At 53.7% G+C, this 114,330-nt stretch carries 114 protein-coding genes, 2 tRNA genes, 1 other RNA gene, 2 pseudogenes and 1 other annotated feature (2 of these 120 only partly in view); of the genes and pseudogenes, 58 read left to right on the top strand and 61 right to left on the bottom strand.

The window, feature by feature from the left end; all coding sequences use genetic code 11:
* Window positions 1-387 carry the 5' end (the start) of a Re/Si-specific NAD(P)(+) transhydrogenase subunit alpha gene (gene pntA / locus OGX93_RS11130; protein ID WP_071258296.1) on the bottom strand. Its footprint begins 1,143 nt before the window's first position, so only the first 387 of its 1,530 coding nucleotides appear in the window; the start codon lies at window positions 385-387; its stop codon lies beyond the left edge, outside the window.
* A gap of 525 nt (window positions 388-912) precedes the next feature.
* Here pntA and ydgH point away from each other — a divergent pair.
* From ydgH to folM, 3 genes are all read left to right on the top strand, one after another.
* Window positions 913-1,857, top strand: a complete 945-nt coding sequence (ydgH, locus tag OGX93_RS11125) for a DUF1471 family protein YdgH (protein WP_012132486.1) — start codon at window positions 913-915, stop codon at window positions 1,855-1,857.
* A 289-nt stretch (window positions 1,858-2,146) separates the two neighbouring features.
* Window positions 2,147-3,529 carry an amino acid permease gene (locus OGX93_RS11120; RefSeq protein WP_200053637.1) on the top strand — a complete coding sequence of 461 codons (1,383 nt, stop codon included), beginning with the start codon at window positions 2,147-2,149 and terminating at the stop codon, window positions 3,527-3,529.
* Between the two features lie 36 nt (window positions 3,530-3,565).
* Window positions 3,566-4,288, top strand: coding sequence for a dihydromonapterin reductase (gene folM, locus OGX93_RS11115; protein ID WP_153258470.1), 723 nt, complete (start codon window positions 3,566-3,568; stop codon window positions 4,286-4,288).
* On the opposite strand, the gene OGX93_RS11110 is transcribed toward folM, so the two are convergent.
* Window positions 4,285-4,620, bottom strand: coding sequence for a GlpM family protein (locus OGX93_RS11110; RefSeq protein WP_012132490.1), 336 nt, complete (start codon window positions 4,618-4,620; stop codon window positions 4,285-4,287). The genes folM and OGX93_RS11110 overlap by 4 nt on opposite strands.
* A 127-nt stretch (window positions 4,621-4,747) precedes the next feature.
* On the opposite strand from OGX93_RS11110, the gene rstA reads away from it, so the two are divergent.
* The 3 genes from rstA to tus all read left to right on the top strand — a co-directional run bounded on the left by rstA (window position 4,748) and on the right by tus (window position 7,823).
* The gene (gene rstA / locus OGX93_RS11105) at window positions 4,748-5,482 is read left to right on the top strand and encodes a two-component system response regulator RstA (RefSeq protein ID WP_286449602.1); all 735 of its coding nucleotides are present in this window, start codon (window positions 4,748-4,750) and stop codon (window positions 5,480-5,482) included.
* A gap of 12 nt (window positions 5,483-5,494) precedes the next feature.
* Entirely contained in the window at window positions 5,495-6,796 is a 1,302-nt protein-coding gene (gene rstB, locus OGX93_RS11100) for a two-component system sensor histidine kinase RstB (protein ID WP_012132492.1), read from the top strand.
* Window positions 6,797-6,893: 97 nt separating this feature from the next.
* Window positions 6,894-7,823 (top strand): DNA replication terminus site-binding protein, encoded by a 930-nt coding sequence (gene tus / locus OGX93_RS11095; protein WP_012132493.1) that lies wholly within the window; start codon window positions 6,894-6,896, stop codon window positions 7,821-7,823.
* On the opposite strand, the gene fumC is transcribed toward tus, so the two are convergent.
* Window positions 7,820-9,223: a class II fumarate hydratase gene (gene fumC / locus OGX93_RS11090; RefSeq protein WP_047457217.1), complete on the bottom strand. Its 1,404-nt coding sequence runs from the start codon at window positions 9,221-9,223 to the stop codon at window positions 7,820-7,822. The two genes, tus and fumC, sit on opposite strands and share 4 nt — an antisense overlap.
* Window positions 9,224-9,382: 159 nt before the next feature.
* On the bottom strand, window positions 9,383-11,029 hold the full coding sequence (gene fumB / locus OGX93_RS11085) for a class I fumarate hydratase (protein ID WP_012132495.1): 1,647 nt from the start codon (window positions 11,027-11,029) through the stop codon (window positions 9,383-9,385).
* A gap of 261 nt (window positions 11,030-11,290) precedes the next feature.
* On the opposite strand from fumB, the gene manA reads away from it, so the two are divergent.
* The gene (manA, locus tag OGX93_RS11080; protein ID WP_199977072.1) at window positions 11,291-12,466 is read left to right on the top strand and encodes a mannose-6-phosphate isomerase; all 1,176 of its coding nucleotides are present in this window, start codon (window positions 11,291-11,293) and stop codon (window positions 12,464-12,466) included.
* 102 nt (window positions 12,467-12,568) lie between these two features.
* Window positions 12,569-14,077 (top strand): YdgA family protein, encoded by a 1,509-nt coding sequence (locus OGX93_RS11075; protein WP_049011603.1) that lies wholly within the window; start codon window positions 12,569-12,571, stop codon window positions 14,075-14,077.
* Window positions 14,078-14,147: 70 nt separating this feature from the next.
* Here the strand turns inward: OGX93_RS11075 and OGX93_RS11070 are convergent, their stop codons facing one another.
* Complete coding sequence (locus tag OGX93_RS11070) at window positions 14,148-15,176, bottom strand: Mal regulon transcriptional regulator MalI (protein WP_012132499.1); 1,029 nt, start codon at window positions 15,174-15,176, stop codon at window positions 14,148-14,150.
* Window positions 15,177-15,352: 176 nt separating this feature from the next.
* Between OGX93_RS11070 and malX the strand changes: the two genes are divergently transcribed.
* From malX to add, 3 genes are all read left to right on the top strand, one after another.
* A complete protein-coding gene (malX, locus tag OGX93_RS11065) occupies window positions 15,353-16,945 on the top strand; it encodes a maltose/glucose-specific PTS transporter subunit IIBC (protein ID WP_049011605.1) in 1,593 nt (530 codons plus the stop codon).
* Between the two features lie 10 nt (window positions 16,946-16,955).
* Window positions 16,956-18,128 (top strand): MalY/PatB family protein, encoded by a 1,173-nt coding sequence (locus tag OGX93_RS11060; RefSeq protein WP_286449603.1) that lies wholly within the window; start codon window positions 16,956-16,958, stop codon window positions 18,126-18,128.
* 100 nt (window positions 18,129-18,228) lie between these two features.
* Complete coding sequence (gene add / locus OGX93_RS11055) at window positions 18,229-19,230, top strand: adenosine deaminase (protein ID WP_047457232.1); 1,002 nt, start codon at window positions 18,229-18,231, stop codon at window positions 19,228-19,230.
* Window positions 19,231-19,606: 376 nt separating this feature from the next.
* Here the strand turns inward: add and OGX93_RS11050 are convergent, their stop codons facing one another.
* Window positions 19,607-20,647, bottom strand: a complete 1,041-nt coding sequence (locus OGX93_RS11050; protein WP_024130359.1) for an oxidoreductase — start codon at window positions 20,645-20,647, stop codon at window positions 19,607-19,609.
* 245 nt (window positions 20,648-20,892) lie between these two features.
* Between OGX93_RS11050 and blr the strand changes: the two genes are divergently transcribed.
* From blr to gstA, 12 genes are all read left to right on the top strand, one after another.
* The gene (gene blr / locus OGX93_RS11045) at window positions 20,893-21,018 is read left to right on the top strand and encodes a division septum protein Blr (RefSeq protein WP_048902389.1); all 126 of its coding nucleotides are present in this window, start codon (window positions 20,893-20,895) and stop codon (window positions 21,016-21,018) included.
* A 306-nt stretch (window positions 21,019-21,324) separates the two neighbouring features.
* Window positions 21,325-21,540 carry a transcription modulator YdgT gene (ydgT, locus tag OGX93_RS11040; RefSeq protein WP_024130361.1) on the top strand — a complete coding sequence of 72 codons (216 nt, stop codon included), beginning with the start codon at window positions 21,325-21,327 and terminating at the stop codon, window positions 21,538-21,540.
* A gap of 89 nt (window positions 21,541-21,629) precedes the next feature.
* Complete coding sequence (locus OGX93_RS11035) at window positions 21,630-22,070, top strand: DUF2569 domain-containing protein (RefSeq protein WP_012132511.1); 441 nt, start codon at window positions 21,630-21,632, stop codon at window positions 22,068-22,070.
* 76 nt (window positions 22,071-22,146) lie between these two features.
* Window positions 22,147-22,728 carry an electron transport complex subunit RsxA gene (rsxA, locus tag OGX93_RS11030; RefSeq protein WP_005121199.1) on the top strand — a complete coding sequence of 194 codons (582 nt, stop codon included), beginning with the start codon at window positions 22,147-22,149 and terminating at the stop codon, window positions 22,726-22,728.
* Entirely contained in the window at window positions 22,728-23,306 is a 579-nt protein-coding gene (gene rsxB / locus OGX93_RS11025; protein WP_286449604.1) for an electron transport complex subunit RsxB, read from the top strand. Before rsxA ends, rsxB begins: the two co-directional genes overlap by 1 nt.
* Entirely contained in the window at window positions 23,299-25,323 is a 2,025-nt protein-coding gene (rsxC, locus tag OGX93_RS11020; RefSeq protein ID WP_286449605.1) for an electron transport complex subunit RsxC, read from the top strand. Before rsxB ends, rsxC begins: the two co-directional genes overlap by 8 nt.
* On the top strand, window positions 25,324-26,376 hold the full coding sequence (gene rsxD, locus OGX93_RS11015; RefSeq protein ID WP_012132514.1) for an electron transport complex subunit RsxD: 1,053 nt from the start codon (window positions 25,324-25,326) through the stop codon (window positions 26,374-26,376).
* Window positions 26,377-26,385: 9 nt separating this feature from the next.
* On the top strand, window positions 26,386-27,006 hold the full coding sequence (gene rsxG, locus OGX93_RS11010; RefSeq protein WP_071258158.1) for an electron transport complex subunit RsxG: 621 nt from the start codon (window positions 26,386-26,388) through the stop codon (window positions 27,004-27,006).
* A 3-nt stretch (window positions 27,007-27,009) separates the two neighbouring features.
* Window positions 27,010-27,702, top strand: a complete 693-nt coding sequence (locus OGX93_RS11005) for an electron transport complex subunit E (protein WP_286449606.1) — start codon at window positions 27,010-27,012, stop codon at window positions 27,700-27,702.
* Window positions 27,702-28,337, top strand: a complete 636-nt coding sequence (nth, locus tag OGX93_RS11000) for an endonuclease III (RefSeq protein WP_286449607.1) — start codon at window positions 27,702-27,704, stop codon at window positions 28,335-28,337. The genes OGX93_RS11005 and nth overlap by 1 nt, the downstream gene beginning before the upstream one ends.
* Window positions 28,338-28,948: 611 nt before the next feature.
* Window positions 28,949-30,454 carry a dipeptide/tripeptide permease DtpA gene (gene dtpA / locus OGX93_RS10995; RefSeq protein WP_024130362.1) on the top strand — a complete coding sequence of 502 codons (1,506 nt, stop codon included), beginning with the start codon at window positions 28,949-28,951 and terminating at the stop codon, window positions 30,452-30,454.
* A gap of 104 nt (window positions 30,455-30,558) precedes the next feature.
* On the top strand, window positions 30,559-31,164 hold the full coding sequence (gstA, locus tag OGX93_RS10990; RefSeq protein WP_286449608.1) for a glutathione transferase GstA: 606 nt from the start codon (window positions 30,559-30,561) through the stop codon (window positions 31,162-31,164).
* 252 nt (window positions 31,165-31,416) lie between these two features.
* Here the strand turns inward: gstA and pdxY are convergent, their stop codons facing one another.
* The 5 genes from pdxY to anmK form a co-directional block, all read right to left on the bottom strand.
* Entirely contained in the window at window positions 31,417-32,277 is an 861-nt protein-coding gene (gene pdxY / locus OGX93_RS10985) for a pyridoxal kinase PdxY (protein WP_058669168.1), read from the bottom strand.
* Between the two features lie 61 nt (window positions 32,278-32,338).
* The gene (gene tyrS, locus OGX93_RS10980; RefSeq protein ID WP_024130365.1) at window positions 32,339-33,613 is read right to left on the bottom strand and encodes a tyrosine--tRNA ligase; all 1,275 of its coding nucleotides are present in this window, start codon (window positions 33,611-33,613) and stop codon (window positions 32,339-32,341) included.
* A 126-nt stretch (window positions 33,614-33,739) separates the two neighbouring features.
* On the bottom strand, window positions 33,740-34,396 hold the full coding sequence (pdxH, locus tag OGX93_RS10975) for a pyridoxamine 5'-phosphate oxidase (RefSeq protein ID WP_012132522.1): 657 nt from the start codon (window positions 34,394-34,396) through the stop codon (window positions 33,740-33,742).
* Between the two features lie 58 nt (window positions 34,397-34,454).
* Window positions 34,455-34,784 carry a C-type lysozyme inhibitor gene (gene mliC / locus OGX93_RS10970; protein WP_012132523.1) on the bottom strand — a complete coding sequence of 110 codons (330 nt, stop codon included), beginning with the start codon at window positions 34,782-34,784 and terminating at the stop codon, window positions 34,455-34,457.
* An 86-nt stretch (window positions 34,785-34,870) separates the two neighbouring features.
* The gene (anmK, locus tag OGX93_RS10965; protein WP_058669075.1) at window positions 34,871-35,992 is read right to left on the bottom strand and encodes an anhydro-N-acetylmuramic acid kinase; all 1,122 of its coding nucleotides are present in this window, start codon (window positions 35,990-35,992) and stop codon (window positions 34,871-34,873) included.
* A 283-nt stretch (window positions 35,993-36,275) separates the two neighbouring features.
* On the opposite strand from anmK, the gene slyB reads away from it, so the two are divergent.
* The gene (gene slyB / locus OGX93_RS10960) at window positions 36,276-36,743 is read left to right on the top strand and encodes an outer membrane lipoprotein SlyB (RefSeq protein WP_012132525.1); all 468 of its coding nucleotides are present in this window, start codon (window positions 36,276-36,278) and stop codon (window positions 36,741-36,743) included.
* 48 nt (window positions 36,744-36,791) lie between these two features.
* Here the strand turns inward: slyB and slyA are convergent, their stop codons facing one another.
* Window positions 36,792-37,232, bottom strand: a complete 441-nt coding sequence (gene slyA, locus OGX93_RS10955; RefSeq protein WP_012132526.1) for a transcriptional regulator SlyA — start codon at window positions 37,230-37,232, stop codon at window positions 36,792-36,794.
* A 194-nt stretch (window positions 37,233-37,426) separates the two neighbouring features.
* On the opposite strand from slyA, the gene OGX93_RS10950 reads away from it, so the two are divergent.
* From OGX93_RS10950 to OGX93_RS10940, 3 genes and pseudogenes are all read left to right on the top strand, one after another.
* On the top strand, window positions 37,427-37,663 hold the full coding sequence (locus OGX93_RS10950; RefSeq protein ID WP_012132527.1) for a DUF1656 domain-containing protein: 237 nt from the start codon (window positions 37,427-37,429) through the stop codon (window positions 37,661-37,663).
* 2 nt (window positions 37,664-37,665) lie between these two features.
* On the top strand, window positions 37,666-38,526 hold the full coding sequence (locus OGX93_RS10945) for an efflux RND transporter periplasmic adaptor subunit (RefSeq protein WP_112002410.1): 861 nt from the start codon (window positions 37,666-37,668) through the stop codon (window positions 38,524-38,526).
* Window positions 38,526-40,566 (top strand): annotated as a pseudogene (locus tag OGX93_RS10940) (FUSC family protein). Before OGX93_RS10945 ends, OGX93_RS10940 begins: the two are co-directional and overlap by 1 nt.
* On the opposite strand, the gene sodC reads toward OGX93_RS10940, so the two are convergent.
* From sodC to OGX93_RS10925, 3 genes are all read right to left on the bottom strand, one after another.
* Window positions 40,542-41,063: a superoxide dismutase [Cu-Zn] SodC gene (gene sodC / locus OGX93_RS10935; RefSeq protein ID WP_012132530.1), complete on the bottom strand. Its 522-nt coding sequence runs from the start codon at window positions 41,061-41,063 to the stop codon at window positions 40,542-40,544. The pseudogene OGX93_RS10940 and the gene sodC sit on opposite strands and share 25 nt — an antisense overlap.
* 79 nt (window positions 41,064-41,142) lie before the next feature.
* Window positions 41,143-42,039 (bottom strand): aldo/keto reductase, encoded by an 897-nt coding sequence (locus OGX93_RS10930; protein ID WP_012132531.1) that lies wholly within the window; start codon window positions 42,037-42,039, stop codon window positions 41,143-41,145.
* Window positions 42,040-42,088: 49 nt separating this feature from the next.
* Complete coding sequence (locus OGX93_RS10925; RefSeq protein WP_012132532.1) at window positions 42,089-42,328, bottom strand: DUF1289 domain-containing protein; 240 nt, start codon at window positions 42,326-42,328, stop codon at window positions 42,089-42,091.
* 101 nt (window positions 42,329-42,429) lie between these two features.
* On the opposite strand from OGX93_RS10925, the gene OGX93_RS10920 reads away from it, so the two are divergent.
* From OGX93_RS10920 to rnt, 4 genes are all read left to right on the top strand, one after another.
* Window positions 42,430-43,029, top strand: coding sequence for a TetR/AcrR family transcriptional regulator (locus OGX93_RS10920; RefSeq protein ID WP_047457263.1), 600 nt, complete (start codon window positions 42,430-42,432; stop codon window positions 43,027-43,029).
* A gap of 58 nt (window positions 43,030-43,087) precedes the next feature.
* Window positions 43,088-44,185, top strand: coding sequence for an alkene reductase (locus tag OGX93_RS10915; RefSeq protein WP_049008642.1), 1,098 nt, complete (start codon window positions 43,088-43,090; stop codon window positions 44,183-44,185).
* Window positions 44,186-44,273: 88 nt separating this feature from the next.
* Entirely contained in the window at window positions 44,274-44,681 is a 408-nt protein-coding gene (gloA, locus tag OGX93_RS10910) for a lactoylglutathione lyase (protein ID WP_024130371.1), read from the top strand.
* 102 nt (window positions 44,682-44,783) lie between these two features.
* Window positions 44,784-45,431 carry a ribonuclease T gene (rnt, locus tag OGX93_RS10905; protein ID WP_286449609.1) on the top strand — a complete coding sequence of 216 codons (648 nt, stop codon included), beginning with the start codon at window positions 44,784-44,786 and terminating at the stop codon, window positions 45,429-45,431.
* 110 nt (window positions 45,432-45,541) lie between these two features.
* On the opposite strand, the gene grxD is transcribed toward rnt, so the two are convergent.
* The gene (gene grxD, locus OGX93_RS10900; RefSeq protein ID WP_003832760.1) at window positions 45,542-45,889 is read right to left on the bottom strand and encodes a monothiol glutaredoxin 4; all 348 of its coding nucleotides are present in this window, start codon (window positions 45,887-45,889) and stop codon (window positions 45,542-45,544) included.
* 337 nt (window positions 45,890-46,226) lie between these two features.
* Here grxD and OGX93_RS10895 point away from each other — a divergent pair, with 337 nt between their 5' ends.
* On the top strand, window positions 46,227-47,039 hold the full coding sequence (locus tag OGX93_RS10895; RefSeq protein ID WP_286449610.1) for a C40 family peptidase: 813 nt from the start codon (window positions 46,227-46,229) through the stop codon (window positions 47,037-47,039).
* A 125-nt stretch (window positions 47,040-47,164) separates the two neighbouring features.
* Window positions 47,165-47,746: a superoxide dismutase [Fe] gene (gene sodB, locus OGX93_RS10890; RefSeq protein WP_286449611.1), complete on the top strand. Its 582-nt coding sequence runs from the start codon at window positions 47,165-47,167 to the stop codon at window positions 47,744-47,746.
* A 46-nt stretch (window positions 47,747-47,792) separates the two neighbouring features.
* Here the strand turns inward: sodB and OGX93_RS10885 are convergent, their stop codons facing one another.
* Together OGX93_RS10885 and cydH are read right to left on the bottom strand one after the other, a co-directional pair.
* On the bottom strand, window positions 47,793-48,959 hold the full coding sequence (locus OGX93_RS10885) for an MFS transporter (protein WP_071258165.1): 1,167 nt from the start codon (window positions 48,957-48,959) through the stop codon (window positions 47,793-47,795).
* A 174-nt stretch (window positions 48,960-49,133) separates the two neighbouring features.
* Window positions 49,134-49,223 carry a cytochrome bd-I accessory subunit CydH gene (gene cydH / locus OGX93_RS10880; RefSeq protein WP_096753851.1) on the bottom strand — a complete coding sequence of 30 codons (90 nt, stop codon included), beginning with the start codon at window positions 49,221-49,223 and terminating at the stop codon, window positions 49,134-49,136.
* 297 nt (window positions 49,224-49,520) lie between these two features.
* Here cydH and purR point away from each other — a divergent pair, with 297 nt between their 5' ends.
* Window positions 49,521-50,546: an HTH-type transcriptional repressor PurR gene (gene purR / locus OGX93_RS10875; protein ID WP_012132544.1), complete on the top strand. Its 1,026-nt coding sequence runs from the start codon at window positions 49,521-49,523 to the stop codon at window positions 50,544-50,546.
* On the opposite strand, the gene punR is transcribed toward purR, so the two are convergent.
* Complete coding sequence (gene punR / locus OGX93_RS10870) at window positions 50,543-51,475, bottom strand: DNA-binding transcriptional activator PunR (protein ID WP_012132545.1); 933 nt, start codon at window positions 51,473-51,475, stop codon at window positions 50,543-50,545. The genes purR and punR overlap by 4 nt on opposite strands.
* A 112-nt stretch (window positions 51,476-51,587) precedes the next feature.
* On the opposite strand from punR, the gene punC reads away from it, so the two are divergent.
* Window positions 51,588-52,793: a purine nucleoside transporter PunC gene (gene punC, locus OGX93_RS10865; protein ID WP_286449612.1), complete on the top strand. Its 1,206-nt coding sequence runs from the start codon at window positions 51,588-51,590 to the stop codon at window positions 52,791-52,793.
* A gap of 290 nt (window positions 52,794-53,083) precedes the next feature.
* Window positions 53,084-54,232, top strand: a complete 1,149-nt coding sequence (gene cfa / locus OGX93_RS10860) for a cyclopropane fatty acyl phospholipid synthase (protein WP_012132548.1) — start codon at window positions 53,084-53,086, stop codon at window positions 54,230-54,232.
* A gap of 43 nt (window positions 54,233-54,275) precedes the next feature.
* Here cfa and OGX93_RS10855 read toward each other — a convergent pair whose 3' ends face one another.
* A complete protein-coding gene (locus OGX93_RS10855) occupies window positions 54,276-54,917 on the bottom strand; it encodes a riboflavin synthase (protein WP_012132549.1) in 642 nt (213 codons plus the stop codon).
* Window positions 54,918-55,134: 217 nt separating this feature from the next.
* Between OGX93_RS10855 and mdtK the strand changes: the two genes are divergently transcribed.
* From mdtK to OGX93_RS10835, 4 genes and pseudogenes are all read left to right on the top strand, one after another.
* A complete protein-coding gene (mdtK, locus tag OGX93_RS10850) occupies window positions 55,135-56,508 on the top strand; it encodes a multidrug efflux MATE transporter MdtK (protein WP_047457282.1) in 1,374 nt (457 codons plus the stop codon).
* A gap of 151 nt (window positions 56,509-56,659) precedes the next feature.
* Window positions 56,660-56,736, top strand: a tRNA-Val gene (locus OGX93_RS10845).
* Between the two features lie 4 nt (window positions 56,737-56,740).
* A tRNA-Val gene (locus tag OGX93_RS10840) sits at window positions 56,741-56,817 on the top strand.
* A 298-nt stretch (window positions 56,818-57,115) separates the two neighbouring features.
* Window positions 57,116-59,415: pseudogene (locus tag OGX93_RS10835) on the top strand (TonB-dependent siderophore receptor).
* Window positions 59,416-59,487: 72 nt separating this feature from the next.
* Here the strand turns inward: OGX93_RS10835 and OGX93_RS10830 are convergent.
* The gene (locus OGX93_RS10830; protein ID WP_115181686.1) at window positions 59,488-60,426 is read right to left on the bottom strand and encodes an alpha/beta hydrolase; all 939 of its coding nucleotides are present in this window, start codon (window positions 60,424-60,426) and stop codon (window positions 59,488-59,490) included.
* 243 nt (window positions 60,427-60,669) lie between these two features.
* On the opposite strand from OGX93_RS10830, the gene OGX93_RS10825 reads away from it, so the two are divergent.
* On the top strand, window positions 60,670-61,572 hold the full coding sequence (locus OGX93_RS10825; protein ID WP_110494299.1) for an endonuclease/exonuclease/phosphatase family protein: 903 nt from the start codon (window positions 60,670-60,672) through the stop codon (window positions 61,570-61,572).
* A gap of 135 nt (window positions 61,573-61,707) precedes the next feature.
* On the top strand, window positions 61,708-61,848 hold the full coding sequence (locus OGX93_RS10820; protein WP_096753850.1) for a hypothetical protein: 141 nt from the start codon (window positions 61,708-61,710) through the stop codon (window positions 61,846-61,848).
* A gap of 96 nt (window positions 61,849-61,944) precedes the next feature.
* Here the strand turns inward: OGX93_RS10820 and OGX93_RS10815 are convergent, their stop codons facing one another.
* Window positions 61,945-62,124 (bottom strand): hypothetical protein, encoded by a 180-nt coding sequence (locus OGX93_RS10815; RefSeq protein WP_024130375.1) that lies wholly within the window; start codon window positions 62,122-62,124, stop codon window positions 61,945-61,947.
* Window positions 62,125-62,428: 304 nt separating this feature from the next.
* Between OGX93_RS10815 and OGX93_RS10810 the strand changes: the two genes are divergently transcribed.
* From OGX93_RS10810 to OGX93_RS10795, 4 genes are read left to right on the top strand one after another with little or no spacing between them, the layout of a single operon-like run.
* Window positions 62,429-63,262, top strand: coding sequence for an ABC transporter substrate-binding protein (locus OGX93_RS10810; protein WP_047457292.1), 834 nt, complete (start codon window positions 62,429-62,431; stop codon window positions 63,260-63,262).
* Window position 63,263: 1 nt separating this feature from the next.
* Entirely contained in the window at window positions 63,264-64,082 is an 819-nt protein-coding gene (locus OGX93_RS10805) for an amino acid ABC transporter ATP-binding protein (protein ID WP_047457295.1), read from the top strand.
* Window positions 64,082-64,861: an amino acid ABC transporter permease gene (locus OGX93_RS10800; protein WP_047457298.1), complete on the top strand. Its 780-nt coding sequence runs from the start codon at window positions 64,082-64,084 to the stop codon at window positions 64,859-64,861. The genes OGX93_RS10805 and OGX93_RS10800 overlap by 1 nt, the downstream gene beginning before the upstream one ends.
* The gene (locus OGX93_RS10795) at window positions 64,851-65,528 is read left to right on the top strand and encodes an amino acid ABC transporter permease (RefSeq protein ID WP_012132563.1); all 678 of its coding nucleotides are present in this window, start codon (window positions 64,851-64,853) and stop codon (window positions 65,526-65,528) included. Before OGX93_RS10800 ends, OGX93_RS10795 begins: the two co-directional genes overlap by 11 nt.
* Window positions 65,529-65,533: 5 nt before the next feature.
* Here the strand turns inward: OGX93_RS10795 and ydhT are convergent, their stop codons facing one another.
* The 10 genes from ydhT to OGX93_RS10745 form a co-directional block, all read right to left on the bottom strand.
* Complete coding sequence (ydhT, locus tag OGX93_RS10790; RefSeq protein ID WP_047457302.1) at window positions 65,534-66,346, bottom strand: protein YdhT; 813 nt, start codon at window positions 66,344-66,346, stop codon at window positions 65,534-65,536.
* 3 nt (window positions 66,347-66,349) lie between these two features.
* Window positions 66,350-67,135, bottom strand: a complete 786-nt coding sequence (phsC, locus tag OGX93_RS10785; RefSeq protein WP_058669053.1) for a thiosulfate reductase cytochrome B subunit — start codon at window positions 67,133-67,135, stop codon at window positions 66,350-66,352.
* Window positions 67,132-67,800, bottom strand: coding sequence for a 4Fe-4S dicluster domain-containing protein (locus OGX93_RS10780; RefSeq protein ID WP_070518460.1), 669 nt, complete (start codon window positions 67,798-67,800; stop codon window positions 67,132-67,134). Before OGX93_RS10780 ends, phsC begins: the two co-directional genes overlap by 4 nt.
* A gap of 63 nt (window positions 67,801-67,863) precedes the next feature.
* Window positions 67,864-68,508, bottom strand: coding sequence for a YdhW family putative oxidoreductase system protein (locus OGX93_RS10775; protein ID WP_058669052.1), 645 nt, complete (start codon window positions 68,506-68,508; stop codon window positions 67,864-67,866).
* 10 nt (window positions 68,509-68,518) lie between these two features.
* Window positions 68,519-70,621 carry an aldehyde ferredoxin oxidoreductase gene (locus OGX93_RS10770; protein WP_047457312.1) on the bottom strand — a complete coding sequence of 701 codons (2,103 nt, stop codon included), beginning with the start codon at window positions 70,619-70,621 and terminating at the stop codon, window positions 68,519-68,521.
* Between the two features lie 20 nt (window positions 70,622-70,641).
* The gene (locus OGX93_RS10765) at window positions 70,642-71,268 is read right to left on the bottom strand and encodes a ferredoxin-like protein (RefSeq protein ID WP_012132569.1); all 627 of its coding nucleotides are present in this window, start codon (window positions 71,266-71,268) and stop codon (window positions 70,642-70,644) included.
* A 407-nt stretch (window positions 71,269-71,675) separates the two neighbouring features.
* A complete protein-coding gene (gene fumD / locus OGX93_RS10760) occupies window positions 71,676-71,885 on the bottom strand; it encodes a fumarate hydratase FumD (RefSeq protein WP_012132570.1) in 210 nt (69 codons plus the stop codon).
* Between the two features lie 203 nt (window positions 71,886-72,088).
* A complete protein-coding gene (locus OGX93_RS10755; protein ID WP_012132572.1) occupies window positions 72,089-72,901 on the bottom strand; it encodes a MetQ/NlpA family ABC transporter substrate-binding protein in 813 nt (270 codons plus the stop codon).
* 21 nt (window positions 72,902-72,922) lie between these two features.
* Window positions 72,923-73,591: a methionine ABC transporter permease gene (locus OGX93_RS10750; RefSeq protein WP_012132573.1), complete on the bottom strand. Its 669-nt coding sequence runs from the start codon at window positions 73,589-73,591 to the stop codon at window positions 72,923-72,925.
* The gene (locus tag OGX93_RS10745) at window positions 73,584-74,606 is read right to left on the bottom strand and encodes a methionine ABC transporter ATP-binding protein (RefSeq protein WP_047457318.1); all 1,023 of its coding nucleotides are present in this window, start codon (window positions 74,604-74,606) and stop codon (window positions 73,584-73,586) included. The genes OGX93_RS10750 and OGX93_RS10745 overlap by 8 nt, the downstream gene beginning before the upstream one ends.
* A 423-nt stretch (window positions 74,607-75,029) precedes the next feature.
* Here OGX93_RS10745 and OGX93_RS10740 point away from each other — a divergent pair, with 423 nt between their 5' ends.
* From OGX93_RS10740 to lpp, 5 genes are all read left to right on the top strand, one after another.
* Window positions 75,030-76,400: a pyridoxal-phosphate dependent enzyme gene (locus OGX93_RS10740; RefSeq protein WP_286449614.1), complete on the top strand. Its 1,371-nt coding sequence runs from the start codon at window positions 75,030-75,032 to the stop codon at window positions 76,398-76,400.
* A 9-nt stretch (window positions 76,401-76,409) separates the two neighbouring features.
* Window positions 76,410-77,555 (top strand): trans-sulfuration enzyme family protein, encoded by a 1,146-nt coding sequence (locus tag OGX93_RS10735; protein WP_286449615.1) that lies wholly within the window; start codon window positions 76,410-76,412, stop codon window positions 77,553-77,555.
* 174 nt (window positions 77,556-77,729) lie between these two features.
* Window positions 77,730-77,924, top strand: coding sequence for a protein YnhH (gene ynhH / locus OGX93_RS10730; RefSeq protein WP_244264181.1), 195 nt, complete (start codon window positions 77,730-77,732; stop codon window positions 77,922-77,924).
* A gap of 7 nt (window positions 77,925-77,931) precedes the next feature.
* On the top strand, window positions 77,932-79,344 hold the full coding sequence (gene pykF / locus OGX93_RS10725; protein WP_012132579.1) for a pyruvate kinase PykF: 1,413 nt from the start codon (window positions 77,932-77,934) through the stop codon (window positions 79,342-79,344).
* Between the two features lie 311 nt (window positions 79,345-79,655).
* On the top strand, window positions 79,656-79,892 hold the full coding sequence (gene lpp / locus OGX93_RS10720; protein ID WP_001082307.1) for a murein lipoprotein Lpp: 237 nt from the start codon (window positions 79,656-79,658) through the stop codon (window positions 79,890-79,892).
* A 68-nt stretch (window positions 79,893-79,960) separates the two neighbouring features.
* On the opposite strand, the gene ldtE is transcribed toward lpp, so the two are convergent.
* From ldtE to OGX93_RS10680, 8 genes are all read right to left on the bottom strand, one after another.
* Complete coding sequence (gene ldtE, locus OGX93_RS10715) at window positions 79,961-80,965, bottom strand: L,D-transpeptidase LdtE (protein WP_286449616.1); 1,005 nt, start codon at window positions 80,963-80,965, stop codon at window positions 79,961-79,963.
* 101 nt (window positions 80,966-81,066) lie between these two features.
* On the bottom strand, window positions 81,067-81,483 hold the full coding sequence (gene sufE, locus OGX93_RS10710) for a cysteine desulfuration protein SufE (protein ID WP_049011812.1): 417 nt from the start codon (window positions 81,481-81,483) through the stop codon (window positions 81,067-81,069).
* A gap of 12 nt (window positions 81,484-81,495) precedes the next feature.
* Window positions 81,496-82,716: a cysteine desulfurase SufS gene (sufS, locus tag OGX93_RS10705; protein ID WP_012132582.1), complete on the bottom strand. Its 1,221-nt coding sequence runs from the start codon at window positions 82,714-82,716 to the stop codon at window positions 81,496-81,498.
* Window positions 82,713-83,984, bottom strand: a complete 1,272-nt coding sequence (gene sufD, locus OGX93_RS10700) for a Fe-S cluster assembly protein SufD (protein ID WP_115609351.1) — start codon at window positions 83,982-83,984, stop codon at window positions 82,713-82,715. The genes sufS and sufD overlap by 4 nt, the downstream gene beginning before the upstream one ends.
* A complete protein-coding gene (gene sufC, locus OGX93_RS10695; protein WP_012132584.1) occupies window positions 83,959-84,705 on the bottom strand; it encodes a Fe-S cluster assembly ATPase SufC in 747 nt (248 codons plus the stop codon). Before sufC ends, sufD begins: the two co-directional genes overlap by 26 nt.
* 16 nt (window positions 84,706-84,721) lie before the next feature.
* Window positions 84,722-86,209: a Fe-S cluster assembly protein SufB gene (gene sufB / locus OGX93_RS10690; protein ID WP_049011809.1), complete on the bottom strand. Its 1,488-nt coding sequence runs from the start codon at window positions 86,207-86,209 to the stop codon at window positions 84,722-84,724.
* A gap of 8 nt (window positions 86,210-86,217) precedes the next feature.
* Complete coding sequence (sufA, locus tag OGX93_RS10685) at window positions 86,218-86,586, bottom strand: Fe-S cluster assembly scaffold SufA (protein WP_012132586.1); 369 nt, start codon at window positions 86,584-86,586, stop codon at window positions 86,218-86,220.
* A gap of 553 nt (window positions 86,587-87,139) precedes the next feature.
* Complete coding sequence (locus tag OGX93_RS10680) at window positions 87,140-88,033, bottom strand: LysR family transcriptional regulator (RefSeq protein WP_286449617.1); 894 nt, start codon at window positions 88,031-88,033, stop codon at window positions 87,140-87,142.
* Between the two features lie 125 nt (window positions 88,034-88,158).
* Here OGX93_RS10680 and OGX93_RS10675 point away from each other — a divergent pair, with 125 nt between their 5' ends.
* Window positions 88,159-89,010 carry a Vmh family MBL fold metallo-hydrolase gene (locus OGX93_RS10675; RefSeq protein ID WP_199971529.1) on the top strand — a complete coding sequence of 284 codons (852 nt, stop codon included), beginning with the start codon at window positions 88,159-88,161 and terminating at the stop codon, window positions 89,008-89,010.
* A 90-nt stretch (window positions 89,011-89,100) separates the two neighbouring features.
* Here the strand turns inward: OGX93_RS10675 and OGX93_RS10670 are convergent, their stop codons facing one another.
* The 3 genes from OGX93_RS10670 to ydiJ all read right to left on the bottom strand — a co-directional run bounded on the left by OGX93_RS10670 (window position 89,101) and on the right by ydiJ (window position 92,852).
* Window positions 89,101-89,289, bottom strand: a complete 189-nt coding sequence (locus tag OGX93_RS10670; RefSeq protein ID WP_024130379.1) for a YdiH family protein — start codon at window positions 89,287-89,289, stop codon at window positions 89,101-89,103.
* A gap of 99 nt (window positions 89,290-89,388) precedes the next feature.
* Complete coding sequence (gene menI, locus OGX93_RS10665) at window positions 89,389-89,799, bottom strand: 1,4-dihydroxy-2-naphthoyl-CoA hydrolase (RefSeq protein WP_012132590.1); 411 nt, start codon at window positions 89,797-89,799, stop codon at window positions 89,389-89,391.
* Complete coding sequence (gene ydiJ, locus OGX93_RS10660) at window positions 89,796-92,852, bottom strand: D-2-hydroxyglutarate dehydrogenase YdiJ (RefSeq protein WP_286449618.1); 3,057 nt, start codon at window positions 92,850-92,852, stop codon at window positions 89,796-89,798. The genes menI and ydiJ overlap by 4 nt, the downstream gene beginning before the upstream one ends.
* 213 nt (window positions 92,853-93,065) lie before the next feature.
* Between ydiJ and ydiK the strand changes: the two genes are divergently transcribed.
* Entirely contained in the window at window positions 93,066-94,178 is a 1,113-nt protein-coding gene (ydiK, locus tag OGX93_RS10655; RefSeq protein ID WP_112002392.1) for an AI-2E family transporter YdiK, read from the top strand.
* A gap of 191 nt (window positions 94,179-94,369) precedes the next feature.
* An RNA gene (rprA, locus tag OGX93_RS10650) (antisense sRNA RprA) lies at window positions 94,370-94,477 on the top strand.
* 141 nt (window positions 94,478-94,618) lie between these two features.
* On the opposite strand, the gene ppsA is transcribed toward rprA, so the two are convergent.
* The gene (ppsA, locus tag OGX93_RS10645; RefSeq protein ID WP_012132593.1) at window positions 94,619-96,997 is read right to left on the bottom strand and encodes a phosphoenolpyruvate synthase; all 2,379 of its coding nucleotides are present in this window, start codon (window positions 96,995-96,997) and stop codon (window positions 94,619-94,621) included.
* Window positions 96,998-97,332: 335 nt separating this feature from the next.
* On the opposite strand from ppsA, the gene ppsR reads away from it, so the two are divergent.
* The 3 genes from ppsR to hemP all read left to right on the top strand — a co-directional run bounded on the left by ppsR (window position 97,333) and on the right by hemP (window position 99,724).
* A complete protein-coding gene (gene ppsR, locus OGX93_RS10640) occupies window positions 97,333-98,166 on the top strand; it encodes a posphoenolpyruvate synthetase regulatory kinase/phosphorylase PpsR (protein WP_012132595.1) in 834 nt (277 codons plus the stop codon).
* A 165-nt stretch (window positions 98,167-98,331) separates the two neighbouring features.
* Window positions 98,332-99,378, top strand: a complete 1,047-nt coding sequence (gene aroH / locus OGX93_RS10635; protein WP_012132596.1) for a 3-deoxy-7-phosphoheptulonate synthase AroH — start codon at window positions 98,332-98,334, stop codon at window positions 99,376-99,378.
* Between the two features lie 154 nt (window positions 99,379-99,532).
* On the top strand, window positions 99,533-99,724 hold the full coding sequence (hemP, locus tag OGX93_RS10630) for a hemin uptake protein HemP (protein WP_047457344.1): 192 nt from the start codon (window positions 99,533-99,535) through the stop codon (window positions 99,722-99,724).
* A gap of 3 nt (window positions 99,725-99,727) precedes the next feature.
* Here the strand turns inward: hemP and selO are convergent, their stop codons facing one another.
* The 16 genes from selO to thrS form a co-directional block, all read right to left on the bottom strand.
* Window positions 99,728-101,170 (bottom strand): protein adenylyltransferase SelO, encoded by a 1,443-nt coding sequence (selO, locus tag OGX93_RS10625; RefSeq protein WP_275147396.1) that lies wholly within the window; start codon window positions 101,168-101,170, stop codon window positions 99,728-99,730.
* A 61-nt stretch (window positions 101,171-101,231) separates the two neighbouring features.
* Window positions 101,232-101,945 carry an EAL domain-containing protein gene (locus OGX93_RS10620; protein ID WP_012132600.1) on the bottom strand — a complete coding sequence of 238 codons (714 nt, stop codon included), beginning with the start codon at window positions 101,943-101,945 and terminating at the stop codon, window positions 101,232-101,234.
* Complete coding sequence (locus tag OGX93_RS10615) at window positions 101,942-102,112, bottom strand: hypothetical protein (protein ID WP_153257548.1); 171 nt, start codon at window positions 102,110-102,112, stop codon at window positions 101,942-101,944. Before OGX93_RS10615 ends, OGX93_RS10620 begins: the two co-directional genes overlap by 4 nt.
* A gap of 172 nt (window positions 102,113-102,284) precedes the next feature.
* A complete protein-coding gene (locus OGX93_RS10610) occupies window positions 102,285-102,749 on the bottom strand; it encodes a C40 family peptidase (RefSeq protein WP_012132602.1) in 465 nt (154 codons plus the stop codon).
* A 78-nt stretch (window positions 102,750-102,827) separates the two neighbouring features.
* Entirely contained in the window at window positions 102,828-103,577 is a 750-nt protein-coding gene (btuD, locus tag OGX93_RS10605) for a vitamin B12 ABC transporter ATP-binding protein BtuD (RefSeq protein ID WP_198448230.1), read from the bottom strand.
* Entirely contained in the window at window positions 103,577-104,128 is a 552-nt protein-coding gene (locus OGX93_RS10600; RefSeq protein WP_198448231.1) for a glutathione peroxidase, read from the bottom strand. Before OGX93_RS10600 ends, btuD begins: the two co-directional genes overlap by 1 nt.
* Window positions 104,129-104,175: 47 nt before the next feature.
* Window positions 104,176-105,054: a class A beta-lactamase gene (gene bla / locus OGX93_RS10595; RefSeq protein ID WP_232623387.1), complete on the bottom strand. Its 879-nt coding sequence runs from the start codon at window positions 105,052-105,054 to the stop codon at window positions 104,176-104,178.
* 29 nt (window positions 105,055-105,083) lie between these two features.
* Window positions 105,084-106,064 carry a vitamin B12 ABC transporter permease BtuC gene (gene btuC / locus OGX93_RS10590; protein WP_071258189.1) on the bottom strand — a complete coding sequence of 327 codons (981 nt, stop codon included), beginning with the start codon at window positions 106,062-106,064 and terminating at the stop codon, window positions 105,084-105,086.
* A 100-nt stretch (window positions 106,065-106,164) separates the two neighbouring features.
* The gene (gene ihfA / locus OGX93_RS10585) at window positions 106,165-106,464 is read right to left on the bottom strand and encodes an integration host factor subunit alpha (protein ID WP_001229266.1); all 300 of its coding nucleotides are present in this window, start codon (window positions 106,462-106,464) and stop codon (window positions 106,165-106,167) included.
* 4 nt (window positions 106,465-106,468) lie between these two features.
* Window positions 106,469-108,856: a phenylalanine--tRNA ligase subunit beta gene (gene pheT, locus OGX93_RS10580; RefSeq protein ID WP_104868726.1), complete on the bottom strand. Its 2,388-nt coding sequence runs from the start codon at window positions 108,854-108,856 to the stop codon at window positions 106,469-106,471.
* 15 nt (window positions 108,857-108,871) lie between these two features.
* Window positions 108,872-109,855 carry a phenylalanine--tRNA ligase subunit alpha gene (gene pheS / locus OGX93_RS10575; protein WP_024130384.1) on the bottom strand — a complete coding sequence of 328 codons (984 nt, stop codon included), beginning with the start codon at window positions 109,853-109,855 and terminating at the stop codon, window positions 108,872-108,874.
* A gap of 62 nt (window positions 109,856-109,917) precedes the next feature.
* Window positions 109,918-110,041 (bottom strand) — a sequence feature (Phe leader region).
* Window positions 109,992-110,036, bottom strand: a complete 45-nt coding sequence (pheM, locus tag OGX93_RS10570; RefSeq protein WP_001386830.1) for a pheST operon leader peptide PheM — start codon at window positions 110,034-110,036, stop codon at window positions 109,992-109,994. (Overlaps the previous feature by 45 nt.)
* Before the next feature lie 119 nt (window positions 110,042-110,160).
* A complete protein-coding gene (gene rplT / locus OGX93_RS10565) occupies window positions 110,161-110,517 on the bottom strand; it encodes a 50S ribosomal protein L20 (protein ID WP_000124850.1) in 357 nt (118 codons plus the stop codon).
* Between the two features lie 118 nt (window positions 110,518-110,635).
* Window positions 110,636-110,833 (bottom strand): 50S ribosomal protein L35, encoded by a 198-nt coding sequence (gene rpmI, locus OGX93_RS10560; RefSeq protein ID WP_001124225.1) that lies wholly within the window; start codon window positions 110,831-110,833, stop codon window positions 110,636-110,638.
* 96 nt (window positions 110,834-110,929) lie between these two features.
* Entirely contained in the window at window positions 110,930-111,472 is a 543-nt protein-coding gene (gene infC, locus OGX93_RS10555; protein ID WP_047457361.1) for a translation initiation factor IF-3, read from the bottom strand.
* 3 nt (window positions 111,473-111,475) lie between these two features.
* A complete protein-coding gene (gene thrS / locus OGX93_RS10550; protein WP_286449619.1) occupies window positions 111,476-113,404 on the bottom strand; it encodes a threonine--tRNA ligase in 1,929 nt (642 codons plus the stop codon).
* A gap of 304 nt (window positions 113,405-113,708) precedes the next feature.
* Here thrS and yniD point away from each other — a divergent pair, with 304 nt between their 5' ends.
* Window positions 113,709-113,816: a small membrane protein YniD gene (gene yniD, locus OGX93_RS10545; protein ID WP_096753848.1), complete on the top strand. Its 108-nt coding sequence runs from the start codon at window positions 113,709-113,711 to the stop codon at window positions 113,814-113,816.
* 189 nt (window positions 113,817-114,005) lie between these two features.
* On the opposite strand, the gene OGX93_RS10540 is transcribed toward yniD, so the two are convergent.
* Window positions 114,006-114,330, bottom strand: the 3' end of a protein-coding gene (locus OGX93_RS10540) for a DUF481 domain-containing protein (protein ID WP_071258191.1). 434 nt of this gene lie beyond the right edge of the window; 325 of the gene's 759 nt are visible here — the last part of the coding sequence; its start codon lies off the right edge, out of view; it ends in the stop codon at window positions 114,006-114,008.

Here is a 114,330-nt window from a genome sequence, read left to right as displayed (position 1 = left end):
GGCATCCAGCGACTGCGCGCGCGAAATACGCGGCACGGAGTCCATCGCCATCACGGTTACATTGCGTTCCGCGAGTTTTTGCAATAGCTCAGGATTCTGCGCCGGCCAGAGGAAACTCACCAGCGTCGTACCCGCATTCAGTAAAGGAATTTCATCGTCTTCCGGCGCATTGACCTTCAGGATGATCTCTGACTGCCAGACCGCATTTCCCTCTACAATTTCTGCGCCCGCTTCTGTAAATGCCTTATCGTCAAAACTTGCCAGTTGACCCGCGCCGCTTTCAACCGCGACGGTAAAACCCAGTTTCAGCAGTTGCTCAACCGTTTTTGGCGTTGCTGCGACTCGGGTTTCATTGGTTAACCGCTCTTTTGGTATGCCAATTCGCATAATGTTCCCTTCCATCGGTTTTTTTGATGATGGTTTGTCAGTGATCGCAGGATGCATACGCACGCCTGCGTAAGAGGTAAGTGCTACCCCGGAAAAATAAAACAGTAACAAACTCTCTATAACCTACTGAAAATAGCGCCTGTGATCTAGCGCCAAAAAACAGTATTTATTATGAAATTTGCAAAATATGAACGATTCAGCCCACAAACAGGAATAATGACCTTGAAATCACCTTCAGTGACCGATAATTCGCTCAAGCGAAGCGGCAAAACATGATTTAGCGCCATCGACATTCAATCGTTTAACATTAAATTAACTTATAAAATGCGTATGCTTTATCAGTTTTGCCGGTCAAGCGCCTGTTTTTTAGACATATCACCAAATGTTATCATTCTTGTCACTTCAGGCGGTACGATGAGTGAAAAATGACGCAGACATTTGCAGGGTTTAAATGCAATAATCAGCCACGTTTCTAGTCAATAACAATACCAGTACCTGGTTTGCGCAAGGCGAAGGATTATTTTTATGAAGCTTAAGAACACTCTCCTGGCGTCCGCACTGCTTTCTGCGACTGCTTTTTCCGTAAATGCAGCGACAGAACTGACGCCGGAGCAAGCGGCAGCACTAAAACCTTATGACCGCATTGTGGTCACCGGGCGTTTTAATGCCATTGGCGATGCGGTAAATGCCGTATCCCGCCGCGCAGATAAAGAAGGTGCAGCCTCTTTTTATGTTGTTGATACGTCCGATTTTGGCAACAGCGGTAACTGGCGTGTCGTGGCTGACGTTTATAAATCAGACGCGCCAAAATCCGACGCGCCTCAAAACCGTGTAATTAACGGTATCGTCGAATTACCGAAAGATCAGGCCGTGCTGCTGGAACCTTACGACACCGTAACGGTGCAGGGTTTCTACCGTAGCCAGCCGGAAGTGAATGACGCCATCACCAAAGCTGCAAAAGCGAAAGGCGCCTACTCGTTCTACATTGTGCGTCAGGTCGATGCCAACCAGGGCGGCAACCAGCGTATTACCGCGTTTATCTATAAAGAAGATGCGAAGAAACGCGTCGTCCAGAGCCCGGACGTTATTCCTGCTGATTCCGATGCGGGTCGCGCAGCGCTGGCCGCCGGCGGTGAAGCAGCGAAGAAAGTGGAGATTCCGGGCGTCGCGACGACCGCTTCTCCAAGCGCTGAAGTCGGACGCTTCTTCGAAACGCAATCCTCAAAAGGTGGACGTTACACTGTCACTCTGCCTGACGGAACGAAAGTCGAAGAGCTGAACAAAGCGACCGCTGCGATGATGGTGCCATTTGACAGCATCAAATTCACCGGCAACTACGGCAACATGACGGAAGTCTCCTACCAGGTTGCCAAGCGTGCGGCGAAGAAAGGCGCGAAATATTATCACATCACCCGCCAGTGGCAGGAACGTGGTAACAACATGACGATCAGCGCCGACCTGTATAAGTAAAGTACGCTCCCGCCATCCGGTGTTGTCATAACGCCTGATGGCGAGGCCAGGCATCTTATCCGGCCTACGTGTTAGTAGGCCTGATGAGCGTAGCGCCATCAGGCGCCAATACGATGCTGCCCTATGTGAAATCTACCCACCTTTAGCATTTTTAGTCACAAATGTTTCAGAGATCATTGCATGCGGTCTCTTCTCTCCGTAAAATCCCGCGCCTTAGTGGCTTTCACCATTTTTATGCGTTTTGCCAAAATAATTATTCTCCCACTCTCGTTTTTATAACTGGATACCGATGGAAAAGAAACTGGGACTGAGCGCGCTGACCGCGCTGGTTTTAAGCTCAATGCTTGGCGCAGGTGTGTTTAGTCTGCCACAGAACATGGCGGCGGTGGCCAGCCCGGCAGCGCTGCTGATTGGCTGGGCGATTACGGGCGTCGGGATACTGCTACTGGCTTTCGCTATGCTGATCCTGACGCGCGTTCGCCCGGAACTGGATGGCGGGATTTTCACCTACGCGCGCGAAGGTTTCGGCGAACTGATCGGTTTCTGCTCCGCCTGGGGATACTGGCTCTGTGCCGTTATCGCCAACGTCTCTTATCTGGTTATCGTTTTTTCTGCCCTGAGCTTCTTTACCGATACGCCGGAACTCCGCCTGTTTGGCGACGGCAACACCTGGCAGTCCATCATCGGCGCGTCGGTACTGCTTTGGGTGGTACACTTCCTGGTGCTGCGCGGTGTGCAAACCGCCGCCAGCATCAACCTGGTCGCGACGCTGGCGAAGCTGTTGCCGCTGGGGTTGTTCATCGTCCTGGCTATCATCATGTTTAAGCTCGATACGTTCAGCCTGGATTTCACCGGTCTGGCGCTGGGCGTTCCCGTCTGGGAGCAGGTTAAAAACACGATGCTCATCACGCTGTGGGTGTTTATCGGCGTGGAAGGCGCGGTTGTCGTCTCCGCCCGGGCGAGAAATAAGCGTGATGTCGGACGTGCGACGCTGCTGGCGGTTCTCGCCGCATTGAGCGTCTACCTGCTGGTGACGCTGCTCTCTTTAGGCGTCGTCGCCCGCCCGGAACTGGCGGAGATTCGCAATCCGTCAATGGCGGGTTTGATGGTGAAAATGATGGGGCCGTGGGGCGAAATCATTATCGCGGCGGGTCTTATCGTTTCAGTCTGCGGCGCTTATCTGAGCTGGACCATTATGGCGGCGGAAGTGCCGTTTCTGGCCTCAACGCATAAAGCCTTCCCGCGCATTTTCGCCCGCCAGAATGCGCAAGGCGCGCCATCGGCTTCGCTATGGCTCACCAACGCGTGCGTTCAGATCTGCCTGGTGCTGATCTGGCTCACAGGTTCGGATTACAACACGCTGTTGACGATTGCTTCAGAGATGATTCTGGTACCCTATTTCCTGGTCGGCGCGTTCCTGCTGAAAATCGCCGCGCGCCCTCTTCATCAGGCTGTAGGTGTCGGGGCCTGCATTTATGGCTTATGGTTATTGTATGCGTCCGGCCCGATGCACCTGTTGCTGTCGGTGGTACTGTATGCGCCGGGATTGTTAGTTTTCCTCTACGCACGCAAGACGCATACGCACGATAATGTCCTGAATCGTCAGGAAGTGATGTTGATCGGTCTGCTACTCATCGCCGCTGTTCCGGCTACGTGGATGTTGGTGGGGTAATCGTCGCCCCATTGTTTGATGCCAAAGGAGACTACAATGGGTAAAAACCAGCCCTTGCCCATCCTTATCACGGGAGGAGGCCGCCGCATCGGTCTCGCGATCGCGTGGCACTTTCTCAATCAAAAACAGCCGGTGATTGTCAGCTACCGGACGCACTATCCGGCCATCGACGGCCTGACGCAAGCGGGCGCGCTGTGCATTCAGGCCGATTTTTCCACCGATGACGGCGTCCTGGCATTTGCTGAGAAGATAAAGACCCATACGCCAGGCCTGCGGGCTATTTTGCATAACGCCAGCGCCTGGATGGCCGAGACGCCTGGCACCCCGCTCTCTGACGTGCTGGCATGCATGATGCAGATTCACGTCAATACGCCCTATCTGTTAAACCATGCGCTGGAAAGACTGTTGCGCGGCCACGGACATGCGGCCACCGATATCATCCATTTTACGGACTATGTTGTGGAACGCGGCAGCGACAAACACATCGCCTATGCCGCCAGTAAAGCAGCGCTGGATAATATGACCCGCTCCTTTGCCCGCAAACTGGCCCCGGAAGTGAAAGTCAACGCCATCGCCCCGTCGCTGATCCTGTTTAACGAAAACGACGACGCCGAGTACCGTCAGCAGGCGCTCAATAAATCCCTGATGAAGACAGCGCCCGGCGAGAAAGAGGTAATCGACCTGGTGGATTACCTTCTCACCAGCTGCTTCGTTACCGGCCGCAGTTTCGCCGTGGATGGCGGCCGGCACCTGCGTTAATGCAATTTGATCCAGCAAAATATCAGCAGCCATGCGCTCAGGCCCCAGCACACCACCGCCCCGCCGAGCGCAACGGGCAAACGCAGAAAACCGGTGAAATACCAAAGCGTGGCGAGGTAGACAAAATAAGGGATGATCGACCACATACTGAATACAATGGTCGTGCGTAACGCGTCAATTCCGCGCTCGCTGGCGACAATATAGTGGGCAATCAGTGCAAATGTCGGAAAAAGCGGAATTAATCCGGCGATATAGTAATTTTTTGTTTTTGCCAGCAAGCCAATCAATACCACCACCAGCGCACCCAGCGCGGCTTTTATCACGAGTCCCATTTCGATGCCTTAACACATCAATAACATTGAGGCTGTAGCATAACGGAAGCGCTCTCGTTTAGAAAAGATTAATGGAAGGGAAAACGGAGGCGGTGTATGTTGGCGTTTTCTCCGCGTAATGAACGTTATGAACACCATCGTATTTGTTGAGGATGACCCTGAAGTTGGCTCGCTAATTGCCGCTTATCTGGCGAAACACGATATTGAGGTGCTGATTGAACCTCGCGGCGATCTGGCTGAAGAGACGATCCTTCGCACGCAACCCGAGCTGGTGTTACTGGATATCATGCTGCCGGGCAAAGACGGTATGACCATTTGCCGCGATTTGCGAGGCCGCTGGCAAGGGCCGATTGTCCTGTTGACCTCGCTGGACAGCGACATGAACCACATCCTGGCGCTGGAAATGGGCGCCTGTGACTACATCCTGAAAACCACGCCCCCTGCCGTGCTCCTCGCCCGTCTGCGCCTGCATTTACGGCAGAATGAACTCACCGCGCAGGCAAAAGGCATTCAGGATACGGCAATGACCCCGCATAAAACGCTGCGTTTTGGCGCGTTGATTATTGACCCGGTCAATCGTTCAGTAGCACTCTCCGGCGAACCGGTTTCGCTTTCCACCGCCGATTTCGAATTACTCTGGGAACTGGCAACCCATGCCGGGCAGATTATGGATCGCGACGCACTGCTGAAAAACTTGCGCGGCGTCAGCTACGACGGCATGGACCGCAGCGTGGATGTCGCTATCTCAAGGCTGCGTAAGAAATTGCAGGATAACGCCACCGAGCCCTATCGAATCAAAACGGTTCGCAACAAAGGGTATCTGTTTGCCCCCCATGCGTGGGAAGATAGTCAGCGTGATTAACCGGGTGCATCAATGAAAAAACTGTTCGTTCAGTTTTATCTGCTGCTGTTTGTCTGCTTTCTGGTCATGACCCTGTTGGTCGGGCTGGTGTATAAGTTCACCGCAGAACGCGCAGGCAGACAGTCGCTGGATGATTTGATGAAAAGCTCGCTGTATTTAATGCGCAGCGAATTGCGGGAGATCCCTCCGCGCGACTGGGGGAAAACCCTCAAAGAGATGGATCTTAATCTCTCTTTCGATTTGCGCGTAGAGCCGCTCAATAAATACAAACTCGACGCGCTTACCACACAGCGGCTGCGCGAAGGCGACATCGTCGCGCTGGACGATCAGTATACGTTTATCCAGCGCATCCCCCGCAGCCATTACGTGCTGGCCGTCGGGCCGGTTCCTTATCTCTATTTTCTTCACCAGATGCGGCTACTGGATATCGCGCTGATGGCCTTTATCGCCATCTCCCTCGCCTTTCCGGTGTTTATCTGGATGCGCCCGCACTGGCAGGAGATGCTGCGCCTGGAGGCCGCCGCTCAGCGTTTTGGCGAAGGGCACCTCGCAGAGCGCCTTCACTTTGACAACGGTTCCAGTTTTGAACGTCTCGGCATCGCCTTTAACCAGATGGCGGATAACATCAACGCGCTGATCGCCAGTAAAAAACAGCTTATTGACGGCATTGCCCACGAACTGCGTACGCCGCTGGTGCGTCTGCGTTACCGGCTGGAGATGAGTGAAAATCTCAGCGCACAGGAGTCGCAGGCGCTGAATCGCGATATCGGCCAACTGGAAGCGTTAATCGAAGAGTTACTGACCTATGCGCGGCTGGACAGGCCGCAGACTGCGTTAACGCTCACCGTTCCCGACCTCCCCGTGTGGCTGGCAAGCCACCTGGAAGACGTACAGAGCGTCAACCCCGGGCGCACGGTGCGGCTCAGCCAGCTTACGCCTGGCGATTACGGCGCGCTGGATATGCGGCTAATGGAGCGTGTGCTGGATAATCTGCTCAATAACGCGCTGCGTTATTCCCATTCCACCGTTCAGGCCAGCCTGTTATTAAGCGGCAATCAGGCGACCCTGATTGTTGAAGACGACGGCCCCGGCATCGCGCCAGACGCGCGCGAACATGTGTTCGAACCCTTTGTGCGCCTCGATCCCAGCCGCGACCGCGCTACCGGAGGCTGCGGGCTGGGATTAGCCATCGTGCGCTCCATCGCCCTGGCGATGGGCGGAACGGTAAACTGTCGCGAAAGTGAACTGGGCGGCGCCAGATTCACCTTCAACTGGCCCGTCTGGCACAACATCCCCGAATTTCCCCCTGCCTGACGCATAGCGCACGATGGTCAGGCCGGGTATGATGTGATATACAGTAAGTATGTTGTAACTAATACCCTTCTTTCTGCGACACTGAAATGGTGGTGATATGGCCCGTTACGATCTTGTCGAACGCCTGAATGGTACTTTTCGCCAGACAGAACACGCGCTGGCAACCCTGACAGAAAATCTCGAACAGCAACCGCTGCTGATTGCCCGCGTCTTCTCCCTCCCCGAAGTGACCAAAGAGGCGGAGCACAACCCTCTGGCGACCATTGCGGTGGAGCAGCATCTGGGAAAAGAGGCCGAATCGCTGGCGCTGCGCCACTATCGCCACCTGTTTATTCAGCAACAGTCTGAAAATCGCAGCAGCAAAGCGGCGGTTCGCCTGCCCGGCGTATTGTGCTATCAGGTTGATGATGCCACGCAGGCCGCGCTGGAAAACCAGATCCAGCACATCAATCAGTTAAAAACGACATTTGAGCGTATTGTGACGGTGGAGTCAGGATTGCCGTCAGCGGCGCGTTTTGAGTGGGTGCATCGCCATCTGCCCGGTCTTATCACGTTGAATGCCTACCGCGCATTAACGGTGATCAAGAATCCCGCTACCCTCCGTTTTGGCTGGGCCAACAAGCACATTATAAAGAATCTGCGCCGGGATGAGGTGCTGGCACAACTGGAGAAAAGCCTGAACACGCCGCGCAGCGTGCATCCCTGGACGCGCGAAGAGTGGCAGGCCAGGCTGGAGCGCGAATATCAGGATATCGCCGCCCTGCCGCAACAGGCGCGGCTGAAGATTAAAAGACCGGTGAAGGTACAGCCGATTGCCCGCGTCTGGTACAAAGGGCAGCAGAAACAGGTTCAGCACGCCTGTCCGACGCCGCTTATCGCGCTGATCAATACCGATAAAGGCATGACCGTGCCGGATATCGGCGAACTACTGAATTACGATGCGGACAATGTTCAGCACCGCTTTAAGCCTCAGGCGCAACCGTTGCGACTTATCATCCCCCGGTTGCACCTGTATGTGGCGGATTAACGGCCTGGCTTCATGCTGCCCACCATCAGTTCCGGGCGCACCCAGCTATCAAACTCGGCTTCAGTGAGATACCCCAGCGCCAGGGCGGAGGCTTTTAAGGTCAGCCCTTCCTTGTGCGCTTTTTTGGCGATCTCCGCCGCTTTGTCATAGCCGATGTGCGTGTTGAGCGCGGTGACCAGCATCAGCGATTCATTGAGCAGTTGATTAATACGCTCACGGTTTGGCTCAATACCGACCGCACAGTGCGCATTAAAGCTTTCCATCCCATCCGCCAACAGGCGTACCGATTGCAGGAAATTATGGATAACCATCGGGCGATAGACGTTAAGCTCGAAGTTTCCCGACGCCCCGCCCATATTGATAGCCACATCGTTGCCCATCACCTGACAGCAGAGCATGGTCAGCGCTTCGCACTGGGTCGGGTTCACTTTGCCTGGCATAATCGAACTGCCCGGCTCGTTCTCAGGAATGGCAATTTCACCAATGCCGCATCGAGGGCCAGAGGCCAGCCAGCGAACGTCATTAGCGATTTTCATCAGCGACGCCGCCAGCCCTTTTAGCGCGCCGTGCGCATGAACCAGCGCATCACAGGTCGCCAGCGCTTCAAACTTGTTCGGCGCCGTCACAAATGGCGCGCAGGTGATCACCGCCAGCTCATCCGCCACGCGGCGGGCATATTCAGGATGGGTGTTCAACCCTGTGCCCACCGCCGTACCGCCCAGCGCCAGCTCCGCCACATGCGGCAGGCTATTTTCAATATGTTTGAGATTGTGCTCCAGCATCGCCACCCAGCCGGAAATTTCCTGACCGAGCGTCAGCGGCGTCGCATCCTGCAAGTGCGTGCGGCCAATTTTCACAATGTCGGCAAACGCATGGGACTTTTTGCGCAGCGTATCGGTCAGGACATTAAGCTGCGGGATGAGATGCTTGCGTAGCGCCAGCAGCGCCGCAACGTGCATCGCGGTCGGGAAAACGTCGTTCGAACTTTGGCTTTTATTGACGTCATCGTTCGGGTGAACTTTGCGCTCCATGCCGCGAACGCCGCCCAGCAGTTCGCTCGCGCGGTTCGCCAGCACTTCGTTCATGTTCATGTTGCTTTGCGTGCCCGACCCGGTCTGCCAGATCGCCAGCGGAAATTCGTCGGGATGTTTATCGGCCAGCACTTCATCAGCCGCCTGCATAATGGCGGAGGCTTTTTCCGCCGACAGCAGCCCTAAGTCCTCGTTAACTTTGGCTGCCGCACGCTTGGTCAGCGCCAGCGCATGGATCAGCGAGACGGGCATTTTCTCCGTGGAGATACGAAAATGCTCCAGCGATCGTTGGGTTTGCGCTCCCCAAAGTTTATCTGCCGGAACATCAATCCCGCCCATCGAATCTTTCTCGCAGCGTACCGTCGTCATTACTTTCTCCTTGTTAACAATGAAGTTGAGGACATGCTCACACACCTGTCAGGATTAAGTATTGATTGCTTCATAAATACTGCATGGCGCTTTGTGCGCTTCTGAAATGCCGGGCGGCACAGCGCCTTACCCGGCCTGCAAATGTACCTTCTTATTGTCTTACTTCACGCAGCGCGTGCACTGCGAAGTTTGAATTTGCTGGAAGAAATCATTGCCTTTGTCATCCACCAGGATAAAGGCCGGAAAATCTTCCACTTCAATTTTCCAGATCGCTTCCATCCCCAGTTCAGGGTATTCCACGCATTCCAGACTCCTGATGCTGCCCTGCGCCAGCACGGCGGCAGGCCCGCCAATGCTGCCCAGATAGAAGCCGCCGTGTTTATGGCAGGCATCGGTCACCTGTTGGCTACGGTTGCCTTTGGCCAGCATAATCATACTGCCGCCCTGCGACTGAAGCTGATCGACGTAAGAGTCCATACGCCCTGCGGTCGTTGGCCCCAGCGAACCGGACGCGTATCCTTCAGGCGTTTTTGCCGGCCCCGCGTAGTAGATCGGATGATCTTTAACATACTGCGGCAACCCTTCGCCACGATCCATCCGTTCTTTCAGTTTGGCGTGCGCGATATCACGCCCCACAATAATCGTCCCGTTCAGCGACAGACGAGTTGAAACCGGATACTGCGACAACTGTTGCAGGATCGCTTTCATTGGCTGATTGAGGTCAACGCGAACCGCCTCGCCTTCGCCTGCCTGGCGCAATTCTTCAGGAATATATTTACCCGGATTATGTTCCAGTTTCTCGATCCAGATACCTTTGCGGTTGATCTTCGCTTTAATATTGCGATCCGCAGAGCAGGAGACGCCCATCCCGACCGGACAGGACGCGCCGTGACGCGGTAAACGAATGACGCGGATATCATGGGCAAAATATTTACCGCCGAACTGGGCGCCTAACCCGAGATTCTGCGCTTCCGTCAGCAACTCTTTTTCCAGCTCCACGTCGCGGAATGCCTGACCGTGTTCGTTCCCTTCCGTCGGCAGTTCGTCATAGTATTTTGCGGAGGCCAGCTTAACCGTTTTCAGCGTTGCTTCCGCCGACGTCCCGCCGATCACGAAGGCGATGTGATACGGAGGACAGGCCGCCGTCCCCAGAGTGCGCATTTTATCGACCAGGTAATTTTTCAGTTTGCCCGGCGTCAGCAGCGCTTTGGTTTCCTGATACAGATAGGTTTTGTTGGCGGAACCGCCGCCTTTGGCGATACACAGGAATTTGTATTCATCGCCATCAACGCTGTAGAGATCAATCTGCGCGGGCAGGTTGGTGCCGGTATTGACCTCTTTATACATATCCAGCGGGGCATTTTGCGAATAGCGCAGGTTATCTTCGATGTAAGTGTTATAAACGCCGCGCGCCAGCGCAGCCTCATCACCGCCGCCGGTCCAGACACGCTGGCCTTTTTTGCCAACGATAATGGCCGTACCGGTGTCCTGGCAGGTTGGTAAAATCCCTTTTGCGGCAATGTCCGAATTGCGCAGGAATTGCAGCGCGACATATTTATCGTTTTCGCTGGCGTCCGGGTCGCGCAGGATATCAGCGACCTGCTGTTGATGCGCAGGGCGCAGCATAAACGAAGCATCGTGGAATGCCTGACGCGCCATCAGCGTCAGCGCTTCAGGAGCGACCTTAAGCACTTCCTGTCCTTCAAATTCGGCAACGGAAACGTGTTCACTGGTCAGCAGGTAATATTCGGTATCGTCCTTTTTGAGGGGAAAAGGAGCCTGATAATGGAAGGGTTTGTTCGACATTGTTCTCTCACTTACTGCTCGGTCTGGTTATTCTCTGGGCAGATGTTCCATTGCCCTGCTTACCCGTCACGCCTCCAGCGGCAGACATGTTATTGTCCTGCAACCCGAATGCGTCAGGGTGTAAAAAGCGAGTTACACTATCCTACACAATTTTTTAACAAAAACTGAGACAAGTACGACTTTTTGCGCGCAGAGGTTACTTCCCGCGGGTTTCTTGGTTTAATACGCGAATTAATTTCCATATTGAAACAGGGCTTGATAATGCAAAAACTCATCAACTCAGTGCAAAACTATGCATGGGGTAGTAAAACTGCGTTAACGGAACTCTACGGCATTGCGAATCCGTCTCAGCAGCCAATGGCAGAGCTCTGGATGGGCGCCCATCCCAAGAGCAGCTCCCGAATTGAAGGCGCTGACGGGAAAGCCGTCTCGTTACGCGACGTGATTGAGCACGATAAAGCCACACTGCTGGGCGAGTCTGTCGCAAAACGTTTTGGCGAGCTGCCCTTCCTGTTTAAAGTGCTGTGTGCCGCGCAGCCGCTTTCCATCCAGGTTCATCCGAATAAACACAACTCAGAAATGGGTTTCGCGAAAGAGAATGCGGCCGGTATTCCGATGGATGCCGCCGAGCGTAACTATAAAGATCCGAACCACAAGCCTGAACTGGTCTTTGCCCTGACGCCGTTCCTGGCGATGAACGCATTCCGCGAGTTCTCTGAGATTGTCTCCCTGCTGCAACCTGTTTCCGGCGCGCATACCGCCATTGCCCACTTCCTGCAAGAGCCGAATGCCGAACGCCTGAGCCAACTGTTCGCCAGCCTGCTCAATATGCAGGGCGATGAAAAATCCCGCGCGCTGGCGGTACTGAAAGCGGCGCTGAACAGCCAACAGGGTGAACCGTGGCAGACGATCCGCGTCATATCCGAATTTTACCCAGATGACAGCGGCCTCTTCTCTCCACTGCTGCTGAACGTGGTCAAGCTGAACCCTGGCGAAGCCATGTTCCTGTTTGCCGAAACGCCTCATGCCTATTTGCAGGGTGTGGCGCTGGAGGTGATGGCGAACTCCGATAACGTCCTGCGCGCCGGGCTGACGCCGAAATATATCGACATTCCTGAACTGGTCGCAAACGTCAAATTCGTTGCCAAACCTGCCGATCAGCTGCTGACAACGCCGGTAAAACACGGTACGGAACTGGACTTCCCGATTCCGGTGGAGGATTTCGCGTTTTCGCTGCATGACCTCTCCGCTCAGGAAACGGCCATCAGCCAGCAGAGCGCCGCCATTCTGTTCTGCGTGGAAGGCGAAGCGGTTCTGAGCAAGGGCGAGCAGCGTCTGGTGCTGAAACCCGGCGAATCCGCGTTTATCGGCGCTGATGAGTCTCCGGTCAACGCCAGCGGCGTGGGCCGTTTGGCCAGGGTTTACAACAAGCTGTAGCAACATACTGAATTTTTTAACAACTCTTGCTAAGCTAGTTAAAGGCTCACAACTTCTCCAGGCGGTTTAATCCGCCTGGTTTCATTTTTATGGATAATCGATATGAAAAAATCGCTGGTAGCTACAGGTGTGATCGTCGCCCTGGGCGTGGTCTGGACAGGCGGGGCCTGGTACACCGGGAAAAAACTGGAAACGCATCTCGCACAGATGGTGAATCAGGCAAATGAGCAGCTTAAACGCACGGCGCCTGAAGCCGCCATTGAGCTGAGCTATCAAAACTACCAGCGCGGCATTTTCAGCAGCCAGTTACAGCTGGTGGCGAAGCCTGTCGAAGGCAAGGAAAACCCCTGGCTGAAACCAGGACAAAGCGTCGTACTGAACGAAGCGGTGGATCATGGCCCTTTCCCGTTCGCACAGTTGAAATCGTTTAACCTTATCCCTGCGATGGCCTCGGTGAAGACGACCCTGGTCAACAACGACGTCACCAGACCGTTGTTTGATATCGCAAAGGGCGAGACGCCGGTCGAGATTAATTCCCGGATTGGTTATGGCGGCGATACCCGCTCAGATATATCCCTCAAGCCGTTGAATTATGAAAATAACGGTGAAAAAGTCGCCTTTAGCGGCGGGGAATTTCAGCTGAATGCCGATAAAGACGGCAATGTTGTTTCACTGTCAGGCGAAGCGCAAAGCGGCCTGGTGGATGCCGTCAACGAATATAACCAGAAAGTCCAGATTACTTTTAATAACCTGAAAACCGACGGTTCCAGCACTCTGGCCAGCTTCGGCGAGCGTATTGGCAACCAGACGCTGTCGCTGGAAAAAATGACGGTATCGGTAGAAGGTAAAGAGATGGCCGTGCTGGAAGGCATGGTGATCGACGGTAAGTCCGATCTCGTCAACGACGGCAAAACCATCAATAGCCAGCTGGATTACTCGCTGAACAGCCTTAAAGTGCAGAATCAGGATCTGGGTAGCGGCAAGCTGACGCTGAAAGTGGGACAGATCGATGGCGAAGCATGGCACCAGTTTAGCCGCCAGTATAACGCTCAGACTCAGGCGCTGATGACGCAACCCGAGGTGGTGCAAAATCCTGAACTTTATCAGGAGAAAGTGACCGAAGCGTTCTTTGGCGCCCTGCCGCTGCTGATGAAGGGCGAACCGGTGATTACCGTCGCGCCGTTAAGCTGGAAAAACGCTAAAGGCGAGACCGCGCTGAACCTCTCCTTGTTCCTGAAAGATCCGGCCGCGACCACTGAAGAACCGCAAACGCTGACTCAGGAAGTGGATCGTTCCGTTAAATCTCTCGATGCGAAGCTGACGATCCCGATGGATATGGCCGTTGAGTTTATGACTCAGGTCGCCAGACTGGAAGGTTATCAGCAGGAAGATGCCGATAAGCTGGCGAATCAACAAGTCAAAGGGTTAGCCGCGATGGGGCAAATGTTCCGCATCACCACGTTGCAGGATAATACCATCGCCACCAACCTACAGTATGCCAATGGTCAGGTAACGCTCAACGGGCAAAAAATGACGCTGGAAGAGTTTGTCGGCATGTTTGGTATGCCTGCGCTCTCCGTGCCGGACGCTCCGGCGATTCCTCAGCAGTAAGTTTTCTGTACGTCCCGCGCCCGGCGGGATTTTCCCGTCGGGCCGCTATTCAAACACCTGTCCCGCCACGCTATTTTTGCGTCACCAGACGAGCGGAAATGGTCTGGCTGCGCGAATGGCTCTCTTCATGACCAATCCGTTGCAGGATGCGCTCCGCAAGGGTATAGCCAATTTCGCGGGCTGGCGTGCTGGCCCAGATAATCGGCAGATCGTCCAGCGCGTTTTCCGCCACATCAGCAAACGCCGCCAGCGAGATCTGTTGTTCAAAATAGCGATCAACGCCAATTTCACCACTCTGACGCCCCGCTTTCATCAGGCCAAACCATGCTCCCATCGCAATGGTTTCGTTGTAGCACACCACTGCGCTGATGGTCGGGTTATGCCGCAGTAATGCGGTAATGGCTTCGGCGGCCTGCTTCTGGCTGGATGCGCACTCCAGCACCCAGTCGCTGTGAAAAGGCAACCCAAACTTCAGCAGCGTCGCGCAATAGCCGCCGACGCGCTCCGCGCGCGTTAATGAGGAGCTTTGCCCTCCCAGCCACGCGATCCGCTGATGCCCAAGGCGAATCAGATGTTCCGTCAGTAGCTGCGCCGCCTGCATGTTATCCGGCCGGACAGTATCCACCTCTTCCAGATAACTGGCGCGCGAGGCAAACACCACCGGAATCCCTTTTTCTTCTGCCCGTTCCCGGAGCGCATCGCTGTTACCCGCCGCTCCGGCGATCACCACGCCATCCACACCCTGATTAAGGAGCATAGCGAAACGCTGACTCAGCTGTTCGCCATCCTGACCGCCGTGCAACAAAAAGACCATGCGCCCCTGCGCTTCCAGCGCCTCTGTCAACCCGGCCGTGAGTTCCGCATAAAAAGGCGCAGACAGATCGCGCACAATCAGCCCGATGACGCCGCTCTGCCCACCGCGAAGCGCCGATGCCTGGCGGTTACGCACAAAGCCCAGCTGTTCAATCGCCGCGTTAACCCGCTCGCCGGTGGCTGACGAAATCCGCCCTTTGCCACTGAGCACTAATGAGACGGTACTGACGGAAACGCCAGCCGCCAACGCGACATCATGGATGGTGGTTTTTTTGGCTATAGCCATGAAAAAAGAAAGCTCCCTGATAACGTGATAGATAAAACGTTTTATCAATCACTTATATTTATACGCTTTATTATCGTTCGATAATGTGATTTGCGCCGCACTAAAATTAGGTAAAACGTTTTATCTTCTCGCTCAAATAATTGACCACAGCCTTCTTTTTCACGAGGAGTCGTTAGATGACGACGAAGACAACACCAAAAATAACATTATGGGAATTTTTCCAGCAGTTGGGTAAAACGTTTATGCTGCCCGTGGCGCTGCTCTCTTTCTGCGGGATCATGCTGGGGATCGGCAGCTCGTTAAGCAGCCACGATGTCGTCACCCTGCTCCCGGCGCTGGGCAACCCGGTGCTACAGGCCATCTTTACCTGGATGAGTAAAGTCGGCTCGTTCGCTTTTAGCTTCCTCCCGGTGATGTTTTGTATCGCGATTCCGCTCGGTCTGGCGCGTGAAAACAAAGGTGTCGCCGCGTTTGCCGGTTTCGTCGGTTACGCCGTAATGAACCTTGCCGTGAACTTCTGGTTAACGGCGAAAGGCATTCTGCCGACGACTGACGCCGCCATTCTGAAAGCCAATAACGTACAGAATATCCTCGGGATTCAGTCTATCGACACGGGGATTCTGGGGGCGGTGATCGCCGGTATCGTTGTCTGGATGCTGCATGAGCGTTTCCACAATATTCGTCTGCCCGATGCGCTGGCTTTCTTTGGCGGTACGCGTTTCGTGCCGATCGTCTCTTCCGTGGTGATGGGACTGGTCGGGCTGGTCATTCCGCTGGTATGGCCTGTTTTTGCAATGGGCATCAGCGGTCTGGGCCACATTATCAATAGCGCGGGTGATTTCGGTCCGATGATCTTTGGTACGGGTGAGCGCCTGCTGCTGCCGTTCGGCCTGCACCACATTCTGGTCGCGTTAATTCGCTTTACCGAAGCGGGCGGTACGCAGGAAGTCTGCGGCCATAGCGTGAGCGGCGCGTTGACCATTTTCCAGGCGCAGCTGAGCTGCCCGACAACGCACGGCTTCTCTGAAAGTGCGACCCGCTTCCTGTCTCAGGGGAAAATGCCTGCCTTCCTCGGCGGCTTGCCGGGCGCTGCGTTGGCGATGTACCACTGTGCGCGTCCTGAAAACCGTCACAAAATTAAGGGCCTGCTGATTTCTGGTCTTATCGCCTGTGTCGTTGGCGGTACCACAGAGCCGCTGGAATTCCTGTTCCTGTTCGTCGCGCCTGTGCTGTATGTGATTCACGCCCTGCTGACAGGTCTGGGATTCACCATCATGGCGATCCTCGGCGTCACCATCGGCAACACCGACGGCAACATCATCGACTTTGTGGTATTCGGGATCCTGCACGGTCTGTCGACCAAGTGGTATCTGGTTCCGGTGGTCGCCGCCATCTGGTTCGCGGTGTACTACGTCATCTTCCGTTTCGCTATTACGCGCTTTAATCTGAAAACGCCGGGCCGCGATACCGAAATCGCCAGCAATATTGAAAAAGTCATGGCGGGCACGCCAGGGAAATCAGGCTATAACGTCCCGGCGATTCTGGCCGCGCTTGGCGGCAGTGAAAATATCGTCAGCCTGGATAACTGCATTACCCGTCTGCGCCTGTCGGTGAAGGATATGTCGCTTGTGAATGTACAGGCGCTGAAGGACAATCGCGCTATCGGCGTAGTACAGCTGAATCAACATAACTTACAGGTGGTTATTGGCCCTCAGGTACAGTCCGTTAAGGATGAAATGGCGGGTCTGATGAACACGGTTGAGGCATAAGGACAACGATATGTTCGATTTTTCAAAGGTGGTGGATCGTCACGGTACGTGGTGCACGCAGTGGGATTATGTCGCCGATCGCTTTGGCGCCCCTGACCTGCTTCCGTTTACGATCTCGGATATGGATTTCGCTACCGCGCCGTGCATCCTGGAGGCCATCAACCAACGTCTGGCGCACGGCGTGCTGGGTTACAGCCGCTGGAAAAACGATGAGTTTTTAGGGGCGATCGCCCACTGGTTCGCAACCCGTCACCACACTACGATCGACCCACAGTCGATCGTGTACGGCCCCTCCGTGATCTACATGGTGTCGGAGCTGATCCGCCAGTGGTCATCCGTCGGTGAAGGGGTGGTGATTCACACCCCCGCTTACGATGCGTTCTATAACGCCATCGAAGGCAACCAGCGCACCGTCATGCCGGTTGCGCTACAGAAAAACGCGGACGGCTGGCACTGCGATATGGCCGCGCTGGAAGCGGTGCTCGCCCGGCCAGAGAGTAAAATTCTCCTGCTGTGCAGCCCGCAGAACCCTACCGGAAAGGTATGGACGCGCGATGAACTGGAGACGATGGCTGAGCTATGCCATCGTCACGGCGTACGGGTCATCTCCGATGAAATCCACATGGATATGGTATGGGGCGCGCAGCCGCATATCCCCTGGAGCAATGTAGCGCGTGGTCGTTGGGCGCTGCTGACCTCCGGGTCAAAAAGCTTCAACATTCCGGCGCTGACCGGCGCCTACGGGCTCATCGGCGATGAGGAAAGCCGCAATCGTTACCTCAGCGTATTGAAGGGGCGTGACGGGCTGTCGTCACCCGCCGTTCTGGCGCTTAGCGCGCACATTGCCGCTTATCAACAGGGCGCGCCGTGGCTGGATGCCCTGCGCGAGTATCTTGCTGATAACCTGAATTATATCGCGCATGCGTTAAACACCGCGTTCCCGACGCTAAACTGGCAGGTTCCGCAATCGACCTATCTGGCCTGGATTGATCTGCGCGCGCTGAATATTGACGACCACGCCTTACAGGATGCGCTGATTCATCAGCAGAAAGTGGCCATCATGCCTGGGTATACTTATGGCGAAGAAGGTCGCGGGTTTGTTCGTCTTAATGCCGGTTGTCCACGTTCGAAGCTCGAAAAAGGTGTTAACGGGCTGATCAACGCGATCCACGCTATACGCTGACAATGATTGCGCAATAAAATTATTTATTGCGCAACATAGATTTTACGCCCGTTTTATTTTTATAATGGCGAGCACTTTTATATTAAAAAAGAGTGCGACCATGATTGATACTTCCCTTCCGTTAACTGACGTTCATCGCCACCTTGATGGCAACATTCGTGCCCAAACTATTCTTGATCTTGGCCGCCAGTTCAATTTAGCCCTTCCGGCACAAACGCTTGACGCGCTCATTCCGCATGTGCAGATCACCTCAACGGAGCCTGACCTGGTCAGTTTTCTGGCAAAGCTCGACTGGGGCGTTAAAGTTCTGGCGTCGCTGGATGCCTGTCGTCGCGTGGCCTTTGAAAATATTGAAGATGCCGCCCGCAACGGCCTGCATTATGTCGAACTGCGTTTTTCTCCGGGTTATATGGCGATGACGCACCAGTTGCCTGTTGCAGGCGTGGTCGAAGCGGTCATCGCTGGCGTACGTGAAGGGTGCCAGACTTTTGGCGTTGAAGCTCGTCTGATCGGCATCATGAGCCGTACTTTCGGCGAGGCTGCCTGTCAGCAGGAACTGGAAGCGCTGCTGGCGCACCGCGATCACATTACCGCGCTTGACTTAGCGGGCGATGAACTTGGCTTCCCGGGCAGTCTGTTCCTCTCTCACTTTAACCGCGCGCGTGATGCGGGCTGGCATATTACCGTACATGCTGGCGAAGCGGCGGGACCAGAGAGCATCTGGCAGGCCATTCGCGAACTGGGTGCCGAGCGTATCGGTCATGGCGTGAAGGCCGTGGAAGATCGCGCGCTGATGGATTTTCTGGTCGAACAGCGAATCGGTATCGAATCCTGTCTGACGTCTAATATCCAGACCAGCACCGTTGCCTCGCTGGCTGCGCATCCGCTGAAAACGTTCCTTGAGCATGGCGTGCTGGCAAGTTTGAATACGGATGATCCCGCGGTACAGGGTGTGGATATTATTCACGAATACACGGTAGCGGCGCCGGCGGCAGGATTAACCCGCGAGCAGATTCGTCAGGCGCAGATCAATGGTCTGGAAATGGCGTTTTTAAGCGAAGCGGAAAAACGCGCATTGCGTGAGAAAGTCGCAGCGGTTTAAGCACGCAACGCCTGATGGCGCTGCGCTTATCAGTCCTGTAACTGCACAACTGTAGGCCGGATAAGGCGTTTACGCCGTCATCCGGCAGCACCTACGCCTGATGGCGCTGCGCTTATCAGGCCTACAACTGCACAACCGTAGGCCGGATAAGACGTTTACGCCGTCATCCGGCAGCACCTACGCCTGATGGCGCTGCGCTTATCAGGCCTACAACTGCACAACCGTAGGCCGGATAAGGCGTTTACGCCGCCATCCGGCAACATCCCGACGCCTGATGGCGCTGCGCTTATCAGTCCTGTAACTGCACAACCGTAGGCCGGATAAGGCGTTTACGCCGTCATCCGGCAACACCCGGCACCAGAAGAGTACACCGTCATCACGCGAGGCACAGCGTAGAGCGATGCTTCGCTGATTCAATCCCCAGCTCAATCAACTCCATAATCTGGATCGCCTGGCTCGCCGGAACCGGGTTTTCACCGTTGCCATTCAACGCGTCACGGATGCCCGCATAATAAGCCGGATAATTACCCGGCACCGTCAGCCAGGTCTCTTCCACACGGTCTTCGCCTTCCACGCGCGTCAACACGCCATCACGCATGTCGTAACCCCAGTCTTCCTGCGGCAGTCGCTCACCGTTTTTCAGCCGCTCCTCTTGTGGATCGAGGCCATATTTCACGTAACTGCCGCGCGAGCCATGCACGATATAACGTGCTGATTCTGCCGCCGCCAGCATCGTACCGTGCAGAATCACCCGACGCTGCGGGTAGGATAATATCGCGTGGAAATAATCCGTCGACTGCGCGCCAGGACGAAGCTGCGCCAGATCCACCGTCATGCTGACCGGCAAACCGAACAGATTGATCGCCTGATCCAGCAGATGCGGCGCCAGATCGTACCAGATACCGCTGCCAGGGCCGCCCTGTTCGCGCCAGCGATCGCGTACCTGCGGGCGGAAACGGTCGAAATGGGATTCAAAGTAAGCCACTTCCCCCAGAACGCCATCGGCCAGCAATCCTTTCAGCGTCAGGAAATCACTGTCCCAACGGCGGTTATGGAACACAGAAAGCACGCGTCCCAGGCTGCGCGCCAGGGCGTCGAGTTCACGGGCTTGTGACAGTGTCACGGTAAAGGGTTTATCCACAACCACATGTTTTCCCGCTTCAAGCGCGGCTTTCGCCAGCGGAAAATGGGTGTCGTTGGGCGTAGGAATGACGATAAGGTCGATATTCGGATCGTTAAAAAGATGCTTAGGCTCTGAGACAACCGCCACAGAAGGCCAGTCCGCCTTCACTTTTGTTTCATCACTACTGGAAACCGCCGCCAGTTCCAGACCCGGCGTCCCCACGATTAAGGGCGCATGGAAAGTCTTGCTGGCATAACCATAACCAATTAGCCCTACCCGGATGTTGTCACTCATGTCTTTGCCTCTCATGTCAGAACGGGGTCATTTCACACTATCCCTTAACCACTCACAATAGTTTAATAACCGCCAGGTTATAAAGGTTGTTGCTTAACTTAAGTCAAACATCAGTGACTTTGGGCTCTCCTGCGGCGAAAAAGTCGCTGAAATCGTTCCCGACACCCTTGCCGTCTTATTTATTGATGAGTAACATTTGCATCCTGTGTTTATGGATAAATCAAAGCAAAAAAATGTCGTCAGTAATGAATCGCCTTATTGAATTAACCGGTTGGATTGTTCTCGTTGTCTCAGTGATCCTCTTAGGCGTCGCCAGCCATATCGATAATTACCAGCCCCCTGAACCGACGGCCTCCGTTCAGAAAAAATAAGCGTGTCCTGGCCAGTTGCGGCATAGCTACATATCGTCAGAAATGGTTTCGGTTTACAGCCAGAAAAATCAGGAAAAGATGAAAAGCGGCAAAAAAAGCGAAATATGCCGTCTGCTGGCCGCACGCTTATTGCCAGTTGTCATGAAGCGCGTTACCCTTCCGGCAGGTGCTCTGCTCACCTGATTCATGACACGTAAGAATACGCTTATTTACCCTTGCGCGCCGATTATTCTTTTCGGTGTCGTTTTGTTTATTTTTATATTCACTACTCCGTTGGTGTTATTTGTTTAATATGGATCGCTATTTATGACAGTTCAGGATTATTTATTAAAATTCCGCAAAATCAGTTCGCTTGAGAGCCTGGAAAAACTGTTTGATCACCTTAACTACACCCTCTCTGACGATCGGGAGATCATCAATATGTATCGCGCCGCAGATCATCGTCGCGCGGAACTGGTCTCGGGCGGTCGTCTGTATGATGTCGGTCAGGTGCCAAAATCAGTCTGGCATTACGTACAATAAAGAAAGTAGCGATCGGCGTTAAAAGCTTTATAATACTGGCCCCAAAATGAAATAGTCTGCCTGTTCGCGCTGGCAAATCTGGAGAAGATATGACCACAACACCGGCACAACGCATCGGGGGCTGGTTGCTTGGCCCACTGGCCTGGCTGTTAGTCGCGTTACTGAGCGCCTCGCTCGCGTTATTGCTCTATGCTACTGCGCTGGCTACGCCGCAGACATTCCATATGCTCAGTGAGCAAAGTACCGGCAACCTGTTGTTGTGGGGCGTTTCGTTTATTACCGCCATTGCAATGTGGTATTACACCTTATGGTTGACCATCGCCTTCTTCAAGCGCCGCCACTGCGTGCCTAAACATTATATTATCTGGCTGCTGGTGTCGGTCTTGCTGGCAATTAAAGCCTTTGCCTTTTCGCCAGTCTCAGACGCGTTTGCGGTTCGCCAGCTGTTGTTCCCGTTACTGGCGGCCGCGCTGATCGTACCCTATTTCAAACGCTCGGCGCGCGTTAAAGCAACGTTTGTGAACCCGTAATACCCTTACAGTTAACCTGTTGTCGCCTGCTGTAGATTGACAGATAATAGGCGGCTTTTTTATTTCAGGCCGAAAAATGACTGATTACCTGCTGCTCTTTGTCGGAACTGTACTGGTCAATAACTTTGTACTGGTCAAGTTTCTGGGTCTCTGCCCGTTTATGGGGGTTTCCAAAAAGCTGGAAACCGCAATGGGTATGGGGCTCGCCACCACGTTTGTGATGACGCTGGCGTCTATCTGCGCCTGGCTGATTGACACCTGGATTTTGATTCCGCTCGATCTCATCTACCTGCGGACGCTGGCGTTTATTCTGGTCATCGCGGTGGTAGTGCAATTTACTGAGATGGTGGTGCGTAAAACCAGTCCGGCATTGTACCGCCTGCTGGGGATCTTCCTGCCGCTCATCACCACCAACTGCGCGGTGCTCGGCGTGGCGCTGTTGAACATTAACCTCGGTCATAATTTTTTGCAGTCGGCGTTGTACGGTTTCTCCGCCGCCGTCGGCTTCTCTCTGGTGATGGTGCTGTTCGCGGCAATTCGCGAGCGCCTCGCCGTGGCAGACGTTCCTGCCCCTTTTCGCGGTAACGCGATTGCGCTGATTACCGCAGGTTTAATGTCTCTGGCCTTTATGGGCTTTAGTGGTTTGGTGAAGTTGTAATGAATGCTATCTGGATTGCCGTAGTCGCCGTGAGCCTGCTGGGCCTGGCATTCGGCGCCATCCTGGGGTATGCCTCCCGCCGGTTTGCCGTGGAAGACGACCCCGTTGTCGAGAAAATCGACGAAATTTTACCGCAGAGCCAGTGTGGGCAGTGCGGCTATCCTGGCTGCCGCCCTTATGCTGAAGCCATCGGTAGTCAGGGTGAAAAAATTAACCGCTGTGCGCCGGGCGGCGAAGCGGTGATGTTGAAAATCGCAACGTTACTGAACGTCGATCCGCAACCTATCGATGGTGATGAACAAGAAGTTGCGCCAGTGCGTATGCTGGCGGTCATCGATGAAAACAATTGCATCGGCTGCACTAAATGTATTCAGGCATGCCCGGTGGATGCCATTGTGGGCGCCACGCGCGCGATGCATACGGTCATGGGCGATCTCTGCACCGGCTGTAACCTGTGCGTTGACCCGTGCCCGACGCAATGCATTGAATTACGCCCGGTAGCGGAAACACCTGACAGTTGGAAGTGGGATTTGAACACCATCCCCGTTCGTATCATTCCCGTGGAACAACATGCTTAAGTTATTCTCTGCATTCAGAAAAGATAAAATCTGGGATTTCGATGGCGGCATTCATCCGCCGGAAATGAAAACCCAGTCAAACGGTACGCCTCTGCGACAGGTTCCACTGGCGCCGCGCTTTATCATTCCTCTTAAGCAGCATATTGGCGCTGAGGGCGAGCTGTGCGTTAACGTGGGCGATCGCGTCCTGCGAGGCCAGCCGCTGACCCGTGGTCGCGGCCGCATGCTGCCCGTCCATGCGCCGACGTCCGGGAAGGTTATCGCGATTGCCCCCCACTCTACCGCGCACCCGTCGGCCCTGGCTGAGCTTAGCGTGATGATTGATGCCGATGGCGAAGATCGCTGGATCGAACGCGACGGCTGGGCGGATTATCAGCGCCGCAGCCGCGAAGAGCTAATTACCCGAATTCACCAGTTCGGCGTTGCCGGGCTCGGCGGCGCGGGGTTCCCGACCGGCGTCAAATTACAGGGCGGCGGCGATAAGATTGAAACGCTGATCATCAACGCGGCAGAGTGTGAACCCTATATCACCGCTGATGACCGCTTAATGCAGGATTGCGCCGCGCAGGTGGTGGAAGGCATCCGTATCCTTGCCCATATTCTGCAACCGCGTGAGGTCCTGATAGGTATCGAAGATAACAAGCCGCAGGCCATTTCAATGCTGCGTGCCGTTCTGGCCGATGCGCATGATATCGCGTTACGCGTTATCCCAACGAAATACCCTTCCGGCGGCGCAAAACAACTTACCCAGATCCTGACCGGGAAACAGGTTCCGCACGGCGGCCGCTCTTCTGATATCGGCGTGCTGATGCAAAACGTTGGTACGGCTTATGCCGTCAAACGCGCAGTGATTGACGGGGAACCGATCACCGAGCGCGTTGTGACCTTGACCGGAGAGTCCGTCAGCCGTCCCGGTAACGTCTGGGCCAGGCTGGGGACGCCTGTCAGCCACCTGCTTAATGATGCGGGCTTCTGTTCTTCAGCCGATCAAATGGTGATTATGGGCGGCCCGCTGATGGGCTTTACCCTGCCCTGGCTTGATGTTCCCGTCGTGAAGATCACTAACTGCCTTCTCGCGCCTTCCGCCACGGAAATGGGCGAAACGCCGGAAGAGCAAGGTTGTATCCGCTGTAGCGCCTGTGCCGATGCCTGTCCCGCCGATTTGTTGCCCCAGCAGTTGTACTGGTTCAGCAAAGGCCAACAGCACGATAAAGCCACCGCACATAACATTGCCGACTGCATTGAGTGCGGCGCTTGCGCCTGGGTATGCCCCAGCAGCATTCCGCTTGTGCAGTATTTCCGTCAGGAAAAAGCGGAGATTTACGCGATCGCGCAAGAAGAAAAACGCGCGGCTGAAGCGAAAGCGCGTTTTGAGGCCAGACAGGCGCGACTGGAGCGTGAGAAAGCCGCACGCCTTGAGCGCCATAAAAATGCGGCCGCACAACCTGCGGCAAAAGATCAGGATGCCATCGCCGCAGCGCTGGCGCGCGTAAAAGAGAAACAGGCACAGGCGACTCAGCCCGTTGTCATCAACGCGGGAGAGAAGCCGGATAACAGCGCGGTTATTGCTGCCCGTGAAGCGCGTAAAGCGCAGGCGCGCGCCAGACAGGCGGAGAACATACCGGCCGCTACAGAACCCGTCGAGCCGGTCGACCCGCGCAAAGCCGCCGTCGAAGCGGCAATTGCCCGCGCCAAAGCGCGCAAGCAGGAACAGCAGACCGCTGCGGAACCTACCGAACCGGTCGACCCGCGTAAAGCCGCCGTCGAAGCGGCAATCGCCCGCGCCAAAGCGCGTAAGCAGGAACAGCAGACCGCAGCGGAACCCACCGAACCGGTCGACCCGCGCAAAGCCGCTGTCGAAGCGGCAATTGCCCGCGCCAAAGCGCGCAAGCAGGAACAGCAGGCCGCTGCGGAACCTGCTGAACCGGTAGACCCGCGCAAAGCCGCCGTCGCAGCGGCGATCGCCCGCGTTCAGGCAAAAAAAGCAGCACAGCAGCAGGTTGTTAACGAGGAATAAATGGTATTCAGAATCGCAAGCTCGCCTTATACCCATAACCAGCGCCAGACATCGCGTATCATGATGCTGGTGTTAATCGCCGCGCTGCCGGGGATTGCCACCCAGCTATGGTTTTTCGGTTGGGGCACATTGTTCCAGATTATACTGGCCGCAGTCAGCGCGCTGGCCGCAGAAGCCGCCGTGCTTCAACTGCGTAAACAGCCGATCGCCGCTATCTTAAAAGACAACTCAGCATTGCTGACCGGTTTGCTGCTCGCTGTGAGCATACCGCCTCTCGCCCCGTGGTGGATGGTGGTATTGGGCACCGTATTTGCCGTCATTATCGCCAAGCAGCTTTACGGCGGTCTGGGGCAAAACCCATTCAACCCAGCGATGATTGGTTATGTCGTTCTGTTGATTTCATTCCCGGTACAGATGACAAGCTGGCTCCCGCCGCATGACATCGCCGCAACGGCGCCAGGCCTTCTGGATGCGTTGCAGGTCATCTTCACCGGACACACCGCCAGCGGCGGCGACATGAATACGTTACGCATGGGCATTGACGGCATCAGCCAGGCTACGCCGCTCGATACGTTCAAAACCTCGTTACATGCCGGGCACGCTGTTGAACAGATTATGCAGTACCCCATCTACAGCGGCATGCTGGCCGGTGCGGGCTGGCAGTGGGTAAACATCGCCTGGCTTATTGGCGGCGTGTGGCTGCTCTGGCAAAAAGCGATCCGCTGGCACATTCCGGTCAGCTTTTTAGTGACGCTGGCTGTCTGCTCCACTCTGGGATGGGCATTCGCCGGGGATTCACTGGCGTCTCCGCAGTTGCATCTGCTTTCTGGCGCGACAATGCTGGGCGCGTTCTTTATTCTGACCGATCCCGTCACCGCCTCGACAACCAATCGTGGTCGTCTGATTTTTGGCGCGCTGGCGGGTTTGTTAGTGTGGTTGATTCGCAGTTTCGGGGGATACCCGGACGGTGTGGCGTTCGCTGTACTGCTGGCGAATATCACGGTGCCTTTGATTGATTATTACACCCGACCTCGCGTCTACGGGCATCGCTAAGGACACCCCATGCTGAAAACGATTCGTAAACACGGTATCACGCTGGCGCTGTTTGCCGCAGGCTCGACGGGGCTGACGGCGGCCATTAACCTGGTCACTAAATCGACGATTGCCGAACAAGCGGTTCTCCAGCAAAAAGCGTTATTTGATCAGGTTCTGCCTGCCGATCGCTACAATAATACCTTGCAGGACAGCTGCTTTCTGGTGAATGCTCCGGCGCTGGGCAAAGGTACACACCGCATCTATATCGCCCGTCAGGACGATAAGCCCGTCGCCGCCATTCTTGAAGCCACGGCGCCGGACGGCTATTCTGGCGCCATACAGCTCCTGGTTGGCGCTGATTTCAGCGGCACTGTGCTGGGTGCACGCGTGACAGAACATCATGAGACGCCTGGCCTGGGCGATAAAATTGAGCTGCGCTTATCCGACTGGATCACCCACTTCAGCGGGAAGACGATCGGCGCTGAGAACGATGCTCACTGGGCAGTGAAAAAAGACGGCGGTGATTTTGACCAGTTTACCGGCGCAACCATTACCCCTCGGGCAGTGGTCAACGCGGTGAAACGTGCGGGCCTGTACGCGCAGACCTTACCGGCGCAACTTCCTCAACTTACCGCCTGTGGAGAATAAACCATGAGCGAAATTAAAGACGTTATCGTTCAGGGCTTGTGGAAAAACAACTCAGCGCTTGTACAGCTGCTTGGTATGTGCCCGCTACTGGCAGTGACCTCCACCGCCACGAACGCATTAGGCCTCGGCCTCGCCACCACGCTGGTGTTGACGCTGACCAACCTGACAATTTCCGCCCTGCGCCGCTGGACGCCAGCGGAAATCCGCATCCCAATCTACGTAATGATCATCGCGTCCGTGGTCAGTGCAGTACAGATGCTGATCAACGCTTATGCCTTCGGTTTGTATCAGTCGCTGGGGATCTTCATTCCGCTGATTGTGACCAACTGCATCGTTGTGGGGCGCGCAGAGGCTTTTGCCGCGAAAAAAGGCCCGGCGCTGTCCGCGCTGGACGGTTTTTCCATTGGCATGGGGGCGACCGGCGCCATGTTTGTCCTCGGCTCCATGCGTGAAATCATCGGCAATGGCACGTTGTTTGATGGCGCTGACGGTCTGCTGGGCGACTGGGCGAAAGTGCTGCGCGTGGAGATTTTTCATACCGACTCGCCTTTCCTGCTGGCGATGCTGCCGCCCGGCGCTTTTATTAGCCTGGGGCTGATGCTGGCCGTGAAGTACCTTATTGACGAGAAAATGAAAAAACGCCGCGCCGAAGCCGTTGCCGCTGAGCTTCCGTCAGGTGAAACAGGGAATGTGTAATGAACAAAACAAAACGACTGGAAATATTAACGCGCCTGCGTGACAACAATCCACACTCCACAACGGAGTTAAATTTCACCTCGCCGTTTGAGCTACTCATCGCCGTATTGCTGTCAGCACAGGCCACGGACGTCAGCGTGAATAAAGCGACCGCAAAACTTTATCCCGTCGCCAATACCCCGGCGGCTATGCTGGAGCTTGGCGTCGAGGGCGTAAAGTCGTATATCAAGACTATCGGCCTGTTCAACAGCAAAGCGGAGAATGTGATTAAGACCTGCCGGATGTTGCTTGAACTGCACAATGGCGAGGTTCCAGAGGATCGGGCGGCTCTGGAAGCGCTGCCCGGCGTCGGGCGTAAAACAGCCAACGTGGTGCTCAATACCGCATTTGGCTGGCCAACTATCGCCGTCGATACGCATATTTTCCGCGTCTGTAACCGGACACAGTTCGCCCCCGGTAAAAACGTCGAGCAGGTGGAAGAAAAACTGCTCAAGGTCGTTCCAGCGGAATTTAAAGTCGATTGCCACCACTGGTTAATTCTGCATGGCCGCTACACCTGCATTGCCCGTAAACCACGCTGCGGCTCCTGCATTATTGAAGATCTTTGCGAATACAAAGAGAAAGTCGATATCTGATGCGCCAGGGGTGACGCCGTACGCCCCGACGCATAACAATTTGTTATCCACTTCGGCTCACCTGTTTACCCGACTATGATACCGGCCCGCTTCGCTTTCTTAATGCAATGTTCTTTTGATTTAACACTTCACCAGGTTAATCGTTTTTTTAGAAACTGAAATTTCTATCCATACGTGATCCAGATCACATTGATAACTTCGTGTAAAATTTTTTATCAAATACGGTTAAAATTACAACCAGATGACCTGATGATGCCTTTTCAATACAAAACATTACACTGGCTATTTTTAAGATAATGGCCTATATCACTACTTTAAACCTTAAATAGCAGAACATATCGCCACCATCCGCTTTTTCGCCCCTCCCTGTAGTGTAAAAAACTGCCATTTTACAAATGAAGAAATTTAACGCTACATAACATTTCTCAGTCCCGATGATTCCACCATGCAAGATATATGTAACAGAGTATTACAAACCCCTTGTATGGAAGGGAAAGATAGTGAACATTACTTGCCGTTTCCCCTCCCACTATAACAATCGGACGGATGAACTTGACTCATCACGCGCCAGAACACCCCCGTTAATATGGGATGTAAAAAAAGAGGTAAAAGTGTCTACTGCAAACAATAAACCAACTGAAAGCGTCAGTTTGAACGCTTTCAAACAACCGAAATCGTTCTATCTCATTTTCTCTATTGAGTTATGGGAGCGTTTTGGTTATTACGGCCTGCAAGGAATTATGGCCGTCTACCTGGTTAAACAACTGGGTATGTCAGAAGCGGATTCCATCACCCTTTTCTCTTCCTTTAGCGCCCTGGTGTATGGTCTGGTCGCCATTGGCGGCTGGTTAGGGGATAAAGTTCTGGGCACCAAACGCGTCATTATGCTGGGTGCTATCGTACTGGCGATTGGTTATGGCCTGGTCGCCTGGTCCGGTCATGATGTTGCGATCGTCTATATGGGTATGGCGACCATCGCCGTAGGTAACGGTCTGTTCAAAGCGAACCCGTCTTCTCTGCTGTCGACCTGCTATGCCAAAGATGACCCGCGTCTGGACGGTGCATTCACCATGTACTACATGTCCATCAACATCGGTTCCTTCTTCTCTATGCTGGCGACGCCGTGGCTTGCCGCAAAATTCGGCTGGAGCGTGGCGTTTGCCCTGAGCTTCGTCGGTATGCTCATCACGGTGGTTAACTTCCTGTTCTGCCGCAGTTGGGTTAAAGATTACGGCTCAAAACCAGACTTCGAAGCGGTACATTTCGGTAAATTGCTGGCGACTATCGCAGGCGTTATCGTGCTGATCGCTATCGCGACCTGGCTGCTGCACAACCAGGGCATTGCACGTATGGTTCTGGGCGTGATCGCTCTGGGTATCGTGATTATCTTTGGTAAAGAAGCGTTCGCGATGCAGGGCGCGGCACGTCGTAAAATGATCGTCGCATTCATCCTGATGCTGGAAGCGATTATCTTCTTTGTGCTGTACAGCCAGATGCCGACGTCACTGAACTTCTTCGCAATCCGTAACGTTGAACACACAATCCTCGGTATCGCGGTTGAACCGGAGCAGTATCAGGCGCTGAACCCGTTCTGGATCATCATTGGTAGCCCGATTCTGGCGGCCATCTATAACAAGATGGGTGATACGCTGCCGATGCCGACCAAATTCGCTATCGGTATGGTTCTGTGCTCTGGCGCGTTCCTCGTTCTGCCGCTGGGCGCGAAATTCGCTACAGATGCAGGCATTGTGTCTGTTAACTGGCTCATCCTCAGCTACGGTCTGCAAAGTATCGGTGAACTGATGATCTCCGGCCTGGGTCTGGCAATGGTTGCCCAGCTGGTTCCGCAGCGTCTGATGGGCTTCATCATGGGTAGCTGGTTCCTGACTACGGCGGGCGCCAACCTGATTGGTGGCTACGTGGCTGGCATGATGGCGGTGCCGGAAAACGTTACTGACCCGCTGATGTCTCTGGAAGTTTACGGTCGCGTATTCCTGCAAATCGGTGTCGCCACTGCGGTTATCGCCGCGCTGATGCTTATCACCGCGCCGAAACTGAATCGCATGACTCAGGATGATGAAGAAAACGCGAAGGCCGCCAAAACCGCTACCGCGTAATTTTCAGGGAAACTGATATTCAGGCCGCTAACGTGCGTTAGCGGCTTTTTTTTTGCCTGATGCCGCACTACCATACGTTAAACCTCAGCAAAAAGGAGTTACCGATGAAACTGTTCTACAAACCGGGCGCCTGTTCTCTTGCTTCTCACATCACCCTGCGGGAAAGCGGTATTGATTTCACGCTGGATGGCGTTGATCTGGCGAAAAAGCGTCTGGAAAACGGCGATGATTATTTCGCGGTAAACCCAAAAGGACAGGTTCCGGCTCTGCTGCTGGACGATGGCACCTTACTGACCGAAGGCGTTGCGATTATGCAATATCTGGCAGATAGCGTGCCCGATCGTCAGCTGTTGGCACCGACAGGCACCATCTCCCGCTACAAGACGCTGGAATGGCTCAACTATATTGCCACGGAGTTGCACAAAGGTTTTACGCCACTCTTCCGCCCGGATACGCCAGAGGAATATAAACCGATTGTCCGTGCGCAGCTGGAGAAAAAATTGCGCTACGTGAATGACGCGCTCCAGGAAGGCCAGTGTCTTTGCGGCCAGCGTTTCACGATCGCAGATGCCTACCTTTTTACCGTATTGCGCTGGGCGAAAGCGGTGAAGCTGAATATGGAAGGATTAAGCCATATCGACGTTTATATGGTGCGGGTCGCTGAACGCCCCTGCGTGGCGGCGGCGCTAAAGGCGGAAGGTTTGAACTAATGGTTGTTGCGCCGGATGGCGGCTACGCCTTATCCGGCCTGTAAAACAACCCGTAGGCCCGGTAAGCATTAGCGCCTCCGGGCGCTTTGCCGGATGGCGGCTGCGCCTTATCCGGCCTACAGAACACCCCGTAGGCCCGGTAAGCGTTAGCGCCTCCGGGCACTTTGCCGGATGACGGCTACGCCTTATCCGGCCTACAGAACAACCCGTAGGCCCGGTAAGCGTTAGCGCCACCGGGCGCTTCGGTAAAACTCACAGCTGCGTCGCGCTGAAATAGTGTTCAGGTTTAGCAATGCGATCCTGCGCGGCCACCACCTGCAACTCGTATTCCTGCATATTTTTCGTGGCGATCATAATTTCATATACCGCCGCAGTAACGTGTTCAAGCGCTTGCTGCAACGTTGCGCCCTGCAACAGTTTTACCAGCAACAAACCGCTGGTCACATCCCCGACACCCACTGGCTGACGCATCCCGAAATCAACAAGCGGACGGCTAATATGCCAGGCTTCATCCGCCGTCACCAGCAACATCTCAAAGCGGTCGGGGCTGTATCCCGCCCGGGCGAGATGTTTAACCAGCACAACTTGCGGCCCTTCCGCAATCAGTTCCCTGGCAGCCAGTACGGCTTCATTAACATTATTGACCGCATGTTCACAGAGAATTTCCAGCTCCACCAGATTGGGCGCGATAATGTCGCTGGCCGGGAGCGCATGGCGAACGTGGAACTCAGCGACGCCAGGCGCCACGATGCACCCTTTTTCAGGATGCCCCATGACCGGATCGCAGAAATATTTCGCCTGTGGATTCGCCGCTTTTACTTTACGAACAATCCCCAGAATATGCTCACCCTGCTCTGCGGAACCCAGATAGCCGCTAAGAACCGCATCGCACGTCTGAAGTTTATCAATATCCGCAATACCCTGAACAATTTCAGTCAAATGTTCGGGCGGCATAACGCAACCGGTCCATTTGCCATACTGCGTGTGGTTAGAAAACTGAACGGTATTCAGCGGCCAGACATTCGCGCCAAGACGGCGCATCGGAAATTCAGCAGCACTGTTGCCCGCATGGCCGAACACAACATGCGACTGGATGGCGAGGATATTCTTCATGTTTACCATAACCCTAAAATAATAAAGGGGCGTGGTTTCCCACGCCCCTGCTGACTTTTTATTATTTCCAGCAAATCAGACAGTAATTCTTTTTACCGCGGCGCAACAGCGTGTAGCGCCCGAATAAAATGTCGCTGTCCTGGAAGAAATATTCCGGGTCTGACTGTTTTTCACCGTTGATGGTCACCGCATTAGAGGCGATGGTTTTACGCGCCTGACCACGAGACGGTTGCAGTTCGGAATCCACCAGCGCCTGCATCAGATCGGCGCCTTTTTCCATCTCGATCATCGGCACGCCATCCTGAGCCAGTTGTTCGAAATCGGCTTCGCTGAGATCGCTCAGATTACCGTTGAACAGGCTTTCAGTGATACGTTTCGCCGCAACCAGACCTTCTTCGCCATGCACCAGGCGCGTGACCTGCTCTGCCAGCACATACTGGGCACGCGGCGCTTTACCGCTGTTCTTATCTTCTTCTTCCAGCGCATTGATCTCGGCAATGTCCATGAAGGTGAAGAATTTCAGGAAGCGGTACACGTCAGCATCTGCGGTGTTGATCCAGAACTGGTAGAACTTGTACGGACTGGTCTTTTTCGGGTCCAGCCATACCGCGCCGCCTTCGGTTTTACCAAACTTGGTGCCATCTGCTTTGGTGATCAGCGGTACGGTCAGGCCGAACACCTGGTTCTGATGCAGACGACGGGTCAGATCGATACCGGAGGTGATGTTGCCCCACTGGTCAGAGCCGCCGATTTGCAGCGTAACGCCGTGCAGTTTATTCAGGCAGGCAAAGTCATAACCCTGCAACAGGTTATAGGAGAACTCGGTAAAGGAGATGCCCTGATCGTCACGGTTCAGACGTTGCTTCACCGCTTCTTTGTTGATCATCTGATTGACGGAGAAGTGCTTGCCGATGTCGCGCAGGAAGGTCAGCACATTCATGCCGCCAAACCAGTCGTAGTTATTCGCGGCAATGGCGGAATTGTCACCACAGTCAAAATCGAGGAACGGTGCAACCTGCTTGCGGATTTTATCCACCCACTCCTGCACAGTATCTTCGGTGTTCAGTTTACGCTCAGCGGCTTTAAAGCTCGGGTCGCCAATCAGACCGGTCGCGCCGCCTACCAGCGCAACAGGCTTGTGACCTGCCTGCTGGAAGCGTTTCAGGCATAACAATGGAACAAGATGCCCCAAATGCAAGCTGTCAGCGGTAGGGTCGAAGCCGCAATAGAGCGCGATCGGGCCTTGCGCCAGTCGCTCTGCTAACGCTTCCTCGTCCGTTACCTGGGCCACCAGCCCCCGCTCTTGCAATTGTTTAATCAAGTTACTGCTTGCCATCAAAATCTCCATGTATAAAACGACTGCACCTTTGCCGGTACACGACTTTTCGCCAGACGCGAAAGGTATATAGAATAAAGCGCTGACGCACGCAGCGCTAGCGCTTAACACAACAAATTTCGGGGTTTAAGGAGCAAGCCGGTCAATTTTCCACGCGTTGTTTTCGCGCTGGTATAAAAAGCGGTCGTGTAAACGGTGTTCGCCGCCCTGCCAGAACTCCATCTGTTCAATATTGACGCGGAATCCGCCCCAGAAGCTGGGCAACGGGACTTCCCCTTGCTGGAACTTCTGCTTCAGCTCAAGGAACTTGCTTTCCAGAATGCCGCGCGCAGAGATTCGGCTGGATTGTTTAGACACCCAGGCGCCAATCTGGCTGTCGCGCGGGCGGCTGTGGAAGTATTTCACCACTTCAAGCGTGGAAAGGCGTTCCGCTTTGCCAGTCACCATCACCTGCCGTTCCAGCATATGCCACGGGAACAACAGACTGATACGCGGATTATTTTCGAGGTGATGCGCCTTACGGCTGCCCAGGTTGGTGTAAAACACCATCCCTTTTTCATCGTAATGTTTAAGCAGCACAATGCGTTGATAAGGCTGACCGTTTTCATCGACGGTGGCGACCACCATCGCGGTCGGGTCCGCCAGTCTGGCATCACATGCCTGACCCAGCCAGCGTTCGAAAAGGGTTAACGGTTCAGCGGGAAGATCGTTGCGACGCAGGCCGCCTCTGGTGTATTCACGGCGCAGATGCGCGATTTGCTGCAATTCGTCGTTATCAGACATGGTGTTCGCTACGGATTGTCAGTGGGTGGCGCTATTGTGCGCCGCCCAGGTGAAAATCTCAACGCTTCGGGTTTTGTAACTGGCAGTTATTCAGCACAATTCTGTCGCGTTTATAGACCGTTGCGCCATCGCCTTTTGACCAAAAGACGTAGATGCCGTCCGTGTAACGTGCTCCCGACGCAGACATGCCCTGTTTGAGGTTCAGCAGTTTATTGTCGTAAACAAAATTCACCTCTTGCCGGGTATTGTTCATTTTTACGGTAAGCGGTTTTTCATCACACTGATATTCCAGCGTGTCCGTTTGCATACGCTCAAGCAATTGGTTGTAGACGCTACAACCGCTCAGGAGCACAGGCAGACATACAATGAGCAGTTTTTTCATAGACATATCCCGAAGACTTTCCTGGTCCGAAGGGCAAATACGCCCTTCCTAACCCTTTCAGTTTAACGGCAGACAGGCCCGGAAAAATTCAGTTAACTCTGAGTTCGTGGGTTCGCCGGGAAAATGGCCCCCAGAATGCTGGATTCTGTGGCCCCCGTCACCGAAGGGAGGTTCCCCGGCAACCCGGCGAGCGTGCGCCACGCCAGCCAGGCAAACGCCAGCGCTTCCATATCATCGCCACTGATCCCGGCTTCATCCGTGCTGGTAACTTCCGTGCCCGGCAGCAACCCGGCCAGACGCGCCATCAGCAAAGGGTTACGACTCCCGCCGCCGCACACCATCAGCCGCTCGCAGCCGCCGCTTAACAGAACCTGTTCAGAAATTGTCACCGCGGTCAGCTCAGCCAGCGTTGCCTGAATATCGCGGGGAGCGAGGCCAGGAAAGGCCGAAAGGTGGCGTTCTATCCAGCCATAGTTGAAATACTCACGCCCGGTGCTTTTCGGCGCGGGCGCTGAAAAATAGGGATCGCTCAACATATTTTGCAGCAGCGGAATTATCACTTTCCCTTCGCTAGCCCATTGCGCGTCTTTATCATAAGGCTTAGCGCACTGCCGCCAGATCCAGGCATCCATGAGCATATTGCCTGGCCCAGTATCGTACCCTCTTACCGGTTGACCCGGTATGAGCAAAGACAGGTTGGCGATACCGCCAATGTTCAGCACCATCCGACGCTCTGTCGGGTGCGCCAGCAACGCCTGGTGGAACGCGGGAACCAGCGGCGCGCCTTGCCCGCCCAATGCAATATCGCGACGACGAAAATCACCGACAACCGTTATCCCGGTTCGCGCGACAATTTGGTTGTTATCACCGATTTGTAAGGTATGCGGCGCAGCGCCGGTAGGTTCATGCCAGACCGTCTGACCATGACAGCCGATGGCGACAATATCCCGCGGCCGCAGTTTTTCCTGCGCCAGCAGCGCGTTCACCGCGTCGGCAAAAAGCTGCCCAAGCTGCGTATCCAACTGGCCAAACTGGGAAAGCGTGAGTTGTTGCCCCTGGCAAATATCCAGAATGGCTTGTTTAAGATGAACGGGGATGGGCCAGGTCAGGCTCGCCTGCTGTGCGACCATCGTTTCATCAATTGCCGCCAGCACAACATCGACGCCATCAAGGCTGGTTCCAGACATAACGCCGATAAAACGGCCCGATTTCATACATCTTCCTTTTAGCGTGTTAAGCATGATTTTAGCGTTACCACTCAACCACAAAGTTTCCGCTAATACCATGCTTCATTAAGCATTTTTACCCTTCGATGCAGACGCTGACACTCTGTTCTGATAAATCTCATGGATGATTCGTTTATACTTGGTTAACCCAAATCTGATTATGATTTTCACATTGTTCCAGCAGAACATGTGCCTTTACGGTCGTATATGCCATATAATTTAACCATGAGGGATGCTTTGTGGCGTTTCATGGTGAACAGGAGATTTATAGATGATTAAACGTGTGCTGATCGTTTCACTGATGGGCTTATCTTTAGCGGGTTGTGTGAATAACGATAGCCTTTCCGGTGATGTCTATACCGCGTCCGAGGCGAAACAAGTGCAGAATGTCACATACGGCACTGTCGTTAACGTTCGTCCGGTGCAAATCCAGGGCGGTGATGACTCCAACGTGATCGGCGCTATCGGTGGTGCAGTGCTCGGTGGTTTCCTCGGTAATACCATCGGTGGCGGGACGGGTCGTTCACTGGCGACGGCCGCTGGCGCAGTCGCAGGCGGCGTAGCGGGACAAGGCGTCCAGGGCGCGATGAACAAAACTCAGGGTGTGGAACTGGAAATCCGTAAGGATGACGGCAACACCATCATGGTGGTACAGAAACAGGGCGATACCCGTTTCTCCGCAGGTCAGCGTGTTGTTCTGGCCAGCAACGGCAGCCAGGTTACTGTTTCTCCGCGCTAATCCAACAGACGTGTGGTCAGCCTCTGGCCACACGCCTTTCTTCTGCTCTTAGTTCTGAGACTGCAACTCAATAATATTGTGCTCAAGTTTCGCAATCAGCTTAATTAACAGCTCAAGTTCCTGCGGCGAAATCCCTTCCAGAATCTCTCCACGCGTTTTATTGATCACGGCTTCCATCTCTGTGATGAGCGGTTCCGCCTTCTCCGTCAGCTTAATTCGCTTGGCGCGACGATCGCTGGCGCAGGTTTGTCGTGAGATAAGCCCTTTGTCTTCAAGCTGATCCAGCGTACGCACCAGAGACGGTTGTTCAATGCCAATCGCTTTGGCTAACTGTATTTGCGACTGATCTGGCGGAAGTTGGTGAATATTATGCAGCGTTACCCAGTGTGTCTGCGTCAACTCCAGAGGTTTCAGGCGATGGTCAATCAGAGCACGCCAAATGCGCACCAACCGTGCCAGATCAGAACCTAGTGGCGATTCCAATTTCATCTCCTTATAATTAGCTTGCTAAGATATTATACTGATTTTAGAATAGTGTGCAGCATTTATATGCTCAAAACAAATGTATTGCTAAATTTGCTTACAGGTAGACATTTTTTCAGACATTATGCGGAAAAGACGTGCTGTACCTCGGTTTTTACTAAACCTATAGCAACGCTGTTTAACGCAAAGGATTCTTGCTTGTGACGTTTATACCCACTGCAACAGGATTGCCCCTACAAGATCTGGTGATCGGCGCATCTGTCTATTTCCCTCCGCTTTTCAAAGCATTCGCGCTTGGATTTGTTATCTGGCTGCTGGCGCATCGCCTGCTACGCGACTGGATTTACTCGGGTGAAATCTGGCATCCCCTGCTGATGGATCTGTCGATATTTGCACTTTGCGTGTGCCTGAGCCTTATTTTGCTGATTGCGTGGTGATTATGTCGCTTAAAACAATGAAATACTTTTCAACGATTGTGGTTGCGGCCATCGCGGTTCTGGCCGGTTGGTGGCTATGGAATTACTACATGCAATCTCCGTGGACGCGCGACGGTAAAGTACGGGCGGAACAGGTGAGCATTACGCCTCAGGTCTCCGGCAGCATCACCGAACTCAATATAAAAGATAACCAGTTCGTGAATGCAGGCGATCTGCTCTTTTCTATCGATAAGACCCCTTTTCACATCGCTGAGCTTAATGCGCAGGCAGAACTGGCTAAAGCCCGCTCCGATTTAGCGAAAGCCAATAATGAAGCCAACCGTCGTCGCCATTTATCACAAAATTACATCTCTGCCGAAGATATGGACACCGCAAACCTGAACGTTAAAGCGATGCAGGCCAGCGTCGAAGCGGCGGAAGCGTCATTAAAACAGGCGCAATGGCAATTAGCCCAGACCGACGTTCGCGCGCCGGTCGCGGGCTGGGTGACAAACCTCTCAACGCGCACGGGGGATTACGCCTCTACCGGCCAACCGCTGTTTGCGCTGGTCGACAGCCACTCGTTCTACGTCATGGGATATTTCGAAGAGACGAAACTGCGCCATATTCGCGAAGGCGCTCCGGCGCAGATCACCCTCTACAGCGGCAACGTGAAGTTACAGGGTCACGTTGCCAGTATTGGCCGGGCGATTTATGATCAAAGCGTGGAGAGCGATTCCGGCCTGGTCCCTGACATTAAACCTAACGTTCCCTGGGTTCGTCTGGCGCAGCGCGTGCCGGTGCGTATCGAATTTGATGCGTTACCCCATGATGTCACGCTGGTTTCGGGCACAACATGCAGCGTGGCTATCGGTCAGCGCTAATGAAGCTCCCTCACCTGACCTGGCGCGATACGCCCTGGTTCAAGGCAACCTCTGGGCAATGGCGCTATGCATTGCGCAATACCCTCGCCATGTGCCTGGCGCTGACGTTCGCCTACTACATCAACCTGGATGAGCCATACTGGGCGATGACCTCTGCCGCCGTGGTAAGTTTTCCGACGGTAGGCGGCGTGATCAGTAAAAGTCTGGGGCGTATTGCCGGGAGTTTACTTGGCGCCACCGCCGCGCTCATCATCGCAGGTCACACGCTAAACGAACCCTGGCTCTTTTTATTAAGCATGGCGGCCTGGATTGGCTTTTGCACCTGGGCCTGCGCCCATTTCACCAATAACGTCGCCTACGCCTTCCAGCTGGCGGGTTACACGGCCGCCATCATTGCCTTTCCCATGGTCAACATCATCGAGGTCACACAGTTGTGGGATATCGCCCAGGCCAGGGTCTGCGAGGTGATCGTCGGTATTCTTTGCGGCGGCATGATGATGATGATCCTGCCCAGCACCTCTGACGGCACGGCGCTGTTGACCGCGCTGAAAAATATGCACGCACGGCTGCTGGAGCACGCCAGCCTGCTCTGGCAGCCGGAAACCACCGATGCGATACGTTCCGCCCATGAAGGGGTTATCGGCCAAATTTTGACGATGAACCTGCTGCGCATTCAGGCATTCTGGAGTCACTACCGTTTTCGTCGCCAGAACGCGCTGCTTAACGCTCTGCTACATCAGCAGCTTCGCCTGACCAGCGTCATTTCCAGCCTCCGCAGGATGTTGTTGAACTGGCCCAACCCGCCGGAGCAGACCCGCGATGTGATTGAACAACTGCTGGCCGCGCTGGCTAATCCGCATACCGACAGTTATACCGTCGCGCGCATTATTGCCCCGCTACATCCGAAAAACCGACAGGATTACCGCCACGTCGCCTTCTGGCAGCGATTGCGCTATTTCTGCCAGCTCTACTTACACAACAGCCATCAGCTACGGTTGCTGGAAAACGGCGCCGCAGTCGATGAGATCAAAGTAACGCGCAGCCCCGGTCTGGCCCGCCATACGGACAACGCCGAAGCGATATGGAGCGGATTGCGCACATTTACCACCCTCATGGTGATTGGCGCGTGGAGTATCGGTTCACAATGGGAATCCGGTTCAGGGGCATTAACGCTGGCGGCCATCAGTTGCGTGCTCTATTCCGCCGTCGCCACGCCGTTTAAATCACTCTCTTTATTGATGCGCACGCTGATTCTGCTCTCGTTGTTCAGCTTCGTCGTCAAATTCGGTTTGATGGTGCAGATAACCGATCTCTGGCAGTTTTTGCTGTTTCTATTTCCTTTGCTGGCCACGATGCAACTGCTGAAGCTGCAAATGCCGAAACTCGCCGGACTTTGGGGGCAGTTGATCGTTTTTATGGGATCGTTTATCGCCGTCACCAATCCCCCCGTGTATAACTTTGCTGATTTTCTTAATGACAATACGGCTAAAATTGCCGGGGTCGCGCTGTCGTGGCTGGCCTTTGCGATCCTGCGTCCGGGTTCGGATGCCCGCAAAAGCCGTCGCCATATCCGCGCATTGCGCAGAGATTTTGTCGATCAGCTCAGTCGTCATCCATCGCACAGCGAGAATGAGTTTGAATCGCTGACCTATCATCACGTCAGTCAACTCAGCAATAGCCAGGATGCACTGGCGCGACGCTGGCTGTTACGCTGGGGAGTGGTACTGCTGAATTGTTCACATGTGGTGTGGCAACTGCGTGCCTGGGAAACCCGCTCCGACCCGCTTTCGCGCGTCCGGGATATCTGTATTGCCTTGTTGCGCGACGTGATGAGCGAGCGCGGCGTACAGCAACGACCGCTGGCGGCCACGCTCCAGGAGCTACAGCGTATTTGCAACACGCTGTCGCATCATCATCAACCTGCGGCTCAGGAACTGGCGGCGCTCATCTGGCGATTACACTGCTCGCTGTCGCAGCTTGAGCAAGCGCCGCCGCAGGGTTCACTGACGTCCTGACTATTTGATGACGCCGCAGGCGTAACGCTCGCCACCACCGCCAAGCGGTTTCGGCTGATCGGACATGTTATCGCCGCCGACGTGGATCATCAGCGCTTTATCTTTGATTTCATCAAGAGATTTCAGGCGCGGCGCAGTAACAGGCGTGGTGGCTATCCCGTCATTATTGACCACCAGCACGGGAAGATCGCCCATATGCCCGGCGCCTTCCGGCCCCTCGTGCTTCCCGGTATTGTGCGGGTCGAAATGCCCGCCCGCCGCCTCTGCCGCCGAGGCTTTACCCTCTTTAATCGCAGGCTGGCAACTGCCGTTAGCATGGATATGAAAACCATGTTCACCCGGCGGCAGCGCTTTCAGGTCGGGAGTAAACTCCAGCCCTTTATCCGTTTCGGCAATGGTTACGCTGCCAATCGACTGCCCGACGCCTTGCGAAGTCACCAGATTCATCGTCACTTCTTCACTGGCGGCCTGTGCGCCCGCACAGGCCAGCAGGGTTAACATTGCCAGACTCAAACGCTTCATAAGACCTCCGTCAAATGTGTTTACCCGGTTAAGTGTAAACCAGTGACACAATTTTGAACGGAAAGCCGAAAATGCAGCATTATGGTACGTCGTAACCTAACGCCGCTTTGCGGATACGGAACCATTGCTGACGCGACATCGTCAGAGACTCCGCCTCAATCGCTGCGCGTACGCGCTCAATTTTACCGGAGCCGATAATCGGCAACGGCTGAGACGGCAGACGTAAAATCCACGCATATACCACCTGCTCTATCGTGGTCGCGTTCAGCTCTTCCGCGATCGCGGCAAGTTCGTTGCGCAGCGGCGCGAATTCATCATCATTAAACAGACGACCGCCGCCAAGACAGGACCACGCCATCGGTCGAATACGCAGTTGCTGTAGCTGATCCAGCGTGCCGTCCAGTAGCAGCGGCTGATGAACCGGTGAAATCTCAACCTGGTTCGTGGCAAGGGTAAACGGCAGACGCGATTGCAGCAGCGTAAACTGGGCCGGGGTAAAGTTAGAGACGCCAAAGTGGCGCACTTTTCCGCTCTGGTGGAGATGCTGGAATGCTTCCGCGACGTCGTCCGCATCCATTAGCGGGTCGGGACGATGGATGAGCAGCAGATCAAGACGGTCGGTCGCCAGATTTTTCAGGGACTGTTCAGCGCTGGCGACAATGTGGTCGCGGTCAGTGATGTAATGGCCGAGTACATTTTCAGCCCGGGCGGTCGTGGCGATACCACACTTCGTTACGATCTGCATCCGCTCACGCAGGTGCGGCGCCAGTTTCAACGCTTCGCCAAACGCGGCCTCACATTGATAACCGCCGTAGATATCCGCATGGTCAACGGTCGTGACGCCCAGATCAAGATGCTCTTCAATAAAGCTGACCAGCTGACGCGCAGACATATTCCAGTCCATCAGACGCCAGTAACCCATCACGAAGCGCGAAAATTCCGGGCCTTGCGGGGCAATAGTGATACGCTGAACCATAACCGCTTCCTCATATATAGATGTTTAGCGAGTATACGCAATTACGGTTTCAAAAGAGTGAGGGTTGTTGAGGTTCTTCCTGCGGGTTCGGTTTGTTTGCGCGTAATTTGCGCATAAGACGCTGACGACAAAGCCGCAACACGTCCTGCTTCTCGGCGTCGCTCATTTTTTGCCAGTTGAAACGTTCATCCCGACTGCGCAGACAGCCGCGACAAAATCCGCGCTCATCCGACTGACAGATCCCCCGGCACGGGCTTGGGACGGGAAAAAACTCTAACTGCTCGGCCACACTCTCTCCTCAACGAAAGCACTTATGCTTATTGAAGACGCTAACTGGCTTTCTGGCAACCTGACTTGCATTAGACCGATTGGTCTATTACACTCTGCGGCATGAACAAACAGACTGAACATGATACCCGCGAACATCTTCTGGCTACCGGCGAGCAGCTTTGTATGCAGCGTGGCTTCACCGGAATGGGATTGAGCGAGCTGCTCAAAACCGCCGAAGTGCCGAAGGGGTCGTTTTATCACTATTTTCGTTCCAAAGAAGCGTTTGGCGTCGCCATGCTGGAACGGCATTACGCCGGATATCATCAGCGGCTGGCAACGCATTTTGACGCCGGTGCGGGCAACTACCGTGACCGCATTCTGGCTTACTATCAGGAAACCCTGAATCAGTTTTGCCAGCAAGGCACTATCAGCGGCTGTTTGACCGTAAAGCTGTCCGCCGAAGTGTGCGATCTCTCAGAAGATATGCGCACTGCGATGGACAAAGGCGCGCGGCATATTATTACGCTGTTAGCGCAAGCGCTGGAAAAAGGACGCGAAGCCCGCTGTCTCTCTTTTGCTGGCGAGCCGCTGCAACAGGCGCAGATCCTGTATGCGCTGTGGTTAGGCGCGAATCTGCACGCCAAAATTTCTCGCAGTGCCGCCCCGCTTGAAAGCGCGCTGGCACATGTAAAAACGATTATCGCAACGCCTGCGGCTTAACGGGCGTTTTTATTTTCCTTATCACTAGACGACCGGTCTACTTATACCAGGAGCCATTATGTCATCTGAGAAACTGTTTACCCCGCTGAAAGTGGGCGCAATTACGGCAGCAAACCGTGTGTTCATGGCCCCTCTGACGCGTTTGCGCAGCATTGAACCGGGCGATATCCCCACCCCGTTAATGGCCGAGTATTATCGTCAACGCGCCAGCGCCGGGCTAATCATCAGTGAAGCGACGCAGATCTCCGCACAGGCGAAAGGCTATGCGGGCGCGCCGGGTCTGCACAGCGCGGAGCAGATCGAGGCATGGAAAAAAATTACCGCTGGCGTTCATGCCGAACAGGGGCACATTGCTGTTCAACTCTGGCATACCGGTCGAATTTCTCATTCCAGCCTGCAACCCGGTGGCCAACCCCCTGTCTCCGCGTCTGCGATCGGCGCTGGCACCCGTACCTCGCTGCGCGATGAAAACGGCCAGGCCATTCGTGTCGACACCTCAATGCCGCGCGCGCTGGAAACCGACGAGATCCCAGGCATCGTCAACGATTTCCGTCAGGCTATCGCCAATGCGCGTGAAGCCGGTTTCGACCTGGTAGAACTGCATTCCGCCCACGGCTATCTGCTGCACCAGTTCCTTTCCCCGACGTCAAACCATCGTACTGACCAGTACGGCGGTAGCGTTGAGAACCGCGCGCGTCTGGTGCTGGAAGTCGTCGATGCCGGTATTCAGGAATGGGGGGCAGATCGAATTGGTATTCGTGTTTCCCCTATCGGCACATTCCAGAATGTCGACAATGGCCCGAATGAAGAAGCCGATGCGCTCTATCTGATTGAGGAACTGGGTAAACGCGGCATTGCCTATCTGCACATGTCCGAACCTGACTGGGCTGGCGGCGAACCGTATACTGACGCCTTCCGTGAGAAAGTTCGCGCCCGCTTCCACGGCCCAATCATTGGCGCGGGCGCCTATACGCCGGAAAAAGCGGAAGACCTGCTCAATAAGGGCCTGATCGACGCCGTCGCGTTTGGCCGGGCGTATATTGCTAACCCGGACCTGGTGGCTCGTCTGCAACGCAAAGCAGAACTGAATCCACAACGCGCAGAAAGCTTCTACGGCGGCGGCGCTGAAGGTTACACGGACTATCCTACCCTGTAATCCTGCGTTGGTAGCGGCGTAAAAACGCCGCTATACTAGAACAACATTTTGAATGTATTGACCATTCAGCACTTTTGAGGGGAAAAAGATGCGTTTACTTCATACCATGCTGCGTGTTGGCGACTTGCAGCGTTCCATCGAATTCTACACCAACGTACTGGGCATGAAGCTGCTGCGCACCAGCGAAAACCCGGAATACAAATACTCTCTGGCATTCGTGGGTTACGGCCCGGAAAGCGAAGAAGCGGTGATCGAGTTAACTTACAACTGGGGCGTTGATAAGTACGAGCTGGGCACGGCCTATGGCCATATCGCCCTGAGCGTCGACAATGCTGCCGAAGCCTGCGAGCGCATTCGCCAGAACGGCGGTAACGTCACGCGTGAAGCGGGTCCGGTAAAAGGCGGCTCCACCGTCATCGCGTTTGTTGAAGATCCTGATGGCTACAAAATTGAGCTGATTGAAGCCAAAGACGCCGGTCGCGGTCTGGGCAACTAATCTCCCGCCGGGCGCAGACTCTCTGTGCCCGTTGTTTTACTGCATCTCAGCGTAAAATTTGCCATAATGCGCGCTGCAATTTTTCCGTATTAAGAGACCCAGATGTCCGATAACGCTCAACTTTCCGGTCTGTGCGACCGTTTTCGTGGTTTTTATCCTGTCGTCATTGATGTCGAAACGGCGGGATTCAATGCCAAAACCGATGCGCTGCTTGAGGTTGCCGCCATCACGCTGAAAATGGATGAACAAGGCTGGCTGATGCCGGACACGACGCTGCATTTCCATGTTGAGCCGTTCGAAGGCGCAAACTTACAGCCCGAAGCGCTTGCCTTTAACGGAATCGATCCTTCTAACCCGCTGCGCGGCGCGGTCAGCGAGTACGATGCGCTGCATGCTATTTTCAAAATGGTGCGCAAGGGAATTAAAGACAGCGGTTGCAATCGTGCAATCATGGTGGCCCATAACGCCACGTTCGATCACAGTTTTATGATGGCCGCCGCTGAGCGCGCTTCGCTGAAACGTAACCCCTTCCACCCCTTCGTGACCTTTGACACTGCGGCCCTGAGCGGCCTGGCGCTGGGACAGACCGTGCTGTCAAAAGCGTGTCTGGCGGCGGGAATGGCGTTTGATGGAACGCAGGCGCACTCTGCGCTATACGACACCGAACGAACGGCCATTCTGTTTTGCGAAATCGTTAACCGCTGGAAGCGTCTTGGCGGCTGGCCGTTGCCGGTACCAGAAGAGGCATAATCGTGTCGGGTGGCGGTGCCCGCGCGTCCTGATAAGCGATGCGCCATCAGGCAAGCGCGTTTTCAGCAAAAAAAAAGCGACCAGATGGTCGCTTTTTTATTTCGGCTGAATTACTCAGCGTCAGGCTCTTCGGTTTTGTATTTTGCCGCAGTCTCTTTGATCAACTGCTGCAACTCACCGCGCTGGTACATTTCAATTAAGATATCGCAGCCGCCAACCAGCTCACCGTCCACCCACAGTTGCGGGAAGGTCGGCCAGTTTGCATATTTCGGCAGCTCGGCGCGGATGTCCGGGTTTTGCAGAATATCGACATAGGCAAAACGTTCACCACAGGCAGAAAGCGCCTGAACAGCCTGCGCGGAAAAACCGCAGCTTGGCAGTTTTGGAGAGCCTTTCATGTACAGGAGAATCGGGTTTTCAGCGATCTGGCGCTGGATTTTTTCGATAGTGGTGCTCATTGTCTTGCTTCCTTAAACTTCTTTACGGCAGTAGTCTGACATTGTAGCGGGTCAGGCTGGCAACGGAAAATAACATTTTCATCACGCTTTACTATTTTATCGTCTGAAGCCTGAAGTTGCATTCTAAATATCCCTTATCCACTTAAACAGTATGGAATTGTTTATCTGTTGACCCGTTTCCGCTTTTGTTGCTGCTTTTTTTTGCACTCAATAACGAAACGCGATTTTAGATGACAAAAGCTATTAACTTCCGGGGATTTTATAGATTAGAATCGATGCGTTTTGTAAATCATACGCAGGCATGAATTCGACCTGCCCTTAACCAGAGGATTGCTCAGTGGCGCGGATAAACCGGATCTCGATCACGCTCTGTGCTTTGCTTTTTACCACGCTCCCTTTTACGTCAATGGCGCATGCTTCCCGGCAAGCCAGGGCGACGCCTGCCGCGCATGTCACGAAAACGGCAGATAAGCAGAAGAACACCGCGACCAGCAAGAAAAAAACGAAGACTGCAAAAAAAGCCGTGAGTAAAACCCAAAGTAAAACGGCCTCCACATCGAAAAAACGCATTGCCTCCCCTGCGAAAACCACCAAAATCGCAAGCCGTCGTAGCAAACCCGCCACCACACAAACCGCCGCCGTAACCTGGACGGAAAAATGTACGCCGCGCAAGGGTCGTAAGCCGCATTGTGTCAAAGTAAAAGGCGCCCCGCTTGCCATTGCCGATGCGCATAAAGCGAAAATGCAGAAAGCCACCAACACGGCGATGAATAAATTAATGAATCAGATTGGCAAACCGTATCGTTGGGGCGGAACGTCTCCACGAACCGGTTTTGATTGCAGCGGTCTGGTTTATTACGCGTATAAGGATCTGGTGAAATTCCGCATCCCGCGTACTGCAAATGAAATGTATCATTTGCGCGATGCCGCGCCGATTGAACGTGGCGAACTGAAAAATGGCGATCTCGTGTTCTTCCGTACTCAGGGTCGCGGTACCGCCGATCACGTTGGCGTTTACGTTGGCAACGGCAAATTTATTCAGTCTCCGCGCAGCGGTCAGGAAATACAGATTACCTCTCTTAGCGAAGATTACTGGCAGCGCCATTACGTGGGCGCACGCCGGGTCATGACGCCGAAAACCATTCGATAAAACGTTACCCTGTAGTATGACTACAGGGTAAGTTCTTCTTTTGTATCACCTTTCAATTTGCTACCCTATCCTTACGTACAATAAGGTTATTGTGCGCACCTAATATAAATATAAGGAGAGAAGCAATGTCGTTTGAATTACCTGCATTACCGTATGCCAAAGATGCTCTTGCACCGCACATTTCTGCTGAGACGCTGGAATATCATTACGGCAAACATCATCAGACCTATGTGACCAACCTTAACAACCTGATCAAAGGCACGCCGTTTGAGGGGAAATCACTGGAAGAGATCGTTCGCGGCGCTGAAGGCGGCGTCTTCAATAACGCGGCCCAGGTCTGGAACCACACCTTCTACTGGAACTGCCTGGCACCTGATGCTGGCGGCGAACCAACGGGTAAACTGGCTGACGCCATTGTCGCGTCCTTCGGCAGCGTTGCCGATTTCAAAGCGCAGTTCACCGACGCCGCAATTAAGAACTTCGGTTCCGGCTGGACCTGGCTGGTGAAAGGGACGGATGGGAAACTGGCTATCGTCTCTACGTCGAATGCCGGTACGCCGCTGACCACCGACGCCACGCCGTTGATGACCGTTGATGTGTGGGAACATGCCTACTATATCGACTACCGCAATGCCCGTCCTGGCTACCTGGAGCACTTCTGGGCGCTGGTAAACTGGGACTTTGTGGCGAAAAACTTCGCGGCATAAAGAGAATAACGCAGAAGGGAGTCCCTTCTGCGTTTTAATGCTGCGCTTAGCTCGCCACGCAAACGTCTTCAGGCTGTCTGCGCGCAGAGACAAAGACCAGCAACAGCGCAAGCCCTGCCACAATCGCCCCCATCACCGGTACGAAACTGTAGCCCAAACCACCGGAAATCACTGCGCCCCCCGCCGCTGCGCCAAGCGCATTACCGAGATTAAAGGCACCGATATTGACCGATGAAGAGAGACCTGGCGCTTCGCTGGCAACCCGCATGACGCGCATTTGTAAAGGCGGAACCACCGCGAACGTCGCCGCCCCCCATACCACCATGCTGATAGCGGCGCCCACTTCATTGCGCGCCAGGAACGGGATCGCCAGCATAATCACCATCAGCAGCAGCAAAAATCCTTTCAGGGTGCCGTTAACCGAACGATCCGCCAGTTTTCCCCCCAGGTAGTTGCCGATAGAAAAGCCAACGCCAATCAGTACCAGCATACCGGTAACGAAGGCAGGCGTTGCATGCGTAATGCTGTGCAGCACCGGGGCGATATAGGTATAGAGCGTAAACATCGCGCCTGCGCCCAGAACGGTGGTCAGTAATGCCGATAACACCTGTGGTCGCAACAGCACCGCCAGCTCTTTGCGCACCTCAGGGCGCTCTCCCGCACCGCCTTTCGGCAACGAGAAAAAGAGGCTAATCATTGAAATTACACCCAGCCCCGCCGTCGCCATGAAGGACATACGCCAGCCAATGGTTTCCCCCAGCCAGGTCGCCGCAGGAACACCACCAATATTGGCGATCGTCAGCCCCATAAACATGGTGGCGACCGCACTGGCCTGTTTATGTTTGGGTACGACGCTGGCCGCCACCACCGACCCCAGACCGAAGAAAGCGCCGTGATTCAGGCTGGTCAGAATCCGCGACAGCATCAATGTAGTGTAATCCGGCGAGATGGCCGACAGCACATTTCCGAGGGTAAAAATCGCCATCAAAAAAATAAGCGCATTACGACGTGCGCGATGGGAAAGCAGCAGCGTCATCAACGGCGCGCCGACCATCACACCAACGGCATACGCGCTGATTAGCATTCCGGCCGCAGGAATCGAGACATCCACGCCGCGAGCGATAACGGGCAACAAGCCCATCGGAGAGAACTCGGTGGTTCCAATACCAAATGCGCCAATTGCCAGCGCCAGTAAGGGATAATTTATTTTCATACATCGACTCCGCAGCTTCGTGCCGTCACGGGGCACGCAAAAGAGTCAAAAGCATGACATCAATCACAAAACTAATAAAGTAAGCAAAATAGCAAAAGACTTTTACGATTTGGTTAAAAATGAGGAAGAAGAGAGAGGAAAGACAGAGGGAGAATGCTCTCCCTCAGAGGTAAATCAGTTCAGTGCGGCAGTCAGACCGCCCGCGACAATCAGGCCCAGCACAATAATGGTGGTCACTAACGAAAATTTCAGATCGGTGCTCATCAAGTTTTCTCCTTTTTATTCCCACACAAAAAGTGATATTGCGCATTTTTACACACTTGAATGCAAAAATCTCCCATGATTTATATTGATAAGCGCTTTTAACTCTTCCCCTTTTCGTCAAGATCAGACAAAATTCCACGCTTACTTGATTAGCGTACCGGCCATTGCCTCCTTCCTGATGTTCCGTGTCGTTTTCCCGGCGTGCCGCAACCCTGACGTTGCGATCAAGGTGTGTAAAGGCAAACGTTTACTTACAGTATTTTCAGGAGTTCAGGATATGGTCTGGAGTGAGATGTAATGGCAACAATTAAAGATGTGGCGAAGCGAGCAAACGTTTCCACTACAACCGTATCACACGTAATTAACAAAACGCGCTTCGTTGCGGAAGAGACGCGCAACGCGGTATGGGCAGCCATTAAAGAGCTGCACTACTCTCCCAGCGCGGTTGCTCGCAGCCTGAAGGTTAACCACACCAAATCGATTGGTTTGCTGGCGACCAGCAGCGAAGCCGCCTATTTTGCTGAAATTATCGAAGCCGTTGAAAAGAACTGTTTCCAGAAAGGATATACGCTGATTCTGGGCAACGCCTGGAACAACCTGGAAAAACAGCGCGCGTACCTCTCCATGATGGCGCAAAAACGCGTGGATGGCCTGCTGGTCATGTGTTCCGAATACCCTGAGTCCCTGCTCTCTATGCTTGAAGAGTATCGCCATATCCCGATGGTGGTGATGGACTGGGGCGAAGCCAAAGCGGACTTTACCGATACGGTCATTGATAACGCCTTTGCAGGCGGCTATATGGCCGGTCGTTATCTGGTTGAACGCGGCCACCGTGAAATTGGCGTGATCCCCGGCCCGATGGAACGCAACACCGGCGCAGGTCGTCTGGCTGGCTTTATGAAAGCGATGGAAGAAGCGTTGATAAACGTGCCGGAAAACTGGATCGTTCAGGGTGATTTCGAGCCGGAATCAGGCTACCGCGCGATGCAGCAAATGATCTCCCAGTCTCACCGCCCGACGGCCGTATTCTGCGGTGGCGACATTATGGCGATGGGCGCGTTGTGCGCCGCTGACGAGATGGGGCTGCGCGTACCGCAGGATATCTCGGTCATCGGCTACGACAACGTGCGCAACGCGCGTTACTTTACGCCTGCGCTGACGACGATTCACCAGCCGAAAGATTCTCTGGGTGAAACGGCCTTCAATATGCTGCTTGACCGTATCGTCAATAAACGCGAAGAGTCGCAGTCCATTGAGGTGCATCCGCGTCTGATTGAGCGTCGCTCTGTCGCCGATGGCCCGTTCCGCGACTATCGCCGTTAATCCCCTTCTGCGGGAGCCTCTTCCGGCTCCCGTAACCACTCTTTATTCAGCGTTTCGCTGTCGCCCAGATAGTCCAGTAACCAGGCCAGCGCGGGCGACGTGTCATTCTGCTGCCACGTCAGACAGCACGCCGCATCAGGAAACGGATTCTCAAGCTGTAGCGCCACCCATTTCCCGCTGTCGATCCACGGCTTAGCAAAGTGGGTCGGCACCATTCCCACACACAGTCCCGCTGAGAGGCAGGTCGCTGAAGATTCCCAGTCCGGCACCACCACGCGTTTTTGATTATCCAGCAGCCAGGTGATGCGCTTCGGAAGCGTACGCGAGGTATCCTCCCGGACCAGCGACGGCCAGTTGCGCAACGTGTCGTCACTGAGCGGGCCAGCCATTGACGCCAGCGGATGATGGCGGGCGACCACGCAGCTCCAGCTCAGCATCCCCATATCGCGAAAGGTGTAGCGTCCTCCAACCGGAATGGCCTGCGTCGCGCCGATAGCCAGCTCCACGCGCCCGTCCGACAGCGCATCCCAGACGCCGTTAAATACCTCCTGAAAGACCAGCAATTCCACATCATCAAAATGGCGATAAAAATCAACAATCATCTGCCGGGTGCGCTCCGGCTTAACAATATTGTCGACCGCAATCGCCAGTTGCCCCCGCCAACCGTTGGCTATCTGCTGGCACTGCTGCCGGGTGATCTGCATTTTTTTGATAACAGAGCGCCCTTCCTTTAAAAACCATGCCCCGGCGGGGGTCAGTTCAACGTCCCGATGGCGTCGTTCGAAAAGCGGCACCGCCAGCCACTCTTCCAGTTGACGGACGGTGTAGCTCACCGCAGAAGGCACGCGGTGCAACTCCTGCGCCGCAGAACTAAAACTGCCATTACGGGCAACGGCATCAACCACTTCGAGTGAATATTCTGACCACATATTCTACCTGCAAAAATTTTGAATCCAGTAGCCAAATATTAGCGTTTCACAAGCAGAATTTCACTCCCTACACTCAGCGGCAATGTCTTACTTCTGGAAAAGAGAAACAATTATGCAACCCGGAAAAGGTTTTTTAGTCTGGCTGGCGGGTCTCAGCGTGCTGGGCTTTCTAGCAACAGATATGTATCTGCCCGCGTTCGCGGCAATTCAGGCCGACCTGCAAACACCGGCGGCGGCTGTCAGCGCCAGCCTCAGTCTGTTCCTGGCCGGTTTCGCCGTCGCGCAACTGCTGTGGGGGCCGCTGTCAGACCGTTACGGGCGTAAACCCATTTTGCTGCTGGGTCTCTCCATCTTCGCGCTGGGCAGTCTGGGGATGATGTGGGTCGAAAGCGCTACCGGACTGCTGATACTGCGTTTTATTCAGGCGGTGGGGGTTTGTGCCGCTACGGTGATCTGGCAGGCGCTGGTGACGGATTATTATCCAACGCAAAAAATTAATCGCATCTTCGCCACCATTATGCCGCTGGTCGGTTTATCGCCCGCCCTTGCGCCTTTACTCGGCAGTTGGATCCTGACGCATTTTTCCTGGCAGGCCATTTTTGCCACGCTGTTCATCATTACGCTGATATTGATGCTGCCCGCCTTACGCTTAAAGCCAACAACAAAAGCACATAACCACAGCCAGGAAAAACTGACCTTCGCCAACCTGCTGCGTTCACAAACTTATCGCGGCAACGTCCTGATTTACGCCGCCTGCTCCGCCAGCTTTTTTGCCTGGCTGACGGGTTCCCCGTTTATCCTCAGCGAAATGGGCTATAGCCCGGCGGTGATTGGTCTGAGCTATGTACCGCAGACCATCGCGTTCCTGGTGGGCGGTTACGGTTGCCGCGCGGCGCTGCAAAAATGGCAGGGTCAACAGCTGTTGCCCTGGTTACTGGTTCTCTATGCGCTGAGCGTGGTCGCCACCTGGGGCGCCAGCTTCATCAGCCATGTTTCGCTGACGGAGATCCTGATTCCATTCTGTGTGATGGCTATCGCGAACGGCGCGATCTACCCTATCGTGGTCGCCCAGGCGCTGCGCCCCTTCCCGCAAGCGACCGGACGCGCAGCAGCCTTACAGAACACGCTGCAACTGGGTCTGTGTTTCCTGGCAAGCCTGGTCGTTTCGTGGCTGATCAGCACGCCGCTGCTTACCACCACCAGCGTAATGCTGTCGACGGTGGCTCTGGCGGCGCTGGGATACTGGCTGCAACTTCAGGCGCAGGAACCGGCTACGCGCGCAGCAAACACCGAAGTTGCGCACAGCGAATCTCACTAAAAATGTTCAACAACAGGTAATTAGCTCGCTAACAATTTTCGGTTGTATCATCGAATTTTGAGGCCTATACTAAATTTCGGTTGTTAATATTACGATAATTATTATGCGTTAACGGGAACCGGAGCGTTCCCGTTTCACCACGGATGGCCTTTTCGGTAAGGGTTCCTCCCTTCCTCTGTTCTACGTCGGATAATAGACTCGCGGAATTATTCCGTGAGATTTCTCACAAAGCCCAAAAAGCGTCTACGCTGTTTTAAGGTTCTGATCACCGACCAAGTGATGGAGAAGCTATGAGTTCATCGTGTATAGAAGAAGTCAGCGTACCAGATGATGACTGGTATCGTATCACCAACGAATTGCTGGGCCGTGCGGGTATCGCCATCAATGGCACTGCCCCGGCGGATATTCGTGTTAAAAACCCCGATTTTTTCAAACGTGTATTACAGGAAGGATCGCTGGGGTTAGGTGAAAGTTATATGGATGGCTGGTGGGAATGCGATCGACTGGACATGTTTTTTAGTAAAGTCTTACGAGCCGGGCTCGAAAACCAACTCCCCCACCATTTCAAAGATACGCTGCGTATCGCGGGCGCACGCCTGTTCAACTTACAAAGTAAAAAACGCGCCTGGATAGTCGGGAAAGAACATTACGATCTCGGCAACGATCTTTTCTCCCGCATGCTCGACCCGTATATGCAATATTCCTGCGCTTACTGGAAAGATGCCGACACACTGGAATCCGCCCAGCAAGCGAAGCTGAAGCTCATTTGTGAAAAATTACAGTTGCAGCCGGGTATGCGCGTGCTGGATATCGGATGCGGCTGGGGTGGCTTGTCCCAGTTTATGGCGTCCAATTATGACGTCAGCGTCGTTGGCGTCACGATTTCCGCCGAGCAGCAAAAGATGGCCCAGGAACGTTGCGCTGGTCTGGACGTTTCTATTCGGCTACAGGATTACCGCGACCTTAACGATCAGTTTGATCGCATTGTGTCCGTTGGTATGTTTGAACACGTCGGGCCGAAGAACTATAAAACCTATTTTGAAGTGGTCGACCGTAATTTGAAACCGGACGGTATTTTCCTGCTCCACACTATCGGTTCCAAAAAGACGGATAATAACGTCGACCCGTGGATCAATAAGTATATTTTCCCGAACGGGTGCCTGCCGTCTGTTCGCCAGATTGCGAATGCCAGCGAATCGCATTTCGTGATGGAAGACTGGCACAACTTTGGCGCAGATTACGACACCACCCTGATGGCCTGGTATTCTCGCTTTATCAACGGCTGGCCGGAAATTGCAGATAATTACACCGAACGGTTTAAACGCATGTTCAGTTATTATCTGAATGCATGCGCCGGGGCGTTTCGCGCCCGTGATATACAGCTATGGCAGGTGGTTTTTTCTCGCGGCGTCGAACACGGCCTGCGTATTCCCCGCTAATCCTGATAACCCCCGCGCTGCGGGGGTTTTTACGTCGGGTTGGTTACGCGTCGCCTGCATGCAGGTTCGCCGCGCTTTCCCGTGCCGCCAGCACGCGCTCGACGGTGTCAACAACCGCCTGGGTTTGCGGATCAATTTCGATATTGACGCGAGCGCCCAGTTTTTTCTTACCCAGCGTGGTGCGTTCCAGCGTTTCCGGGATCAGATGAACGCAAAAGCGCGTTGGCGTCACTTCCCCTACCGTCAGACTGATGCCATCGATGCCGATGAATCCCTTATACAGGATATATTTCATCAGCTGCGGGTCCTGAACTTTAAACCAGACCTGACGATTATTCTCAGAGGTCAGAATTTTCGAAATTTCAGCCGTGGTCATAATGTGACCCGACATTAAATGCCCGCCAATCTCATCGCTGAATTTCGCCGCACGCTCCACGTTAACGAGATCGCCGACGCTCAGATCGCCAAGATTGGTAATGCGTAACGTCTCTTTCATCAGGTCAAAGCTGATTTGATTACCGTTTATTTCAGTGACGGTCAGGCAACAGCCGTTGTGCGCCACCGATGCGCCAGTCTCCAGCGCGTCCAGCATGTGTTCAGGTAATTCCACGACATGCGTGCGGAAATTCGGTTTTTCATCAATCGACACCAGTTTCGCGGTGCCCTGCACAATACCTGTAAACATACCTGCAACTCCTGAAATCAGTTAATACATCTCTGCCCAGCACAATAGCAGGTGGAAAATCAGGTTGCCAGCAAAGCGCTAAAAGCGCCTGTTTTTTCACTGGAGAATTACGTATTCCTCGCTACAATAGACTGAAATTTCCCCTGCATTTTCTTCTTGCTGCCATTTAAGGCGGCTTTTTTAGTCTCTCAAATAACAACAAATAATAGGTGTATACGTGCAGAAGTATATCAGTGAAGCGCGTCAGTTATTAGCTCTGGCAATACCGGTGATTCTTGCGCAAATCGCCCAAACCGCGATGGGATTCGTCGATACCGTGATGGCTGGCGGGTACAGCGCCACGGATATGGCTGCCGTCGCTATCGGCACATCCATCTGGCTGCCCGCCATTCTGTTTGGTCATGGGCTGTTACTGGCTCTGACCCCGGTTATCGCGCAGCTCAACGGCTCTGGCCGCCGCGAACGCATCGCTCACCAGGTGCGACAAGGCTTCTGGCTGGCGGGCTGTGTGTCCGTTCTCATTATGTTTGTGCTATGGAATGCCGGATACATTATCCGTTCTATGCATAACATTGATCCTGCGCTGGCGGATAAAGCCGTGGGCTATCTTCGCGCGCTCCTGTGGGGCGCGCCGGGATACCTGTTCTTTCAGGTTGCGCGTAACCAGTGCGAAGGTCTGGCAAAAACCAAACCCGGCATGGTCATGGGCTTCCTTGGCCTGCTGGTCAACATTCCGGTGAACTATATATTCATCTATGGCCACTTCGGTATGCCGGAACTCGGCGGCGTGGGCTGCGGCGTTGCCACGGCGGCGGTCTATTGGGTGATGTTTATCGCGATGGCCTCGTATGTGAAACGTGCGCGTTCAATGCGCGATATCCGCAACGAGCGCGGATTCAGCAAGCCGGATACGGCGGTCGTGAAACGTCTGGTACAGCTAGGTTTGCCGATCGCCCTGGCGCTGTTTTTTGAAGTCACCCTGTTTGCCGTGGTGGCGCTGTTGGTTTCACCGCTGGGTATTGTGGATGTCGCAGGCCACCAGATTGCCCTGAACTTCAGTTCGCTGATGTTCGTATTGCCGATGTCGCTAGCGGCTGCGGTTACCATCCGCGTGGGCTATCGACTTGGCCAGGGCTCAACGCTGGATGCCCAGACAGCCGCCAGAACCGGGCTGGGCGTCGGGGTTTGCATGGCCGTTATCACCGCAATTTTTACCGTGACGCTGCGTGAGCCTATCGCCCTGCTCTATAACGACAATCCTGAAGTGGTCACGCTCGCCGCGCAACTGATGCTGCTGGCGGCGGTGTATCAAATTTCCGATTCGATCCAGGTTATCGGCAGCGGTATTTTGCGTGGTTATAAAGATACGCGGTCGATTTTCTTTATTACCTTTACAGCTTACTGGGTGCTGGGATTACCGAGCGGTTATATCCTCGCGCTGACCGATCTGGTGGTGGATCGCATGGGACCGGCCGGGTTCTGGATGGGCTTTATTATCGGCCTGACGTCTGCGGCTATTATGATGATGCTGCGTATGCGATACCTGCAACGCCAGTCATCAGCGATTATTTTGCAGCGCGCTGCGCGATAAATCAGCAATAGCCGCCGAACGGCGGCTATTCTCTCGACATTTTGCGCGTTTCCTCTGCAATCGAGTGAAATCAGGAAGAAAATTACGTTTTCCCTCTTGCCTCATTCCGGCTCTGCCGCTAATATTCGTCCCCGTTGTCACCTGCAACATTGCGTTCATAGCTCAGTTGGTTAGAGCACCACCTTGACATGGTGGGGGTCGTTGGTTCGAGTCCAATTGAACGCACCATCCTGCGTCTGTAGCTCAGTTGGTTAGAGCACCACCTTGACATGGTGGGGGTCGATGGTTCGAGTCCATTCAGACGCACCATTCTTTATCCACACAGCACACTGTTCCCACAGCGCATTGTTCCCACAAATCTTTCCTGAATTCATGGTTTGACCGTTGTACAGACCAACAACCGCAACTGTCCCTTCACGCCTGCTGCCCTGATATTAATTATCTTACTGATTTTATTCTATTTAATAACCTGAAATTGCCGCTAACGGCAGCGCGCTCGCACGACTAAAAATGTAAATGATAATCATTATTGTGTTGCAAATGAGAAATATTGCTAATAAGTTATTTCACGCAATTTCTCTTTTAACAATGGCAAGTGATTAATATCATGATAAAAAAGGCATATAAATTATCGCTTTTGAGTTCGCTTATTGCAGGGAGTCTGGCGATTCCTGCGGTACAGGCTGACGACATCAAAACAGCGGCAAACCAGAAAGCAGAACAAACAAACGCCAGTAACCCACCTGAGAAACAGGCTGCCCGCGACAAAGAAATAAACAGCGGCGAAACCATGGTCGTGACGGCCAAAGAACAGACGCTCCAGGCCCCCGGCGTCTCTATCATTGACAGTGAGGCCATTAAAAAACGGCCAATACAGCGCGACGTCGCTGAGATCATTCGCACCATGCCGGGCGTCAATCTCACCGGGAACTCTAACAGCGGACAACGCGGGAATAACCGCCAGATTGATATCCGCGGCATGGGGCCGGAGAACACTCTGATTCTGATTGACGGTATGCCTGTCTCCAGCCGCAACTCGGTGCGCTATGGCTGGAGCGATGAGCGCGATACCCGTGGCGACACCAACTGGGTGCCGCCAGAAATGATCGAGCGCATTGAGGTCATCCGTGGCCCGGCCGCCGCGATGTACGGCAGTGGCGCAATGGGCGGGGTCGTCAATATCATCACCAAACCGGCGACGGACGAATGGCACGGCAGTTTAAATACCTATTACAACTTTCCACAGCACAAATCCGAAGGCAGCACCAAACGCTATAACGGCAGTTTAAGCGGCGCGCTGGCGGATAATCTGACCCTGCGAGTCTACGGTAACTGGAATAAAACGCAGGCTGATGCCCAGGATATCAACGAAAACCACACGACCCCGCGTATCGGTTCTTATGCCGGTAGCTACCCCGCTGGCCGTGAAGGTTTTATCAATAAAGACATCAATTCAGCTCTGCGCTGGGAATTTATGCCGATGCAGGCGCTGGAACTGGGGGCCGGCTACAGTCGCCACGGCAACCTGTATGCCGGTGATACGCAAAACACCAACAGCAACGCGCTGGTAAAAAAATATTATGGCAAAGAAACAAACGTTCTCTACCGCCAGACGCTCAGCCTGAAATATACCGGCGCCTGGGACAGCGGCGTCACCACCAATAACTATGTACAGTTTGAAAAAACGCGTAATACCCGCCTCAATGAAGGCCTCTCTGGCGGCATCTCGGGGATTTTCAGCCCGTCAAATGAAGGGTTCTCGACCATTTCGTTGTATGACACCAACCTGCACTCGGAAGTGAATATCCCGCTTGACCTGTGGGTTAGCCAGACGCTGACCTTTGGCGCGGAATTTAACCACCAGGCGATGAAAGATCCGTCGTCAAATACCGAATCCACCACCGGCGGAGGCTCGGTTCCGGGGATTGCGATACCGGGCGCAGCAAATACAGCTCAGCGGATATTTACGGCATCTTTGCGGAAGATAACCTTGAACTGACGGACAGCACCCGTCTGACCCCTGCCATTCGCTTCAACCACCAGAGTATTAGCGGCAGTAACTGGAGTCCGTCACTGAACCTCTCCCAGGAACTGGGCGGTGACTTCACGTTAAAACTGGGTATTGCCCGCGCATGGAAAGCACCAAACCTGTATCAAACCAACCCCAACTACCTGTTATTCAGTAAAGGCCAGGGATGCTACGGCGGCGGCGCCTGCTATCTGCAAGGCAACCGCGATCTGAAAGCAGAAACCAGCGTCAATAAAGAGGTAGGGATTGAATATAATCATGATGAAGTGCAGGCCGGGCTGACCTGGTATCGCAACGACTACCATGACAAGATTGCAGCCGGTGACTCGGTTGCGGGCAAAGCCACCTCCGCAAATATTTATCAATGGGAAAACGTGCCAAAAGCCGTCGTTCAGGGGCTGGAAGGGACGTTCAATTTCCCGCTTGCCGATACGCTGAAGATGAAAAATAACTTCACCTATATCATCGAGAACAAGAATAAGAAGAGTGGAGATTACCTGTCGGTTATTCCCAAATACACCATCAACTCAACGCTGGAGTGGCAGGCCGCTAACGATCTGTCGGTGCAGGGTACGCTGACGTGGTATGGCCGCCAGAAACCGAAAAAATACACTTATCAAGGGAACCCCACTTCGGGCAGCGAAACCCGACAGGTATCGCCTTATGCGCTGGTGGGCATGAGTGCGACTTACGCGGTGACGAAATATGTGGATGTAACCGCAGGGATCGATAACCTGTTCGACAAGCGCCACTTCCGTGAAGGGAATGCCCAGACCACCGGTAACGCCACCACGGGCGCGTATCTGTGGGGAGCCGGTGCGAACACCTATAACGAACCTGGCCGCACCTACTACATGCAGGTGGGACTGCACTTCTGACGACCACCAGACACGCATCATAGTGTAATGGCTAAGGGCGGCTTCCCGCCGCCCTCTTCACTCACTGCCCGGTTAATCGCAGCGCGCTGCCCCGGGAGTCTCCTCCGCGCTCATATTCAGTAACGCGCTCTGAAAAGAGGCGGTGAACATCGGCCCGTGCGTCAACCCCGGGTAATTCCACCAGGCAACCGCAAGCCCGTCTTTTTGCAGGGCGGAAACGGCGTCGCGGGTTTTATTCAGGATATCGGAAACCGGAGTCTGCGCGTTTTTCCCCGGTGAAGCGGAACCTTCCATGAAAAATAAACGCTTATGGCAATTTTTCGCGGCATCCATTGTGGTTAACCGGGTTAACAACGAGGAATTGTCTCTTCCCAGCGATGGGCTGGCGCTGTAGTAAAACCGAAAAAATGACGACGACAGCCACGAATCAAGGACGAATAAGCCGCCGTAGGAGTGTCCCCATACGCCGCGTCGTTCAGGATCGATGTTGAGTCCTTGTTCCGTTTGCGGCGCGATACGCGTCTCCAGCAGTCGACGGAAGTCCCCACTGCCGCCACCCGGTCGACGGTAGCGCCCCTCCGCCCCGCTTTTCACTTCCAGCGCGGGCGTATAATCATAGGCTCTGCCGTTCAGATCAAAGGGTAAGTGGGTCTGGTAGCCGATGGCGACAATAACGGGGGGCGTTTTTTCCGCCAGTTGTTTCAGCAAGTCCTCCGTCAGGCGGTCCATCACCGCGTTGCCATCCAGCATATACAGAACCGGATAACCCGACGCTGGCGGCGTTTTATCAGGAATGCCGGTCCAGACCTTGTAATGCCTTTTTCCGTCGGCGGAGTCGAAATTTTCAACCCTGAAATGGTAAAACGCGGAACCCCGATCGGCGATATTCGGCCCCAGCGGCTCCATATCCGGCCTGGCATACCCTTTCGCGCCATACAGCAAAGTAATACAAGAGATCGCTAAAAACGGCGCCATGCGACGACGCCCGTTTCGATACTCACGGCCATACATCTCTTCGTTATTCCTTTTTTTACAGGTGAAATTCAGATTTTTACAACATTACATACAGTTACCCGAAAGGCTCTGCGGGTCAAGTAAACCGTTACGGCCTTCATTCACATTTAAAATTCTGGTGAATGTATTTTAATCACTTATTTCGCAAAACAATATAAGTTTGTGCAAAGTCTCACAGTAACCTATTTTTATGCACGTTATAGTGGCGATAACAGCAAATAAACAAGGCCTCTATTCGTTATGAAAAACATCTTTACACTGACATTCCTCGCGCTAAGCTGCCTTTCCACGCACGCTATAGCCAGTGAAAAACTTGCCGGTAATGAAATTCTCGCCGTTCAGAAAGGCGGTGTCCCGGATAAGATTTATGAAAACAACAAGCCTCATTTAAGAATTGCGACCTATAACATCGGCAAAAATGAAGCGTCCGAAAATGTAGCTGATTTCACGTCGCTTAATGCCGCTATCAAAAAAATTGCAGCCGATATCATTGCGGTTCCAGAGGTTGATAATAAAACCGCAAGAAGCCAAAAGATTGATCAATTGAAAACGATCGCTGATGCAAATAACTATCACTATGCCTTTGGTAAGGCGCTGGATTTTGACGGTGGTGAATACGGGCTCGGCATTTTATCGAAATACAAAATTCAGCATACTCAGGTTATCAATTTACCCTCAGGCGATGCAGAACAACGGGTAGCATTACTGGCGCAAATTGAGGTTCCGGGTTTCGATACGCCGGTACTGGTCATGGTTACCCACCTTGACTGGCAAAAAGATCCCACCATGCGAATTGAGCAAGTCCGCCATCTGCTGGATGTCAGTATTGGCGATGCGTCATCCGATTTTAAAGATATCGCCTCTTCAATAAAAATTCTGGCTGGCGATTTCAACTCTACCCGTGACGAACAGCCGTTAAAAGAAATTGGCTATTTCTTTAATCCGGTTGAGAAACAGGGGACGGATTATCGTACATGGCCTGCGGTTAACCCGGCGATTGATATTGACCACATCTTCACTTTCAAGGGGCAAAAATGGGATGTGAAGAAGATAGACATTCCGCATAACTCCCCTGCTTTCACCTGGTCGTCGGCAAGCGATCATCTCCCCTTTATCGCGGATATGGAACTCACCGAGCAGTAACCTATTGGCAGGGATGGCGGGATTTCCGCTTTCCCTGCTGGCAACCGCACCGATCGCCAATAGCGCAAGGTGCATCAATCACAGATTTTGCCCTATACTGGAAAGCTGGCAAACACTGAACTAAACAGGTGATTGATGGATATTGATCTCGACAATCTGGTCTTTGACGGGCTGGAGGAAGCGCAAGAGCGTAACGCTGAACGTGTGGAAGACGCAGATAAAAAAGCCCAGGCGGTTATTGCGGATGATGATTGCGGCGATGCCTGCAAAATATAACGACAGAACCGGCGTAATGCCGGTTTTTTTATTCAGGATTAAGCCGCAGAAAGCGCGCAGATTTCGTTCCAGTATGCCTCGCGCGTTTGTCGATGTTCAGCGTTCTGTTTTATCACGGAACCACTCCGGATCAATGTTGGCGATATCCACGCCATACAGGCTGGCGACAGGAAGAACAGACTCAACAATACGCTGAAGATGAGGCTCCGCATCGTACTGTCGGGTCTGTGGACGTGCTTTCACCACAGTATGCCAAAGACGTTTAAACCCATTCATCTTCTCCGCCCCTCTGTCTGTATGCTGGATGCGTTTTATTGCAGCGCATTCGCGTGAAAAAATGAAATACGAAATCCTGCCATCCTTGTGCATTTATTGCATTAGACCATCCCATCTTAATTCACCGACCATTAACATCTGTTTTACTAATATCTTTTTGTATATAGATAAGAATCTTTTCTTATTTGGTGACGACGGCGAGTTGTGGGAGCGTAAAAAGACAAACCCAATCATGTCGCGAATGCAGCGGCCTTTTTGACCGCGACATGAATTATTTAGCGTCTCTACAGGGATATCAAAGAAGATGATGGCAACGACAATTCACAGCACTAAAAAAACATTACTGGCATTAAGTGCGCTATTCGCATCCGGTATTGCCGCATTACCCGCCCAGGCCGATCAACTGGCGGATATTAAAGCCGCCGGCGTAGTGAAAGTGGCCACGTTCGATGCGAACCCGCCGTTTGGCTCCGTCGATCCGCAAACGCATAAAATCGTTGGTTACGACGTTGATTTTGCCGAAGCGCTGGCCAAATCGTTGGGAGTCAAACTAGAACTGGTCGCCACCAACCCAGCCAACCGTATCCCGTTACTGCAATCGGGTAAGGCCGATCTGATCGTCGCGGATATTACCATCACCCCGGAGCGCGCCCAGGTTATCGACTTTTCCGTTCCCTATTTTGTCACCGGGCAACAATTCCTGGTTCCGGCGACCTCCCCCGACAAGCTGGATGAGTACAGCCGCGCGCGAATTGGCGCGGTGAAAGGAACAACGGGGGAACAGGCGCTGCACCAGCGTTTCCCGCAATCCCGCGTGCTGGCCTATGATGATATCCCGCTGGCGCTGACTGCGCTGCGTAATGGCAACGTTCAGGCGATCACCCAGGACAGCACCATTCTGGCGGGCCTGTTAAGCGGGGCGCCGGACAAAGCCAACTTTAAAATCCTACCCGACCTGCTGAGTAAAGAGGAAATCGGCGTCGGGGTGAAAAAAGGCGAACCCGCGTTGTTAAAGGCGGTGAACGATGAACTGCTGAAGCTCGAGTCCACCGGACAGGCGGCCAAAATCTATGACGTCTGGTTCGGCCCCGAAACCAAAAATCCACAGCCGCGCGCCTTTAAAATAGAAGCGAAGTAATATGCTCTCAGGTTTGTTTACCCGCTCCGCAGCTTCGGCTGCGGATTTTACGCATTTGCGTCAGGCGCGCGTTGAACTGCGCGATGTGATCAAACAGTACGACGGGCACCGGGTATTAAACGGTGTCAATCTGACGGTGGAACCCGGAGAAGTCGTTACCATCCTTGGGCCATCCGGTTCGGGAAAATCCACGCTTATTCGACTCATCAACCAGCTTGAGTCATTAAGCGGCGGCGATATTTTTATCGATGATAAGCCCATTGGTCAGCTCAAGGGCGCAGCGCTGCGCCAGTTACGCAGCCGCATTGGATTCGTATTCCAGCAATTCAACCTTTACGCCCATCTGACGGCGCAGCAGAACATTACGCTGGCGCTGGAATATGTGCATGGCTGGAATAAAGAGGCCGCCAAACAGCGAGCCCGCGAATTGCTGGATCAGGTGGGTCTGGCTGAAAAAGCCGACGCATTTGCCGCCCAGCTCTCTGGTGGACAGCAGCAGCGCGTCGCCATTGCCCGCGCGCTGGCCTCCTCTCCGCAAATTATCCTTTTTGATGAGCCAACATCCGCGCTGGACCCGGAAATGATCGGCGAAGTCTTACAGGTCATGAAGAATCTTGCCCACAGCGGGATCACCATGATCGTCGTTACGCACGAGATGCACTTCGCTCGCGAAATTGCCGACCGTGTCGTGTTTATCGATGGCGGCGATATTCTGGAAGTCGCCTCGCCTGAAGCATTTTTTACCCGTCCGCAGCACCCCAGAACCCAGCGCTTCCTGAAGAAAGTGCTCGATCCGTTACACCAGGAGTCATCGTTATAATGCTTACTCTGGACTGGCAGGGGGTGCTGAGCGGGCAACCTCTGCAATGGGTCATCTCGGGTTTTTTGACCACGCTCTGGGTCACGCTGGCAGGCGTTTTGCTATCGACACTGCTGGCGATTATCCTGCTCGCGCTACGTCTCTCCGGCAACGCATTCGGTCGCCGTCTGGTCGCCGCCTGGGTCTCGCTGTTTCGCAATACGCCTCTGCTTGTGCAGTTGATGTTCTGGTACTTCGCAGCGTGGAATTTTCTGCCCCGTGACGTGATTGATTTCGTTAATACCGATCATTTTTGGTCGATCCTGCCTGGCGATGTCTGGTGGCTGACGCCAGAATTTCTCTGCTCCGCATGGGGGCTGGGGGTATTCACATCGGCCTTCCTGGTTGAGGAGATCGCCTCGGGGTTGCAGGCGGTATCCGCCGGGCAGCGAGAGGCCGCTGTATCGCAAGGTTTTTCCGCATGGACGACCCTCCGCCATATTCTGCTCCCCCAGGGGCTGGCAAACGCCTGGCAACCCATCGTGGGACAATACCTTAATCTGATGAAACTCTCATCGCTTGCCAGCGGTATCGGCTTTGCCGAACTGACCTATCAGGTGCGACAAATTGAAAGCTATAACGCCCATGCTCTGGAAGCCTTTGCCGTCGGCACCGCGCTCTATTTGCTGACCGGCATTGTATTGGGTCTGCTACTGGCGCGGCTAAACCCCGCCCCGGCCAAAAGAGTGAAACCCAAAACGCGTATTTTCAGCATCAGGAGTCCACACCATGATCGCTAATATTTCGGTCATTACCGACAATCTGGATTACCTGCTGTGGGGACGCGCTGCTGATGGTCAACCCGGCGGCGTGCTCCTCACATTGTTGATGGCGCTGGGTGCTGGCGTGCTGGCGCTTCCCGGCGGGGTGGTTCTCGCCTGTCTTGCCTGGCGATTTCCGGGCGTTATCCGTAATGGGCTGTTTCTCTGGGCAGAATTTATTCGCGGCATTCCGCTGATCTTCGTGATCTTCTGGATGTGGTATTTGCTGCCAATGCTTACCGGAAGCGATCTTCCCGGCGCCGTTACCGTCACTCTGGCGCTGGCCTGGTTTACTGCGGCATCGGTGATGCACTCCGTTTATGCCGGCATAAACGCGCTTCCTGCCGGGCAGTACGACGCCTCGGTAGTGCAGGGATTTCGCCCGTTTCAGGCATTATGGCTCATTCTGCTTCCCCAGGTGCTACGCAATGTAATGCCGTCATTGACCGGCATTTTTATCGGCCTGCTGAAAGACACGTCGCTGGCGTTTATCGTCAATGTTCCTGAACTGACTACCGTCGCCGGTCAGGTGAATAACCGGGTACAGATTTACCCGGCGGCCATTTTTATCTTTACCGGACTGGTCTATTACCTGCTCTGTTTTGGCCTGGAGAGATTCACCCGTCGACGATTCGCTATCCGATAAACGGCTCAACACTCAACAAACTGATGTTGTTCGTTGAGGCGATATTTTACCCCGGCGCGTATGTTGTTCTCGCCTTCAATGGCAACGGCGAAACGGGTACGTTCGCCATCGTGATACGCCAGCGCAGCACAGCCGCCGGGCCCCAGTATCAGGGAGTCAACGTGCCCGGTGCTGGCGATGACCGCATTGTCACCGCTGGTAACGAGATGGACATTCTCTCCGCTGTTGGCAATTCTGGCATTGGCGCCAAAGCTGACAACCTGCGCCAGATCGCCATTGCTGGCAATATTGCTCCTGTCACCCAGCGTGCTGATGCGCACCCGCATTCCCGCGCTGGCAATACGACTCCCGTCACCGGCGCAGCTTACGCGGGTTGAGTTCCCTGCCACCGCCACCCGCGCGCGATCGCCGGAACAACCTATATGCGTGTTGTAGCCTGCGCTGCCAATGCGCGCGCAGTACCCCGCGCTGGCAATCTGCGAAGCGTACCCCACGCTGGCAATTTTGACGTTATCGCCCGCACATCCCAGATGAACGTTATCGTCCGCGCAGGCAATGTGTTCGCTATTACCGTGGTGCGATTGCGCACTCACCAGGCTGTCCATCGCGCTGATATCCTGACGCGCAAAGCTCTCCTCATCCAGCCAGCGCGACCAGGCATATTCCACCAGGCTATTTGCCCAGTCGAGATAGCCTTCACTGCTCAGCGCCCGATGCACGTCGGCGTAGCTGCCGCCATTCGGAAAGCGACGGACAAACCAACGATAGATGACGGGCCCGACTCGCCAGGTACGTAAATCCTCTCGCGTAATGATCATCCGTTAGTGCCGATGATAGCCATCAACCATGCAGCGGAAGGTCTCACCGGGAGTACGACCTGTCGTGCAAAGGTAAAGATGACCGAAGATAAAAAAGAGGCTAACGATCGCCAGCGCGAAATGCGCCTGCAACAGCCAGTAACGCACGCCGGGGAACAGATCGCCCGCCGCCTGCGGATAAAGCGACAGTAGTCCGGTTATCAGCAACAGCGGTACCAGGCCGTACATCACCCCGAGATAAGCGGCCTGCTGTAACGGGTTGAATTTAGACTGTGTGGTGGCGGGAAACGGATGTTCCTCACCCTGCATAATGCCGAACAGATAGAAGCGGGTCTGCTTCATCGCCCGGCCAATCCAGCCCTCGCGGCGAATAATATAATGGTGTCCGTTGCCGCCCAGCATGTTGATCAAAACAAAACCCAGCCAACACGCCAGCAGCAGAAAACCGCAGATCTCATGCACCGTCAGCAGGCTCTTCATCACCGACGCGCCAACCAGCGAGAAATGATTGATCAGCCCGCTGCCGAGCAGGAGCACAAACAGTAGCGCGTTCGACCAGTGCCACAATCTCACCGCTTTTGAGTACAGGTAAACCTTTTCACCGTGACCGGCCGCGGCTTTGTTGGCGGCGCGAAACCGCAGCATGGCATGCAGCCCCAACACCAGCCACATCGCTACCAGCATCAGTCCGGCGATGACTAACCAGACAGGCCAGTATTCGGGAGAAAACACGGGGACATAGTTCGCCAGTTGGGCATGGAACTGTTCAGCATTCTGCGACGCGTTCATACATTTTCCTTTTTAATCAAATGTTGACCGAACCGGCGATACAGATGCGGTTTTCCGGCGCCTGCGAGTTGGTGTTGATAGAATTTGTTCTCCTTCAGCCAGGTCTGAATTTCCGGGCTGTCTTCACGACCAAAAATCAATGCGTGCTCCGGGCAAGCATTCACGCAAATCGGCGGGAACCCCTTTGCCAGGCGAGATTCGGCGCAAAAGTCGCATTTATCCGCCACTTTGGTTTGTGGATTGAGATAACGCACCTGATACGGACAAGCGCCTATACAGTAGCTACAGCCGATACAGCGCGATTCATCTACCCGCACAATACCGCGCTCATCACGCCAGGAGGCACCAGTCGGGCAAACATCAATACAGGGCGCATCTTCACAGTGCTGGCAGGACTGGCGGAAATAGTGATAAACGGTTTCGTTTTCATTATCCGAAACAGGAATATGCGCGATGGATAAACGACTGCCCTGAGCCGGAACATGGTTGGTCTTGCGACACGCCCGGGCACAGAGATTGCAGCCGTTACACCGGGATTCGTCATGAATCATGGCATAACGCACCGCTTTGCTATTCTTCGTGTTCGCTAACAAATTCTGGCCGGGCCCGCTGAAAAAAATCACCGTCCCCATACCAAGCACAAATTTTCGTCGAGTGAAGGACATCTGGTTATCCTCTAATCCGGTGGCAGCGATCGCCCACGCTTTCCATGACATCACCCTGAACAATCAGGGATTCTGAAACTGCTCAACCTCAAGCCATTCGCATAAGCCATATGCCTTGCCGTAGCTCATAAAACGTTCGCTAAACAGATACGGCACGTCGTTGGACGACGCCACACGGCGAATATCCGCGTAATCCGGGTGCGTGTCGATCGCGGCAAGGGCTGTCTCTATTTGCTGCGGCGCAAAGCGGTATGGCGGTTGTTCCAGCATGGCGACCTTGTAGGGTCGCGGATAGGTCTGGCAATCAAAACGCACCGCCTGTGCGATAGCCCGGCAAATATCGTTCTCCACCACCTGCACACACATGTCGGCATAGTTAGCGGTCATGGTTTGCGTCGAGTAGTAATAATCATCCTGAGCACCCTGCACGCAGGCGATATCCGCCCCTGTCTCGCTCTGAAGCAGCGTCTCCAGCAGCGGCGTTAACGCCTCTTCCTCCACTGAATACGGCGGTTGCAGGAAAAGCGCGCGAGCCACCAGCTGGCCTGAAGCAGAATGCTGGCGGATGAACTCCGCCATAATCTCTGCCGGACTCGCGGGAGGCGCCGGTTCATCCACTCGCCTTTCATGCTGATGTAAGCCTTGCAGCCACTGCCGCTTTTCAATATCCACCTCAGGCGTGGAGTGTTCGCCCTCTGAATGACTCATCTCACCTTCCTTACGCTGGCAGCAGATTCTGCGCGGCCAGATCGGCGGCGACATCCTCAAGACCGAGGCGATGCAACGTTTCTCGCGTCGGGCATCCCAGTTCAGGGTCCCAGCCCATCTCGGTATAAAAGAGCGTCAGGGATTCACGCATATCGTCGCGATCCATTTTGTCAGTCCCTTCAGTGAACACCGGAATGTTGGGGTCCTTGTCAAAAACCCACGAACAGATGAGATCGTGTTCATTGCGCATGTCTTTGGTCTGCATCAGTTTGACGGTATAGGCGCGATGGAGCGTGAAGATACGTTCTGCGGCTAAATCAAGGCTCGCCTGGGTGGTTTCATCCCCGGTCACCGCCTGAAAAAATTTCGCTTCCAGGTCCAGATCCCCACGATAATTTCGGCTCTTCAACGGCGAAACGGTCATCGGCCAGACCCAGTTGCACAGCGTCACGGCGTTATGCAGGCAAACTTTGAGCAGCGTCCATTTGGCATACTTGATTTTCGCCGCGTTGATCGGCGTGTAATTTTTAGTCTCGTCGTAGGCGTCTTCAGAACCAAACAGTTCCGCCGCGACCTCTCGCTGTAGCTTCAGCGGTAAACCAGAACCAATAAAGTTGATGTGGGTGTGGGTCATGCAGTCACGGTTAAACATGCAGTTGGTAATTGCCCCCACCTGCGCCGACGCTTCGTTAGCATGGTGTACCGGATAGCCAAACGGCGACCACAGTTTGTTTTTATCGTACGCCCAGTATTCCTCACCCAGATTCCAGCGCTCGGCAATGGCGTATGAACCATCCGCAAGATGGCTCAACTCTCCTTTGCGATGCGCCAGGCGATAGTAGAAATCCTTGATAAAGTTGGGATCGCCCGCTTCCAGTTGATCCCAGCGGATCTCCGCATATTCCTCAGCCGGCAGCACGCGCTTGAACACGCCTTTGCTGTAGCAATACGTGAAGTCACGGTGCAACTGCCCGTAGTTACACCAGATACCGTAGTCGTCAAACAGGTTCAGGCCGATCAGATTGCCGATAACGCGGCCATCGTCCTTATCGTCAAAATCTTTCGGGCCGTGCGGGAAGATCGTGGTATGGACAAAGTTTGCCACGCAGGTATTCCCCCCGGTGCTCGGTACGCCAAAATCCTTTACCCGTGGAATATTGAGCTGCGACATGCAGCGGATCGGACATGAGTGGCAACCGCTCATTTTCACGGTGTATTTTTCAGCCGCCGGACCTAAGTCAAACACGGATTTATAGGTGCGAAAGCCGACCGTATTCTGATTACCCGGCGGGATCTCGCCGGTTTCAACAGGCCCGCCCTCTGCGGCCCCCCAGAACAAACCTTTACGCGCCGTCCAGCGCGAAGCCGGTGAGGAAAATTCCGCCCATGCCTGCGGGGTGCTCGGCACAACATGATTATTATTGGCGCCAATCAGCTCCGTCATCATGTAGTCATTCAGCCGCTTCATCTCTTTGCGATCGGCAATATTGACCCCTTTGGTGCCTTCAACGGCAATGGCCTTGAGGTTTTTCGACCCCATCACCGCGCCGGTTCCCGCCCCGCCGCTGTGGTTACGGCTGTTGAGCATACAGGAGAGCGGCACCAGGTTTTCACCCGCCTGACCAATGGCCGCCACGCAGGTCTCCGGGCTGGTCATACGGCAGATCTCTTCGGTCGTGGCGCGCGTCCCTTTACCCCACAGAAAATCTGCTTTTTCGAGGCTGACCTTGTCATCTTTAATATTGATCCACACAGGCGAAGCGGATTTACCCTCAATAATAATCGCGTCGTACCCGGCAAATTTCATTTGTGCCGCAAAGAAGCCGCCCATATGCGCATCGACAACCAAATTACCTTTAGTAAACGTAGAGAGCGAAGTGATATTGACGCGGGAACTACAGGGCGCGCCAGATCCGGTCAGCGGGCCGGTGGCAAATACCAGTTTATTTCCTTCATCGAAAGGTTTCGTGCCAGGCGGGACTTCGTCATACATAATTTTGTAGCCGAACCCCATTCCGCCGACAAATTTTTTATATTTACTGGAATCTTCGAGGGTAATATCGCCTGTTGTAAGATTGACCCGTAATATATTACCTGTCCAACCGTTAGCCATAATGTTTTCCTTTGCAAGATTCAAACAGTAATATCTTTCCACTCGATAACTTTCAGCGCCCCTGTTGGACAGGCGCTGGCGCACTCGCCGCATAAAACACATTTTGACGATTTTTTCGTTTCGCTGTTTACGGTAGCCATCATCCAGGGGCAGGCAGTGGTACAGGCGCTACAGCCAATACATCGCTTATGATCAACCGCGATGCAGCCATCGTCCTGTTTCCAGGTAATTGCGCCGATTGGGCAGACCTTCATGCACTGCGGGTCCTTACACTGGCGACAGGTATCTGCGGTGTAGTTTAAATCGCCGTACAGACCACCGCCGGAGCCGACGCCGTTGTCGCCAAAGAAGTAATTACGGTGAATCTTAATGCGGGAGAAGAACGAGCCCACGGCGCCATCGTTGTAATTGGTGCAGGAGATTTCGCAGCGATGGCAGCCTGTGCAGCGGGCGCGTTGAGTCACTAATACCCCTTTGGGCGTGTTTATCAGTCCTACCGTACCGCTATCAACGTCTTCCTGTTTGCAGCCAAAAAGTGACAGCAGCGCGGGAGCGATAGTTAATCCTGCCAGACCCTTTCCTGATATACGCAGAAATTCGAGCCGCGTTAAGCCAAAATCTAATATTGGACGTTCGACCTGGTTCATTTATTTCGCATCCTCTTCGCAAACACAGTGCTGACAACACCCGATGTTTTGCCCTAACCGGATCGCATACGTCATATCATTAAATACAAATAGACTAATCCTAAAGAGTTAGGCACATAAATAATGTGGTTATTCAGTGCTATTAACTTTGATCGTTATCAATTAAAAACCGGAAGTGAAATAATAAAAGCGGAGTGATATTTATTATCATTTAGAGGATATAAAACACGGCAACCTATTAATAATTAATAATGTGACCTCGTTCCCATTATTAATATCAATCGCCTTCGTTATATATTAATATACATATCGATATTAATATAAACGCGATATATGATTATTTACAAGGTGAAGAATTTAAATACCGGGAATAAGGGATGACGAAGCGAGCGCCATCCCTGAGAGAATTATCCTGCCAGGGCTTTGATAACCGTTTCCATCGCCTGTTTTTCAAGTTCGCTGCGCTGGAGTCGCTGGTTCGCCATGGCGGTTCGTAACACTCCCGCAATCACGATATGCTTCGGCTCTTGCCCCAGGTCGCGCATCTCCAGAACCACTTTGCCAACCACTCTGCACATCTCACGGTACAGTTCGTCGTCTTTTGTCAGGTTTCCCATTATTGTCTCTCATCGCCAGCACAAACAAACAGCATATATCACTCTAACGATGAAGACAAAACTCAAATAAATCAAACAAATAAACAGAGTGACTATTCAACTTAACCGATATCCGTCACCTCACACTCTGTAACTTGCTCACCCGTTCGGCCAGGCTCTTTTATAGGCCGGATAAGCGTCACGCTATCCGGCACTACGTGGTATTAGTTATTGACCGGAATCACCGCGCCTTTGTACTTCGTGCGGATCCAGTCCTGAATCTCTTTTGAGTGCAGAACGTCAACCAGCGCCACGATGTCTTTTTTCTTCTCGTCGCCACGGTGTACGGTAATGATGTTGGCGTACGGATTGTTTTCACCGCTCTCAACGGCGATCGGATCGTTAACCGGGTCCAGACCTGCGTCGATAGCGTAGTTGGCGTTAATCACCACCGCATCGCCTTCATCATTGTTGTACATCTGTGGTAACAGCGCCGCTTCCACGTTCGGCAGGAACTTCAGTTTTTTCGGGTTATCCACGATGTCGCTGATGCGCGCGCTGACCTTATCCACGTCCGGCTTCAGTTTGATCACGCCCTCTTTTTCAAAGATCGACAGAATACGTCCCTCTTCAGATACCGCGTCACGCATAATGATCCTGCCGCCTTCAGGCAGATCTTTCAGCGATTTGTATTTTTTAGAGTAGATGCCGATCGGCTCAATATGAATCGCCCCGGCGCTGACGAAATCATAGGTTTTATCACCTGCATGATCTTTCAGCACGCTATTCAGGTACGGGATATGCTGGAAGTAGTTGGCGTCGATTTCACGACCGGCCAGCGCGGTGTTCGGCAGAATGTAATCCTGGAAAGGTTTAATCTCCAGATCGATCCCCTGTTTCGCCAGAATCGGTTTCGCCTGCTCAAGGATTTCCGCATGCGGTACGTTAGAGGCGCCAACGGTCAGCGTATCCGCCCAGGAGGCAAAGCTCAGGGCGCTTAAGGTTGCTGCGGCGAGTAATGTCAGTGATTTTTTCATGATAATGGTTTCCGTATTTTATTAGCGTTTATCTAACAGAGAGGTGATCACATCGCCGCAGAACTGGATAATGAAGACGATGATCAGGATAGTCACCGTCGCCACCAGCGTGACGTCGTTGTGGTTGCGCTGGAATCCTTCCAGATAAGCCAGGTTCCCTAAACCGCCTGCCCCAATCACTCCGGCCATCGCGCTGTAACTGACCAGCGCAATCAGCGTCACGGTGATCCCGGACACCAGTGCGGGTGATGATTCAGGCAGTAAAACCCGAAAAATAAGTGTGCTGAGACGTGCGCCCATTGAACGCGTGGCTTCAATCACGCCTCTGTCAACCTCGCGCAGTGCGATTTCAACCAGACGCGCATAAAACGGCGCCGCCCCGACAATCAACGCAGGCAGCGCAGCGTTCGCCCCGAGAATGGTGCCGACCAGCGCTTTGGTAAACGGGATCAGTAAGACGATCAAAATGATGAACGGGATCGAGCGAAAAATATTCACCACCAGCGAAATGACGCTATACAGCGTGCGGTTCTGAAACAGCCCGCCGCGCGCGGTCAAAAATAACGCCAGCCCCAGTACAATCCCCAGCACAAACGTCGCGATACCGGAAAGCGCCGTCATATAGAGCGTTTCCTGCGTTGCCGCAAAAAGTTGTTCCCATTTCAGATGGGGAAACAGATTCTCAACCATGTTGTACTACCTCACCTTCAATATCGCTCTGCCGCAAATCCGCCAGAATATTATTCAGTTGTTCTTCCGTCGCCACGACGTGCAGCCACAGTTGGCCAAACACGCCATGTGCGGTTTGCGTCATCTTGCCGTGTAAGATATTGAAAGGCAGGCCATAACGCAGGGTAAGCTCCCCTACGATCGGCTGATGCGTACTGTGCCCGGTGAAGGTCAGCTTAATCACCGTCCCGCCCAGCTCGCTCGCCAGCTGCGGGTTAAACGCCTCCTCTTCGGCATACTGACTTACCTGGCGGACAAACTGCCGGGTAATCGGCTGTTGCGGATGAGTAAAGACGTTCAGCACATCGCCTTCCTCCACCACTCTGCCGTTTTCCATCACCGCAACGCGATCGCAGATTTTGCGCACCACATGCATCTCGTGGGTAATAAGCACAATCGTGAGCTGGAAGCGGCGATTAATATCGAGCAGCAGATCCAGAATCTGATCGGTGGTTTGCGGGTCCAGCGCGGAAGTCGCCTCGTCGCAGAGCAGCACATCCGGGTTATTTGCCAGCGCACGGGCAATCCCCACACGCTGCTTTTGCCCGCCGCTCAGTTGGGATGGGTAAGCATTCTCACGCCCGGTTAATCCCACCAGGTCGATCAGCTCCGCCACCCGCGCCTTGATTTTTGCTTTTGGCGCGCCCGCGATTTGCATAGAAAAAGCGATGTTTTCGCTGACGGTACGCGACCACAGCAAATTGAAGTGCTGAAACACCATGCTGATTTTCAGCCGCGCCTGGCGCAGGGACTCTCCTGTCGCCGCTGAAATATCATGACCATTGATGGTCACGCTGCCCACGGTCGGTTTTTCCAGACCGTTCAGCAAACGAATCAACGTACTCTTTCCGGCGCCGCTGTAGCCAATAATCCCGTAAATTTGTCCCTGTTCAACCGTCAGATTAACGTTATCCACTGCGGTAATAGACAGCTTGCCGGGCGTAAAAACTTTCGAAATATTTTTCAGGACGATCATATCGTTATCGTATCCGCTGCTGCTTATGGTTATCCTGCCAGTGCTTTTAGCTGTTTAGCAGTATGGATGTCCAAACGAGTGTAATCAGGGTGTTTCTGCTTTTAAATGACCAAAAAGGAATTTGATATATCCGTAAGGAATAAGAGAGGCGCTGCGCGGGAAAATGGCTTTAGTACAATTTCGGCAACCTTTATGCAGGAAGTGGCATTATCCTTAACGCGAGCAGCGTAAACTGTTGAATTAATCGACAAAAACAGGGTTATTCGGCCATCAACACCGCCAGACGACCGCACGGCTAAACGTCCTGCCATCCAAATAGCGTTTTATATTCCATTCTGTTCTTATTCACAGACAAACATTCTTTAGGCGTGCATTTTGGCAACCCTATTATTTCGTCATGTTATTCACTGACGGATATTCACCATGACAACGTTTCACTCCATAACAGAACTGATTGGCAATACGCCGCTGCTTCAGTTGCATAAGCTGAATAGCGGCGTAAGCGAACTCTTTTTGAAACTGGAGAACCAGAATCCGGGCGGTTCGATTAAAGATCGCGTCGCACTTTCTATGATCAATGAAGCGGAAAGACAGGGGCTGCTAAAACCCGGCGGCACGATTATTGAAGCGACGGCGGGCAACACCGGGCTGGGGCTGGCGCTGATCGCCGCGCAAAAAGGTTATGCCCTGACGCTGGTCGTGCCGGACAAAATGAGCCGTGAGAAGATCTTCCATTTACGCGCGCTTGGCGCACAGGTGGTATTAACCCGCTCAGACGTCAACAAAGGTCATCCGGACTATTATCAGGATTACGCACGCCGTCTGGCGCAGGAGACGCCCGGCGCCTTCTATATTGATCAGTTCAACAACGCCGCGAACCCGCTGGCGCATGCTTCCACCACCGCCCCCGAATTGTTTGCCCAGATGGATGGCCGCATTGACGCCATCGTGGTCGGCGTCGGTTCCGGCGGCACGCTGGGCGGTTTACAGGCATGGTTTCGCGAACACTCCCCGCACACGGAGTTCGTGCTGGCCGACCCCGCCGGTTCAATCCTTGCCGATCAGGTCGAGACAGGCACATTCGGCACCGCCGGTTCCTGGCTGGTTGAAGGGATTGGCGAGGACTTTATTCCGCCGCTCGCCCACATCGAATCCGTTTCACAGGCCTTTCGCATCAGCGATAAAGACGCCTTCGCCACGGCGCGCGAGTTGCTCAGAACCGAAGGCATCCTTGCCGGTTCATCGACCGGTACGCTGCTCGCCGCCGCCCTGCGCTACTGCCAGGCGCAGACGCAGCCAAAGCGCGTGGCGACCTTCGCCTGCGATAGCGGCAACAAGTATCTCTCGAAAATGTTTAACGATGACTGGATGCGCCAGCAAGGGCTCATCACCCGGCCACAGGCTGGCGATCTGAGCGACTTCATCGCCTTACGTCATGACGAAGGGGCAACCGTGACCGCCGCGCCGGACGATACGCTGGCGACCGTGCTGGCGCGTATGCGCCTGTACGATATTTCGCAGTTGCCGGTTCTTCAGGAGGATCAGCTTATCGGCATTATCGACGAATGGGACCTGATTACGCATATTCAGGGCGATAACCCGCGTTTTTCCCTCCTGGTAAAAGAAGCGATGACGCGCGAGGTAGTCCGGCTTGATAAACGTGAACCGGAAAGCGCGCTGAAACCTATTTTTGATCGCGGCCAGGTGGCTGTGATTGTCGACAACGACCAGTTCCTCGGTCTGGTCACCCGTAGCGATGTGCTCACCCACTGGCGCAACCGCCTGGATAAATAAGGAACTATCATGAAATCGTATTCCACACTTAGCGTCCATAGCGGAACCTTTTCTGACGCGCACGGCGCCGTTATGCCGCCGATTTATGCGACATCGACGTTTGCGCAACCCGCGCCGGGTCAGCATACCGGATATGAATATTCACGCAGCGGCAACCCAACGCGCCATGCGCTGGAAACCGCCATTGCCGAGCTGGAAGGCGGTACGCAAGGTTATGCCTTCGCGTCCGGTCTGGCGGGCATTGCTACCGTGCTTGAACTTCTCGATAAAGACAGCCATCTGGTGGCGATTGACGATGTCTATGGCGGCACCTATCGACTGATTGAAAATGTGCGCCGTCGCAGCGCCGGACTACAGGTTAGCTGGGTAAAACCTGACGATCTGGCCGGTATCGAAGCCGCGATTCGTCCTGATACCCGCATGATCTGGGTAGAAACGCCGACAAATCCGTTACTAAAACTGGCCGATCTGGCGGCCATTGCCGATATCGCGCGTCGCCACCAGCTTATCAGCGTGGCCGATAACACCTTCGCTTCGCCGTTGATCCATCGTCCTCTTGATCTGGGGTTCGATATTGTGGTGCATTCCGCGACGAAATACCTGAACGGCCATTCAGACGTCGTCGCCGGACTGGCGGTCGTCGGGGACAACCCGGCGCTCGCACAACAGCTGGGGTATCTGCAAAACGCCGTCGGCGGCGTACTGGACCCATTTAGCAGTTTTCTGACATTACGCGGTATTCGCACGCTGGCCTTGCGAATTGAGCGGCACAGCGGCAATGCGCTGACGCTGGCGCAATGGCTGGAAAAACATCCGGCGGTAGAATACGTCTGGTATCCGGGGCTGGCGTCGCATCCTCAGCATGCCCTTGCGCGCCAGCAAATGTCACAGTTCGGCGGGATGATCTCCATCGTCATAAAAGGCGATGACCAGCGCGCCACTGACGTTATCACGCGGCTGAAATTATTCACCCTGGCGGAAAGCCTGGGCGGTGTTGAAAGCCTCGTCAGCCAGCCGTTTACCATGACTCACGCCTCTATTCCGCTTGAGCAGCGTCTGGCGAATGGCATCACCCCGCAATTGATTCGCCTGTCAGTGGGCATTGAAGATGTTCAGGATTTGCAGGACGATTTAGCTCAGGCGCTCGCCGGGTAGTTGCGCAACGCCGCCCTTTCCCGGGCGGCACAACGCAAGGATCATAATTAACGCTTTAATAACAATTTGTTGTGAATCTGCACAGATGTTTTTTGAAACGCTGTTTTCATTTTCCTTTTGTGTAAATTTCAGCGTATAATGCGCGCCAATTGTCTCTTGAATGGTTTCAGCGCATTGGACTGCAAAACTCAACGACTAAAAAACACGCCATCCCGTTGGGCTGAAACACGAGCACACATTCCTCTGCACGCTCTTTCGATGTCACCTATCCTTAGAGCGAGGCAACACCACTTTCGCAACACAGGTTTAGCTTCAAGGCCGTGCGCCCCTGAAGCCAGATTTCCATATCCTTCTCAACTTAAAGACTAAGACTGTCATGAAAAAGACGAAAATTGTTTGCACCATCGGTCCGAAAACCGAATCTGAAGAGATGTTAACCAAAATGCTGGACGCAGGCATGAACGTTATGCGTCTGAACTTCTCTCACGGTGACTATGCAGAACACGGTCAGCGCATCAAGAATTTGCGCAACGTAATGAGCAAAACCGGTAAAAAAGCCGCAATCCTGCTCGATACCAAAGGCCCGGAAATCCGTACCATTAAACTGGAAGGTGGTAATGACGTCTCCCTGAAAGCGGGCCAGACCTTCACTTTCACAACGGACAAATCCGTTATCGGCAACAGCGAAATGGTTGCCGTCACTTACGAAGGTTTCACTTCTGACCTGTCCGTAGGCAACACCGTACTGGTTGACGATGGTCTGATCGGTATGGAAGTCACCGCGATCGAAGGTAACAAGGTTATCTGTAAAGTGCTGAACAACGGCGACCTGGGCGAAAACAAAGGCGTTAACCTGCCGGGCGTTTCCATCGCGCTGCCAGCACTGGCTGAAAAAGACAAACAGGATCTGATCTTCGGCTGCGAACAAGGCGTTGACTTTGTTGCCGCGTCCTTTATCCGTAAGCGTTCTGACGTTGTTGAAATCCGTGAGCACCTGAAAGCGCACGGCGGCGAGAACATCCAGATCATCTCCAAGATCGAAAACCAGGAAGGCCTGAACAACTTCGATGAGATCCTCGAAGCGTCTGACGGCATCATGGTTGCTCGTGGCGACATGGGCGTTGAGATCCCGGTTGAAGAAGTTATCTTCGCGCAGAAGATGATCATCGAAAAATGTATCCGCGCACGTAAAGTCGTTATCACCGCGACCCAGATGCTGGATTCCATGATCAAGAACCCGCGTCCGACCCGCGCAGAAGCTGGCGACGTGGCGAACGCCATCCTCGACGGCACCGACGCAGTGATGCTGTCCGGCGAATCCGCAAAAGGAAAATACCCGCTGGAAGCCGTCACCATCATGGCGACCATCTGCGAGCGTACTGACCGCGTGATGACCAGCCGTCTGGACTTCAATAACGACAGCCGTAAACTGCGCATCACCGAAGCAGTGTGCCGCGGCGCGGTTGAAACTGCCGAAAAACTGGAAGCGCCGGTCATTGTCGTTGCAACTCAGGGCGGTAAATCTGCTCGCGCAGTACGTAAATACTTCCCGGACGCTACCATCCTGGCGCTGACCACCAACGAAGTGACCGCGCGTCAGCTGGTGCTGAGCAAAGGCATTGTGCCGCAGCTGGTGAAAGAAATTAACTCTACTGACGACTTCTACCGTCTGGGTAAAGAAGTCGCTCTACAGAGCGGTCTGGGCCAGAAAGGCGACGTTGTGGTCATGGTTTCCGGCGCGCTGGTACCGAGCGGCACGACCAACACCGCATCTGTTCACGTCCTGTAATAATTCCTGTGTGAATTAATTTTCTGAATAAAAAGCGCCCTCGCGGCGCTTTTTTTATTTAATCGATAGCCACTCTTAATAAAAAATCAAATCGGATTTCACTATCTAATCGCAGATTATCTAAGACGAATCCGATGGAAGGATTCTGTTTTCACTCGGTTTTTTAGCCATTTTAGCTCAATTCGATGCTTCTTTGAGCGAACGATCAAAAATAAGTGCATTCCCGTCAAAAAAATATTCTCAACCTAAAAAAGTTTGTGTAATACTTGTAACGCTACATGGAGATTAACTCAATCTAGAGGGTATTAATAATGAATCGTACTAAACTGGTACTGGGCGCGGTAATCCTGGGTTCTACTCTGCTGGCTGGTTGCTCCAGCAACGCTAAAATCGATCAGCTGTCTTCTGACGTTCAGACTCTGAACGCTAAAGTTGACCAGCTGAGCAACGACGTGAACGCAATGCGTTCCGACGTTCAGGCTGCTAAAGACGACGCAGCTCGCGCTAACCAGCGTCTGGACAACCAGGCTACTAAATACCGTAAGTAATAGTACCTGTGTAATAAAAATGGCGCACATTGTGCGCCATTTTTTTTGCCTGTGTTTACCCTTCTCTGCTACTGCGTTGCCTGGGTTTCAGCGCCGCTCCCGGGTTGGCTGTTTTGCGCGGACTCCACCACAGAGCGACCAGAAGCTATCGGCGCCTGCCCTGATGTAACGGTAACCGGATATCCCGCCCGGCGATACAGCGCGTTTTCCACCAGGCGCTCATCCACCTCCTGAGTCGCCTTAAACTGCGTAAAGCCTGCTGGCAGCACATACGGCATCGTCTGTACGTTTTGCTCCTCTTCAGGCGACAGCGGGCGGTGTACCTCAACGTAACGCATTCCATTTGGTTCCACGGAGAATTTCACCGGTTCGTTAATCACCCGTACCGGCGTTCCCGTTCTGACCTGCGCAAACAGCGCCTTAATGTCCGGCGCGTTCATCCGAATACAGCCGGAACTGACGCGTAACCCGACGCTGTCCGGGGCATTGGTGCCGTGAATGAGATACTCACCGTTGCCGTATGCCAGGCGCAGGGCGAAGCGTCCTAACGGGTTATTTGGCCCGGCGGGCACCACCGGCGGCAGCGTAATGCCGCGTTCAAGCGAGCGTTTGCGGATACCTGCCGTCGGCGTCCAGGTCGGATTCGGGATTTTTTGCCCGACGCGCGTCGCCATCACTGGCGTTTCCAGCCCCTCTAAACCAATACCGATAGGGTAAACCTGAACACTATTTTCACCCGGCGGGAAATAATAGAGTCGTAACTCCGCCAGGTTCACAATAATGCCTTCACGCGGCGCATCGGGTAATAACAGTTGAGATGGAATGATAATCGGCGTCCCCGGTTTAGGGACCGGCGCGATGGTATTATTTGCCTCCAGGATCAGCATTGCGGCAGTATCAAAACGCCGGGCAATCGCCTGTAAGTTTTTATCCCCCGCTTGCACGGTATAGGTTTGATTCTGCCCGACAAGGCGACTGTTTGCTGGCGGCAAGGGGTAATCCACTGCCCAGGCCGCCTGAAATGCGCTGTAAGCGCCGAAAAGTGTAACTGCAATGAGAGACGCACGTTTCATATCCACCCCCCTGGCGTTTTGCCGGATGGCGGTTAAATGCCTTATCCGGCCTACGAGTCACGTAGAGCTGTACGCCATCTGGCGTTCTACGTCTTTTCAGTTTAGCTAAGAGTTGCGGCTCTGGCGCGGATCGCGCGAATCATTGCTTCCAGTCCCTGTGAACGGGAGGGCGTGAGATGTTGCGTCAGCGCCATTTTTTCAAACCACGGCCGCACATCAAAATTCACAATATCCTGTGGCGTCATCTGATGATACAAAATGAAGACGATGGCAATTAACCCTTTTACTATTGCTGCATCGCTGTCGCCCTGCAATTCAATAACGCCGTCAGCGTTCTGACGCATAACAATCCATACCTGACTCTGACATCCCTGAATACTATTTTCCGGGCGACGATCCTGCTCATTTAATTCCGCCAGACGCTGCCCCAGTTCAATAATGTACAGATACTTTTCTTCCCAATTGGCGCAACGCTGAAAATTACGCAGCAATCTTTCTTTATCTGGTAGCGCAGCCATAGCGTCTCCCTGTTATCCCAGTAAGCGATGAATACGTTTTAGCCCGGTTGCCAGACGATCCACTTCTTCATGGGTGTTATACATTGCTATCGACGCCCGGCACATGGCGGGAACGTTGTAATACGTCATCAGCGGCATTGCGCAGTGATGGCCGGTTCGCACGGCGATACCGTAATTGTCGAGGAAGCTGCCCACGTCATAGGCGTGGTGTTTGCCCAGATTAAAGGCGATGACCCCCAGCCGGTTAGCCGGGCCATATAGCGTCAACTCCGGCACGTCCGCCAGCTGTTCCAGCGCATAGTGCATCAGGTTTTGTTCATATTCGCTGATTTCCGCCAGCCCTAACGCGCAAACGTATTCAATGGCGGCGCCAAGGCCGATAATTCCGCCCGTGTTCGGCGTCCCCGCCTCAAAACGCCAGGGCGCTTTGGTCCAGGTCGTCCCTTCCGTCAGACTAACGGTCGCAATCATCGAACCGCCGCCTTCCCACGGCGGCATATCCTGAAGCAGTTCCTCCCGGACATACAGCACGCCGATACCGGTGGGGCCATACAGCTTATGCCCGGAGAAAACGTAAAAATCACAATCCAGCGCCTGAACATCCACCGCATGGTGCATTACCGCCTGCGCGCCATCAACCAGCACTTTCGCGCCATACTGATGCGCCAGCGCGATCATTTCAGGAAGCGGGTTTTCCGTTCCCAGCACGTTCGACACATGCGCGATAGCCAGCAGTCGGGTACGCTCATCAAACAGCGACGGGAGCGTATCCAGCTGCAACGTGCCGTCCGTATTGAGCGGAATGACGCGCAGTTCCGCCCCTGTACGCGCGCACAGCATCTGCCAGGGGACAATATTGGCGTGGTGCTCCATCTCGCTGATGATGATGTTATCGCCAGCCCGAACATTCTCCGGCCCCCAGCTGTTGGCAACAAGGTTGATGCCCTCTGTCGTCCCGCGCACGAACACCAGCTCTTCCGCTGAACGGGCATTAATGAACAGCGATGCCTGTTTACGCACATTTTCCATCTTCTCGGTGGCCTGCGCGCTCAGCGTATGGATGCCCCGGTGCACCGCCGCATAGCCATGACGGTAAAACTCCGCCTCAGCGTCAATCACCTGGTTGGGCTTTTGCGCACTGGCCGCGCTATCCAGATACGCCAACGGCAGCCCGTTGACTTCACGCGTCAGGACGGGAAAATCAGCCCGCACTTTTTCGATGGGAAATGTCATGCTATGCCTCCCGGCAGGCGAAGCCCTATTCGCGCCAGCACCTGTTGTTTAAGCGCGTCATCGCCGAGGGCTTCCGTCAACTCAGCGGCAAACGCGTAGAGAATCATCTGTCTGGCATCCTGCTCTCCAATCCCGCGTGAACGCAGGTAGAACATCTGCTCGTCATCAATCCGTCCTACCGTCGCCCCGTGGCTGCATTTCACGTCATCGGCGTAAATCTCCAGCTGCGGTTTGGTGTCCACCTCGGCAAGTTTACCGAGCAGCAGATTGTTATTGGTCATTTGTCCGTCGGTTTTAATGGCGTGCTGCGCCACGTTGATCAAGCCATTGAATACCGCCCGACCTTTATCGCTGACAATAGTTTTATGCAACTGACGGCTGTTGCAGTAACCCTTGTTGTGCTCCAGCCACGTACGGGTATCACACACTTCGTTTTTCACCGGCATCGCCAGGCTGTTAATCCGCAGCGTGGTGTTTTCACCGTTTAACTGGGTGCTGGTGTTATGTCGCAGCACGGCATCGCCCAACAGGAAACTGTGGCTGTGCGCGCTTGCATCCGCCGCCAGCAGAATGTCGTTATGGGCAAAGTGGTGGCTCACCGGGTTTTCAAACGCCAGTTTGATGTGGTGCAGATGCGCATTCGCCGCCACGTTCATGGTCAGACGCGCCCCGGTAAAGTGTCGTGCCGCGTTAAGGCTGACATAGTGCTCTATCACCGTCGCCTCTGCCCCTTCCGCCAGTTCCAGGTGGTGACGGTAGTGCGCAGTGTTGACCTCATCGCCTTCCAGCCCCTGCGTGATGTGCATCAGCAGCAACGGCTTAGAGGGCCGCTGGTTGCGCTTAACGCTGATGTGCGTCACGCTCTGCGCCAGGCTTTCCGTCAGATGCAGGAAAACCTCCGGCTGAACCGGTGTGGCCAGCGTCTGACGTTCGTCGTTGATCGCAATGTCGAAACCGCTGGCTGTAGCGCTGTCGCTAAGCTGCGGGCTGAACTGGCCGTCAACAAACACCAGACGCACAGCGTCGATATCCAGCGCCAGCGCGTCGCGCTGTTCCTGAGTAACCTCGGCAAAACGGCTGACAAACTGGCTACTGACCAACCCTTCCAGCGGCGTGTATTTCCAGTTTTCATGCTTACGCGTCGGCAGCCCCAGGCGCAGCATCTGTTGTAAATGCTGCTGCGCGTGCGCCGAGCGGGATTCGCCCTGCGCCTCAAACAGATGGTGCCATTGTTGCAGCGCGTTACTGCTGTTCGGTAAGCCAGCCATATCCTTGCTCCTCCAGTTGTTTGACCAGAGTGAAATCGCCGGACTTCACAATCCGCCCCTGATACAGGACGTGGACGTAATCAGGTTTGATGTAGTCCAGAATACGCTGATAGTGCGTCACGATAATGAACGAACGTTTACCGTCACGCAGCGAGTTGACGCCTTCCGCGACAATTTTCAGCGCATCAATATCCAGCCCGGAGTCAGACTCATCAAGAATGCACAGTTCCGGCTCCAGCACCGCCATTTGCAGAATATCGTTACGTTTCTTCTCACCACCGGAGAAGCCCACGTTTACCGAACGGGTCAACAAATCTTCCGGCATCTTCAAAAGCGCGATTTTCTCTTCCATCAGATCCTGAAAATCAAAACGATCCAGCGACTCCTGACCACGATAGCTGCGCACGGCATTCAGCGCTGTTTGCAGGAAAAACTGGTTGCTGACGCCAGGAATTTCTACCGGATACTGGAACGCCATAAAGATGCCTTCGCCCGCCCGATCCTCTGGCGACAGTTCCAGTAAATCTTTGCCTTTAAATTCGACAGAGCCGCCAACCACTTCATAATCTTCACGGCCCGCCAGCGTCGCGGAAAGCGTACTCTTCCCGGAACCGTTCGGCCCCATAATGGCATGCACTTCTCCGGGTCTGACGTCGAGGTCCAGACCGCGCAGAATCGCTTTATCTTCCACACTGACCTGTAAATCTTTAATGCTTAACATGTGCTTTCCTTAATACTTAACCGACGCTGTGTTCAAGGCTGATTGCCAGCAATTTTTGCGCTTCAACGGCAAATTCCAGCGGCAGTTCAGAGAAGACGTCTTTACAGAAGCCATTAACAATCATCGAGATGGCATCCTCTTCGCTGATGCCGCGTTGCAGGCAGTAAAAGAGCTGATCTTCACCGATCCGCGACGTCGTCGCCTCGTGCTCAAGCTGGGCGCTGTTATTACGACACTCGACATACGGGAAGGTGTGCGCGCCGCAGTCCGCGCCAATCAGCATTGAGTCGCACTGGGTAAAGTTACGGGCATTGGTTGCCGTCGGCATGATCTTCACCAGCCCGCGATAGCTGTTCTGGCTATTCCCGGCGGAGATCCCTTTTGAAATAATGGTCGATTTGGTGTTCTTACCGATGTGGATCATTTTGGTGCCGGTGTCGGCCTGCTGATGACCGCTGGTCAGCGCCACAGAGTAAAACTCACCGATGGAGTTATCGCCGCGCAGAATGCAGCTCGGGTATTTCCAGGTGATGGCCGACCCCGTTTCGGACTGCGTCCACGACATCTTGCTGTTTTCACCTTCGCACAGCGCGCGCTTGGTGACGAAGTTCAGTATCCCGCCGGTGTTGTTATCGCCGGGGAACCAGTTTTGCACGGTGGAATATTTTACTTCGGCATCTTTGTGGATGATCACCTCTACCACCGCCGCGTGCAGCTGGTAGCTGTCGCGCACTGGCGCAGAACACCCTTCGATGTAGCTGACGTAGCTGCCCTCATCCGCCACCAGAATGGTGCGTTCGAACTGCCCTGTTTTTTCCGCGTTGATTCGGAAATAGGTCGACAGCTCCATCGGGCAACGAACGCCTTTCGGCACATAAATGAAGGTGCCGTCAGACGCTACCGCAGCGTTCAGCGCAGCAAAAAAGTTGTCATTACCCGGCACCACGGTGCCCAGATATTTCTTCACCAGCTCAGGGTGATCGTGAATCGCCTCGCCAAACGAACAGAAGATGATGCCCTGTTCCGCCAGCTTTTCCCGGTAGGTGGTGGCAACGGAAACGGAGTCGAAAATGGCATCCACCGCCACCTCTTTACCCTCACGTACCGGTACGCCAAGCTGTTCGAAGGCGTCTTCCACCTCTTTGCTGAGAAACGCATTCGCACCGGTTTGCTGTACAGCACCCGGTTCTGACGCGCACGTCTCATCACAGTTACCGCACGATGGCGCAGAGTAATAACTGTAATCCTGATAATTCAGCTTATCGTAGTGCGCTTTCAGCCAGTGCGGCTCTTCCATTTCAAGCCAGGCTTTGTACGCATTAAGGCGAAACTCCAGCATCCACTCCGGCTCATTTCTTTTGGTGGAAATCGCACGCACGACCTCTTCGCTGATGCCTTTTGCCAGCTCGTCAGTCTGTAACTGGGTGAAGAAGCCTTCTTTATAATTCAGTGGACCACCGGTCCAGGTTTTGACATCGTCAGTTGCTTCAGTATTACGAGACATAGTACCGCCTATACCCCGAAGCTTTCGCCACAGCCGCATTCGTTCTGGGCTTTCGGGTTATGAAATTTAAATAACTGGTTTAATCCTTCGCGCACATAATCGACCTCTGTCCCGTCAATAAACGGCATGGCCTGAAGCGGCACGTACAACCTCGCGCCCTCCGTTTCAAACAACAGATCGTCCTTTTCCGGCTCGCTGACGGTATCCAGCACGTAACCAAATCCCGCGCACCCCGTCTGCTTCACGCCTAAACGTACGCCAAGCATGCCGGGTTGCTTCGCGACCAGGTCACGAATATGCGCCGCCGCCTCAGGCGTTAGCGTCAGACCACGCCATGCAAAATCGTCTGGATTAAATGTTCCTGAATGCAATTCCATAGGTCCACCTCGTGTAATAAGCCACCAGGGCATAACACCATGTTAGTGATAATGATTATCACTTCAACCCTCTGACAGAAGGGTCATTCGGGTTAACCGCCCTTTTTGACCACTTTTACTAAGCATAGACCTTGTTACGAGGGTTATCAGTGATGGATTATTTTATTCAATACATTGATAGATAAAGCATTTAAGAAGAGTAAACAGCGCGGCAGGTTAAAAAATTAAATATGTATCGAAAATGCCTATTTTTGAGATAGGGTTATCAATAAAAATGGGGGTCAAAAGCGGACGATGACGGTGCTAAACAATAGCTCAAACAACCGTCGGATTAGCAAATCCACTAACGTGAAAAAGAAAGAACGGAGTAATTAACAACGAACGATCGGTATTGTATGAATAACACCGATCGTTCGTTGCCCCACCCGGCGCTTATCTCCGGCACTCATTTCAGGCTTAGCTCTTGAAGGGGTGTAAGAATATTCTCATAAGTTTGCATCGCGTATTTAACAGATCTTGCTTTCTGCACAATTTTTATACGCCTTATGCTGCGTCAGGAACAGGTTTCACCGTCGCGCATCGCGCCCTGCACCGCCTCAAGAAACAGGCGTAGCGCGGCGGGCTGATGCTCACGGGAAAGGTATAACCCGTATACGGCTAATTGCCGCGGTTGTAGATGGGGCAACAAACGAACCAGTTTCTCCTGCGCCAGCCCCTCTCGCGCCTCTTTTTCCGGCACCAGCGCAATCCCCATCCCTGCCAGCGCCGCTTCACACAAAAGCGAAGAGATTCCGGCACTCAGGTTGCCCTTGATCGCAACAGAGATCGGTTCTCCCTGCTCATCCAGAAAATGCCAGGATTTTCCAGCAAATCCGCTGTAATAGAGGCAATTGTGTTGCGCCAGCGCCTCCGGCGTCTGCGGTGTGCCATAGCGATGCAGATAGTCAGGAGACGCGCAGAGCACAGACTCACAGTCACCAAGCCGACGCGCAATTGTCCCTGGCTCAGGGTTATCGGTAATGCGTATCGCCACATCAATACGCTCCCCCACTAAACTGACAGGCTGATTATTAATCTCCACTTCAATGCGCAATTCAGGATAACGCGCTAAAAAAGCGGGCAGCATTGGGGCAAGAATATGCATCGCGGTGAAATGGGCGCAGGCGACGCGCAACGTGCCGGACGGCACCTCTCGCCCGGTCGCCCCCGCAATATCCAGGGAAAGCCGCGCCAGCGTTCGCGTTTTCATCAACGCGTCTTCTCCGGCAGGCGTGATCGTCAGGCGGCGCGACGAACGATGAATAAGTCTGGCTCCGGCCCATTTCTCCATTTCATCCAGATAACGGCTCACCATCGGCCTGGAGATCCCTAATGCGCGCGCAGCCGCGCTCAGGCTACCCAAATCGCAGATATGGTTAAACACCGTTGCCGCCATCACTCTGTCCATAACCTTCCATCCGATCGTTTTATGAAACTCAGCATGTCCTGATAGGGGAATTTTAACAGATCGAGATTTGCTTAAAATAAGCCACGTAAATAAATCAACATCATCTGCCGATAAGGTCACTCAGAATGAAAATCAAAACGCTGGCACTTCTGCTGTCGCTGACTAGCGCGCCATTGTTCGCCGCCCCGCTGCAACTCGACGTTTATAATCCGCAGGAAAACGCGATTTTCCCGGTTTCTTCCACGCTGGTCTCTGGCCCTAAAGAAGCCATTTTATTCGACGCGCAGTTCAGTACCAAAGACGGGGAAAAGCTGGTCGAAATGATTAAAAATAGCGGCAAGTCGCTGAAAGCCATCGTGATTACCTCCGGCGATCCAGATTTCTATTTTGGTCTGGAACCGATTGTAAAAGCCTTCCCGAACGTGAAAGTTCTGGCAACGCCGCATGTGGTGGAACACATTCGCGCAACGAAAGACGCCAAACTGCAATACTGGGGCCCGCAAATGAAAGATGGCGCGCCAGCGGCGCTCACCATCCCGCAGGCAACTACCGAGACACAATTTACGATTGATGGGGAAACGCTGGAACTGCGTCACCCGAACGATTACGCCGCTTACGTCTGGGTCCCGGCAAACCGCGCAATACTTGGCGGAACGGGAATCGCATCCGGTATCCATGTCTGGACGGCGGATACCCAGTCTCCTGAGCAGCGTGCGGCCTGGCGTCATGTGTTGACAGAGATGCACAGTTTGCAGCCGACCCAGGTGATTCCGGGTCACTATATCGGTGAACGTCCAGCAGGCGACGCCGCTATACGCTTCACGCAGGATTACCTGCAATCCTTTGAGCAAGCGCTTGAGGCGAAAAAAGGGTCAGAGTATGTCATCAAAACGATGACCGCCGCCTGGCCTGGCCTCGCTGACGAAAGTTCCCTGACGCTGAGCGCGAAAGTGAATACCGGTGAAATGAAGTGGTAAACCGCCGCTCATAGCCAAAAAATAACCCCGGCAGAGCGTGTCGGGGTTTTCTGTTGGTGTTAATTCACCGAGCGATAAAACAGTGCGGAATCAATGAACGCCCAGACGCCAGGCAAAGTAAATCTCTTCTTTTAGCTCAGAGGAAGAGAGCGTGAGTAAATCGGCAAATTCCAGCTCTAATTGTTTTAAGCGCTTCAAATACTGGGCTGGAGAAAGCTCGGTTTTATCACGGCGTAAAAATTCAATTGCCAGTTGGGTTGGGTCTAAATCGGTAGACATATCATCCTCGCTTATGTTCAAAACGTGCACAGTATAACACTTTTTTCTGCACACATTTTGACCAAAAGCAGTCTGCGATAAAGATATTTTGTGACAACGTCACACAACGGCAGTTGTCAGACGTGAAGAACAGCACAGCCGCCCCTGCTCATCAAAAATATCGATCTGCCAGACCTGATGACGAGAGCCGGTATGCAGCGCTTTGCACACCCCTCTGACGCGCCCTTCACGCGCTGAGCGAACGTGGTTGGCATTCACCTCCAGCCCCACGACTTTCTGTTCGCCCTGCGTGCACAGATAGCCCGCAACCGAGCCGATACTTTCAGCCAGCACAACGGACGCGCCGCCGTGTAGCAGACCAAAAGGTTGCTTTGTACGGCTATCCACCGGCATTGTTGCTTCCAGCGTATCGTCGCTAATATGCTCAAAGCGAATATCCAGTAGCCCCACCATGTTCCCTTCGCCCAGAGCGTTCAGCGCTTCGAGCGTGACTTTACGTTTCCAGATCATCCAATAATCTCCAGTAGTGCCTGTAACGGATGGCGAACCCCGGTGCCTTCAATGCGTTTTACCTGGCTGCGGCAAGAGTAACCGGTCGCCAGGCAGCGATTGCGCGGCAGTCGCGCCATCGCCTGTTGCCACGACAGCGCATAGATCCCCAGCGAATTTTCATGATTTTTCACTTCATGGCCGTAAGTACCCGCCATGCCGCAGCAGCCTACGCTGACGCTCTCCAGCTTCGCCCCTAAGCGTGCAAAAATGGCCGCCCACTGCGCCGGTGCGCCAGGCAATGCCGTCACTTCGGTACAATGCCCAAAGAAATACCAGGGCTCACCGCTCACGGCAAGAGGCTGTCGGGACGCCAGCACCGTCGGCAGCCACTCATTCACCAGCTGTACGTGGAAATCACCACGCTGTTCGCCGAGGGTTTGTTTGTATTCATCACGATAGCAAAGCACCAGCGCCGGGTCGACACCGACCATCGGGATACGCAACTGCGCCACCCGATTGAGAAATTCGGCCGTTTTCTTCGCCGTCTTCGCAAATCGGTTAAGGAACCCTTTGATGTGCTGGGCCTTGCCATTTGGCGAGAACGGCAGCAATACAGGCTGAATGCCGAGCTTTTCCACCAGCCGGATAAAATCCGCCACCACCTGCGCATCGTAGTAACTGGTAAACGGGTCCTGCACCACCAGCACCGTACGCTCTTTTTGCTCCTGGCTCAGGAGTTCAAGCTGTTCCAGCGTCATATTGGCGGAACGGTGCCCGACCATTTGCTGTTGCAGCGACGGCGTCGAAAGTAGCGGCAAATCCACCATGCCGATATGTTTCTTCGCGAGGTTTCGCACCAACGGCTGATTGAGAAAGAAGTTAAAGGTTTTCGGCGCCCGCGCCATTAATGGCGCATAGCTTTCGACCGTCGCCACCATATGATCGCGCAGCGGACGCAGGTAGCGCGTGTGGTAAAGCGCCAGGAAGCGTGAGCGGAACTCCGGCACGTCTATTTTAATCGGACATTGTGTCGAGCAGGCTTTGCACGCCAGGCAACCCGACATCGCCTCCTTCACCTCATGGGAGAAATCATATTCGCCTTTACGAGCGTGCCAGCTGTTGCGGGTACGGGCAATTAACGTCCGCAGACTGGCGCGTTTTTCCGGCAGCTCTTTTTCCAGCTGTAGCGGATCAACCCCACGGTCGGCCAGCAGGCGCAACCATTCACGCACCAGCGTCGCACGCCCTTTGGGAGAGTGAATGCGATTCAGGCTGATTTTCATTGATGGGCACATCGGGCTTTTGGCGTCAAAGTTGAAGCACAGGCCATTGCCGTTACACTCCATCGCCCCGCGCCAGACCTGACGCACCGCCAGTGGAATCTGCCGATCGTAAGTACCGCGTTTCACCGCATCGACCTTCATCATCGGCGCATCAATGCCTTCCGGCGGACAAATTTTTCCGGGGTTCAGGCGGTTTTGCGGGTCGAACGCCGCCTTCACTTTGCGTAGTTCGCCATAAAGCTGCTCGCCAAAAAACGCCGGGCTATATTCAGCGCGAAAACCTTTACCGTGCTCGCCCCACAGCAGACCGCCATATTTCGCGGTGAGCGCCACCACATCATCGGAAAGACTCTTCATCAGAATTTCCTGTTGCGGATCGCACATATCCAGCGCGGGTCTGACGTGCAGCACCCCGGCATCAACATGCCCGAACATGCCATAACTTAAGCCATGACCGTCGAGCAGCGCGCGGAATTCAGCAATATAGTCGGCCAGATGCTCCGGCGGCACGCAGGTATCTTCCGCAAATGGAATCGGTTTGGCCGCGCCTTTGGCATTACCCAACAGACCAACCGCTTTTTTCCGCATGGCATAGATACGCTCCACGCCCGCCAGCTCCGCGCACAGCTGCCAGCCGATCACCCCGGCCTCCTGGCGAGCAATCAGCTCATCCAGACGCTGGCACAACGCGCTCACCTGAGCATCAATAGCCGCTTCGTCATCCCCGGCGAACTCGACGATGTTCAGGCCCAGCATCTCTTTATCAGGCACATCGGTAATCAGCTCACTGACGGAGTGCCAGACGATGTCCTCCCTCGCCAGATTAAGCACTTTAGAATCGACGGTTTCCACCGAGAGCGCCCGCGCCTCGACCATAAAGGGCGCGTTACGCAACGCGGAATCAAAAGAGTCATATTTGACGTTCACCAGACGGCGAACTTTAGGCAGCGGAGTAATATCCAGACGCGCTTCCGTGATAAACGCCAGCGTGCCTTCAGAACCGGTCAGCACGCGCGTTAAGTCGAACTCCGTCATCTCATCGTTAAAGACATGGCGTAAGTCGTAGCCCGTTAAGAAGCGGTTGAGTCTGGGAAACTTATCAATAATCAGCTGTCGGTTTTCCCGACAACGCTGGTATACGGTGTTATAGATGCGACCGATCGCGGTGTTGCTTTTACCGAGCGTTTCCGCAAGTTCGACCGGCATTACCTGGGTATCCAGAATATCGCCACCCAGCAGTACCGCGCGAACGCCCAGCACATGATCGGATGTCTTACCGTAAACTAACGACCCCTGACCGGACGCATCGGTATTGATCATCCCCCCGAGGGTCGCACGGTTGCTGGTCGAAAGCTCCGGGGCAAAGAAGTAGCCATACGGCTTCAGATACTGATTGAGTTGATCTTTGATCACCCCGGCTTCAACCCGCACCCAGCCCTCTTCCGGGTTAATTTCAATAATGCGGCTCATATAGCGGGACATATCAACGATAATGCCCTGGTTCAGCGCCTGACCATTGGTGCCGGTGCCGCCGCCGCGCGGGGTAAAAATCAATGAGGCGAAGCGCGACTCTGCCGCCAGACGGGCGATAAGCGCCACATCCGCCGTTGAACGCGGGAAAACCACAGCATCAGGAAGAAGCTGATAGATACTGTTATCTGTCGACATTGTCAGACGATCGGCGTAATTCGTTGCCGTATCGCCGGTAAACCCTTGCTGCTCCAGCGCCTGCAAAAAATTGAGCACCAGCTGAACGACGCCAGGTGCCTGAGAAATCTGTGGAATCATTATAGTGACCCTTTCCTGCGGTCTGTATTGTGAATTTAATCGTTTGCGTGTTGCTCTGTTTGTTGTATCACATTTTTTTCTTACACGCCCAGCAGAATTACAGGCAGAATCCGCCTGTTAAAAACCGCTGAAATTGCTCATCATTATGGGGTAAGGTTCGCGTGTTCGCGTCGCGTCAACGTTCTGACGCACAGAAAAGGTGAAAAGGTATTTATGGTAAATCTTCGTCAGCCCAGGGATATCGCGCAAGTGCTGCTGTCGGTGCTGTTTTTAGCCATCATGATCGTGGCCTGCTTGTGGATTGTGCGTCCCTTTGTCCTTGGTTTTGCATGGGCGGGAACGATCGTTATTGCGACCTGGCCCGTTTTGTTACGTTTACAGAAAATACTCTGGGGCCGCCGTTCTCTGGCCGTTCTGGTTATGACGCTATTGTTGGTTCTGCTGTTCATTATTCCCATCGCCCTGCTGGTCAACAGCATCGTGGACGGTAGCGGCCCGCTCATCCACGCCGTCACCGCCGGCGACATGACGTTGCCCGACCTGGCCTGGTTAAACAGTATTCCGCTGATTGGCGCCAAATTGTATGCCGGGTGGCACAACCTGCTGGATATGGGCGGCACGGCGATCATGGCGAAAGTGCGTCCTTATATTGGCACCACCACGACCTGGTTTGTGGGTCAGGCCGCGCATATCGGTCGCTTTATGATGCACTGTGGTCTGATGCTGCTGTTCAGCGCCCTGCTGTACTGGCGCGGCGAACAGGTGGCATTGGGCATCCGCCACTTCGCCAGTCGTCTGGCCGCGAAACGCGGCGATGCCGCCGTGCTGCTGGCGGCTCAGGCCATCCGCGCCGTTGCATTGGGTGTGGTTGTCACCGCGCTGGTTCAGGCAATTCTCGGCGGGATTGGCCTCGCCATTTCCGGCGTGCCTTACGCAACGCTGCTGACGGTCGTCATGATCCTCTCCTGCCTGGTGCAACTGGGGCCGTTACCGGTGTTAATCCCGGCAATCATTTGGCTGTACTGGACGGGCGATACGACCTGGGGCACGGTGCTGCTGGTGTGGAGCTGCGTGGTCGGTACGCTGGATAACGTGATTCGCCCGGTATTGATTCGTATGGGCGCTGACCTGCCGCTGATCCTGATTCTCTCTGGCGTTATCGGCGGGCTGATTGCCTTTGGAATGATCGGTCTGTTTATCGGTCCGGTATTGCTGGCGGTTTCCTGGCGTCTGTTCTCCGCATGGGTGCATGAAGTGCCCGCGCCGGGAAACGACCCTGACGAACTCCTCGAAGAACTGGAGGAGATTGAGGACAGCCATAAATAAACCCCATCGGCCGATCGACGCATTCGGTCGGCCGATACTTTAGCATTGCTCATCAATTAGCATCCTGACCAACCTGCCTTATGGCGTAATCCTCCTTACGTAATTCATTTACGTCGCAAATTCTTCATAGTTTTTAAACTATTGGGACGAATCTGATCGACGCAAAAAATCTCCACGCCTACTATTAGGGCACGGTTATAAATCAACGCCTTGATTTATAAGCATGGAAATCCCCTGAGTGAAACAACGAATTGCTGTGTGTAGTCTTTGCCCATCTCCCACGATGGGCCTTTTTTTAAGTGCCTGCCCTCACACCCCTTTTCTCCATCGCCAACAATTCTGATATGCCCACGCATGACGTCGGGCGGGATAGCGCGCATCGCAAAAAAAAACGGCTCCTTTTTACGGGAGCCGTTGCGGATTAGAATCAGCGCTGACGCTTATTTTTTCAGTTCAGCCAGACTCAACCAGGTCTGTACGACGGTGTCCGGGTTCAGCGACAGGCTGTCGATTCCCTCTTCCATCAGCCAGGCGGCGAAGTCCTCGTGATCGGACGGCCCCTGACCACAGATGCCAACATACTTGCCTTGTTTCTTCGCCGCGCGGATCGCCATCGACAGCAGCGCTTTCACCGCCTCATTGCGCTCATCGAACAGTTCAGAAACCACGCCGGAGTCGCGATCCAGACCCAGCGCCAGCTGCGTCATGTCGTTAGAACCAATCGAGAAGCCGTCAAAGTGCTCCAGGAATTGTTCAGCCAACAGGGCGTTGGACGGAATCTCACACATCATGATGATCTTCAGCCCGTTCTCACCCCGTTTCAGCCCCTGACGCGCCAGCTCGTCAACTACCGCTTTCGCCTGCTCAACGGTACGTACGAACGGGATCATGATCTCCACGTTGGTCAGCCCCATATCGTTGCGCACGCGTTTCACCGCTTCACATTCCAGCGCGAAGCAATCACGGAAGCTGTCAGAGACATAGCGACCGGCGCCACGGAAGCCCAGCATCGGGTTCTCTTCATCGGGTTCGTAACGCTCGCCGCCCACCAGGTTGGCGTATTCATTCGATTTGAAATCCGACAGGCGCACGATAACGCGTTTCGGATAAAATGCCGCGCCCAGCGTCGCAATGCCCTCTGTCAGACGACCGACATAGAACTCACGCGGTGAATCGAAGCCTTTCATCATCTCGCGGATTTCGTTTTGCAGTTTCGCGTCCTGGTCATCAAATTCCAGCAGTGCGCGAGGGTGCACGCCAATCATTCGGTTGATAATAAATTCGAGACGCGCCAGGCCAACGCCTTCATTCGGCAGGCAGGCGAAGTCAAAGGCGCGATCCGGGTTACCGACGTTCATCATGACTTTCAACGGCAGATCGGGCATGGTGTCCACGCTTGAACTTTTGACGCTGAAGTCGAGCAGGTCTGCGTAGACATAGCCGGTATCGCCTTCGGCGCAAGAAACGGTGACGTTTTCATCATCCTTCATGCGTTCCGTCGCGTCGCCGCAGCCGACAACCGCCGGAATACCCAGTTCACGGGCAATAATGGCCGCGTGGCAGGTACGACCGCCACGGTTGGTCACGATGGCCGCTGCTTTCTTCATGATCGGTTCCCAGTCCGGGTCGGTCATGTCAGTCACCAGCACGTCGCCAGGCTGGATACGGTTCATTTCGCTAATGTCGTGAATGACTTTAACCGCCCCCGCGCCAATGCGATGTCCGATGGCGCGGCCTTCCGCGACCACTTTCCCCTGCGCATGCAGCGTGTAGCGCTCCATTACCTGACCACGAGAACGGACGGTTTCCGGGCGAGCCTGTACAATAAACAGTTTGCCGGTATGGCCGTCTTTCGCCCATTCGATATCCATCGGGCGACCGTAGTGTTTCTCAATCTGTACGGCCTGTTTCGCCAGTTCCTGCACTTCTTCGTTGGTCAGCGAAAAGATGTCGCGCTGTTCCTGCGGCACATCTTCAATTTTGACCTGCTTGCCGTGCTCCTGGGTTGGCGCGTAAACCATTCGGATTTTTTTCGACCCCATCGTGCGACGAACGATCGCCGGGCGATTCGCCGCCAGCGTCGGTTTATGCACGTAGAATTCATCCGGGTTGACTGCGCCCTGCACTACCATCTCGCCCAGACCCCAGGCTGAAGTGATAAACACCACCTGATCGAAACCGGACTCGGTATCAATAGAGAACATAACCCCGGACGAAGCCAGGTCGGAGCGCACCATCCGCTGTACGCCAGCGGAGAGCGCGACGCCGCGATGGTCATACCCCTGGTGAACGCGATAAGAGATAGCGCGGTCATTAAACAGCGAGGCAAAAACATGTTTCACCGCCACCAGCACCGCATCGAAACCCTGCACGTTGAGGAAGGTTTCCTGCTGGCCGGCGAAAGAGGCATCCGGCATATCTTCAGCCGTTGCGGACGAGCGCACGGCGAAAGACGCCTGCGCATCATCCGCAGAGAGCTGTGCATAGGCATCGCGAATCGCGTTTTCCAGCTCTGGCTGGAAAGGAGTGTCGATAATCCACTGGCGGATCTGCGCGCCGGCCTTCGCCAGCGCGGTGACATCGTCAATATCCGTTTGATCCAGCAGTTCATAAATACGCTGGTTTACGCCGCTTTGATCCAGAAACTGGTTAAACGCATCGGCGGTCGTTGCAAAACCATTCGGTACGGAAACACCCATACCGGAAAGGTTAGTAATCATTTCACCCAGGGAGGCATTTTTGCCCCCAACTCTGTCTACATCATTCATGCCGAGTTGGTTATACCAAAGCACCAGCGGTGACGAGCCATTGTTGGACATCGAACAATCCTTTTGTGATAAATGAACGAGTTTAGAAACTACATTATTGCGTATTTATCTTTACATATTTAAACCCCTGAAAAAAACGGTGAATCGTTCAAGCAGATTTATTTTTTATTTTTTCAGATTGTTTACGCATTTGCGCAAACCCGCGGGCGACGGGCGATCTCCCCAAAAACTGTCGGTATAAACATAAGTTCCAAAAAATGAAATGCACTTTTCACTTAATATAAAAATAGCGTTTCATTTTATAAAATAAGCATCGTGATATACGCTTCTGGCAAATTTTAATTTATGCTTTCAGATAATTATGTTTGCTCCTCAGGATAAACAAAATGGATAATGTTGTTGATCGCCATGTTTTTTATATTTCCGATGGTACGGCCATCACCGCCGAGGTTTTGGGTCATGCGGTGATGTCGCAATTCCCTGTGACCATCAGCAGCATTACGCTGCCGTTCGTTGAAAACGAGAGTCGCGCCAGGGCCGTGAAAGATCAGATCGACGCGATTTATCAGCAAACTGGCGTGCGTCCGCTGGTGTTCTATTCGATTGTTCTGCCGGAAATTCGCGCCATCATCTTACAAAGCGAAGGGTTCTGTCAGGACATCGTGCAGGCGCTGGTGGCGCCGCTACAGCAGGAAATGAAGCTCGACCCAACGCCAATCGCGCATCGCACCCACGGGCTTAACCCCGGCAACCTCAACAAGTATGACGCGCGTATCGCGGCAATCGACTATACCCTTGCGCACGACGATGGGATCTCCTTGCGCAATCTGGATCAGGCGCAGGTGATCCTGCTGGGGGTTTCACGCTGCGGAAAAACGCCGACCAGCCTCTATCTGGCGATGCAGTTTGGCATCCGGGCGGCGAACTACCCCTTTATTGCTGACGATATGGATAACCTGGTGTTGCCCACGTCGCTTAAACCGCTACAGCATAAGCTTTTTGGCCTGACCATTGACCCGGAACGCCTGGCGGCAATCCGTGAGGAACGCCGTGAAAACAGCCGCTACGCATCGCTACGCCAGTGCCGGATGGAGGTTGCGGAAGTTGAAGCGCTCTATCGTAAAAATCAGATCCCTTGCCTGAACAGTACTAACTATTCGGTAGAAGAAATTGCCACCAAGATTCTCGACATCATGGGGCTGAATCGTCGAATGTACTAACAAACTAGTGCAAGAGTTCAATTTTTTGCTATCATGCCGCTCTGCTTGCGAGGTGTGAAACGCCTCGCATTTGAAATCAGCAGGTGAAGGTTGAAGTGTGTTATTGTGATGCCCATCACTTCCCGGTAGTCCTGCCGTTGAAGCAACAAATTTCTGAGACTTGTAATGAACAGAACCGACGAACTGCGTACCGCGCGTATTGACAGCCTGGTCACCCCTGCTGAGCTAGCGCTACGTCATCCTGTATCATCCTCCGTCGCCAGCCACGTTACTGACTCCCGACGCCGGATTGAAAAAATATTAAATGGTGAAGATCGCCGCCTGCTGGTGATCATCGGCCCCTGCTCGATTCACGATCTGGACGCTGCGATGGAATACGCAACGCGCTTGCAAACGTTGCGCAACACGCATCAGGCGCGTCTGGAAATCGTTATGCGCACCTATTTTGAAAAACCGCGCACGGTTGTGGGCTGGAAAGGCCTCATCTCCGATCCCGATTTAAATGGCAGTTACCGCGTAAATCATGGCCTCGAACTGGCGCGCAAGCTGCTGTTGCAGGTCAATGAGCTGGGTGTCCCCACCGCCACCGAATTTCTCGACATGGTCACCGGCCAGTTTATTGCCGATTTGATCAGTTGGGGGGCCATTGGCGCGCGCACGACGGAAAGCCAGATTCACCGTGAAATGGCTTCCGCGCTCTCCTGCCCGGTTGGGTTTAAAAACGGGACAGATGGCAACACGCGCATCGCCGTTGATGCGATTCGCGCGTCGCGCGCCAGCCATATGTTCCTCTCGCCGGATAAAACTGGCCAGATGACGATTTATCAGACCAGCGGGAACCCGTACGGCCATATCATCATGCGCGGCGGTAAAAAACCGAATTACCACGCGGAAGACATCGCTGCCGCCTGCGATACGCTGCATGAGTTTGGTCTGCCGGAACACCTGGTGGTGGACTTCAGCCACGGTAACTGCCAGAAGCAGCATCGCCGCCAGTTAGAAGTTTGTGATGATATCTGCCAGCAAATCCGTAACGGTTCTACCGCAATTGCCGGGATCATGGCCGAAAGTTTCCTGCGTGAAGGTACGCAGAAAATCGTCAGCGGTCAGCCGCTGGTGTACGGTCAGTCCATTACCGACCCTTGCCTGAACTGGGAAGATACTGAATTACTGTTAGAAAAACTTGCCTCAGCGGTTGATAGCCGTTTTTGACATCATGCCCATCCTCGCGGGGGATGGGCGCGCTTCTTTCCCCTCCACGCATTCCCCACTCGCCTGATTTGCTACCAGAATTAACACTTGCTGTCGCCATACACAATATTGATAATAATAATCATTGTTAAACTGATTATTATTAATTAGCGATATGCCACATATGGACGACATTGAGTTACTTCATTTTAAGGAAAGAGACAGCGTGCCCCCTTCCCCTGCTGCCGAGCGGCGTATCAGCAGCCAGACATTGTTAGGCCCTGAAGGCAAAGTCATCATCGATCATGACGGCCAGGAATACCTGCTGCGCAAGACGCAGGCAGGTAAGTTGCTGTTGACCAAGTAGCAATCAGCTTGAGCAACTGACTTCCAGCCGTTTACCCCAGTCCGGCGGACGGCTGACATAATCGTCATCTCTGTCGGTAAAGGGGTCGCGCAGAACCTGATGCAGTTGATGTAATTCGCCCATATCCCCCTGCTCAGCGCTGGCTATCGCGCGTTGCGCCAGCCAGTTGCGCAGCACCACCGCAGGATTCACGCGCTGCATGTGCTGTTGACGCGTTGCGTCATCCATCTGTTCCTGCTGTAAACGCGCCCGGTAACGGCTGAACCACCCGTCAAAGGCCGCGCGATCGATAAATTCGTCACGCAGCGGCGATGCCGCGCTCTGTTGCTCAGTCTGACTCAACATACGGAACGTTCGGCTATAATCGCTGCCTTCGCGCGCCATCAGGGCGAAAAGCTCGTTGAGAAGCGCGTTGTCCTCTTTTTGTTCGGTAAAGAAGCCCAGTTTTTGCCGCATGCGCTGCCCGTAGTGCGTGAGCAACGCCAGCTGATAGCCATCCAGCGCATCATTCAGCGTATCGACCGGCATAAACGGCGACAGGGTTTGCGCCAGGCGTTGCAGATTCCACAATCCGACAGCCGGCTGATTATCGAAGCTATAGCGCCCCTGGTGATCGGAGTGGTTACAGATAAACCCTGGCTGATAATCATCCAGGAAACCGAAAGGGCCATAATCTATCGTCAGCCCCAGTACAGACATGTTATCGGTGTTCATCACGCCATGCGCAAAACCTACCGTTTGCCAGTCAGCAATCAACCTCGCCGTGCGCGCCACAACGTCCCGGAACCAGAGCGCATACTTGTCCTCTTCCGCCTGAAATTGCGGCCAGTAATGGCGAATCGCAAAATCGGCCAGCTGACGGACTTTATCCGGCTCACGCCGATAGTAAAAATGTTCGAAATGACCGAAACGCATATGGCTTTGCGCCAGACGCATGAGCATCGCGCCGGATTCAACCGTTTCCCTGTAAACAGGCGTGTCGCTGGTGACGATAGACAGCGCCCGCGTTGTGGGGATGCCAAGATAGTGCATCGCCTCGCTGGCCAGACTTTCACGGATCGTTGAGCGCAGCACTGCTCGCCCGTCGCCCATGCGGGAGTATGGCGTTAGTCCGGCGCCTTTCAGGTGCCAGTCAAGCGTACTGCCGTCCGCCAGCAGTTGTTCGCCTAACAGAATACCGCGTCCATCACCGAGCTGGCCGGCCCAGACGCCAAACTGATGGCCGCTATAAACCTGAGCCAGAGGCGACATGCCGGGCAGTAATGACTCGCCGCCCCACACGCCTGCGCCGTTTTCCATATCAAACAACGAAGGTGGTATCGCCAGCTGCTGCGCCAGCGCATCGTTATGCCAAATCAGGCGGGCATGACTCAGAGGAGTTGGAGAAAGTGCTGTATATGTGGCTGGCAGTTCGTCACGCCAGCGGGATGTAAAAGACAGGGTCATAGAGCCTCCTGCCTGTAGTGTAGACGGTTAATACCCGCTTAAACACCAGCAAATAAAAAGGTTATCCCTGAACCAGCGTCGTAACCTGGCTCGCTGGCACGGCAGGCCATAAACATCCTTGCAGCGCGCTAAATCCCATTGATGATATCCGCGCCAGCATCTCTTCAGTATCAATACCCGCAATCATTATCGAATCACAGCACGGTGATATCTGCGAAATAATAGCCTGCATAAAGGGTTCAAAAGAAAGACTTGCGGATCTTTGCTGGACAAAGTTTTTATCCAGCGCGACGCGTTTGAAGAGACCATCAAAGATCGCTTTTATCGATGTATCGCCAGCGCCGAAATTGGCAAGGATGAGGGGAAATCGTCCGGCTAACTCAGCCAGAATTTGATTCTCTTTCCCAAGACTTAATTCAGGATAATTCTCATTAATCATCAGTTCCAAAAATGGAAAGCGCCTTACATGGGATACAAACTCGCCGTCTGATAATAATGATGCGACGACGGCTGGCGTTAAATTAATCCAGGCAATAAGTTTATGTTGAATAAAAAAATGTTGGCACGTTTCCAGCAATGCGAGTTTTTCTTCGAACAGACAACGCTGTTCTTCTGCTGACAGGCGCGGCATGACCAGCTCCGTCGGCATACGGACATTACCGTCTTCAGTGACAAAGTTTGCAACAATCTCCAGGCCGACGAGTTTCTCTTTCTCGGTTCGGGCAGGAACAAAATAAAGGTGAGAATGATAAAAGTTATCCAGTGAAACAATCATTGTGCCAGCCCCGCTGCATGGGTGTAATCCGGCATCCTGTAAGAAAGAACGAAGAAAGATGTCATTTCTGATACGACTGGAGGTGCTTTCATTTTTTCCTTTTTAGCCGGTAAACCGGGTCCTTTTTTTAGCTTATCTCGATTATAAACCAATATCCAGTTTTGCATTTTCCGCAAGACACCGGATAAATCATTTTGACTAAAAATACTTTTGCAAAATGTAGGGTTAAAACTATTTCTGATAACTCACGATAGCCCTGGCATTCAGACAATGAGAAATCAATTTCTTAAATATAGATGATGAAGCGGCCGCTGGGTATCCGCTTTACCATCGATAGCATTAAATACGTCTCGCCTGCCAGAAATTTTTCCGCCAGTAGACATTGTCGAGCGATGAGCGCATCACGCCGCGGCTGGTAGACGCATGAATAAATTGATTGTTGGTATCATAAATGCCGACGTGCAAACCACTTTCCCCCGATCCGGTTTTAAAAAAGACCAGGTCGCCGGGCAGCAGTTCATCTTTGTCGATTTCCGTACCAATTTTTGACTGTTGGCGCGTTTCACGCGGCAGTTGTAAATCAAATTTGTCGCGCATCGTCATCAACACAAATCCCGAGCAGTCCACCCCGCTACGGCTCATTCCGCCATAGCGATACGGTGTACCTCTCCAGGACTGTAGCTGATCGTTCAGGCCCGCGATAACCATAATGGAATCCGAAAGCCTGGCGTTAGGTGCTGGCGCACGATGGCTGCTACACCCTGCCAAAAACAGTGCTGCGATAAGAAGAAGCCAAAAGCGCATTCAGGACGAATCCTCTATCTTTTTATTCTTGCTTCTATTTAGCGTGGAAATTATGTGTTTTTCAAGAACCCATTTAACTTAAGTGGTTGATATGAGCATTCTGTGGCCTTCAACGTCCAGCCGACGGAAGTTCATGCCGTATGCCCGGGCCAGATTTGGCGGCGTCAGCACCTCGTCACGCCGCCCGCTGGCGATCAATTTCCCCTGTTTCAGCAACCAGGCGCGATGCGCGTGGCGCAGAGTATGGTTAAGGTCATGGCTGCTCATCACGATGGCGATACCCTGGCTGCATAGCTGGCTCAACAGCCTATCCAGCGCGTTTTGTTGCGCAACGTCCAGACTGTTCATCGGTTCATCCAGTAGCAGAAGCTGCCCGCGCGGGTTAGCGTGAGGGTGAATTTGCAATATCACCGCCGCCAGACGTACACGCTGCCACTCGCCGCCGGAGAGTTGATTCGCGCTCCGCCCCAGCTTGTCGCTCAGCCCAAGCGCCTGCGCAACGTCATTCAGCAGGTTCGTTTGCGTTTTATCAGGTTGATGCAGCGTCAGGAAATGCCAGACCGGCATTGAAAATGGGGGATTCTGCTGCTGCGCGAGATAGGCCCGATGTTGAGCCAGTTTCGCCGCAGGCCATGCCTCCAGCGACACGCCGTCGAATATGACGGTGCCTTCCCCGAAGGTTAAGCCCGCCATACGCGCCAGCAGCGTACTTTTCCCTGCCCCATTCGGCCCCACGAGGTGAAGAATCTCGCCAGGCTTAACGTCGCCGGAAAGCGGCCCCAGACGCGTCGTTTCGGCAACATCCTGTAACTGCATCAACGAGATCATTATTTTGCCAACGCGATTTTGATACTTTCCACCATCCCCGGATCTTCAGGCGTCATGTCCGGTGAGAAACGCTGTACGACCTGTCCATCCCTGCCGATTAAAAACTTCTCAAAGTTCCACAAAATATCGTCCGGGTAAAGTGGTGCGCGGCCTTTACTCGCCATGCGCTCATAGAAACCGCTACCTTCCGGCGCAACGGCGGCAGGCGCTGCGGTAATCAACTTCTGATACAGTGGATGGCGGTTCTCACCATTGACGTCAACCTTGCTGAACATCGGGAATGTGACGCCCCAGGTGGTGCTGCAATAGGTTTTAATCTCCTCTTCAGTGCCAGGTTCCTGACCAAGAAACTGGTTGCAGGGAAAACCTAACACCGTAAAGCCCTGGTCGGCCCAGGCTTTCTGAATATTCTCCAGTTGTTCGTATTGTGGCGTTAAGCCACATTTCGAGGCCACATTAACCACCAGCAGTACGTTTCCGGCGTACTTCTCAAGCGTGGTGACATCCCCGTCGATCGTCGTCACTTCAGTGTTGAGAATGGTATCTTGCATAGCGTCTCCCATATAACAGGCGGATGTGAGTGATCAAATATCAGCTTTTAATCATAGACTGCGAGTGTTGAAAACAGCGACTCCCCGATGCGGACAATCGCGGCGTCACGCTGCGCCATTGTCGCCGGAGTTTGTGTAATATAGATAACCACGAGCAGAGGTTTTTGTGATGTCGGCCAGACAACGCTGACAATAGAACGCGAACCGTTGTCGCCCGCCCCGGTTTTATCCGCGATTTTCCAGCCGTCCGGCAAGACCGAACGCAGCAGACCGTCAGCCACTTTGTCGTCCCGCATCCATTGCATAAGCTGCTCTCTTGAGGATGGCTGCAACACATTCCCCAGCAGTAGCGTATTGAGCGTCTTCGCTATCGCGACAGGCGTCGTGGAGTCGCGTTCATCACCGGGAATGGCGCTGTTCAGTTCGGGCTCATAGCGATCGAGGCGGGTTATCGTATCCCCCGAATCACGCAAAAACTGCGTGACGGCCTGCGGCCCGTTGAGCTTCCTGGCGATGAGATTGGCAGCCGTGTTATCGCTGTAGCTTACCGCCGCGCTGCACAATTGCGCCCAGCTCATGGCGTCTGGCGCCACATGTTTTTCAGTAATCGGCGAATACTCCACCAGCTGCGAGGGTTCAAACTGCGTTGAAGCAGAAAGCGCCAGCGCCTTCCTGTCGACTTCACGTAATAACGCTGCGCATAACAGCGGCTTGTGCGTACTGTTTAACGGGAACCGTTCTTCTCCCCGATAATGGGTGATACTGTTGGTCGCCGTATCAAGTACCGCAATGCCAATCCGGGCATGAAGACGCTGTTCTTCCTGCGTCGCGATAGCCGACACGTATTGCGCCGTCAGCGGTGCGGCCATCGCAGAACCGCTGAGTGCCGCCAGCACACACAGACCCCATTTCATCCGTTGCCACATACTAATGACTTCCTCGTTTCTCATTTTGGCTAGCGCCTGGATTTTAATAATAGCCAGATGAAGACCGGCGCCCCCATCGTCGCCGTCACTACGCCGATAGGCAGTTCCGCCGACGCCAGCGCCAGACGGGCGATAACATCCGCCAGCAGCAGAGCTATCGCCCCCGCCAGCGCGCAGCCCGGCAGCAAAGCGCGATGATCGCTCAGACCGCAAAGCCGTAAGATATGTGGGATCACCAGGCCGATAAACCCAATTGAACCCGCGAGCGCAACGCTAACGCCGACCATCCAGCCCGTGGCGACCACCAGCAAATTGCGCCAGAACCACAGCGGCAGCCCCAGCTGACGCGCGGACGTTTCGCCCAGCGCCAGAATATTCATCGGCTGCGACTGGCAGCAAATCCAGAGTGAAACCGGGATCAGGGCAATCATCAGCCAGGCCTGCTGCCAGTCCACCCCGCCGAATCCTCCCATCATCCAGTACATCAACTGGCGCAGGTCAAAGGAGGTTGAAAAATAGATGGCCCACGTCATCATCGCGCTGCAAATAATGCCAAGCGCAACGCCCGCCAGCAGCAGGCGGCTGGTTGATAAATGTCGACGGGCAAATCGCAGGAGAATAAGTGTGATGATAAGCGCGCCGGCAATAGCGCAAATCCCCAGCGCCCAGCCGGGTAACTGACCTTGCCCCAGTAGCACTGCGGCAATAAGGCCCACGCCAGCGCCGTTGGAGACGCCAAGCAATCCGGGCTCGGCAAGCGGGTTTTCAAATAACGCCTGCATTACCGCGCCTGACAGCGCCAGCGCGGCGCCTACCAGCAGAACAGCAAGCGTGCGAGGGAGTCGTATCTGCCAGACAAACAGTTCACCACGGGCGCTGAACCAGTCGCCAGGGGCTATCCACTGATCTCCTGCGCACAGGCTTAATACCACTGCCAGCAGCATAAGCACCGACAGACTGGATAACCAGCGCACATTGCGGCGCTGTTGTTGGCAGGCAAAAGTCAGCATGTTTTCCATTCAGCTGAAAAGGGATGATGTTGATTTTACGGTGCGTAACCATCACAGGAAAGAAAAAAGGCCGCAAAGCGGCCTTTTTAGTTAGATCAGATTACTCTTCTTTGGGCGAAGCGTTTTCAACCCGGCTTTTCAACTTCTGTCCGGGTCTGAAGGTCACCACGCGCCGTGCTGTAATGGGAATATCTTCGCCCGTTTTCGGGTTACGTCCCGGACGTTGATTCTTATCACGCAGATCGAAGTTACCAAAACCAGAGAGTTTCACCTGCTCACCGTTTTCCAGAGCACGACGAATCTCCTCGAAAAACAGCTCGACCAGTTCTTTGGCATCCCGCTTGCTAAGCCCAAGCTTATCAAACAGATATTCTGACATTTCAGCTTTTGTAAGCGCCATAGGTTCAATCCCTCAATGATGCCTGGAATCGCTCTTTTAATGCCTCTACACATTTGGCGACGGTAGCGGCAATCTCCTCTTCTTCGAGTGTACGGCTGGTATCCTGAAGGATCAGGCTGATAGCGAGGCTCTTATAACCCTCCGCAACACCCTTACCGCGGTACACGTCAAATAAGTTTACGCCAACTACCTGATTTACGCCAACTTTCTTACACTCGGATAAAATATCCGCTGCGGGAACGTTTTCTGCGACCACCACCGCGATGTCGCGACGGTTAGCCGGGAAGCGCGAAATCTCGCGCGCCTGAGGCACCACGCGGTCTGCGAGCTTATTCCACTCCAGTTCAAACACCAGAGTGCGACCGTTCAGATCCAGTTTACGTTCCAGCTCAGGATGAACAACCCCAATAAAACCAATGCGTTCACCTTTCAGATAAATCGCCGCGGACTGCCCAGGATGCAGCGCCGGATTCGCTTCCGCCCTGAACTGAATGTCGGCCAGTTTGCCGGTGAGATCCAGCACCGCTTCCAGATCGCCTTTCAGATCATAGAAATCAACGGTCTCTTTCGCCAGATTCCAGTGCTCGTCATAACGGTTGCCGCAAATCACCCCTGCCAGCATCAGATCCTGACGAATGCCCAGATTTGCCTGGGTATCCGGCACGAAGCGCAGACCGGTTTCAAAGATACGCACGCGGTTCTGCTGACGGTTCTGGTTATAGACCACCGTTGACAGCAGGCCGGTCCACAGTGAGAGACGCATCGCCGACATCTCAATGGAGATCGGGCTTGGCAGCAACAGCGCTTCTTCGCCCGGATGCAGCAGTTGCTGAACCTTCGGATCGACAAAGCTATAGGTGATCACTTCCTGGTAGCCTTTGTCATTGAGCATGGTTTTCACACGCTTCAGCGACAAGTTGGCTTCACGGTGAGTCCCCATGATTAAACCCGCCTGAATCGGCTCATCAGGAATGTTGTTGTAGCCATACACGCGGGCCACTTCTTCGACCAGATCTTCTTCAATCTCCATGTCGAAACGCCAGCTCGGCGCGACCGCTTTCCATTCGTCCTGACCTTCAGTCACTTCGCAGCCCAGACGACGCAGAATATCGCTCACCTGCTCATCGGCAATGTGATGCCCGATCAGACGATCCAGCTTGCTACGACGAAGCGTAATGGTCGCGCGTTTCGGCAGCGTGGCGTCATTCGTGACGTCAATAACCGGACCGGCTTCGCCGCCGCAAATGTCGATCAACAGGCGGGTGGCGCGCTCCATTGCTTTGTACTGCAACGCCGGGTCCACACCACGCTCATAGCGGTGGGAAGCATCCGTATGCAGACCGTGGCGACGCGCACGACCGGTAATAGACAGCGGGCTAAAGAACGCGCATTCCAGCAGCACGTTTTGCGTTTCCTCATTCACGCCGGAATGCTCACCGCCAAAGATACCGCCCATCGCCAGCGCTTTGTGGTGATCCGCGATCACCAGCGTATCGGTGCTCAGCTTCGCTTCTGTGCCGTCCAGCAGCACCAGGGTTTCGCCCTCTTTGGCCATACGCACGACAATACCGCCTTCAATACGGTCTTTGTCAAAGGCATGCATCGGCTGACCCAGTTCAAGCAGTACATAGTTGGTGACGTCAACGACAGCGTCAATGGAACGAATGCCGCAGCGACGCAGCTTCTCTTTCATCCACAGCGGCGTAGGCGCTTTAACATTAATGCCTTTCACCACGCGACCCAGGTAGCGCGGGCAGGCATCCGGCGCTTCAACCGCGATCGGCAGCGTGTCATTGATGGTGGCTGCAACAGGTGCGATCTCCGGCTCAACCAGCGCGATTTTGTTCAGGACAGCGACATCACGCGCCACACCGATGATCCCTAAGCAGTCGGCGCGGTTCGGCGTCACGCTGATTTCAATGGTGTTATCGTCAAGCTTCAGGTATTCGCGGATATCGGTTCCGATCGGCGCATCCGCCGGCAATTCGATGATGCCGCTATGGTCGTCGGAAATCCCCAGTTCGGAGAAGGAGCACAGCATCCCTTCCGACGGCTCGCCGCGCAGTTTAGCGGCTTTGATTTTGAAATCGCCCGGCAGAACCGCGCCAATAGTTGCAACGGCTACTTTCAGCCCCTGACGGCAGTTAGGCGCGCCACAGACGATATCCAGCAGGCGTTCGCCGCCCACGTTCACTTTCGTAACGCGCAGTTTATCTGCGTTCGGGTGCTGGCCGCACTCCACCACTTCACCCACAACCACGCCGTTGAACTCACCGGCGACGGCGTCAACGCCATCCACTTCCAGACCCGCCATCGTAATCTGATCCGACAGCGCATCGCTGTCGATTGCCGGGTTCACCCATTCGCGTAACCACAGTTCACTGAATTTCATTGTTTTACCCTGCCTTTATTTAAACTGTTTGAGGAAACGCAGATCGTTTTCGAAGAATGAGCGCAGATCGGTCACGCCATAACGCAGCATGGTCAGACGCTCCATCCCCATACCAAACGCGAAGCCAGAGTAGATTTCCGGGTCGATGCCCACGTTGCGCAGAACGTTCGGATGCACCATCCCGCAACCCAGCACTTCCAGCCATTTGCCGTTTTTGCCCATTACATCCACTTCTGCGGACGGTTCCGTGAACGGGAAGTAAGAAGGACGGAAACGGATTTGCAGGTCTTCTTCAAAGAAGTTACGCAGGAAGTCGTGCAGCGTGCCTTTCAGGTTGGTGAAGCTGATGTTGGTGTCAACAATCAGCCCTTCCATCTGATGGAACATCGGGGTGTGCGTTTGATCGTAGTCGTTACGGTACACTCGACCCGGCGCAATAATACGGATCGGCGGCTGCTGTTCTTTCATGGTACGAATCTGCACGCCGGAAGTCTGCGTACGCAGCAGGCGGGTGGCATCAAACCAGAAAGTGTCGTGGTCAGCGCGGGCCGGGTGATGGCCTGGAATGTTCAGCGCATCGAAGTTATGGTAATCGTCTTCGATCTCCGGGCCAGTCGCCACGGTAAAACCAAGCTCACCGAAGAAACTTTCAATACGATCAATGGTACGTGTTACCGGATGCAGACCACCGTTCTCAATACGACGCCCAGGCAGAGAAACGTCGATGGTTTCCGCCGCCAGACGTGCATTCAGCGCCGCGTTTTCTAAATCCGCTTTGCGCGCGTTCAGCGCTTGTTGTACCTGCTCTTTTGCTTCATTGATAACCGCGCCGGCTGCCGGACGCTCTTCTGGCGGCAATTCACGCAGGGTCGTCATCTGAAGGGTTAAATGCCCTTTCTTGCCCAAATATTCGACGCGTACATTGTCTAACGCGGCAACATCTGACGCCTGGTTAATGGCTGCCTTCGCACTGGCAACCAGCTCTGCGAGATGTGACATGGTTTTCCTCATTGTGTCGGTGAAGACACCGGTTCGTTGGACTTAATCTCTCGATTTCAGGTACAAAAAAAGCCTCCATCAGGAGGCTTTTTCGCGCTGTTTTTCGTTTCTTCTTTCACGCGCTAGCCTCCTGGAGTCAGGTGCTAAAGTAAAAAAAGAAGCGGAAAATAGCAGCATTCATGCTTGCGTTACCTTGTGTGGTAAAACCGGACAACCTTTATTGAAAAGGGTTACGGATAAATTGTCAACTGATTGATTGCACTACAAATAAAAGAGAGGGAGCCAGGCTCCCTCTTTTCACTGGCTTATGCCAGAGCTGCTTTCGCTTTCTCAACCAGAGCGGTGAACGCTACTTTGTCGAATACTGCGATGTCAGCCAGGATCTTACGGTCGATTTCAACAGAGGCTTTTTTCAGGCCGTTGATGAATTTGCTGTAAGAAATACCGTTCTGACGTGCTGCTGCGTTGATACGCGCAATCCACAGTTGACGGAACTGACGCTTACGTTGACGACGGTCACGGTAAGCATACTGACCAGCTTTGATAACTGCCTGGAAGGCAACGCGGTATACGCGAGAACGCGCACCGTAGTAGCCTTTGGCTTGTTTCAAAATTTTCTTGTGACGTGCGCGTGCAATTACACCACGTTTTACGCGAGCCATAGTGCTCTCCTGTATCTATTCTGATTCGCCCTTCATCTTTCACATTTTCGCGGCGTTAACCGCCTTGCGACATGCGAAATCTATTGGGCATAAAAAAGTTAAAAAAAACGTTAACGGCTTATGCGTACGGCAGGCACGCGATTACCAGACCCAGATCGCCTTTGGAAACCATGGCTTTCGGGCGCAGGTGACGTTTACGCTTGGTCGCTTTTTTGGTCAGAATATGACGCAGGTTAGCGTGCTTGTGCTTAAAACCACCTTTACCGGTTTTTTTGAAGCGCTTAGCAGCACCGCGTACGGTCTTAATTTTTGGCATTTTAATAACTTCCACTTCGCATTGTTAATAAACGAAACCCAGGCGAACAAAATCTGTGAAGCCCGAAGGCTCCACAGGAATTGCTACTTGAAGGCCTTACTGTTTCTTCTTAGGAGCGAGCACCATAATCATCTGACGGCCTTCGATCTTCGTAGGGAAGGATTCGACAACTGCCAGTTCAGCCAGATCTTCTTTCACGCGATTAAGCACTTCCATACCGATCTGTTGGTGGGCCATCTCACGACCGCGGAAACGCAGCGTGATCTTGGCCTTATCGCCCTCTTCGAGAAAGCGAATCAGGCTGCGGAGTTTTACCTGATAGTCGCCTTCATCTGTACCAGGACGGAATTTAATTTCCTTAACCTGGATAACTTTTTGCTTTTTCTTCTGTTCCTTAGAAGACTTACTCTTTTCATAGAGGAATTTGCCGTAATCCATTATACGACAAACCGGCGGCTCGGCGTTAGGGCTGATTTCGACTAAGTCTACTCCAGCTTCTTCAGCTTTTTCCAGAGCTTCTCTCAGACTCACAATACCAAGCTGCTCGCCTTCCAGACCTGTTAAGCGAACTTCCTGGGCGCGAATTTCGCCATTGATACGGTTAGGACGCGCCGTTTGAACTCGTTTTCCGCCTTTAATACTTTATTCCTCCAGTTGTTGAAGACTGCGGCTGCGAATCTCTTGTTGCAGCTTCTCGATAACTTCATTTACGTCCAGGCTGCCCAAGTCTTTGCCACGACGGGTACGCACGGCTACTTTGCCTGCTTCTACCTCTTTGTCGCCACAGACCAACATGTAAGGGACACGACGTAAAGTGTGCTCGCGGATTTTAAAGCCTATCTTCTCATTTCTCAAGTCTGCTTTTACACGAATGCCCGCATTTTGTAGTTTCTGCGTCAATTCGTTAACGTATTCAGACTGAGTATCGGTAATGTTCATCACCACTACCTGAACCGGCGCAAGCCAGGTCGGGAAGAAGCCCGCGAACTCTTCAGTCAGGATACCGATGAAACGTTCCATTGACCCAAGAATCGCGCGGTGAATCATCACCGGCACCTGACGCTCGTTGTTTTCGCCAACATAAGAGGCGTTCAAACGAGACGGCAGAGAGAAGTCCAGCTGTACCGTACCGCACTGCCATGCACGATCGAGGCAGTCATACAGGGTAAATTCAATTTTCGGACCGTAGAATGCGCCCTCACCCAGTTGATACTCAAACGGGATGTTGTTTTCTTCCAGCGCAACGGCCAGATCCGCCTCAGCACGATCCCACATTTCATCGCTACCGATACGTTTTTCGGGGCGAGTGGAAAGTTTGACGACGATTTTCTCGAAGCCAAAGGTGCTGTACATATCGTAGACCATACGAATACAGGCGTTCACTTCATCGCGAATCTGTTCTTCAGTACAGAAGATATGCGCATCATCCTGGGTGAAGCCACGTACGCGCATCAGGCCATGCAAGGCGCCTGACGGTTCGTTACGGTGGCAGCTACCGAATTCCGCCATACGCAGCGGCAGATCGCGGTAGGACTTCAGACCCTGGTTGAAGATCTGCACGTGGCCCGGGCAGTTCATCGGCTTGATGCAGTATTCACGGTTCTCTGAAGAGGTAGTGAACATCGCATCTTTGTAGTTTTCCCAGTGCCCGGTTTTTTCCCACAGCACACGGTCCATCATGAACGGGCCTTTAACTTCCTGATACTGATACTCTTTGAGCTTAGAACGCACAAAGACTTCCAGTTCACGGAAGATAGTCCAGCCGTCGTTATGCCAGAACACCATACCCGGCGCCTCTTCCTGCATATGATACAGGTCAAGCTGCTTACCGATTTTACGGTGGTCGCGCTTGGCGGCTTCTTCAAGGCGTTGCAGATAGGCGTTCAGGGATTTTTTATCCGCCCACGCCGTACCATAAATACGTTGCAGCATCTTGTTGTTGCTGTCGCCACGCCAGTATGCCCCTGCGGTTTTCATCAGTTTGAAGTGATGGCAGAAACGCATGTTCGGCACGTGCGGGCCACGGCACATATCGACATATTCTTCATGATGATACAAGCCCGGCTTGTCATCATGCGCAATATTCTCATCAAGAATAGAAACCTTATAGGTTTCGCCACGCTTCACGAAGGTTTCACGCGCTTCGTGCCAGCTCACTTTCTTCTTAATGACGTCGTAGTTTTTCTCAGCAAGCTCGTGCATCCGTTTTTCGAGCGCGTCGACATCTTCCTGGGTTAACGTACGGTCGAGATCAATATCATAGTAAAAACCGTTATCGACAACCGGACCGATAGCCATTTTGGTGTTCGGCCAAAGTTGTTTAATCGCGTGCCCTAACAGGTGCGCGCAGGAGTGACGAATGATCTCCAGACCTTCTTCATCTTTCACGGTGATGATTGCCAGCTGAGCGTCGTTTTCAATGAGATCGGACGCGTCAACCAGTTCGCCATTAACGCGACCTGCGATACAGGCTTTCGCCAGTCCTGGACCAATGTCCAGCGCAACATCCATGGGGCTTACAGCGTGGTCGTAATGGCGTTGGCTGCCATCAGGAAGAGTAATAACAGGCATGTTATATCCTTATTTGCAGTGGTGACCCACACGAAAGATCACATACAAAGTTTCAATATTTAAAATTATCAAAAAGTTATGGGCTGATTCCCGCTTCACTCTGCGAAATATGTCACGGCCCGCCTGAATGGCAAGACTGGACCTACACCCGTTTTTTGATAACACCGTTTGACAGTGTACACGGCATTGACTGCCGATCAAAGCCGCAATCACGCCGAACTGTATGATGTAAATCAATTCCCTGACGCGCCATCGCTTTTGTTACACTGAGAGCATCAGTCCGATTTTGACAGGAAGAGAGAAAATGCCAACAAACCGCTTTGCCAAAAAACACTGGAAGATGGTTGTCGTATTGCTCCTCATTTGCGGCGCAATGTTGCTGCTCCGCTGGGCGGCGATGATTTGGGGCTAATATCCGAAGCGTTCGCCGAAAGTTAATTCCTGCGAATGAATAGAAAACATCAATAATATGCACGTTCAACGCGTTTTTATGAATGGCATTCGCCACGGAAAATATAAATATAATTTCACTTAGCGCGCAATCGCGATAAAAACGCTAATTTAAAAAGCCGGGTCGTGTTTAAAACAACCCGGCAGGCGATTACATCTTATACCCTAACGATATCGTCGTGCGGCGATCGGTATGTTCCGGCGCCGTTGCGGGCGGTTCGGAGTTCCAGGTCAGGTTATAAGCCACCTTTAAACCAAAATGCTCGTTGATCGCGACATTCAACGCCGTCTCTGAGTTGAGGGTGGTATCTTCAGCGCCGAAAACGGACACGCCCTGCGTAAATTTGGTGTTATCCGTCATCTGCCAGGCGTAGCTACCGGAAGCGTAGCCCAGCGGTTGGGTCTCGGTTTTGCCATCGGTATGTTCGTCATAGCGTACGCCAGGACCGAATTCAAAACGGAAGCTGTGCACCGGC

The organism is Citrobacter sp. CK195 (assembly GCF_030333365.1).
In the GTDB taxonomy this organism is placed as follows: Bacteria; Pseudomonadota; Gammaproteobacteria; order Enterobacterales; family Enterobacteriaceae; genus Citrobacter_B; species Citrobacter_B koseri.
Note: the sequence above shows the minus strand (reverse complement) of the source record. Positions and strands in the feature narration are given on the sequence as shown.

Bases quoted from the DNA above. Each gene is read 5' to 3' on its own strand.
- OGX93_RS10740 (WP_286449614.1), top strand. From the start codon at position 75,030: ATGACAACGTTTCACTCCATAACAGAACTGATTGGCAATACGCCGCTG.
- grxD (WP_003832760.1), bottom strand. From the start codon at position 45,889: ATGAGCACCACTATCGAAAAAATCCAGCGCCAGATCGCTGAAAACCCG.
- sufC (WP_012132584.1), bottom strand. From the start codon at position 84,705: ATGTTAAGCATTAAAGATTTACAGGTCAGTGTGGAAGATAAAGCGATT.
- OGX93_RS10810 (WP_047457292.1), top strand. From the start codon at position 62,429: ATGATGGCAACGACAATTCACAGCACTAAAAAAACATTACTGGCATTA.
- pykF (WP_012132579.1), top strand. From the start codon at position 77,932: ATGAAAAAGACGAAAATTGTTTGCACCATCGGTCCGAAAACCGAATCT.
- OGX93_RS10620 (WP_012132600.1), bottom strand. From the start codon at position 101,945: ATGATTGTTTCACTGGATAACTTTTATCATTCTCACCTTTATTTTGTT.
- OGX93_RS10815 (WP_024130375.1), bottom strand. From the start codon at position 62,124: ATGAATGGGTTTAAACGTCTTTGGCATACTGTGGTGAAAGCACGTCCA.
- mliC (WP_012132523.1), bottom strand. From the start codon at position 34,784: ATGTCTATGAAAAAACTGCTCATTGTATGTCTGCCTGTGCTCCTGAGC.
- rsxC (WP_286449605.1), top strand. From the start codon at position 23,299: ATGCTTAAGTTATTCTCTGCATTCAGAAAAGATAAAATCTGGGATTTC.
- sufS (WP_012132582.1), bottom strand. From the start codon at position 82,716: ATGACATTTCCCATCGAAAAAGTGCGGGCTGATTTTCCCGTCCTGACG.
- OGX93_RS10780 (WP_070518460.1), bottom strand. From the start codon at position 67,800: ATGTCCTTCACTCGACGAAAATTTGTGCTTGGTATGGGGACGGTGATT.
- pheS (WP_024130384.1), bottom strand. From the start codon at position 109,855: ATGTCACATCTCGCAGAGCTGGTTGCCAGTGCGAAGGCAGCCATTAAC.
- slyA (WP_012132526.1), bottom strand. From the start codon at position 37,232: ATGAAATTGGAATCGCCACTAGGTTCTGATCTGGCACGGTTGGTGCGC.
- punC (WP_286449612.1), top strand. From the start codon at position 51,588: ATGCAACCCGGAAAAGGTTTTTTAGTCTGGCTGGCGGGTCTCAGCGTG.
- cfa (WP_012132548.1), top strand. From the start codon at position 53,084: ATGAGTTCATCGTGTATAGAAGAAGTCAGCGTACCAGATGATGACTGG.
- menI (WP_012132590.1), bottom strand. From the start codon at position 89,799: ATGATCTGGAAACGTAAAGTCACGCTCGAAGCGCTGAACGCTCTGGGC.
- rsxA (WP_005121199.1), top strand. From the start codon at position 22,147: ATGACTGATTACCTGCTGCTCTTTGTCGGAACTGTACTGGTCAATAAC.
- sufD (WP_115609351.1), bottom strand. From the start codon at position 83,984: ATGGCTGGCTTACCGAACAGCAGTAACGCGCTGCAACAATGGCACCAT.
- OGX93_RS11060 (WP_286449603.1), top strand. From the start codon at position 16,956: ATGTTCGATTTTTCAAAGGTGGTGGATCGTCACGGTACGTGGTGCACG.
- ydiK (WP_112002392.1), top strand. From the start codon at position 93,066: ATGGTAAATCTTCGTCAGCCCAGGGATATCGCGCAAGTGCTGCTGTCG.
- OGX93_RS10885 (WP_071258165.1), bottom strand. From the start codon at position 48,959: ATGAAAATAAATTATCCCTTACTGGCGCTGGCAATTGGCGCATTTGGT.
- sufA (WP_012132586.1), bottom strand. From the start codon at position 86,586: ATGGAATTGCATTCAGGAACATTTAATCCAGACGATTTTGCATGGCGT.
- pdxH (WP_012132522.1), bottom strand. From the start codon at position 34,396: ATGTCTGATAACGACGAATTGCAGCAAATCGCGCATCTGCGCCGTGAA.
- OGX93_RS10820 (WP_096753850.1), top strand. From the start codon at position 61,708: ATGGATATTGATCTCGACAATCTGGTCTTTGACGGGCTGGAGGAAGCG.
- OGX93_RS10610 (WP_012132602.1), bottom strand. From the start codon at position 102,749: ATGCGCTTTTGGCTTCTTCTTATCGCAGCACTGTTTTTGGCAGGGTGT.
- punR (WP_012132545.1), bottom strand. From the start codon at position 51,475: ATGTGGTCAGAATATTCACTCGAAGTGGTTGATGCCGTTGCCCGTAAT.
- OGX93_RS10945 (WP_112002410.1), top strand. From the start codon at position 37,666: ATGTCGCTTAAAACAATGAAATACTTTTCAACGATTGTGGTTGCGGCC.
- OGX93_RS11120 (WP_200053637.1), top strand. From the start codon at position 2,147: ATGGAAAAGAAACTGGGACTGAGCGCGCTGACCGCGCTGGTTTTAAGC.
- fumC (WP_047457217.1), bottom strand. From the start codon at position 9,223: ATGACGACGGTACGCTGCGAGAAAGATTCGATGGGCGGGATTGATGTT.
- bla (WP_232623387.1), bottom strand. From the start codon at position 105,054: ATGTGGCAACGGATGAAATGGGGTCTGTGTGTGCTGGCGGCACTCAGC.
- pdxY (WP_058669168.1), bottom strand. From the start codon at position 32,277: ATGAAGAATATCCTCGCCATCCAGTCGCATGTTGTGTTCGGCCATGCG.
- rnt (WP_286449609.1), top strand. From the start codon at position 44,784: ATGTCCGATAACGCTCAACTTTCCGGTCTGTGCGACCGTTTTCGTGGT.
- ihfA (WP_001229266.1), bottom strand. From the start codon at position 106,464: ATGGCGCTTACAAAAGCTGAAATGTCAGAATATCTGTTTGATAAGCTT.
- gstA (WP_286449608.1), top strand. From the start codon at position 30,559: ATGAAACTGTTCTACAAACCGGGCGCCTGTTCTCTTGCTTCTCACATC.
- tyrS (WP_024130365.1), bottom strand. From the start codon at position 33,613: ATGGCAAGCAGTAACTTGATTAAACAATTGCAAGAGCGGGGGCTGGTG.
- hemP (WP_047457344.1), top strand. From the start codon at position 99,533: ATGCCACATATGGACGACATTGAGTTACTTCATTTTAAGGAAAGAGAC.
- OGX93_RS10920 (WP_047457263.1), top strand. From the start codon at position 42,430: ATGAACAAACAGACTGAACATGATACCCGCGAACATCTTCTGGCTACC.
- rplT (WP_000124850.1), bottom strand. From the start codon at position 110,517: ATGGCTCGCGTAAAACGTGGTGTAATTGCACGCGCACGTCACAAGAAA.
- selO (WP_275147396.1), bottom strand. From the start codon at position 101,170: ATGACCCTGTCTTTTACATCCCGCTGGCGTGACGAACTGCCAGCCACA.
- OGX93_RS10615 (WP_153257548.1), bottom strand. From the start codon at position 102,112: ATGCAAAACTGGATATTGGTTTATAATCGAGATAAGCTAAAAAAAGGA.
- tus (WP_012132493.1), top strand. From the start codon at position 6,894: ATGGCCCGTTACGATCTTGTCGAACGCCTGAATGGTACTTTTCGCCAG.
- OGX93_RS10765 (WP_012132569.1), bottom strand. From the start codon at position 71,268: ATGAACCAGGTCGAACGTCCAATATTAGATTTTGGCTTAACGCGGCTC.
- yniD (WP_096753848.1), top strand. From the start codon at position 113,709: ATGCCAACAAACCGCTTTGCCAAAAAACACTGGAAGATGGTTGTCGTA.
- btuC (WP_071258189.1), bottom strand. From the start codon at position 106,064: ATGCTGACTTTTGCCTGCCAACAACAGCGCCGCAATGTGCGCTGGTTA.
- OGX93_RS10825 (WP_110494299.1), top strand. From the start codon at position 60,670: ATGAAAAACATCTTTACACTGACATTCCTCGCGCTAAGCTGCCTTTCC.
- phsC (WP_058669053.1), bottom strand. From the start codon at position 67,135: ATGAACGCGTCGCAGAATGCTGAACAGTTCCATGCCCAACTGGCGAAC.
- anmK (WP_058669075.1), bottom strand. From the start codon at position 35,992: ATGAAATCGGGCCGTTTTATCGGCGTTATGTCTGGAACCAGCCTTGAT.
- ydhT (WP_047457302.1), bottom strand. From the start codon at position 66,346: ATGATCATTACGCGAGAGGATTTACGTACCTGGCGAGTCGGGCCCGTC.
- sodB (WP_286449611.1), top strand. From the start codon at position 47,165: ATGTCGTTTGAATTACCTGCATTACCGTATGCCAAAGATGCTCTTGCA.
- OGX93_RS10735 (WP_286449615.1), top strand. From the start codon at position 76,410: ATGAAATCGTATTCCACACTTAGCGTCCATAGCGGAACCTTTTCTGAC.
- OGX93_RS10775 (WP_058669052.1), bottom strand. From the start codon at position 68,508: ATGAGTCATTCAGAGGGCGAACACTCCACGCCTGAGGTGGATATTGAA.
- OGX93_RS11035 (WP_012132511.1), top strand. From the start codon at position 21,630: ATGACCACAACACCGGCACAACGCATCGGGGGCTGGTTGCTTGGCCCA.
- sodC (WP_012132530.1), bottom strand. From the start codon at position 41,063: ATGAAGCGTTTGAGTCTGGCAATGTTAACCCTGCTGGCCTGTGCGGGC.
- OGX93_RS11075 (WP_049011603.1), top strand. From the start codon at position 12,569: ATGAAAAAATCGCTGGTAGCTACAGGTGTGATCGTCGCCCTGGGCGTG.
- pheT (WP_104868726.1), bottom strand. From the start codon at position 108,856: ATGAAATTCAGTGAACTGTGGTTACGCGAATGGGTGAACCCGGCAATC.
- sufE (WP_049011812.1), bottom strand. From the start codon at position 81,483: ATGGCTGCGCTACCAGATAAAGAAAGATTGCTGCGTAATTTTCAGCGT.
- aroH (WP_012132596.1), top strand. From the start codon at position 98,332: ATGAACAGAACCGACGAACTGCGTACCGCGCGTATTGACAGCCTGGTC.
- rstB (WP_012132492.1), top strand. From the start codon at position 5,495: ATGAAAAAACTGTTCGTTCAGTTTTATCTGCTGCTGTTTGTCTGCTTT.
- folM (WP_153258470.1), top strand. From the start codon at position 3,566: ATGGGTAAAAACCAGCCCTTGCCCATCCTTATCACGGGAGGAGGCCGC.
- fumB (WP_012132495.1), bottom strand. From the start codon at position 11,029: ATGTCGAACAAACCCTTCCATTATCAGGCTCCTTTTCCCCTCAAAAAG.
- ydgH (WP_012132486.1), top strand. From the start codon at position 913: ATGAAGCTTAAGAACACTCTCCTGGCGTCCGCACTGCTTTCTGCGACT.
- OGX93_RS10745 (WP_047457318.1), bottom strand. From the start codon at position 74,606: ATGATCGTCCTGAAAAATATTTCGAAAGTTTTTACGCCCGGCAAGCTG.
- purR (WP_012132544.1), top strand. From the start codon at position 49,521: ATGGCAACAATTAAAGATGTGGCGAAGCGAGCAAACGTTTCCACTACA.
- manA (WP_199977072.1), top strand. From the start codon at position 11,291: ATGCAAAAACTCATCAACTCAGTGCAAAACTATGCATGGGGTAGTAAA.
- malX (WP_049011605.1), top strand. From the start codon at position 15,353: ATGACGACGAAGACAACACCAAAAATAACATTATGGGAATTTTTCCAG.
- slyB (WP_012132525.1), top strand. From the start codon at position 36,276: ATGATTAAACGTGTGCTGATCGTTTCACTGATGGGCTTATCTTTAGCG.
- OGX93_RS10670 (WP_024130379.1), bottom strand. From the start codon at position 89,289: ATGTCTACCGATTTAGACCCAACCCAACTGGCAATTGAATTTTTACGC.
- OGX93_RS10795 (WP_012132563.1), top strand. From the start codon at position 64,851: ATGATCGCTAATATTTCGGTCATTACCGACAATCTGGATTACCTGCTG.
- OGX93_RS10930 (WP_012132531.1), bottom strand. From the start codon at position 42,039: ATGGTTCAGCGTATCACTATTGCCCCGCAAGGCCCGGAATTTTCGCGC.
- OGX93_RS11110 (WP_012132490.1), bottom strand. From the start codon at position 4,620: ATGGGACTCGTGATAAAAGCCGCGCTGGGTGCGCTGGTGGTGGTATTG.
- rsxB (WP_286449604.1), top strand. From the start codon at position 22,728: ATGAATGCTATCTGGATTGCCGTAGTCGCCGTGAGCCTGCTGGGCCTG.
- OGX93_RS10755 (WP_012132572.1), bottom strand. From the start codon at position 72,901: ATGAAAAAATCACTGACATTACTCGCCGCAGCAACCTTAAGCGCCCTG.
- sufB (WP_049011809.1), bottom strand. From the start codon at position 86,209: ATGTCTCGTAATACTGAAGCAACTGACGATGTCAAAACCTGGACCGGT.
- ppsA (WP_012132593.1), bottom strand. From the start codon at position 96,997: ATGTCCAACAATGGCTCGTCACCGCTGGTGCTTTGGTATAACCAACTC.
- btuD (WP_198448230.1), bottom strand. From the start codon at position 103,577: ATGATCTCGTTGATGCAGTTACAGGATGTTGCCGAAACGACGCGTCTG.
- OGX93_RS10800 (WP_047457298.1), top strand. From the start codon at position 64,082: ATGCTTACTCTGGACTGGCAGGGGGTGCTGAGCGGGCAACCTCTGCAA.
- OGX93_RS10770 (WP_047457312.1), bottom strand. From the start codon at position 70,621: ATGGCTAACGGTTGGACAGGTAATATATTACGGGTCAATCTTACAACA.
- thrS (WP_286449619.1), bottom strand. From the start codon at position 113,404: ATGCCTGTTATTACTCTTCCTGATGGCAGCCAACGCCATTACGACCAC.
- fumD (WP_012132570.1), bottom strand. From the start codon at position 71,885: ATGGGAAACCTGACAAAAGACGACGAACTGTACCGTGAGATGTGCAGA.
- OGX93_RS11070 (WP_012132499.1), bottom strand. From the start codon at position 15,176: ATGGCTATAGCCAAAAAAACCACCATCCATGATGTCGCGTTGGCGGCT.
- OGX93_RS10805 (WP_047457295.1), top strand. From the start codon at position 63,264: ATGCTCTCAGGTTTGTTTACCCGCTCCGCAGCTTCGGCTGCGGATTTT.
- rsxG (WP_071258158.1), top strand. From the start codon at position 26,386: ATGCTGAAAACGATTCGTAAACACGGTATCACGCTGGCGCTGTTTGCC.
- OGX93_RS10680 (WP_286449617.1), bottom strand. From the start codon at position 88,033: ATGGACAGAGTGATGGCGGCAACGGTGTTTAACCATATCTGCGATTTG.
- rsxD (WP_012132514.1), top strand. From the start codon at position 25,324: ATGGTATTCAGAATCGCAAGCTCGCCTTATACCCATAACCAGCGCCAG.
- OGX93_RS10855 (WP_012132549.1), bottom strand. From the start codon at position 54,917: ATGTTTACAGGTATTGTGCAGGGCACCGCGAAACTGGTGTCGATTGAT.
- OGX93_RS10600 (WP_198448231.1), bottom strand. From the start codon at position 104,128: ATGCAAGATACCATTCTCAACACTGAAGTGACGACGATCGACGGGGAT.
- OGX93_RS11005 (WP_286449606.1), top strand. From the start codon at position 27,010: ATGAGCGAAATTAAAGACGTTATCGTTCAGGGCTTGTGGAAAAACAAC.
- nth (WP_286449607.1), top strand. From the start codon at position 27,702: ATGAACAAAACAAAACGACTGGAAATATTAACGCGCCTGCGTGACAAC.
- OGX93_RS11050 (WP_024130359.1), bottom strand. From the start codon at position 20,647: ATGAGTGACAACATCCGGGTAGGGCTAATTGGTTATGGTTATGCCAGC.
- OGX93_RS10830 (WP_115181686.1), bottom strand. From the start codon at position 60,426: ATGTATGGCCGTGAGTATCGAAACGGGCGTCGTCGCATGGCGCCGTTT.
- lpp (WP_001082307.1), top strand. From the start codon at position 79,656: ATGAATCGTACTAAACTGGTACTGGGCGCGGTAATCCTGGGTTCTACT.
- add (WP_047457232.1), top strand. From the start codon at position 18,229: ATGATTGATACTTCCCTTCCGTTAACTGACGTTCATCGCCACCTTGAT.
- rpmI (WP_001124225.1), bottom strand. From the start codon at position 110,833: ATGCCAAAAATTAAGACCGTACGCGGTGCTGCTAAGCGCTTCAAAAAA.
- ydgT (WP_024130361.1), top strand. From the start codon at position 21,325: ATGACAGTTCAGGATTATTTATTAAAATTCCGCAAAATCAGTTCGCTT.
- blr (WP_048902389.1), top strand. From the start codon at position 20,893: ATGAATCGCCTTATTGAATTAACCGGTTGGATTGTTCTCGTTGTCTCA.
- cydH (WP_096753851.1), bottom strand. From the start codon at position 49,223: ATGAGCACCGATCTGAAATTTTCGTTAGTGACCACCATTATTGTGCTG.
- ydiJ (WP_286449618.1), bottom strand. From the start codon at position 92,852: ATGATTCCACAGATTTCTCAGGCACCTGGCGTCGTTCAGCTGGTGCTC.
- ldtE (WP_286449616.1), bottom strand. From the start codon at position 80,965: ATGAAACGTGCGTCTCTCATTGCAGTTACACTTTTCGGCGCTTACAGC.
- OGX93_RS10750 (WP_012132573.1), bottom strand. From the start codon at position 73,591: ATGGTTGAGAATCTGTTTCCCCATCTGAAATGGGAACAACTTTTTGCG.
- rstA (WP_286449602.1), top strand. From the start codon at position 4,748: ATGAACACCATCGTATTTGTTGAGGATGACCCTGAAGTTGGCTCGCTA.
- OGX93_RS10915 (WP_049008642.1), top strand. From the start codon at position 43,088: ATGTCATCTGAGAAACTGTTTACCCCGCTGAAAGTGGGCGCAATTACG.
- OGX93_RS10675 (WP_199971529.1), top strand. From the start codon at position 88,159: ATGAAAATCAAAACGCTGGCACTTCTGCTGTCGCTGACTAGCGCGCCA.
- ppsR (WP_012132595.1), top strand. From the start codon at position 97,333: ATGGATAATGTTGTTGATCGCCATGTTTTTTATATTTCCGATGGTACG.
- gloA (WP_024130371.1), top strand. From the start codon at position 44,274: ATGCGTTTACTTCATACCATGCTGCGTGTTGGCGACTTGCAGCGTTCC.